The 115343-nt window shown below is 72.9% G+C and carries 97 protein-coding genes and 3 pseudogenes (1 of these 100 running past the window's edge); 40 read left to right on the top strand and 60 right to left on the bottom strand.

What is annotated here, in order from left to right:
* The 9 genes from AB0K34_RS11800 to AB0K34_RS11760 form a co-directional block, all read right to left on the bottom strand.
* Window positions 1-136 carry the 5' portion of a glycoside hydrolase family 13 protein gene (locus AB0K34_RS11800; RefSeq protein ID WP_364547697.1) on the bottom strand. The gene continues 1409 nt to the left of window position 1, outside the view, so 136 of the gene's 1545 nt are visible here — the first part of the coding sequence; its start codon is at window positions 134-136; its stop codon lies beyond the left edge, outside the window.
* Between the two features lie 44 nt (window positions 137-180).
* Window positions 181-1059: a carbohydrate ABC transporter permease gene (locus tag AB0K34_RS11795; RefSeq protein WP_364547695.1), complete on the bottom strand. Its 879-nt coding sequence runs from the start codon at window positions 1057-1059 to the stop codon at window positions 181-183.
* Between the two features lie 4 nt (window positions 1060-1063).
* Window positions 1064-1570 carry a sugar ABC transporter permease gene (locus AB0K34_RS11790; protein ID WP_364547692.1) on the bottom strand — a complete coding sequence of 169 codons (507 nt, stop codon included), beginning with the start codon at window positions 1568-1570 and terminating at the stop codon, window positions 1064-1066.
* A 57-nt stretch (window positions 1571-1627) separates the two neighbouring features.
* Window positions 1628-2782: a transposase gene (locus tag AB0K34_RS11785; RefSeq protein WP_364547688.1), complete on the bottom strand. Its 1155-nt coding sequence runs from the start codon at window positions 2780-2782 to the stop codon at window positions 1628-1630.
* 36 nt (window positions 2783-2818) lie between these two features.
* Entirely contained in the window at window positions 2819-3484 is a 666-nt protein-coding gene (locus AB0K34_RS11780) for an extracellular solute-binding protein (RefSeq protein ID WP_364547685.1), read from the bottom strand.
* A 181-nt stretch (window positions 3485-3665) separates the two neighbouring features.
* On the bottom strand, window positions 3666-4676 hold the full coding sequence (locus AB0K34_RS11775; protein ID WP_138636930.1) for a LacI family DNA-binding transcriptional regulator: 1011 nt from the start codon (window positions 4674-4676) through the stop codon (window positions 3666-3668).
* Window positions 4677-4709: 33 nt separating this feature from the next.
* Complete coding sequence (gene leuA / locus AB0K34_RS11770; protein ID WP_301174331.1) at window positions 4710-6422, bottom strand: 2-isopropylmalate synthase; 1713 nt, start codon at window positions 6420-6422, stop codon at window positions 4710-4712.
* Window positions 6423-6667: 245 nt separating this feature from the next.
* On the bottom strand, window positions 6668-7426 hold the full coding sequence (gene ddaH, locus AB0K34_RS11765) for a dimethylargininase (RefSeq protein ID WP_138636932.1): 759 nt from the start codon (window positions 7424-7426) through the stop codon (window positions 6668-6670).
* 1 nt (window position 7427) lies between these two features.
* Window positions 7428-8039 (bottom strand): hypothetical protein, encoded by a 612-nt coding sequence (locus AB0K34_RS11760; RefSeq protein ID WP_364547681.1) that lies wholly within the window; start codon window positions 8037-8039, stop codon window positions 7428-7430.
* 100 nt (window positions 8040-8139) lie between these two features.
* On the opposite strand from AB0K34_RS11760, the gene AB0K34_RS11755 reads away from it, so the two are divergent.
* Window positions 8140-8979 carry a hypothetical protein gene (locus AB0K34_RS11755; RefSeq protein ID WP_364547678.1) on the top strand — a complete coding sequence of 280 codons (840 nt, stop codon included), beginning with the start codon at window positions 8140-8142 and terminating at the stop codon, window positions 8977-8979.
* A 42-nt stretch (window positions 8980-9021) separates the two neighbouring features.
* Here the strand turns inward: AB0K34_RS11755 and era are convergent, their stop codons facing one another.
* From era to AB0K34_RS11740, 3 genes are read right to left on the bottom strand one after another with little or no spacing between them, the layout of a single operon-like run.
* Window positions 9022-9942: a GTPase Era gene (gene era, locus AB0K34_RS11750; RefSeq protein ID WP_301174335.1), complete on the bottom strand. Its 921-nt coding sequence runs from the start codon at window positions 9940-9942 to the stop codon at window positions 9022-9024.
* A gap of 43 nt (window positions 9943-9985) precedes the next feature.
* A complete protein-coding gene (locus AB0K34_RS11745; RefSeq protein ID WP_364547675.1) occupies window positions 9986-13318 on the bottom strand; it encodes a BTAD domain-containing putative transcriptional regulator in 3333 nt (1110 codons plus the stop codon).
* 52 nt (window positions 13319-13370) lie between these two features.
* Window positions 13371-15503 (bottom strand): MMPL family transporter, encoded by a 2133-nt coding sequence (locus tag AB0K34_RS11740; protein ID WP_364547672.1) that lies wholly within the window; start codon window positions 15501-15503, stop codon window positions 13371-13373.
* 104 nt (window positions 15504-15607) lie between these two features.
* On the opposite strand from AB0K34_RS11740, the gene AB0K34_RS11735 reads away from it, so the two are divergent.
* Window positions 15608-15943 carry a cytidine deaminase gene (locus tag AB0K34_RS11735; RefSeq protein WP_138640277.1) on the top strand — a complete coding sequence of 112 codons (336 nt, stop codon included), beginning with the start codon at window positions 15608-15610 and terminating at the stop codon, window positions 15941-15943.
* A 24-nt stretch (window positions 15944-15967) separates the two neighbouring features.
* Here the strand turns inward: AB0K34_RS11735 and AB0K34_RS11730 are convergent, their stop codons facing one another.
* The 6 genes and pseudogenes from AB0K34_RS11730 to AB0K34_RS11705 form a co-directional block, all read right to left on the bottom strand.
* On the bottom strand, window positions 15968-17299 hold the full coding sequence (locus AB0K34_RS11730) for a hemolysin family protein (RefSeq protein WP_171069339.1): 1332 nt from the start codon (window positions 17297-17299) through the stop codon (window positions 15968-15970).
* The gene (gene ybeY / locus AB0K34_RS11725) at window positions 17299-17775 is read right to left on the bottom strand and encodes an rRNA maturation RNase YbeY (RefSeq protein ID WP_138640276.1); all 477 of its coding nucleotides are present in this window, start codon (window positions 17773-17775) and stop codon (window positions 17299-17301) included. Before ybeY ends, AB0K34_RS11730 begins: the two co-directional genes overlap by 1 nt.
* Window positions 17772-18113 (bottom strand): annotated as a pseudogene (locus AB0K34_RS11720) (PhoH family protein); the annotation flags it as partial. The gene ybeY and the pseudogene AB0K34_RS11720, both read right to left, overlap by 4 nt.
* A 279-nt stretch (window positions 18114-18392) precedes the next feature.
* Window positions 18393-18614: pseudogene (locus AB0K34_RS11715) on the bottom strand (LAGLIDADG family homing endonuclease); the annotation flags it as partial.
* 576 nt (window positions 18615-19190) lie between these two features.
* Window positions 19191-19922, bottom strand: a pseudogene (locus tag AB0K34_RS11710) (PhoH family protein); the annotation flags it as partial.
* A gap of 152 nt (window positions 19923-20074) precedes the next feature.
* Window positions 20075-20419: a histidine triad nucleotide-binding protein gene (locus tag AB0K34_RS11705; RefSeq protein ID WP_138640275.1), complete on the bottom strand. Its 345-nt coding sequence runs from the start codon at window positions 20417-20419 to the stop codon at window positions 20075-20077.
* A 348-nt stretch (window positions 20420-20767) separates the two neighbouring features.
* Here AB0K34_RS11705 and AB0K34_RS11700 point away from each other — a divergent pair, with 348 nt between their 5' ends.
* Complete coding sequence (locus tag AB0K34_RS11700) at window positions 20768-21310, top strand: SigE family RNA polymerase sigma factor (protein ID WP_240808381.1); 543 nt, start codon at window positions 20768-20770, stop codon at window positions 21308-21310.
* Window positions 21307-21993, top strand: a complete 687-nt coding sequence (locus AB0K34_RS11695) for a hypothetical protein (protein WP_138640274.1) — start codon at window positions 21307-21309, stop codon at window positions 21991-21993. Before AB0K34_RS11700 ends, AB0K34_RS11695 begins: the two co-directional genes overlap by 4 nt.
* An 18-nt stretch (window positions 21994-22011) precedes the next feature.
* Here the strand turns inward: AB0K34_RS11695 and AB0K34_RS11690 are convergent, their stop codons facing one another.
* The 3 genes from AB0K34_RS11690 to hrcA all read right to left on the bottom strand — a co-directional run bounded on the left by AB0K34_RS11690 (window position 22012) and on the right by hrcA (window position 24958).
* Window positions 22012-22743, bottom strand: a complete 732-nt coding sequence (locus AB0K34_RS11690) for a 16S rRNA (uracil(1498)-N(3))-methyltransferase (RefSeq protein ID WP_138640273.1) — start codon at window positions 22741-22743, stop codon at window positions 22012-22014.
* 63 nt (window positions 22744-22806) lie between these two features.
* Window positions 22807-23943, bottom strand: a complete 1137-nt coding sequence (dnaJ, locus tag AB0K34_RS11685; protein ID WP_301174337.1) for a molecular chaperone DnaJ — start codon at window positions 23941-23943, stop codon at window positions 22807-22809.
* Between the two features lies 1 nt (window position 23944).
* A complete protein-coding gene (hrcA, locus tag AB0K34_RS11680; RefSeq protein ID WP_138640283.1) occupies window positions 23945-24958 on the bottom strand; it encodes a heat-inducible transcriptional repressor HrcA in 1014 nt (337 codons plus the stop codon).
* 203 nt (window positions 24959-25161) lie between these two features.
* Here hrcA and AB0K34_RS11675 point away from each other — a divergent pair, with 203 nt between their 5' ends.
* Window positions 25162-25974: a DUF3097 domain-containing protein gene (locus tag AB0K34_RS11675; protein WP_240808382.1), complete on the top strand. Its 813-nt coding sequence runs from the start codon at window positions 25162-25164 to the stop codon at window positions 25972-25974.
* A 186-nt stretch (window positions 25975-26160) separates the two neighbouring features.
* On the opposite strand, the gene hemW is transcribed toward AB0K34_RS11675, so the two are convergent.
* Both hemW and AB0K34_RS11665 read right to left on the bottom strand, forming a co-directional pair.
* Entirely contained in the window at window positions 26161-27369 is a 1209-nt protein-coding gene (hemW, locus tag AB0K34_RS11670; RefSeq protein WP_138640285.1) for a radical SAM family heme chaperone HemW, read from the bottom strand.
* 30 nt (window positions 27370-27399) lie between these two features.
* On the bottom strand, window positions 27400-27792 hold the full coding sequence (locus tag AB0K34_RS11665) for an antitoxin YezG family protein (RefSeq protein ID WP_240808383.1): 393 nt from the start codon (window positions 27790-27792) through the stop codon (window positions 27400-27402).
* A gap of 207 nt (window positions 27793-27999) precedes the next feature.
* On the opposite strand from AB0K34_RS11665, the gene AB0K34_RS11660 reads away from it, so the two are divergent.
* From AB0K34_RS11660 to AB0K34_RS11650, 3 genes are all read left to right on the top strand, one after another.
* On the top strand, window positions 28000-28908 hold the full coding sequence (locus tag AB0K34_RS11660) for a hypothetical protein (RefSeq protein WP_138640287.1): 909 nt from the start codon (window positions 28000-28002) through the stop codon (window positions 28906-28908).
* 76 nt (window positions 28909-28984) lie between these two features.
* The gene (locus AB0K34_RS11655; protein WP_171069341.1) at window positions 28985-30391 is read left to right on the top strand and encodes a hypothetical protein; all 1407 of its coding nucleotides are present in this window, start codon (window positions 28985-28987) and stop codon (window positions 30389-30391) included.
* Window positions 30392-30561: 170 nt separating this feature from the next.
* Entirely contained in the window at window positions 30562-31122 is a 561-nt protein-coding gene (locus tag AB0K34_RS11650) for a DUF4870 domain-containing protein (protein WP_171069342.1), read from the top strand.
* A 23-nt stretch (window positions 31123-31145) separates the two neighbouring features.
* Here the strand turns inward: AB0K34_RS11650 and lepA are convergent, their stop codons facing one another.
* On the bottom strand, window positions 31146-33026 hold the full coding sequence (gene lepA, locus AB0K34_RS11645; RefSeq protein WP_138640288.1) for a translation elongation factor 4: 1881 nt from the start codon (window positions 33024-33026) through the stop codon (window positions 31146-31148).
* A 204-nt stretch (window positions 33027-33230) separates the two neighbouring features.
* Between lepA and rpsT the strand changes: the two genes are divergently transcribed.
* Both rpsT and AB0K34_RS11635 read left to right on the top strand, forming a co-directional pair.
* Window positions 33231-33500 carry a 30S ribosomal protein S20 gene (gene rpsT / locus AB0K34_RS11640; protein ID WP_138640289.1) on the top strand — a complete coding sequence of 90 codons (270 nt, stop codon included), beginning with the start codon at window positions 33231-33233 and terminating at the stop codon, window positions 33498-33500.
* Between the two features lie 57 nt (window positions 33501-33557).
* On the top strand, window positions 33558-34094 hold the full coding sequence (locus AB0K34_RS11635) for an RNA 2'-phosphotransferase (protein WP_301174338.1): 537 nt from the start codon (window positions 33558-33560) through the stop codon (window positions 34092-34094).
* Here the strand turns inward: AB0K34_RS11635 and AB0K34_RS11630 are convergent.
* Window positions 34036-34563 carry a hypothetical protein gene (locus AB0K34_RS11630; RefSeq protein WP_301174339.1) on the bottom strand — a complete coding sequence of 176 codons (528 nt, stop codon included), beginning with the start codon at window positions 34561-34563 and terminating at the stop codon, window positions 34036-34038. The two genes, AB0K34_RS11635 and AB0K34_RS11630, sit on opposite strands and share 59 nt — an antisense overlap.
* 70 nt (window positions 34564-34633) lie before the next feature.
* On the opposite strand from AB0K34_RS11630, the gene AB0K34_RS11625 reads away from it, so the two are divergent.
* Complete coding sequence (locus AB0K34_RS11625) at window positions 34634-35554, top strand: LysR family transcriptional regulator (protein ID WP_301174340.1); 921 nt, start codon at window positions 34634-34636, stop codon at window positions 35552-35554.
* Entirely contained in the window at window positions 35494-35910 is a 417-nt protein-coding gene (locus AB0K34_RS11620; protein ID WP_301174341.1) for an SRPBCC family protein, read from the top strand. The genes AB0K34_RS11625 and AB0K34_RS11620 overlap by 61 nt, the downstream gene beginning before the upstream one ends.
* Window positions 35911-36306: 396 nt before the next feature.
* Here AB0K34_RS11620 and holA read toward each other — a convergent pair whose 3' ends face one another.
* From holA to hflX, 6 genes are all read right to left on the bottom strand, one after another.
* On the bottom strand, window positions 36307-37260 hold the full coding sequence (gene holA / locus AB0K34_RS11615) for a DNA polymerase III subunit delta (protein ID WP_301174342.1): 954 nt from the start codon (window positions 37258-37260) through the stop codon (window positions 36307-36309).
* 328 nt (window positions 37261-37588) lie between these two features.
* Window positions 37589-39610, bottom strand: a complete 2022-nt coding sequence (locus AB0K34_RS11610; RefSeq protein ID WP_301174343.1) for a DNA internalization-related competence protein ComEC/Rec2 — start codon at window positions 39608-39610, stop codon at window positions 37589-37591.
* A 356-nt stretch (window positions 39611-39966) separates the two neighbouring features.
* Complete coding sequence (locus AB0K34_RS11605) at window positions 39967-40626, bottom strand: ComEA family DNA-binding protein (protein WP_301174344.1); 660 nt, start codon at window positions 40624-40626, stop codon at window positions 39967-39969.
* A 76-nt stretch (window positions 40627-40702) separates the two neighbouring features.
* A complete protein-coding gene (locus AB0K34_RS11600; RefSeq protein ID WP_301174345.1) occupies window positions 40703-41554 on the bottom strand; it encodes a DegV family protein in 852 nt (283 codons plus the stop codon).
* A 15-nt stretch (window positions 41555-41569) separates the two neighbouring features.
* Entirely contained in the window at window positions 41570-42784 is a 1215-nt protein-coding gene (gene hutI, locus AB0K34_RS11595) for an imidazolonepropionase (RefSeq protein ID WP_138639187.1), read from the bottom strand.
* A gap of 441 nt (window positions 42785-43225) precedes the next feature.
* Window positions 43226-44668 (bottom strand): GTPase HflX, encoded by a 1443-nt coding sequence (hflX, locus tag AB0K34_RS11590; RefSeq protein WP_301174346.1) that lies wholly within the window; start codon window positions 44666-44668, stop codon window positions 43226-43228.
* 221 nt (window positions 44669-44889) lie between these two features.
* Between hflX and aceB the strand changes: the two genes are divergently transcribed.
* From aceB to AB0K34_RS11565, 5 genes are all read left to right on the top strand, one after another.
* On the top strand, window positions 44890-46497 hold the full coding sequence (aceB, locus tag AB0K34_RS11585) for a malate synthase A (protein ID WP_301174347.1): 1608 nt from the start codon (window positions 44890-44892) through the stop codon (window positions 46495-46497).
* A gap of 100 nt (window positions 46498-46597) precedes the next feature.
* Complete coding sequence (locus tag AB0K34_RS11580; RefSeq protein WP_301174375.1) at window positions 46598-48037, top strand: FAD-linked oxidase C-terminal domain-containing protein; 1440 nt, start codon at window positions 46598-46600, stop codon at window positions 48035-48037.
* Window positions 48037-49233, top strand: coding sequence for an FAD-binding oxidoreductase (locus AB0K34_RS11575; RefSeq protein ID WP_301174348.1), 1197 nt, complete (start codon window positions 48037-48039; stop codon window positions 49231-49233). The genes AB0K34_RS11580 and AB0K34_RS11575 overlap by 1 nt, the downstream gene beginning before the upstream one ends.
* Complete coding sequence (locus tag AB0K34_RS11570) at window positions 49233-50519, top strand: heterodisulfide reductase-related iron-sulfur binding cluster (protein ID WP_301174349.1); 1287 nt, start codon at window positions 49233-49235, stop codon at window positions 50517-50519. The genes AB0K34_RS11575 and AB0K34_RS11570 overlap by 1 nt, the downstream gene beginning before the upstream one ends.
* A 132-nt stretch (window positions 50520-50651) precedes the next feature.
* Entirely contained in the window at window positions 50652-51371 is a 720-nt protein-coding gene (locus tag AB0K34_RS11565) for a hypothetical protein (RefSeq protein ID WP_301174350.1), read from the top strand.
* 17 nt (window positions 51372-51388) lie between these two features.
* Here the strand turns inward: AB0K34_RS11565 and AB0K34_RS11560 are convergent, their stop codons facing one another.
* The 4 genes from AB0K34_RS11560 to AB0K34_RS11545 are packed head-to-tail and all read right to left on the bottom strand — an operon-like array spanning window position 51389 to window position 56566.
* Window positions 51389-53053 (bottom strand): ABC transporter family substrate-binding protein, encoded by a 1665-nt coding sequence (locus AB0K34_RS11560; protein ID WP_301174351.1) that lies wholly within the window; start codon window positions 53051-53053, stop codon window positions 51389-51391.
* Window positions 53050-54807, bottom strand: a complete 1758-nt coding sequence (locus AB0K34_RS11555; protein ID WP_301174352.1) for an ABC transporter ATP-binding protein — start codon at window positions 54805-54807, stop codon at window positions 53050-53052. The genes AB0K34_RS11560 and AB0K34_RS11555 overlap by 4 nt, the downstream gene beginning before the upstream one ends.
* Complete coding sequence (locus AB0K34_RS11550) at window positions 54804-55562, bottom strand: ABC transporter permease (RefSeq protein WP_364547651.1); 759 nt, start codon at window positions 55560-55562, stop codon at window positions 54804-54806. Before AB0K34_RS11550 ends, AB0K34_RS11555 begins: the two co-directional genes overlap by 4 nt.
* Before the next feature lie 32 nt (window positions 55563-55594).
* Entirely contained in the window at window positions 55595-56566 is a 972-nt protein-coding gene (locus AB0K34_RS11545; RefSeq protein ID WP_301174354.1) for an ABC transporter permease, read from the bottom strand.
* A 362-nt stretch (window positions 56567-56928) separates the two neighbouring features.
* Here AB0K34_RS11545 and AB0K34_RS11540 point away from each other — a divergent pair, with 362 nt between their 5' ends.
* Complete coding sequence (locus AB0K34_RS11540; protein WP_301174355.1) at window positions 56929-58890, top strand: sensor histidine kinase; 1962 nt, start codon at window positions 56929-56931, stop codon at window positions 58888-58890.
* 279 nt (window positions 58891-59169) lie between these two features.
* Here the strand turns inward: AB0K34_RS11540 and dapF are convergent, their stop codons facing one another.
* Entirely contained in the window at window positions 59170-59982 is an 813-nt protein-coding gene (gene dapF / locus AB0K34_RS11535; protein ID WP_301174356.1) for a diaminopimelate epimerase, read from the bottom strand.
* Window positions 59983-60003: 21 nt separating this feature from the next.
* A complete protein-coding gene (gene miaA / locus AB0K34_RS11530; RefSeq protein WP_364547727.1) occupies window positions 60004-60924 on the bottom strand; it encodes a tRNA (adenosine(37)-N6)-dimethylallyltransferase MiaA in 921 nt (306 codons plus the stop codon).
* A 124-nt stretch (window positions 60925-61048) separates the two neighbouring features.
* On the opposite strand from miaA, the gene AB0K34_RS11525 reads away from it, so the two are divergent.
* Entirely contained in the window at window positions 61049-61339 is a 291-nt protein-coding gene (locus tag AB0K34_RS11525; protein WP_301174357.1) for an antitoxin, read from the top strand.
* On the opposite strand, the gene AB0K34_RS11520 is transcribed toward AB0K34_RS11525, so the two are convergent.
* A complete protein-coding gene (locus AB0K34_RS11520) occupies window positions 61336-62049 on the bottom strand; it encodes a hypothetical protein (protein ID WP_301174358.1) in 714 nt (237 codons plus the stop codon). The genes AB0K34_RS11525 and AB0K34_RS11520 overlap by 4 nt on opposite strands.
* A 70-nt stretch (window positions 62050-62119) precedes the next feature.
* Complete coding sequence (gene miaB / locus AB0K34_RS11515) at window positions 62120-63658, bottom strand: tRNA (N6-isopentenyl adenosine(37)-C2)-methylthiotransferase MiaB (protein WP_301174359.1); 1539 nt, start codon at window positions 63656-63658, stop codon at window positions 62120-62122.
* A gap of 328 nt (window positions 63659-63986) precedes the next feature.
* Between miaB and AB0K34_RS11510 the strand changes: the two genes are divergently transcribed.
* From AB0K34_RS11510 to AB0K34_RS11490, 5 genes are all read left to right on the top strand, one after another.
* Window positions 63987-64709: an amino acid ABC transporter ATP-binding protein gene (locus tag AB0K34_RS11510; RefSeq protein WP_240808508.1), complete on the top strand. Its 723-nt coding sequence runs from the start codon at window positions 63987-63989 to the stop codon at window positions 64707-64709.
* A gap of 39 nt (window positions 64710-64748) precedes the next feature.
* The gene (locus AB0K34_RS11505; RefSeq protein ID WP_301174360.1) at window positions 64749-65618 is read left to right on the top strand and encodes a glutamate ABC transporter substrate-binding protein; all 870 of its coding nucleotides are present in this window, start codon (window positions 64749-64751) and stop codon (window positions 65616-65618) included.
* 142 nt (window positions 65619-65760) lie between these two features.
* The gene (locus tag AB0K34_RS11500) at window positions 65761-66444 is read left to right on the top strand and encodes an amino acid ABC transporter permease (protein WP_301174361.1); all 684 of its coding nucleotides are present in this window, start codon (window positions 65761-65763) and stop codon (window positions 66442-66444) included.
* On the top strand, window positions 66441-67433 hold the full coding sequence (locus AB0K34_RS11495; protein ID WP_301174362.1) for an amino acid ABC transporter permease: 993 nt from the start codon (window positions 66441-66443) through the stop codon (window positions 67431-67433). The genes AB0K34_RS11500 and AB0K34_RS11495 overlap by 4 nt, the downstream gene beginning before the upstream one ends.
* Window positions 67434-67600: 167 nt before the next feature.
* The gene (locus AB0K34_RS11490) at window positions 67601-69643 is read left to right on the top strand and encodes a prolyl oligopeptidase family serine peptidase (RefSeq protein WP_301174363.1); all 2043 of its coding nucleotides are present in this window, start codon (window positions 67601-67603) and stop codon (window positions 69641-69643) included.
* Between the two features lie 37 nt (window positions 69644-69680).
* On the opposite strand, the gene rny is transcribed toward AB0K34_RS11490, so the two are convergent.
* Window positions 69681-71252, bottom strand: coding sequence for a ribonuclease Y (rny, locus tag AB0K34_RS11485; protein WP_301174364.1), 1572 nt, complete (start codon window positions 71250-71252; stop codon window positions 69681-69683).
* A gap of 303 nt (window positions 71253-71555) precedes the next feature.
* A complete protein-coding gene (locus tag AB0K34_RS11480) occupies window positions 71556-74084 on the bottom strand; it encodes an AMP-binding protein (RefSeq protein WP_364547642.1) in 2529 nt (842 codons plus the stop codon).
* Window positions 74085-74190: 106 nt separating this feature from the next.
* Between AB0K34_RS11480 and AB0K34_RS11475 the strand changes: the two genes are divergently transcribed.
* From AB0K34_RS11475 to AB0K34_RS11465, 3 genes are read left to right on the top strand one after another with little or no spacing between them, the layout of a single operon-like run.
* Window positions 74191-75165 carry an iron ABC transporter substrate-binding protein gene (locus tag AB0K34_RS11475; RefSeq protein WP_364547639.1) on the top strand — a complete coding sequence of 325 codons (975 nt, stop codon included), beginning with the start codon at window positions 74191-74193 and terminating at the stop codon, window positions 75163-75165.
* Between the two features lie 5 nt (window positions 75166-75170).
* Window positions 75171-76682 (top strand): iron ABC transporter permease, encoded by a 1512-nt coding sequence (locus tag AB0K34_RS11470; RefSeq protein WP_364547636.1) that lies wholly within the window; start codon window positions 75171-75173, stop codon window positions 76680-76682.
* A complete protein-coding gene (locus tag AB0K34_RS11465; protein WP_364547634.1) occupies window positions 76679-77719 on the top strand; it encodes an ABC transporter ATP-binding protein in 1041 nt (346 codons plus the stop codon). Before AB0K34_RS11470 ends, AB0K34_RS11465 begins: the two co-directional genes overlap by 4 nt.
* Before the next feature lie 9 nt (window positions 77720-77728).
* Here AB0K34_RS11465 and recX read toward each other — a convergent pair whose 3' ends face one another.
* Both recX and recA read right to left on the bottom strand, forming a co-directional pair.
* Window positions 77729-78268, bottom strand: a complete 540-nt coding sequence (gene recX, locus AB0K34_RS11460; RefSeq protein WP_301174369.1) for a recombination regulator RecX — start codon at window positions 78266-78268, stop codon at window positions 77729-77731.
* Between the two features lie 154 nt (window positions 78269-78422).
* Complete coding sequence (gene recA / locus AB0K34_RS11455) at window positions 78423-79535, bottom strand: recombinase RecA (protein ID WP_364547632.1); 1113 nt, start codon at window positions 79533-79535, stop codon at window positions 78423-78425.
* A 243-nt stretch (window positions 79536-79778) separates the two neighbouring features.
* Here recA and AB0K34_RS11450 point away from each other — a divergent pair, with 243 nt between their 5' ends.
* Window positions 79779-80648, top strand: a complete 870-nt coding sequence (locus AB0K34_RS11450; protein ID WP_301174371.1) for an ATP-grasp domain-containing protein — start codon at window positions 79779-79781, stop codon at window positions 80646-80648.
* A 6-nt stretch (window positions 80649-80654) separates the two neighbouring features.
* On the opposite strand, the gene AB0K34_RS11445 is transcribed toward AB0K34_RS11450, so the two are convergent.
* Together AB0K34_RS11445 and AB0K34_RS11440 are read right to left on the bottom strand one after the other, a co-directional pair.
* Window positions 80655-80849: a DUF3046 domain-containing protein gene (locus AB0K34_RS11445; protein WP_138638433.1), complete on the bottom strand. Its 195-nt coding sequence runs from the start codon at window positions 80847-80849 to the stop codon at window positions 80655-80657.
* Window positions 80850-80859: 10 nt separating this feature from the next.
* Complete coding sequence (locus AB0K34_RS11440) at window positions 80860-82137, bottom strand: alpha/beta hydrolase (RefSeq protein WP_364547629.1); 1278 nt, start codon at window positions 82135-82137, stop codon at window positions 80860-80862.
* A gap of 119 nt (window positions 82138-82256) precedes the next feature.
* On the opposite strand from AB0K34_RS11440, the gene AB0K34_RS11435 reads away from it, so the two are divergent.
* Window positions 82257-86924, top strand: a complete 4668-nt coding sequence (locus AB0K34_RS11435) for a DEAD/DEAH box helicase (protein WP_364547627.1) — start codon at window positions 82257-82259, stop codon at window positions 86922-86924.
* A gap of 49 nt (window positions 86925-86973) precedes the next feature.
* Here the strand turns inward: AB0K34_RS11435 and secA2 are convergent, their stop codons facing one another.
* Window positions 86974-89295 (bottom strand): accessory Sec system translocase SecA2, encoded by a 2322-nt coding sequence (gene secA2, locus AB0K34_RS11430; protein WP_364547725.1) that lies wholly within the window; start codon window positions 89293-89295, stop codon window positions 86974-86976.
* 240 nt (window positions 89296-89535) lie between these two features.
* On the opposite strand from secA2, the gene AB0K34_RS11425 reads away from it, so the two are divergent.
* Entirely contained in the window at window positions 89536-89670 is a 135-nt protein-coding gene (locus AB0K34_RS11425) for a hypothetical protein (protein WP_268843210.1), read from the top strand.
* Between the two features lie 80 nt (window positions 89671-89750).
* On the opposite strand, the gene AB0K34_RS11420 is transcribed toward AB0K34_RS11425, so the two are convergent.
* On the bottom strand, window positions 89751-90977 hold the full coding sequence (locus tag AB0K34_RS11420; protein ID WP_138633365.1) for an ROK family transcriptional regulator: 1227 nt from the start codon (window positions 90975-90977) through the stop codon (window positions 89751-89753).
* Window positions 90978-91230: 253 nt separating this feature from the next.
* On the opposite strand from AB0K34_RS11420, the gene AB0K34_RS11415 reads away from it, so the two are divergent.
* From AB0K34_RS11415 to AB0K34_RS11385, 7 genes are all read left to right on the top strand, one after another.
* A complete protein-coding gene (locus AB0K34_RS11415) occupies window positions 91231-92502 on the top strand; it encodes an extracellular solute-binding protein (RefSeq protein ID WP_364547624.1) in 1272 nt (423 codons plus the stop codon).
* Between the two features lie 21 nt (window positions 92503-92523).
* On the top strand, window positions 92524-93495 hold the full coding sequence (locus tag AB0K34_RS11410) for a sugar ABC transporter permease (protein ID WP_138633370.1): 972 nt from the start codon (window positions 92524-92526) through the stop codon (window positions 93493-93495).
* A complete protein-coding gene (locus tag AB0K34_RS11405; RefSeq protein WP_171068821.1) occupies window positions 93492-94334 on the top strand; it encodes a carbohydrate ABC transporter permease in 843 nt (280 codons plus the stop codon). The genes AB0K34_RS11410 and AB0K34_RS11405 overlap by 4 nt, the downstream gene beginning before the upstream one ends.
* A complete protein-coding gene (locus AB0K34_RS11400) occupies window positions 94331-95797 on the top strand; it encodes a glycoside hydrolase family 3 N-terminal domain-containing protein (RefSeq protein ID WP_240807137.1) in 1467 nt (488 codons plus the stop codon). Before AB0K34_RS11405 ends, AB0K34_RS11400 begins: the two co-directional genes overlap by 4 nt.
* 120 nt (window positions 95798-95917) lie before the next feature.
* Window positions 95918-96382, top strand: coding sequence for an Rrf2 family transcriptional regulator (locus tag AB0K34_RS11395; protein ID WP_138633373.1), 465 nt, complete (start codon window positions 95918-95920; stop codon window positions 96380-96382).
* A 3-nt stretch (window positions 96383-96385) separates the two neighbouring features.
* A complete protein-coding gene (locus tag AB0K34_RS11390; RefSeq protein ID WP_138633376.1) occupies window positions 96386-97168 on the top strand; it encodes a DNA-formamidopyrimidine glycosylase family protein in 783 nt (260 codons plus the stop codon).
* A gap of 170 nt (window positions 97169-97338) precedes the next feature.
* Window positions 97339-98229, top strand: coding sequence for a LysR family transcriptional regulator (locus AB0K34_RS11385; protein WP_138633379.1), 891 nt, complete (start codon window positions 97339-97341; stop codon window positions 98227-98229).
* 120 nt (window positions 98230-98349) lie between these two features.
* Here the strand turns inward: AB0K34_RS11385 and AB0K34_RS11380 are convergent, their stop codons facing one another.
* From AB0K34_RS11380 to AB0K34_RS11365, 4 genes are all read right to left on the bottom strand, one after another.
* Window positions 98350-98817, bottom strand: a complete 468-nt coding sequence (locus tag AB0K34_RS11380) for a DNA starvation/stationary phase protection protein (RefSeq protein WP_138633382.1) — start codon at window positions 98815-98817, stop codon at window positions 98350-98352.
* 130 nt (window positions 98818-98947) lie between these two features.
* Complete coding sequence (locus AB0K34_RS11375) at window positions 98948-99301, bottom strand: helix-turn-helix transcriptional regulator (RefSeq protein ID WP_138633385.1); 354 nt, start codon at window positions 99299-99301, stop codon at window positions 98948-98950.
* A 111-nt stretch (window positions 99302-99412) separates the two neighbouring features.
* On the bottom strand, window positions 99413-100708 hold the full coding sequence (locus AB0K34_RS11370) for a CinA family nicotinamide mononucleotide deamidase-related protein (protein ID WP_138633388.1): 1296 nt from the start codon (window positions 100706-100708) through the stop codon (window positions 99413-99415).
* 487 nt (window positions 100709-101195) lie between these two features.
* A complete protein-coding gene (locus tag AB0K34_RS11365; protein ID WP_138633391.1) occupies window positions 101196-101708 on the bottom strand; it encodes a DUF1990 domain-containing protein in 513 nt (170 codons plus the stop codon).
* 88 nt (window positions 101709-101796) lie between these two features.
* Between AB0K34_RS11365 and AB0K34_RS11360 the strand changes: the two genes are divergently transcribed.
* On the top strand, window positions 101797-102582 hold the full coding sequence (locus tag AB0K34_RS11360) for an MOSC N-terminal beta barrel domain-containing protein (RefSeq protein ID WP_138633394.1): 786 nt from the start codon (window positions 101797-101799) through the stop codon (window positions 102580-102582).
* Window positions 102583-102585: 3 nt separating this feature from the next.
* Here AB0K34_RS11360 and AB0K34_RS11355 read toward each other — a convergent pair whose 3' ends face one another.
* From AB0K34_RS11355 to AB0K34_RS11320, 8 genes are all read right to left on the bottom strand, one after another.
* Entirely contained in the window at window positions 102586-103176 is a 591-nt protein-coding gene (locus AB0K34_RS11355) for a CDP-alcohol phosphatidyltransferase family protein (protein WP_138633397.1), read from the bottom strand.
* Complete coding sequence (rimO, locus tag AB0K34_RS11350) at window positions 103173-104585, bottom strand: 30S ribosomal protein S12 methylthiotransferase RimO (RefSeq protein ID WP_138633399.1); 1413 nt, start codon at window positions 104583-104585, stop codon at window positions 103173-103175. Before rimO ends, AB0K34_RS11355 begins: the two co-directional genes overlap by 4 nt.
* Window positions 104586-104663: 78 nt before the next feature.
* Window positions 104664-105416, bottom strand: coding sequence for a helix-turn-helix domain-containing protein (locus tag AB0K34_RS11345; RefSeq protein ID WP_138633402.1), 753 nt, complete (start codon window positions 105414-105416; stop codon window positions 104664-104666).
* Between the two features lie 139 nt (window positions 105417-105555).
* Window positions 105556-108222: a DNA translocase FtsK gene (locus AB0K34_RS11340; RefSeq protein WP_364547613.1), complete on the bottom strand. Its 2667-nt coding sequence runs from the start codon at window positions 108220-108222 to the stop codon at window positions 105556-105558.
* Window positions 108223-108344: 122 nt separating this feature from the next.
* Window positions 108345-110030, bottom strand: coding sequence for a ribonuclease J (locus tag AB0K34_RS11335; RefSeq protein WP_138633408.1), 1686 nt, complete (start codon window positions 110028-110030; stop codon window positions 108345-108347).
* Window positions 110027-110965 carry a 4-hydroxy-tetrahydrodipicolinate synthase gene (gene dapA / locus AB0K34_RS11330; RefSeq protein ID WP_138633410.1) on the bottom strand — a complete coding sequence of 313 codons (939 nt, stop codon included), beginning with the start codon at window positions 110963-110965 and terminating at the stop codon, window positions 110027-110029. Before dapA ends, AB0K34_RS11335 begins: the two co-directional genes overlap by 4 nt.
* A gap of 155 nt (window positions 110966-111120) precedes the next feature.
* Window positions 111121-111342 (bottom strand): hypothetical protein, encoded by a 222-nt coding sequence (locus tag AB0K34_RS11325; RefSeq protein WP_138633413.1) that lies wholly within the window; start codon window positions 111340-111342, stop codon window positions 111121-111123.
* Window positions 111343-111480: 138 nt separating this feature from the next.
* Complete coding sequence (locus AB0K34_RS11320) at window positions 111481-112536, bottom strand: hypothetical protein (protein ID WP_364547609.1); 1056 nt, start codon at window positions 112534-112536, stop codon at window positions 111481-111483.
* Between the two features lie 217 nt (window positions 112537-112753).
* Here AB0K34_RS11320 and AB0K34_RS11315 point away from each other — a divergent pair, with 217 nt between their 5' ends.
* The gene (locus AB0K34_RS11315) at window positions 112754-112960 is read left to right on the top strand and encodes a hypothetical protein (protein ID WP_138633416.1); all 207 of its coding nucleotides are present in this window, start codon (window positions 112754-112756) and stop codon (window positions 112958-112960) included.
* Here AB0K34_RS11315 and AB0K34_RS11310 read toward each other — a convergent pair.
* Window positions 112950-113870 carry a DMT family transporter gene (locus AB0K34_RS11310; protein WP_138633418.1) on the bottom strand — a complete coding sequence of 307 codons (921 nt, stop codon included), beginning with the start codon at window positions 113868-113870 and terminating at the stop codon, window positions 112950-112952. The two genes, AB0K34_RS11315 and AB0K34_RS11310, sit on opposite strands and share 11 nt — an antisense overlap.
* Between AB0K34_RS11310 and AB0K34_RS11305 the strand changes: the two genes are divergently transcribed.
* Window positions 113869-115260 (top strand): PLP-dependent aminotransferase family protein, encoded by a 1392-nt coding sequence (locus tag AB0K34_RS11305; RefSeq protein ID WP_364547605.1) that lies wholly within the window; start codon window positions 113869-113871, stop codon window positions 115258-115260. The two genes, AB0K34_RS11310 and AB0K34_RS11305, sit on opposite strands and share 2 nt — an antisense overlap.
* The last annotated feature ends 83 nt before the right edge of the window (window positions 115261-115343 follow it).

Below are 115343 nucleotides of genomic sequence, written 5' to 3'. Positions count from 1 at the left end.
CCACGCCGAGGCCCGCGAGGTAGGGCAGCCGGTCGCGCAGGCCGGCGAGGTCGCCGACGCCGTCGCCGTTCCCGTCGGCGAAACTGCGCGGGTAGACCTGGTAGATCACCGCGCCGCGCCACCACGTTTCGGGCATGCTGACAACTCCTTAGAGAGAAAGGTGCGGGACGGGGAAGGGGGTCAGCCCTTCAGCCCGCCCGCCGTGAGACCGGCCATGATGTGCCGCTGGAACACGAAGAAGACGACGATGGTGGGCACGCTCGCGATCACGAGCGAGCCGATCAGCACGTTCTGCGGGACCTGCACGGCGAGGGACGCGATCGCGACGCTGATCGTCTTGCGCCCGGTGTCGGGCAGCACGAGCAGCGGCCAGACGAAGTCGCGCCACACGTTCACCACCGTGAAGATCGACACGACGCCGAGGATCGGCCGCGACACCGGCAGCACGATCGACCACAGGATCCGGGCGGGCGCGGCCCCGTCCACCTCGGCGGCGTCCAGCAGCTCGGTGGGGATCGAGTCGAAGAACCGCTTGAGCAGGAAGATGTTGAACGCGTTCGCGGCGGCCGGCAGCCAGATCGCCCACGGGGTGTTCAGCAGGTTGACGTGGAAGATCGGCAGGTCCTTCACGGTCAGGTAGGCGGGCAGCAGGATCACCATCGGCGGGATCATCAGCGTGGCGAGCATCCCGCCGAGGACCGCCCTGCCGAGGATCGGCCGCAGCTTCGACAGCGCGTACGCGGCGGCGACGTCCACCCCGAGGGTGAACAGCCACGCCCCGAACGCGTAGAGCGTCGTGTTCCACAGGTACTTGCCGAGGTCGAGCTGCCGCCACGCCTCCCGGTAGCCGCTCAGGTCGAGGCTGTGCGGGAACACGCTCGGCGGGACGTCGGCCAGCTCGTCCGGCGACTTCATCGCGCCGGTGACCATCCAGTACAGCGGGAAGACGAACACGAACGTGAACGTCACGAAGACGGTGGTGAAGACCGTCCAGTAGACGGCCTTGCCGCGCCGGGTGCCGAGGGTGTGCGGCGAGACGAGGGTCCGCGTCTCCGGCATCGCGCTACCTCGCTTCCTCGCGCGAGACGCGCAGGTAGACGACGGAGAACACGATCAGGACGAGCATGAGCATCAGCCCGAGCGCGCCACCTCCGCCGAAGTTCGTGAAGTTGAACGCGTACTGGTACATCAGGTACGCGACGGTGACGGTGGCGTCCTCGGGGCCGCCGCCGGTGAGCAGGAACGGCTCGATGAACACCTGCATGGTCGCGATGATCTGCAGCAGGAGCATCACGAGCAGGATCAGCTTCGTCTGCGGGATGGTGATGTGCCGGATCCGGCGGAACAGCCCGGCGCCGTCCAGCTCCGCCGCCTCGTACAGCTCGCCGGGGATCGTCTGCAGCGCGGCGAGGTAGATCAGCGTGCCGCTGCCGAGGTTCATCCAGGTCGACACGATCACCAGCGACACGAGCGCGGTGTCGGTGGAGTCGAGCCAGCTCAGCCCCGGCAGCTGGAAGAAGCCGAGGATCTGGTTGAACAGGCCCGGCCCCGGGTCGTAGAACCACGTCACCTGCTCACCCGAGGGGAGTGGGCTTGCGACTCACGACTGCCCCTGACTGGAGGACGGTCACGCGGCCGCATCAGGCGTGTTGACGAACGCCCACGCCGTGCGTGCGCGTCTCGCGACGTTCACGGCGGCGATGTGGTCGGCCGGGCCAGCGAGCCCGCAGACCACGCAAATGAAGTCGTCCCGGGTGGGACGGTTCTTGCGACAGATGTGCCCGCAGCGCGGACACCTTTGGGAGGTAAAGGCCGGATCCACGTCCAACACCGGCACGCCGACGCGGCGGGCTTTGTAGGCGATGAACTCGCCGAGTTGGTGAAACGGCCAGGACGACAGGGTGGCCCGCTGGTGCCGCTTGAGCCGTACCCGGTCGCGGATGCCTTGGAGATCCTCCAGGGCGATACCGCGTCCGGTGCGTTGGGCATCGGCCACCAATGTCTTGGCGATCTTATGGTTCGTGTGCGCGGCGTGCCGGGACTCCCGGCACGCCCGCCGCTTCAGCTTCCGCTTGGCAGACTTGGTGCCCTTGGCCTGCAACTCGGCACGGGCCCGGGCCATGCGCCGCCGATACCGCTGCAAGCCTCGCCCCTGGTGATTGCCGCCATCGGACGTTGTTGCCAGGTTGGCGATGCCGCGATCCACCCCCAGCCAGTCGACCGGGTTGGTGTTCAGCGGAGCCTCTGGCACCTCACAGGTAGCGACAATGAACCACTTACCGTCACGGCGCACCAGATCGCTCTCACCCTTCCGATACTCGGCCAGAGTCTTGAGCTGTGACGGCTCACCAGTGAAGGCGACATCCTTCATCCGGCCCCGGATGGTCCAGATCGACACCGTCCGGGCATCCATCTGCCATGACAAACACCGATCGTCAAACGCCTGCGCGGCATTGACGCGGAAGGTGATCGGTCTATTTTCAGCCTTGGCCCGGCGCGCTGCCCCTATCCCGCCGAACAGCCCCACCTCGATCTGGGCGCGTAGTGCCGTGTAGGCGTCGGCAACCTTCCGTATGACATGTATGGCGGGCTGCGCGGACAGTCCTCGTTCTTTTACTTCCCTGTACAGGAGCTTCTGGAGCTCGATCCGAGAGAACACCCTCCGCTGGAACGCTTCCCGTGAGACGAAGTCGGCGGCAAGGTTGCACGCGCTCAGGGTCGCCGCCAGCGCCGTCGCTTGCTCGGGCGACGGTAGTAGCTTGACCTGTACCACCAACTTCACGGAGCAGAACCTATCAGTCACATGAAGTAACCATACTCAGAGTTCGAAAATTTGTTCGGTGAAGTACCAGCCGCCCTGGTTCTTCGCGCTCAGCTCGGCGTAGCCGACGATCCCGTCGCCGAGGGCGCTGATCTTCTTGGCGGCGTCGCGGGCCTCGGTCCAGGTCTTGGGCGGCGCGTCCGGGTTCAGGCCGGCCTTCTTGAACAGCGCCCGGTTGCAGAACAGGCCCATCGTGTAGTTCTGCCTCGGCAGCCCGTACACCTTGCCGCCGTCCTTGAGGACCTGCGTGACGGCCGGGTCGAGGTTCGGGTTCTGCTTGACCTGGCCGAGGTACGGGGTGATGTCGGCGGCTTGGCCGTGCGCGACGATGCTCTGGACGTCGGTGAAGTAGACGTAGAAGACGTCCTCCATCTGCCCGCCCGCCAGTTTCGCCTGGAAGGTCTGCGGGTCGATGCAGGGGAACGCGTCCTTGCCCTCGACCGTGATGTTGGGGTGCAGCTTTTGGAACGCGGCGACGTCCTCGTTCCACTCCTTGCGCTGGGCCTCCTGGCTCTTGGCCGGCATGCAGCCGACCGTGATCGACACCTTGGTGCCGGCGTCCAGGGGCGCGGTGTCCTTGCCACCGGAGCCGTCCCCGCCGCAGCCGGCGGCGGTCGCGCCGAGAACGGCCGTGAGCAGGGTGGCGAGAATCCGGGATCTCATGGGGGTTCCTCCTGGGCCGTCGGGTCGGCCAATTGCGAGGAACATACATAGACCAACAACTCAATGCAATAGCTGAATGAACATACGCAAAAAGCCGACAGTGAGAACGGTCCAGCGGCGTAAACGGGTGCAGAACGACGAAAGCCGCCCTGCGGGAGGGCGGCTTTCGGACGTCCGGAGATCAGGCGGCGCGCACGGGCGCGGTGGAGGCGCGGACGACCAGCTCCGGCTCGTAGAGCAGCTCCTCGGCGGACACCGAGGCGCCCTCCACCTGGTTCACCAGCAGCGTGACCGCCGCGCGGCCGATGGCCTCGATCGGCTGCCGGACGGTGGTGAGCGGCGGGTTCACGCAATTCATGAACGCCGAGTCGTCGTAACCGACGACCGAAACGTCGCCCGGCACCGACATGCCGAGGCGCCGGACGGCGCGGATCACGCCGAGCGCGAGCGGGTCGCTGGCGCAGATGATGCCGGTGACGCCGTCGCGGATCAGCCGCCCGGTGACGGCCTGGCCGCCCTCCAGGGAGAACATGCTGCGCCGGATCCAGGCGTCCGGCAGCTCGACGCCCGCGCGCTCGGCGGCGGCGCGGACCGCGGCGAGCTTGCGGCTGGACGGCACGTGGTCGGCCGGGCCGAGGACGGCGCCGATCCGCTCGTGCCCGAGCGACAGCAGGTGCGCGAACGCCTGCTCGGCGGCCACCGCGTCGTCGGTCGAGACCTGCGGGAAGCTGAGCTCGTCGGCGGCCGCGTTGACCAGCACGACGGGCAGCCGCACGTCGAGCAGCCGGTGGTAGTGGTCGTGCGGCGCGTCGGCCTCGGCGTACAGGCCGCCGGCGAACACCACCCCGGACGCCTGCTGCTGCAGGAGCATCTCGACGTAGTCGGCCTCCGACAGGCCGCCCGGGGTGAGCGTGCACAGCACCGGCGTGAACCCGCGCTGGGCGAGGGCGCCGCCGACGACCTCCGCCAGCGCGGGGAAGATCGGGTTGCCGAGCTCGGGCAGCACGAGGCCGACCAGCCGGGCCCGCTCGCCCCGCAGCTGGGTGGGGCGCTCGTAGCCGAGCACGTCGAGGGCGGTGAGGACGGCCGCGCGGGTCGCGTCCGACACGCCGGGCTTGCCGTTCAGGACCCGGCTGACGGTGGCCTCGCTGACCCCGACCTTCTTGGCGACCTCGGCCAGTCGACGTGTCATGCCGAAACTATACGACGCGATCGCGCAAGCCGCTTACGCTTCTTGCGCGCGGGCCACCCGGTTCACGGCGGACAGGATCGCCTTGAGGGACGCGGTCACGATGTTGCCGTCGATGCCGACGCCCCACACCGTCGTGCCGTTCACGTCGCACTCGACGTAGGCGGCGGCGCGCGCGTCGCCGCCCGCGCTCATCGCGTGCTCGGCGTAGTCCAGCACCCGCACGTTGACCCCGATCGTGGCGAGCGCGTCCTCGAACGCCGAGACCGGGCCGTTGCCGACGCCCTCGATCTCGCGGATCTCGCCGTCGACGCGGACGTCGCAGCTGAGCGCGTCCTTCTCGTCCACCCGGGACGTGGCGCGGTGCGCCAGCAGCCCGGCGCGCGGCCCGTTGCCGAGGAACTCGGCCTCGAAGATCTCCCACATCCGCTCCGGCGTGACCTCGCCGCCGGCGCTGTCGGTGTGCTCCTGCACCACCCGGGAGAACTCGATCTGCAGCCGGCGCGGCAGCTCCAGGGAGTGCTCGGTCTTCATGATGTAGGCGACGCCGCCCTTGCCGGACTGGCTGTTCACCCGGATCACGGCCTCGTACGTCCGGCCGACGTCGTGCGGGTCGATCGGCAGGTACGGGACCTCCCAGCGGTACGCCTCCACCGGGGTCCCGGCGGCCTCGGCGTCGCGCCGCAGGTGGTCGAAGCCCTTGTTGATGGCGTCCTGGTGGGAGCCGGAGAAGGCGGTGTAGACCAGGTCGCCGCCGTAGGGGTGCCGCTCGTGGACGGGCAGCTGGTTGCAGTACTCGACGGTCCGCCGGATCTCGTCGATGTCGGAGAAGTCGATCTGCGGGTCGACGCCCTGGGTGAACAGGTTCAGGCCGAGGGTGACCAGGCAGACGTTGCCGGTGCGCTCGCCGTTGCCGAACAGGCAGCCCTCGATGCGGTCGGCGCCCGCCATGTAGCCGAGCTCGGCGGCGGCGACGGCCGTCCCGCGGTCGTTGTGCGGGTGCAGCGACAGGACGACCGAGTCCCGGTAGGCCAGGTTCCGGTTCATCCACTCGATCTGGTCGGCGTACACGTTCGGCGTCGCCATCTCGACGGTCGCCGGCAGGTTGACGATGACCTTGCGGTCCGGGGTCGGCCTCCACACGTCGTTGACGGCGTTGCAGACCTCGACGGCGTACTCCAGCTCGGTGCCGGTGAACGACTCCGGCGAGTACTGGAAGTAGATCTCGGTGTCGCCCATGTCCTCGGCGAGCTTGGCGCACAGCTTGGCGCCCTCGACGGCGATCGCGGTGATGCCGTCCCTGTCCTGCCCGAACACGACGCGGCGCTGCAGCGTGCTGGTCGAGTTGTACAGGTGCACGATGGCCTGCTTGGCGCCGCGCACCGACTCGAAGGTCCGCTCGATCAGTTCCGGCCGGGCCTGGGTCAGCACCTGGATGACGACGTCGTCGGGGATCCGGCCCTCGTCGATGATCTGCCGGACGAAGTCGAAGTCGGTCTGGCTCGCCGCCGGGAAGCCGACCTCGATCTCCTTGTAGCCCATCCGTACCAGCAGCTCGAACATCTTGAGCTTGCGGTGGGCGTCCATCGGGTCGATCAGCGCCTGGTTGCCGTCCCGCAGGTCGACCGCGCACCAGCGCGGCGCCTCGGTGATGACGGCGTCCGGCCAGGTGCGGTCGGACAGCTTGACCGGGGCGAAGGGGCGGTAGCGCTGGAAGGGCATACCGGAGGACTGCTGTTGCGGATACATCCGTTGAGATCTCTCTGCTCGAACCTCGCGGCCGACGTCCACGTCAAAGTCCCGCAGCGAGGGAGCCGACCTGTCTTACAGGCCCCCGCTGCGGCCGCTAAGGAGGAGCAGCTCACGCAACACGTCCGCCAACGTAACAGATGCCATCCGGGTTGCGGAAACCCAGGTCCGCATGTTGAGACAACAGCGGCCTCCTCCGTCTCATCGCAACGCCTCCCGGCGCGCGGGTCATTCCCCCGGGACGGTCAGGGGACGAGGACGGAGAGGCAGGTCACGCAGCCGTCGAGGGCCTCGAACTCGCTGATGTCCACGCTGGTGACGCGCAGCCCGTCCGCCGCCAGCCGCGCCGCCGTGCGAGGCGCCGAGGCCGCCATCAGGACGTGGTCGGGCCCGAGCGGCACCACGTGGGCGCCCGCCGGCTCGGGCGCGACGCGCAGGCTCGGCAGCGCGGAGGTGTCCACCAGTTCGGGCCGGCCGATCAGGCCGCCGTCCGGCAGCGCGGTCACCGCCGACTTCAGGTGCAGGCAGCCGCGCGTGTCCACCGGCACGACCCGCCGCCCGCCCAGCAGCCGTGCCAGCGCGCAGATGCCCTCCTCGTTGGTGCGGGCGCCGCGGCCCGCGTAGACGGTGCCGCCGACGCTCAGCACGTCGCCGCCGTCCAGGGTGCCGGGCGGCTCGATCCGCTCGATCCGCAGGCCCAGCTCGCGCGCCGCCCGCTCGGCACCGGGCAGCTCGCCCCGGCGGCGCTCCTCCCCCGACCGGCACACGATCGCCAGGTCGCCGGCGACGACCAGGGCGTCCTCGACGAACACGGCGTCGGGCAGGTCGTCGGCGGGCGGCACGGCGCGCACCGACCAGCCCGCCGAGCGCAGCGCCGCGACGTAGGCGGCGTGCTGGCGCGCCGCGAGCGCGGCGTCCACCGGGCGGCGGGTCGCGTGGGTGACGATGCCCTCGGCGATCCGCGGGCCGGGAGCCCGGACGAGCGCCGTTCCGGCGGCGGGCATGTCAGCGCGCCGCGCCCTCGGTGGTCACGATCACGCCCAGCGCGTACGCCGGGGACATGCCGAGCAGGTCGGCGATGCCGTGCAGGGCCTGCCGCTCGCCGTCACCGAGCGGCCCGTCCGCCAGCCCGATCCGGACGGCCTGCGCGAGGAACCACTCCTTGGCCTCCACCGCGAGCTGCGCGCCGGCGTGCACGACCTCCCGCTGCAGGAACGTGCGGCGCAGCGCGAGGTCGGCGTCGATCGCGGCGGCGTCGTAGTCCGGCTCGCCGTACCCGCTGACGGTGGCGATCGCGCGGGCGCGGGCCGCGGGGGCGGCCGGGTCGCCGGCCCGCAGCACCAGGGCGGCGGCCGCCCGCATGCCCGCGGCCAGGGTCTCCCCCAGCTGCCGCGCGGTCGGCGTGCGCAGCGCCGCGACCGGGAACCGGCCCTTGCAGGTGCGGCATTCCACCGCGTGGGAGAGCCGCCACAGCGGCACCACCGGGACGAAGAACACCGAGAGCCAGCGGCGCCCGGCGCGCCTGCGGTAGGCGCGGTCGCCGCCGCACTGCGGGCAGTGGAACGTCCCCTCGCTGACGGTACGGAACACCGCCGTCAGCCCGAAAACGAGCAACACCGGGGATCTCCTCCCATAACGGACTCTGTCCAAAGTACCGACCCGGCGCCGCCGCCGTGGCCGTCCCGGTCCAGGCGCGTCCTGCCTTTACGCTGGGTTCATGACCGGTGACCTGGGTTCCGACGCGGGCCGCGCGCAGCCGCGCCCGTCCTTCCTGCCGCCCGTCGACGGCTACCCGCCGCCCGCCGGCGAGCCCGCCCCGGACGCGTACGCCGCACCGGAGCCGGCCCCGGCGCGCGGCGGCGCCCTGTGGATCCTCGCGCTGATCGCCGCCGCGTCGGCGCTGCTGGTGTCGGCGTTCCTGCCGTGGGCGCACGCGGCGGTCGCCGTCGAGCTTTTCGGCCGCACGCTCAGCCGCGACCTCGGCAGCGTCGCCGGCATCGACGCCGACGACATGGTCCTCGCCGTCCCGGTGCTGGCGGTCATCGCGATCGCGCTCGCCTGCTGGGACCTGATCGGCCGGGACGCGCGGATCGGCGGGCTCGCCGCCGTCCCCGGCACGCTGGCCCTGCTGGTGTGCGGCATCTTCGTGCTGCGGCTCGGGGACGTCCGCGACGACCTCCCCGAGACCGGCCTTGACCTCGGCTACCAGATCACCGTCCGCTACGGCTGGTACCTCGCGGTCGTGGCGTCCCTGTTCGTGGTCGGCTTCAGCCTCGCCCGCCCCATCGGCGCGCGCGCGGCGCGCTCCCAGAGCCCCGACCAGTACGCCTACCAGTACCAGCCGCAGGAGCAGTACCAGCCGCAGTTCGCCTACCCCGACCAGCCGGCCGATGGCGCCGCCTGGCCCGACGAGGACCAGGCATGGGGCCGCCGCCAGGACGCGCCGGAAGAAACCCCGGAACCGGAGCCCGCGCCGGAACCGAAACCGGAGGCGAAACCAGATCAGTACCACTCTGGGGGGACGACCCCCCAGACCCCCCGGCAGGAGCAGGACTGACCGCCGCCCTCCGCTCCGCCGGAGCTCCGCCACGGGCGGAGGTCAGTCGTAGAAGCCGAGCCTGCGGAGCTGCTTGGGGTCGCGCTGCCAGTCCTTCAGGACGCTGACGCGCAGGTCGAGGAAGACCTTGGTGCCGAGCAGCGCCTCGATCTGCCGGCGCGCCGCCGCGCCGACCTCGCGGAGCCGGGCGCCCTTGTGGCCGATGATGATGCCCTTCTGGCTGGACCGCTCGACGTACAGGTGCGCGTAGACGTCCACGAGGTCGCGGCCCTCGCGCGGCGCCATCTCGTCCACCACCACGGCGATCGAGTGGGGCAGCTCGTCGCGGACGCCCTCCAGCGCCGCCTCCCGGATCAGCTCGCTGATCAGGACCTGCTCGGGCTCGTCGGTGAGGTCGCCCTCCGGGTAGAGCGGCATGCCCTCCGGCAGGTGGGAGATCAGCAGGTCGCCCACGAGGCCGACTTGGAAGCCGTCCGCGGCCGAGCACGGCACGATGTCGGCGAACTCGCCGAGGCGGCCGACGGCGAGGAGCTGCTCGGCGACCTGCTCGGGCGTCGCGAGGTCGGTCTTCGTGACGATCGCCACCACGGGCGTCTTCTTCACGCCCGCCAGCTCGCGCGCGATGTACTTGTCGCCGGGCCCCACGGGCTGGTCGGCGGGGACGCAGAACCCGATCGCGTCCACCTCGGTCAGCGTGGACCGGACGAGGCTGTCCAGCCGCTCCCCGAGCAGCGTCCGCGGCTTGTGCAGGCCGGGCGTGTCGACGATGACCAGCTGCGCGCCGGGCCGGTGCACGATCCCGCGGATGGCCCGCCGCGTCGTCTGCGGGCGGCTGCTGGTGATCGCGACCTTGGTCCCGACGAGGGCGTTCATCAGGGTCGACTTGCCCACGTTCGGCCGCCCGATGAAGCACGCGAACCCCGCCCGGTGCCCCTCGGGCGCCCCGTTTCCCACACTGGTCATCCCCCAATTGTCGCCCACCCGGCGGGGCGGACGGCACGTCCGGTCAGGCGGCGGGGGTACCGAGGCGGCCGAGGGACGCACGGGCCTTGTCGGTCCACTGGACGGCGCCGAGGCGGTCGGCGACCTCGGCGGCCTTGCGGTAGTGGGCGGCGGCCGTCTCGGCGGGGCGCTCCAGGAACAGCGCGAGGTCGCCGAGGATCTGCGCGACGGGGCCGATCGTGGCGGCGGCGGTGGCGCCGCCGCTGACGTGCTCCTCATACGGCTGGAGCGCCGCGTAGGCCCGTTCCGCCAGGTCGCGGTCGCCGAGGGCCATCGCGCGCAGTGCCCGGATCGACATGGTGAGGTCGAAGAAGTAGTCGAGCCGGACGGGCCCCGCGCCGGCGGCGGCCCGCCGCGCCTCGGCGGTGCGGCCGGCGGCGGCCAGGGCGAGGGCGTACACGTCGGCGGTGGCCTCGACGTGGCCCCACTGCCGGTGCAGCCAGGCGGCGCCGTCCACCAGCTCGCCCTCGCGGCCCTGGCCGAGCCGCAGGCAGAACAGCCCGACGAAGACCATGCCGCGCTCGCTGAACCAGATGCCGGTCCGGCCGATGGCGCCGCCGACCTCCTCGTAGGTGCGCTCGGCCGCGTCGAACCGGGCGGCGAAGGCGTGCACGAGCCCGGCGTACCAGCCGGCGATCTTCGCGAGCAGCGGCAGCCCGTACCGGTCGGCGAGCCGCCGCCCCTCCGCCAGGTGCCGGTGCGCGGTGGGCAGGTCGAGGGCGGCGACGGCGCACTGCTGGAGCTGCAGGTGCGCGAGGACGCGGTAGGTGCCGAGGTCGTGCGCGGCGGCGAGGTCGAGCAGCTCGGCGGCGATCCGGGTGCGGCGGGCGAGGCCGTCGGCGGTGCGGTAGCCGTTGACGTAGCCGCCGTTGAGCGCGGCGGCGAGCAGCTCCGGGACGCCGAGCCCGCGGGCCGTGGCGATGGCCTCCTCGGACGCGGTGAGCCCGCGGTCGTCCTGCTCGCCCTCCAGCTCCATCGCGAGCGTGGTCAGCAACCGGACCCGCAGCTCCGGCTCGTCGGCGGGGAGCCGGTCGAGGGCCTCGCCCGTCGCCTCGACCACGGCGCGGTCGACGGTCCCGTACTCGCGGCTCGTCCACAGGGTCGGAACGTCGAAGCTCGTGATGATCCGGGCGAGCAGCCGGACGTCGCCGAACGCGCGGGCGTCGGCGATGGCGGCCAGCCGCCGCTCCCGCGCGGCGACGACCTGCCCGGACAGCGCGCCCGCGCGGATCGCGGCGGCCTCCGCCGCCAGCCGCTCGCCGGTCGCGGCGGGCCCCTGCGCGCGCAGCGCGCCGACGGCGCGGGCCCACAGGTCGGCGGCGGCGCCGTGGGCGAAGCGGGCCTCGGCCGCCGCCGCGGCGCGGCGCGCGTACCGGACGGCCTTCGCCGGGTCGGCGCCCGACTCCAGGTAGTGGTGCGCGATCGCGGCGGCCTCGTCGGGCGTGTGCCGTTCGAGGGCGGCGGCGACGCGGCCGTGCAGCCGGACGCGGCGGGCCTGCGACAGCCCGGCGTAGAGGGTGTCACGGACGAGCGCGTGCGCGAACCGCATCCGGCCGGGCGCCGGCTCGACGACCAGGCCGCTGTCCAGGCCCGCCTCGACGGCGTCGACCACCGTGTCGTCGTCGCCGGCGAGGTCGGACAGGACGCGCAGGTCGGCGTCCCGGCCGATGACGGCGGCGTCCCGCAGCACGGCCTGCGCCGGTTCCGGCAGCCGCGCGATCCGGCGGCGCAGCACGTCGCCGACCCCGGCGGGCACCCGGCGGGTGGCGGCGGGCAGGCCCTCGGCGTCCAGGAGCCGGGCGGTCTCGCGGGTGAAGAACGGGTTGCCGCCGGTCCGCTCGGCGATCGCGGCGACCTCCGCGTCGTCCAGGCGGGCGGCGCAGGCGCCGCGGACGAGGGCGGCGGTCTCGTCCGGCGACAGGCCGGCGAGGTCGATCCGTGCGGGCTCGTGCCGGGCGAGGGCGGCCAGCGCGCCGGCGAGCCCGTCGCCGGCCTCCGTCCGCCGGAAGGTGGCCACCAGCAGGACGGGCCGGTCCCGCAGCCGCTCGGCCAGCCGGACGAGCAGCGCGAGGGTCTCCTCGTCCGCCCAGTGGAGGTCGTCCAGGACGAGCAGCAGCGGCGCCGCGACGGCGAGCCCGGCGAGGTAGTCGCCGACGGCGAGGTGGAGCCGGAACCGGCCCATGCTGACGTCGGCGTCGCCGCGCCCGGTGGCGGCGTCGTCCAGCAGCGGGCCGAGCCGGGCGGCCAGGCCGGCCTCGGGCGGCGCGGCGGCGGCGAGGCCGCGCAGCAGCTCGGCCCAGGGCCAGGCCGCCGGGGCGCCGCCGGTCTCGGGCGCCCGGCCCCACGCGCACGTCCAGCCCCGCTCAGCGAGGCCGCCCGCGAACCGCTCGGCGAGCGCGGTCTTGCCCATGCCCGCGTCGCCGCCGACGAGGACGACGCCGCCCCGGCCGGCCGCGGCGGCGTCGGCCGCGCCTTCCAGCCTCGCGAGTTCCCGCACGCGCCCGACGAAGGCCGGGTGCTCCGCCGGGGGCGCGGGCGCGATCCGCAGCACCGGGCGCGCGGGCGCCGGCTCCCCCAGCGCGGGGGCCTGCGCCAGGATGTCGGCTTCGAGGCGGCGCAGCGCGGGGCCGGGGTCGACGCCGAGCTCCTCGGTCAGGGCGGCGCGGGCGCGGCGGAGGGCGGCGAGGGCGTCGCCCTGGCGCCCGGCGCGGTAGAGGGCGAGGGCGAGCAGCCGCCACGCCTCCTCGCGCAGCGGGTCGGCGGCGGCGTGCGCCTCCAGGTCCGGGACGGCCTCGGCGGCGGCCCCGAGCCGGAGCGCGGCCTCGGCGCGGCGCTCCACGGCGATGCGGCGGCGCTCCTCCAGCCGCGCGGCCTCGGCGGCGGCCCACGGCAGCCCGGCGAACTCGGCGTAGGCGGGGCCGCGCCACTCGGCGAGGGCGGCCTCGGCGCTGCGCCGGGCCTCCGCCGGGTCAGTGTCCAGCAGCGCCGCGGACGCGTCGATCAGCGCGTCGAACCGCCACGCGTCGACGGCGCCGTCCGGCAGCCGCAGCGCGTACCCGGGCGGCTCGGTGGTGAGGATCCGCGCGGGGGTGCGGGGCGGCCGGTCCGGTTCCAGGGCGCGGCGCAGGTGCGACACGAACGACTGGAGGCCGGCGGCGGCGCGGGGCGGGGGCGCGGCGGCCCACAGGTCCTCGACGAGCCGGTCCGCGGGCACCATCCGGCCGCGCGCGGCGACGAGCCGGGCGAGCACGGAGCGCTGCCGGGGCCCGCCGAGGTCGGCGGGCGCTCCCGCCACCTCCGCGCCGAAGGCCCCGAGCACGCGTACGACAGGCGACATGTCCCGATCAGCCTAACCGGGACATGTCCGCCCATCGTGATCACTCCCCCGGTTACGCGCGGCTGGGTTCGGGCTCCCGTTCGGCCGCCCCGGCGGGCGCGGCGCCGCCGTGCACGTCGATGCGCGGCAGGACCCGGCCGAGCGGCCCCGGCAGCCACCAGTTCGCCCGGCCGAGCAGCGACATCGCGGCGGGCACCAGCACCAGCCGGACGACGGTCGCGTCCAGCGCCACCGCGACCGCGAGCCCCACCCCCATCTGCTTGACGATCAGTCCGGGGTCGGCGGCGAAGCCGAGGAACACCGCCACCATGATCAGCGCCGCGCTGGTGATGACCCGGCCGGTCGCGGCGAGCCCGGTGGTCACCGAGCCGCGGGCGTCGCCGTGCGCCAGCCACTCCTCGCGGATCCGGGACAGCAGGAAGACCTCGTAGTCCATCGACACGCCGAACAGGACCGCGAACATCAGCAGCACGATGAACGACGACACCGGGACGCTGTGCGGCAGCCCGAGCAGGCTCGTGCCCCAGCCCCACTGGAACACCGCCGTCAGCACCCCGTACGCGGCGCCGATCGACAGCAGGTTCATCACGGCGGCCTTCAGCGGCACCAGCACCGACCGGAAGACGATCATCAGCATGACGAAGGACGTGGCGACGACCACGCCGATCACCGGCCACAGCCGGTCCGACAGCGTCCGGGACAGGTCCACGTACACGGCGGTCAGCCCGGTGATCTCCGCGCCGGGCGGCAGCGCGTCCGCGCGGACCCGGTCGACGAGGCCGGTCACCCGCTCGTCCTGCGGGCCGTACTCCGGCGTCACCATGATCACCGCGGCGTCGCGGCGCGGGGACAGCTGCGGCGGCGCGACGGACGCGACGCCCTCGACGCGGGCCAGCCGCTCGCCGAGCCCCGGCAGCGCATCCGCGCCGGTCTTCTCCAGGTCGACGGCGACGAGCAGCGGCCCGTTGGCGCCGGGCCCGTAGGCGTCCGCGACCAGGTCGTACGCCTGCCGGACGGTGTTGGACGACGGCTCGCTGCTGGCGTCGCTCGGCCAGGTCCGCATGCCGAGCGCGGGCGCGGCCAGGCTGAGCATCAGCACCGCCGCGGCGAGCAGCCACGGCCACGGGTGCCGCCCGACGTGCCCGGCCCACCGCCGCACCCGCGGCGACTCGACCGTGATCTTCGCGCCGGCGGCGCGGTCGCGGCGGCGCAGCACCCGGCGGCCGGCGAGCCCCAGTACCGCGGGCAGCAGGGTGACGGCGCTCAGCACGGTCGCCGCGACGACGAGGCCGGTGGTGAAGCCCATGGTCATGAAGACCGGGATGCGGGACAGCACGAGCCCGGACAGCGCCAGCAGCACGGTGAACCCGGCGAACAGCACCGACAGGCCCGCGGTCGCGATGGCCCGGCCCGCCGCCTCCGGCACGTCCATCCCGGCCGCGAGGCCCTCGCGGTGGCGGGTGAGGATGAACAGGGCGTAGTCGATGCCGACGCCGAGCCCGACCATGCTCGCCACCGTCGGCGCGGTGGTCGCGACGTTCGTGAAGGCCGCCACCAGCGTGATCCCGGACACGCCGACGCCGAGCCCGGCCAGCGCCACCGCCAGCGGCATCCCGGCCGCCACCACCGACCCGAACGCCAGCAGCAGGATCACCAGCGCCGCCACGACCCCGATCGCCTCGGCGACGCCGCTGGGCGCCGTCACGTTCTCGGGCACCTGGCCGCCGAACTCGACCTGGTATCCGGCCGCGTCCAGGCCGTCCGTCGCCGACCGCAGCAGGTCGAGCGTCTCGCCCGGCGCCAGGTCGGTGACGGGCACCTTGTAGCGGACGGTCAGCAGCGCCGTCGCGCCGTCCGCGCTCGGCTGCGCCGGTGCCACCGCGCTGACGTGCGGCAGCCGGCCCAGCTCGGCGGCCGCCTCGTCGAGCTTCGCCTGGTCGACCTTGCCCGACTTCGCGTGCACGACGACCCGCGCGTCCGCGCCCGCGACGGCGGGGAACCTCTCCCGCAGCAGGTCGGTGGCCTGCTGCGAGCCCGTCCCGGACAGCGTGTAGTCGTCCTGCAGCGCACCCCCGGCGACGCCCGCGAGACCGCCGATCGCCGCGACGAGCGCCAGCCACACGACGATGAACCGCCAGGGCCGCAGCGCCGCGGCCCTCCCCAGGCGGTAGAGCAGACGGGACATCACTTTCCCCCAGAAAACGGCGTACTCCGACCGTCCGAGGATCGCGGGGCCCTCTTGCCGCCCACTTGCCGGTGACTTGCGGGCCACCCCGTACGCTGGGCGGCGTGAGCGAGCTGAACCCCGAGGACGCCAAGATCATCACCCTGGCCCGGTCGGCGCGGGCCCGCACCGGCGCCGCCGAGGGCGCCGCCGTGCGCGACGAGACCGGCCGCACCTACGCCGCCACGAGCGTGGACCTGCCGTCCCTCAAGCTCTCGGCCCTCAAGGTCGCCGTCGCGATGGCCGTCTCCAGCGGCGCCGAGGACCTGGAGGCCGCCGCGGTCGTCACCGCCGCCGACGCCCCGGACGCGGCCGACGTCGCCGCCGTCCGCGACCTCGGCGCCAAGGCGCCCGTCCTCGTCGCGGGCCCCGACGGAACGCTGCGCACCACCCTCGGCTGACCCGCCGGGGCGAGCGGTCCGGCGCTAGCGGGCCCGGCCCGAGTCGTCGGCCTCGGCCGCGTCGGCGGCGGTCGCGCCCAGCCGGTGCACCAGCACCGTGCCGATCCGGTTGCGGCGGCCCGCGATCGTCTCCGCCTTGAGCGACAGGACGGGCCCGCCGTCGACCGGGCCCACCTCCGCCGTCGAGCCCTCGATCGGGACGCGGCCGAGCGCGTGGGCGAGCAGCCCGCCGACCGTCTCGACGTCCTCGCCGTCCAGCTCCACGCCGAACAGCTCGGCGAGGTCCTCGACGGGGAGGCGGGCGGTGACGCGGGCGGCGCCGTCCGGCAGCCAGGTCACCGGCGGGATCTCCCGGTCGTACTCGTCGGTGATCTCACCGACGATCTCCTCCAGGATGTCCTCGATGGTGACCAGGCCCGCGGTGCCGCCGTACTCGTCGATGACGATCGCGACGTGGATCCGGCGGGCCTGCATCTCGCGCAGCAGCTCGTCGATCGGCTTGCTGTCGGGCACGTAGGTGGCCGGGCGCATGACGGAGTCGACCGTCTCGGTCGACTCGCCCGCGCGGTGCTCCTGGCTGCGCCGGGCGACGTCCTTCAGGTAGGCGATGCCGACGACGTCGTCCTCGTTCTCGCCGACGACGGGGATGCGGGAGAAGCCGCTGCGCAGCGCCAGCGACATCGCCTGCCGCAGCGTCTTCGTCCGCTCGATGAACACGATGTCGGTGCGCGGCACCATCACCTCGCGGACGAGCGTGTCGCCCAGCTCGAACACCGAGTGGATCATCTCCCGCTCGACCGGCTCGATCAGCTCCCGCTGCTCGGCCAGGTCGACGAGGTCGCGCAGCTCCGCCTCGGAGGCGAACGGGCCCTCCCGGAACCCCTTGCCGGGCGTGAGCGCGTTGCCGAGCTGGATCAGCAGCCGGGGCAGCGGCCCGAACACCCGGGTGACCGGGTGGATCACGGCGGCGCCCGCCAGCGCGATCCGGTCGGCGTGCTGGATGCCGAGCGTGCGCGGCCCCACCCCGATCACCACGTAGCTGATCAGGATCATGACCGCGGCGGCCGTGACGTAGGCGCGCCACGTCTCGTCCAGCCAGGAGATGAACAGGTCCGCCACGATCACGGTGGCGACCAGCTCGCAGCCGATCCGCAGCAGCAGCACCATGTTCACGTAGCGGGCCGGGTCGGCGACGACCTCGGCGAGCCGCTTCGCGCCGCGCCGCCCCTCGCGCAGCGCCTCCTCCACGGTGACGCGGGACACGCGCGCGAGCGCCGTCTCGGTGCCGGCCAGCAGGCCCGCCAAGAAGACCAGGCCCACCGCCAGGGCGGACAGCCACGCCTGCGCGGTGCTCATCAGCCGCCGCGTTTCTCCCGCCAGGAGGCCAGGAGCTCGGCCTGCAGGCCGAACATCTCCTTGTGCTCCTCCGGCTCGGCGTGGTCGTAGCCGAGGAGGTGCAGGATGCCGTGCGCGCACAGCAGCTCCAGCTCCGCCTCGGTGCTGTGCCCGGCCTCCCGCGCCTGCCGCTCCGCCACCGCCGGGCACAGGACGACGTCGCCGAGCAGCCCGGGATCGGTCTCGCCGTCCTCGTCGGCGCCGCCGGACAGGTGGCCGGGGCGCAGCTCGTCCATCGGGAAGGACAGCACGTCGGTCGGGCCGGGCTCGTCCATCCACTTCACGTGCAGCTCGGTCATCGCGGCCTCGTCGACCAGCAGCACCGACAGCTCGGCCAGCGGATGGACGCGCATGCCGTCCAGGACGTGCCGGGACAGCGCGGCGAGCGCCTGCTCGTCGACGGGCACCCCTGACTCGTTCAGCACCTCGATGCTCACTGCCGCCCCCGCTTGCGGGGGCCGCCGCGCCCGCCCTGCCTGACCTCCGGGACGCGCTCCTCGTCCCACCGGTTGTAGGCGTCGACGATGTCGGTGACGAGCTTGTGCCGGACGACGTCGCGGCTGTCCAGCCGGCAGAAGTCGATGTCCTCGACGCCCTCCAGGATGTCCTGCACGACGCGCAGGCCGCTGGTCTGGCCGCTCGGCAGGTCGACCTGCGTGACGTCGCCGGTCACCACGACCTTCGAGCCGAACCCGAGCCGGGTGAGGAACATCTTCATCTGCTCGGGCGAGGTGTTCTGCGCCTCGTCCAGGATGATGAACGAGTCGTTCAGCGTGTTGTGAGTGAGGAGGAAGTCCTCCGTGACGTAGAGGGAGTCGGCGGCCGCCACCTGGATGCACACGGCCTCCGCGGACCCCGCGGGCTCGATGCTGTCGATGAACCGCATCGGCCGCCCGCCGCCGGTCGCCCGGTACTTGTCCAGCTTCCGGCCGAGCCTGAAGGGAACGACGCCGGGCGGCAATCGCAGGTCGAGGGCGAAGGCGTCATGCCGGTGGGAGACCGGGCGCCCGTTGGCCCGCCCTGGAGCACGGCCCCGTACCGGGCGCACACGGTGATAGCCGACACCACCGAGCGACCTGACCAGGAAGAGCACGTCATCGCGCAGCCGACGCGAGGTGGTCGTGTACTGGACGCGGCAGGTGCGCGCGTCTTGTGCCACGGGTCCGCCGTCGGCGTCCAGCAGCCCTTGCAGGACTGCGAGCCGCACCTGCGCGGAGTTGTAGAGGTACTCTTCCGGCACGAACTTCGTCTCCGACCTGGTACCGCACAAGCCCATCCGGCGCATGACTCCTGTGACCGGGTTCTCGATCGTCATGACCTGGCCGGGATCGGCGATCCGGTTCAACACGTAGTCCGGTCCGGTCTTGTGCCGGACTGACACACCGGGGAGGAGCCCGCCGAGCGCCTCCGCCAGTTCCGGGTCGCCGGTGGTGAAACTCGGTGTCGTGGAACCCGTGAGGCACCCGTCGCCCAGCAGCAGTCCCAGTGCGTAGGGGTCCATCGGGACGTCCCGGGCCGGGAACTCAACGGGCCCGCTGAGGAGAGGCAGCTCATACCTGCGGGCGTGCGCGGCCCGCAGGTTCCCGATCATTTCACGGGTCTCCAGGACTCGCGGAGGATTCCCTCTGCGGCGGTCGGCTCTCGTCGTGACCGACCAGAGATGGTCGGCTGTGCACAGGGTGGAGGCTCCGTCCTGCGCGGTCAGCCGGAAGATCTCCTTCTCGCCCTGCGGATAGACGCCCAGGACCGGTGTCGGCTCCCCGTTCGAACCGATGACGAGGTCGCCGACCCGCAGTTCTCCGATCGGACGGAATCCGTCCGGGGTCAGCACCCGGGTGGAGACTGGTTGGGCCCTCCCGCGCATGTACGCCAGCGGCGCGACCTCGATGGTGCCCGCGGCCATCAGGCGCGGGATCGAGTCGGGGTCGACCATGTCGTGCAGCGCGTCGTACAGCGGCCGCAGGTACGGGTCGATCTTCTCGTAGAGCGTGCCCGGCAGGAAGCCGAGCCGCTCCCCCGCCTCGACCGCGGGCCGCGTCAGGATGATCCGGTTGACCTGCTTGTCCTGCAGCGCGCGGACGGCCTTGGCCATCGCCAGGTACGTCTTGCCGGTGCCGGCGGGGCCGATCCCGAACACGATCGTGTGCTTGTCGATCGCGTCGACGTAGCGCCGCTGGTTCAGCGTCTTCGGGCGGATCGTGCGGCCCCGGCTGGACAGCACGTCCAGGGTCAGCACCTCCGCCGGCCGGGCGCCGCTCTCGCCCCGCAGCATCGCCAGGCTGCGCTCGACGGCGTCGGGGGTGAGCTGCGTGCCGCCCTTCAGCAGTTCGAGCATCTCGGTGAACAGCCGGGACACCAGGTCGGTGTCGTCGCCGGCGCCGGTCACGGTGATCTCGTTGCCGCGGACGTGGATGTCGATGTCGCTGCCGAACGCCTGCTCGATCGCGTGGAGCAGCTCATCCCGGGAGCCGAGCAGGCTCACCATCGAATGGTCGTCCGGCACCACGATCTTGATCTGCGAGCGCGAGCCGTTCCGGTCGTCGCGCCCCGTGCGAGTTGCCCTCGTGTGAGTTGATTCGACCATCAGCCGGGCCTTGCGGCCTTCGGACCTGCCTTCTGTCTGCTCCGGGTGTCCAGCCATGCCGGTTCCATCGTACTGGGCACCCCCGGCACGGCACCGAAGGGTTTTTCGCGTGGCGTAACACCCGCCCCCGCACGTGCGCGGGCGGGGCCCGCTCAGCCGGGCGGCCAGTTGAGGCCACGGCCGCCCAGCACGTGGGCGTGCACGTGGAAGACGGTCTGGCCTGCCTGGGCGCCGGTGTTGAACACGATCCGGTAGCCGGTCTCGGCGATGCCCTCGTCCGCGGCGACCTGGTGCGCCTCGCGGACGACCTCGGCCAGCAGGTCGGCGTCGGACGCGGCCAGCTCCCCGGCGGTCGGGTGGTGCTCGCGCGGGATGACCAGCACGTGCGTCGGCGCCTGGGGGTTGATGTCGCGGAACGCGACCGTCCCGGCCGACTCGCGGACGATCTTGGCCGGCACGTCCCCGGAAACGATCTTGCAGAACAGGCAGTCGGTCATCTGTCTCCCCTCGCCGCGGCCCGTGACCGCCCCGGAATCCTATCGGGACCCGCGCGATCGCGGTCCGCGCCGCCCCGCGCCCGGATAGGCTTTCCGGCGACCGACCTCCCGGTTGCGGTCACCATTCCGACCGGCCACTGGTTAAGGTTGTCAGCTCAAGGCGCACCCCCCGGCCCGCAGGCATTTGCGGCGCGCTTCCGGACGGGCGGGCGCGCCCCATTCGTGCCACCCCGAGGGCGCCCGTCCGAATGGACGGCCGGGGCCGGCAAAGGCGGCGGACAGGTGACCGAGGCGGATCAGGACATGCCCTTTCGTAAACCGGGCGACGAGGGCGCGCGTCGTACTGACGTGACCGAGACCCTCGTGGCCAGGGGCACGGCGGGGGCGGTGGCCGTCGCCTGGGACGCCGATCAGGCGGTGACCGCGCTCTACAGCGCCAACTATCGCTCGCTGGTACGCCTGGCGGCCATGCTCGTACGGGACGCCGGGACGGCCGAAGAGGTCGTCCAGGACGCCTTCGTCGCGATGCACGGCGGCTGGCGGCGGCTGCGCGACCCCGACAAGGCCCTGTCCTACCTGCGCCAGTCCGTGGTGAACCGGTCGCGATCGGTGCTCCGGCACCGCGCCGTCGTCGAGAAGTACGCCCCGAAGGGGCTGCCCGACGCGCCGAGCGCGGAGGCCGGTGCCATCGGGGAGCTGGAGCGCTCGGCGGTGATCGACGCGCTCGGCCGGCTCCCCGCCCGCCAGCGGGAGGCGCTCGTCCTCCGCTACTACGCGGACCTGTCCGAAGCGGAGATCGCCAACGCGATGGGCATCTCCCGCGGCGCCGTCAAGAGCCATACGGCGCGCGGGATGACCGCGCTACGCAACGTCCTGGAGCAGTTCACATGACCACCGACCCCCACGACGAGCACGGCGAGATCCTCCGCCGCGCCCTGCACGCGGAGGCGGATACGGTCAACCCCGCGGGCGACGGCCTGGAACGCATCCGGGCCCGCGTCGCCGACGGCCAGAGCCGCCGGTTCGGTCTCGGGCGGTTCGGACCCGCCCGGTTCGGGTTGGACCGGTTCACCGTCGGCTGGGCGCGGCCCGTGCTCGCCGTCGCCGCCGCCGTCGTCATCGCCGGGCTCGGCGTGACGGCGCCGCAGACCATCGACCTCATCCAGCAGTCCGTCGGCAACAGCCGGCCGTCCGGCGGCGGGCAGAACAACACCGACGGCGACCGCGCGAGCACCCCGGGCAACCCCGAGTTCCCCGAGCCGCCCGCGGCGGGCAGCAGCTCGTCCGGTGCGCCGTCCGCCTCGTCGACGACCATCCCCAGCTCGTCGCCGGGGCTGTCGTCGTGCCGCATCCCGCCGCCCGCGGGCACCGCGCCCGCCTCGCCGGGTGCGACCGACACGCCGACGCAGCCGACCACGCCGTGCCCGAGCGAGACGCCCACGACGGCGCCGACCTCGCCGCCGCCGTCGACGCCCACCACGTCGCCGACCTCGCAGCCCACCGACGCGCCCACGCAGGCGCCGACGAGCCCGGCCGCGGGAACCGGCGAGGAGGGCCCGGCGACCACGCCCTGACGGGCCCGGCGGGTCGCGCTACCAGCGCCCGGTGGCGGACAGCAGCACGCTGCCCGCCGCCACCCCGGCCGTCGACGTGCGCAGCACGGTCGGGCCGAGCCGCGCCGGGCGGCCGCCGGCCGCGGCGAACCGCTCCAGCTCCGCCTCGGTGATGCCGCCCTCGGGGCCCACCACGAGCACGATGTCGCCGTCCGCCGGCGGTTCCACCCCGCTCAGCGGCGCCTCGGCCTCCTCATGCAGGACGAGGGCCAGTGACGCGGCGGCGACCCGCGCGGCGACGTCCTCGGTGGACGCCAGCTCCGGCACCTCGGGCAGCCGGCTGCGCCGCGCCTGCTTGGCGGCCTCGCGGGCGGTCGCGCGCCAGCGGCCGAGGGCCTTGTCGCGGCGCTCCGGGCGCCACCGGGTGACGCAGCGCTCCGCCGCCCACGGGACGATCACGTCCACGCCGACCTCGGTCATCGTCTCGACGGCCAGCTCGCCCCGCTCGCCCTTCGGGAGCGCCTGGACGACCACGATGCGCGGCGCGGGCGGCGGTTCCCGGTGCCGGGCCAGCACGTCCAGGGTGAGGGACGCGCGGTCGGCGGCGGTGACGACGCACTCGGCCAGCAGGCCGGCACCGTCGGTCAGGTCGACCCGCTCACCGGGCCGCAGCCGCCGCACGGCCGCCGCGTGCCGCCCTTCGGGGCCGTCCAGGACGACCGTGCCGCGCTCCAGCGCGTCCGCCCCGGCGAGGAACACCGGCGGGCTCATGTGGGCCTCTCAATGCTCGGAACCGCCGCGGCGGCCCTCCCGGTAGGCCGCCGCCACCTCGCTTCAGTGCTGGTTGAAGACGTCCTTGATGCGGGAGAACACGCCGCTGCGCTGGCCGGGGGCGAACTTGCCGGGCGGGCGCTCCTCGCCGCGCAGGGCGGCGAGGCGGCGGAGCAGCTCCTCCTGCTCCTCGTCGAGCCGGCCCGGCGTCTCCACGTTCACGTGGATCATCAGGTCGCCGCGGCCGCTCTCGTTGAGGTGCCGGACGCCCCGGTTGTAGAGCGTGATCACCTGCCCCGACTGCGTGCCGGGCTTGATGTCGACGCTCTCGGCGTCGTCCAGCGTCTCGATCGTGACGCTGGTGCCGAGCGCCGCCGCCGTCATCGGGATCTCGACCGTGCAGTGCAGGTCGTCGCCCTCCCGCTCGAAGATCGGGTGCGGCTTCTCCACGATCTCCAGGAACAGGTCGCCGGGCGGGCCGCCGCCCGGGCCGACCTCGCCCTCGCCGGCGAGCTGGATGTGGATGCCGTTCTCCACCCCGGCCGGGATCTTCACCTTGACGGTGCGCCGGGTGCGGACCCGGCCGTCCCCCGAGCACTCGGTGCACGGGTTGCGGATCACCGACCCGAACCCGCCGCACGCCGGGCACGGCCGCGCCGTCATGACCTGGCCGAGGAACGAGCGCTGGACCTGCTGCACCTCGCCGCGGCCATGGCAGGTCTCGCACGTCTCCGGGTGGGTGCCCGGCGCGCAGCCGGACCCGTCGCAGGTGGCGCAGGCCACCGCGGTGTCGATGGACAGCTCGCGGGTCGTGCCGAACGCGGTCTCGGCGAGGTCGAGCTCGACCCGCAGCGTCGCGTTGCGGCCGCGCCGCGCCCGCGACCGCGGGCCGCGCTGGGTGGCCGTCCCGAAGAAGGCGTCCATGATGTCGCTGAACGGGAACCCGGCCCCGCCGAACCCGCCGGCCCCCGCGCCCGCCCCGGACGCGAACGGGTCCGCGCCGAGGTCGTACATCTCCCGCTTCTTGGGGTCGGAGAGCACCTCGTACGCCTGGGTGATCTCCTTGAACTTCTCCTGGGTCTCCGGATCCGGGTTGACGTCCGGGTGAAGCTCCCGCGCCAGCCGGCGGTAGGCCTTCTTCACCTCGTCGGCGCTGGCGTCGCGCCGGACCCCCAGGGTCGCGTAGTAGTCGTTCGCCACCTTACGACCCCGCCAGGATCTGTCCCACGTAGCGTGCCACTGCCCGTACCGCTCCCATCGTGCTGGGGTAATCCATGCGTGTAGGCCCGAGTACTCCGAGCCTGGCCAAGGTGAGGTCGCCGACCCCGTAGTCCGCGGCGACCACCGAGGTCGATCGGAGCCCCAGGTCGGGGTTCTCGGTGCCGATCCGCACCGTAACTGTAGAGGAGTCGCCGGTCTCGCCGAGCAGCCTCATCAGCACCACCTGCTCCTCCAGCGCCACCAGGACCTCCCGCAGGCTCTGCGAGAAGTCGACGGCGGCGAGGTTGGCCGCCCCGGCGAAAACGATCTTCTCCTCGTGCTTCTCGACGAGCGTCTCCAGCAGCACCGACAGCACCGCCGCCGCGACCGGCCGCTCGTCCGGCCCCACCTTCTCCGGAAGGTCGGCGACGGCCGTCGGCACGTCGCCGAGGCCGAGCCCGTCCAGGCACGTGTTGAGCAACGCCCGCAGGTGCCCGATCGATTCCTCGGAGATCGCGCCCGGCGTCTCGATGACCCGCTGCTCCACCCGCCCGGTGTTGGTGATCAGGACGAGCAGCAGCCGCCCCTCGGCGACCGGGACCAGCTCGACGTGCCGCACCGACGAGCGGGTCAGCGACGGGTACTGCACGACGGCGACCTGCCGGGTGAGCTGCGCGAGCAGCCGCACCGTGCGGCTGACCACGTCGTCCAGGTCGTAGGCGCCGGACAGGAACGTCTCGATCGCGCGCCGCTCGGCGACCGACAGCGGCTTGATCGTCGACAGCCGGTCGACGAACAGCCGGTAGCCCTTGTCGGTCGGGACGCGCCCGGCGCTCGTGTGCGGCTGGGTGATGTAGCCCTGCTCCTCCAGCACCGCCATGTCGTTGCGGATGGTCGCGGGCGACACACCGAGGTTGTGCCGGTCCGCCAGGGCCTTCGACCCCACCGGCTCGTTGGTGGAGACGAAGTCCTCGACGATGGCGCGCAGGACGGCGAGCTTGCGGTCGTCCAGCACGGCGTCACCTCCCTCGTCCGGTCGGCCGTTCCGCTGGCACTCCATACTCTAGAGTGCCAATTGTACGGCCCCGCACCCCCGATCGGAGTGCCCGCGCACTCCCCGCACGGCGGCGCGATCCTATCCGTATCGGACGCGGGCGCCACGCCGAGGGACGAGGGGCGACGCCGCCCGGCCCTCCCGCCGGGTTAATGTGCGGACCCGTGCGCAGTAAGGACTACGGAAACGACGTGCTCGCCGGCGACTGGCGCAGGCCGCGCAAGGGACAGATCCCGGAGGTCCCGGCCGAGCCGGGGCTCGTCGCCGAGGACCCCGGCAGCGGCTTCTGCGGCGCGGTCGTCGGCTGCGACAAGTTCGGCGTCACGCTGGAGGACCGGTTCGGCAAGCGGCGCGTGTTCCCGCTGGCGAAGGCGGGCTTCCTGATCGACGGCAAGCCGGTCACCCTGGTCAGGCCCGCCGCGGCGCCCAAGGGGCCGGCGCGGTCGGCGTCCGGCTCGATCGCCGTCCAGGGGCTGCGCGCCCAGGTCGCCAAGGAGAGCCGCATCTACGTGGAGGGCGTCCACGACGCCGAGCTGGTCGAGAAGATCTGGGGCCACGACCTGCGCGTCGAAGGCGTCGTCGTGGAGTACCTCGAAGGCGTCGACGACCTGCCCGCGATCGTCGAGGAGTTCGGCCCGGACGCCGACCGCCGCCTCGGCGTCCTGGTCGACCACCTGGTGGAGGGCTCCAAGGAGTCCCGGATCGCCGCGCGGGTGTCGTCCCCGCACGTCCTGATCACCGGCCACCCGTTCATCGACATCTGGGAGGCGGTGAAGCCCGCCGCCGTCGGCATCCGCGCCTGGCCCCGCATCCCCCGCGGCATCCCGTGGAAGGAGGGCGTCATCGCCGAACTCGGCTGGGGCGACGACACCGGCGCCGCCTGGAAGCGGATCCTGAACTCGGTCAACAGCTACACCGACCTGGAACCCGCCCTTCTGGGCCGGGTGGAGGAACTGATCGACTTCGTGACTGTGTGACCCAGGGGGGCGACCCCCTGGAACCCCCGTTGCGAGCCGGTCGATCCTCACGCCACGGTTCTGGTTCTTGTGACCGTGCGGGGTCTCCTCGTGGCGCTGCGGTCGACCGGCTCGGCGGGCAGGCCCGCTGCGCTCGCCGGCGCTCGCTCCGCGTGCCTGCCCGTGGTCGGTGGCCGGGGTTCGCTGCTAGGTGAGGTCGCGGACTACGGCGTCGGCCAGGAGGCGGCCCTTGAGGGTCAGGACGGCTCGGCCCTCTGTGTAGGGGGCCGCTTCTAGCAGGCCCTCGTCGATCGCTCTGCGGATGGCCTTGTCGTCCAGGAGGGTCGTGGGGCAGCCCTGGGCGAGGCGTAGTTCGAGCATGACGCGCTCGATGTGGCGGTCGTCGTCGGTGAGGATCTCCCTGGCATGGGCCGGGGTCGTGCCCTCGGCCAGGCGGGACGCGTAGGCGGCAGGGTGCTTGACGTTCCACCAGCGGGTTCCACCGACGTGGCTGTGCGCCCCCGGGCCAACGCCCCACCAGTCGGCGCCCGTCCAATAGAGCATGTTGTGGCGGCAGGCGGCGGCCGGGTCGGACGCCCAGTTGGAGATCTCGTACCAGTGCAGGCCGTGGCCGCCGAGCATCTCGTCGGCGATGAGGTAGCGGTCGGCCATGGCGTCGTCGTCCGGCGCGGTCAACTCGCCCCGCCGCACCTGGGCGGCCAGGCGGGTGCCCTCCTCGACGATCAGCGCGTACGCCGACACATGGTCGGGCTCGGACGCGAGGGCCGCCTCCAGGGAGGCCCTCCAGTCGTCGTCGGTCTCCCCCGGCGTCCCGTAGATGAGGTCGAGGTTGACGTGCTCGAAGCCCGCCTTGCGCGTCCACTCGACGACCTGCGGGACGCGCCCGGGTGTGTGGGTGCGCTCCAGCACCGCCAGGACGTGCTCGCGCGCGCTCTGCATCCCGTAGGAGATGCGGGTGAACCCGGCCTCCCGGAGCTTGGCCACGTACGCCTCGTCCACCGACTCGGGGTTGGCCTCCGTCGTCACCTCCGCGCCCGGAGCGAGCCCGAACTCGGCGTCGATGGCGTCCAGGACGCGCCCCAGGTCGCCCGGCGGGAGCAGCGTCGGCGTACCGCCGCCCACGAAGACCGTCTCCACGGGGAGATCCGCGTCACCGAGGACGCGCCGGGCCATCCGCACCTCGCCGATGGCGGTGTCGGCGTAGGAGTCGCGGCTCGCCCCCGGACCCAGCTCCGTCGCCGTGTAGGTGTTGAAGTCGCAGTACCCGCACCGCGTCACGCAGAAGGGCACATGGACGTAGAAGGCGAACGGGCGGTCCCCCAGGCCGTCCAGCGCACTGCCGGGCAGCGCGCCGTCGGCCGGTACGGGATCTCCGTCGGGAAGCGTCGAGGGCACCCTTCAAGTCTGCCCCGCCCGACCGCCTGCTCAGGACTCGTCGAGCTTCGCGCGGAGCCAGTCAGGGATGTGGGCGGCCGTGCGGGGGAAGCGGTCGAGGTCCTGGGCGTAGGCGGAGGCGGTGAGGGGCGGGGTGAAGTCCGGTTCGCCGTCGTAGTCGAATTCGGCGCTGAACCGGCCGGAGCGCTCGATCTGGAGGCGGGCGGTGAACCAGGCGCCCTTGCCGGCGCGGTACATGACGCGGCGCAACTCGTCCATCCTGCCGATGGCCTGCCCGGGCGGGACGGCGGTGCGGCGGCCGCCATCGGCGTCCTCGACCTCCAGCGAGGCGCTGTCGATGCCGACGGTCGCGCGGAACGCGAAGTCGAGCCGCTCCCAGCCGTCGGGGGCGGCGGAGCGCAGCGCGCGGACGGCGCCGTTCACCGTTTCCCGTTCCTTCGCAGAACGCAGTACCTGCTCGGGGTGGGTCACGCTACCTCCGGGAGGTCGGGTCAGACCGTCTGGCCGCTGTTCCGACCGTACCTACATACGGGCCCAGGTCGAGCAACCGCCGCCGTGTCGTCCGGAAACCACGCGCCGGACGGCCGGAATGCAGCGTGCCGCCCCTCTTGGGTGGATAGTGTCAACGGGATGGTGGACGAGGGTGCGACCGAGCGTGGACGGGCGCCGGCGCGGGTGCTGCTGCAGGGCGGGCCGGACGGCTGGCACTGCACGGTGGTCGACGGCGCCGGCGGCGAGCGGCGTTCCGGCCTGCCCGGCCCGGGGACGCGCTGGTCGACGGGCGCCCCCGCCGAGCCGGAGCCCCCGTGGTGGCGCCGCCGCCTCGCCGAGACCGCGGAGGGGCTGCGCGAGGCGGTCGCCGAACGGCTGACCGACGCGACGTTCCGCGACCTCGGCGTGGAGGCCGTGATCACCTGGTTCGCGGTGGACGAGCCGGTCGCGTGGGAGGGGCTCGTCACGCTCCGGGAGGCCGACCCGGCGCGGTTCCCGGGCCGGGTCGCGCCCTTCGTGGTCACGCTGGAGCCGGGCCGCGGGGCGCTGCTGCCGGACGCGAGCCTGCTGTTCTCCACCCTGGCGCCCGACGCGTGGACGGCGCTCGACGGGGTCGCCGAGCACTGCGGCACCCGCCCGCCGAAGGCGTCGCTGCTGTGCGGGTGGGCCGACCACCGCAGTGTGCGGGTGGGACGCGGGACGCTGGCGCTGTCCACCGACCGGGGCGAGGACGGCGTGGAGCGGCTCGCCGAGATCTGCGGGACGCGGTCGCCCGGCTGGAGCGGCAACCCCGAGATGCGGTTCCGGCTGGACGGCGTCGACTTGCTCGACGAGCCCGCGGGCGACGTGGTCGCGCTGCTGCGGGAGCTGGGCCACGACGTCGTCCGGCGGGGCCGCGCGGTCCGGCTGGCCGCGTCGGGGCTCACCCTCTACGGGCCCGACCGGCACTGCGAGGGGGCCGGAGAGGCGGAGCGGTTCACGGCCGTGTCGCTGCAGCAGCCGGCGGCGCTGGCCGCGCTCGCGCCGCTGCACCGCAGCCGGGCCTGAGGGCTCACGGAGCCGACACCCGCGGGCGACCGGGCCGTCACCGGAACGCGACCCCGGCGCCGTACCTTTCCCGATCATGAGAAGCCGTGCGCGTCATGCCGTGCTCGCCGTCACCGGCGCCGCCCTCGCCGGTGCTCCCCTCACCCTCGCTCCGCTGCCCGCTCACGCCGCCCTCGCCAGCGGTACGATCACCGTCCACCGCGGCGGCCCCGCCCGGACGCTGCCGTTCACCGCCCGCCGGGACGGGGAGGCCGTGATCTCCTTCGCCGCGTCCGCTCCGGGCGTCTCGTGGGTCCGCAAGGGCGCCGAGTCCGCCGTGGTGTCGGTCGCGGTGGACGGGCGCCATGTGACCGACCTCGTCGTCCCCTCGTCCGACCCGATCCCCCGGAGCCTCGGGCTCGGGCGTGTCGGGAAGGGGCGCCACACGGTCACGCTTCGCTTCGCGAAGGGGAGCGCGCCCGCCGCTCGCCGCGTCACTCTCAGCCAAGCCCGCGTCCGGATGCCGGAGGCCGGCGCGCTCGCCCTGCGCCACGCGCCCATCGTCGTCGGCCGGACCGGCTGGCCGTTCGGCGACCCGTACCAGAACGCGGCCACCGACACCCCGCTGATCGCCTGGCACGAGACACGGCCCGCCGCGACGCCGGGGCACCGCGTCATCGAGTACTCGGTGGTGTGGAGCAACGAGGACGGCGGCACCGACACGCCCGCGCTGATGGCCCGCTGGGGACGGACCACCGACATCGAATGGGTGTACCGCGTCGAGGTCGACGCGGCCGGGAACCGGGTGGCCGGCACCGCCGTCTACCAGGCGCCCCTGCACCTGACGCTGAAGTTCACCGGCCGCTACGAGGGCGACCACCCGGTGCTGCAGACCTGCACGTCGAACAACAACATGTGCGACGTGATCTCGCCGGACCCGCCGCTGCGCTTCCTCCTCGACGCGTCCCGGACGCGGCCGGAGGACCGCGCCCGCGAGGCCGTCATGGACCGCGAGCCGTGGACGTACCGGGTCGCGGCGCAGGAGATGGTGCGCGAGGGCAAGATCGAGAACCCGTCCGACCCGGCGACGCGGGAGGTCGGCGACCAGCGCTCGTACCTGTTCGTGGAGTTCGCCAAGACGACGGGGGCCGCGACCGGGATCGGGTCGGTGCCAGGAGTGGCGCTCGGAGTCCGGCTGAAGGACGACCCGTACGTGCTGTACACGTCCGACCACGGCGATCCGACCTGGTCGATCGACCGGGACGGCGCCGTCGCCACCACCGTCGAACTGCCCACTGGGACGCGGGTCGCCGACATCGCGAGCATCGAGGCGCTGCGGCGGCCGACCGGGTTCGGCGACAACGGCGCCGCCGCGACGGTCACGTCCGTCAACCGGGGGTTCTTCCTGGACGAGGCGTACCTGCCGCAGCCGTCGTCCATCGCCTGGACGGGCTCGGTCACGCTCACCCGGACGGCCCCGTCCGCCGTCGTGTGGCGCCCCTGACTCCGGCTCGCGGTCCGGCCTGTGGCGTGAAACGGCCACGGGCCGGGCGATCCGGGGGAACCGGTTCGAACTTACCGAGCGTCCTAAGAGTCATACACTTCGCGCAATGGCTCGCACTTTCGCACCCTCGCACAGCGAACGCGCAGCGAACTAAGGAGAGGACGTCCGCCATGGCCTACGGGCCTCCCCCGTCGCCCGGTCAAGGTCAGCAGCCCGGCCAGGGCTGGCAGCAGCCCCAGCAGCAGGCTCAGCCCCAGGCGCCCTGGCAGCAGCCAGGGAACATGTGGCAGCAACCCCAGCAGGGGCAGCAGCCCCAGCAGCAGCCCAGCGCGGCCTGGCAGCAGCCCCAGCAGGGCGGAGGCACCGTCCAGATGCCGGGGCAGATGCACAGCGGCCAGGGGCCGGGCGGCGACGACGACCGGACGTGGGCGCTCATGGCGTACGTGGGCCAGTTCCTCGTCGGCGCCATCGCACCGGCCATCGTCTACTTCGGCAAGGCCGGGTCACCGTTCGTGCGGCGCCACGCAGCGCAGGGCCTCAACATGGGCATCGCCGCGATCGCCGTATGGTTCGTCTTCGGCCTGCTGTCCCTGGCCGTCGACGTCCTCATCTGGGTGCCGCTGCTGTTCACGGCCGCCGTGATGTTCTTCCTCGTCTACGCGGGGCGCGCCGCGAACCGCGGCGAGTTCCGCCGCGTCCCCGCCGTGGTGGCGTGGCCCATCCTGAAGTAGGCCGGGCCTGAGGAGGGCGCGGCCTACTTCTTGCCCTTGTCGGCGTCGCCGCCGCCACCACCGGTGGACAGCGCGGCGACGAAGGCCTCCTGCGGGACGTCCACCCGCCCGATGGTCTTCATCCGCTTCTTGCCCTCCTTCTGCTTCTCCAGCAGCTTGCGCTTGCGGGAGATGTCGCCGCCGTAGCACTTGGCGAGGACGTCCTTGCGGATGGCGCGGATGTTCTCACGGGCGATGATCCGGGCGCCGATCGCGGCCTGGATGGGCACCTCGTACTGCTGCCGGGGGATGAGCTCCTTCAGCTTGGAGGTCATCATCAGCCCGTACTCGCGGGACTTCTCCCGGTGGACGATCTGGCTGAACGCGTCCACCGACTCGCCCTGCAGCAGGATGTCGACCTTCACGAGGTCGGACTCCTGCTCGCCGCTGGGCTCGTAGTCGAGCGAGGCGTACCCGCGCGTCCGCGACTTCAACTGGTCGAAGAAGTCGAAGATGATCTCGGCGAGCGGCAGCGTGTAGCGGATCTCGACGCGGTCCTCCGACAGGTAGTCCATGCCGAGCAGCACGCCGCGGCGGCCCTGGCACAGCTCCATGATCGCGCCGATGTGCTCGGACGGGGACAGCAGCGTCGCCTTCACCACCGGCTCGTAGACGGCGCCGATCTTGCCCTCGGGGAACTCGCTGGGGTTGGTGACGGTGTGCTCCGTCCCGTCCTCCATGACGACCCGGTACACGACGTTCGGCGCGGTCGAGATCAGCGAGAGGTTGAACTCCCGCTCCAGCCGCTCCCGGACGATCTCCATGTGCAGGAGGCCGAGGAAGCCGCAGCGGAACCCGAACCCGAGCGCCGCCGACGTCTCCGGCTCGTAGACCAGCGCGGCGTCGTTCAGCCGCAGCTTGTCGAGCGCGTCGCGCAACTCCGGGTACTGGTCGCCGTCCACCGGGTACAGGCCGGAGAACACCATCGGCTTCGGGTCGCGGTACCCGCCGAGCGCCTCGGACGCCTGCCGGGACGCGCCGGTCACGGTGTCGCCGACCCGCGCCTGCCGGACGTCCTTCACCCCGGTGATCAGGTACCCGACCTCGCCGACGCCGAGGCCCTGCACGGCCTTCGGCTCCGGGGAGATCACGCCGACCTCCAGCGTCTCGTGCGCCGCCCCGGTCGACATCATCAGGCTCTTCTCGCGGCGGGACAGCCGCCCGTCCACGATCCGGACATAGGTGACGACGCCCCGGTAGGTGTCGTACACCGAGTCGAAGATGAGCGCGCGGGCGGGCCCGTCCGGGTCGCCGACCGGCGCCGGCACCTCCGCCACGATCTTGTCGAGCAGCTCGCGGACGCCCTCGCCGGTCTTGCCCGACACGCGCAGCACGTCCGACGGCTCGCAGCCGATGATCCCGGCCAGCTCCTCGGCGTACTTGTCCGGCTGCGCCGCCGGCAGGTCGATCTTGTTCAGCACCGGGATCAGGTGCAGGTCCGCCTCGAGCGCCAGGTACAGGTTCGCGAGCGTCTGCGCCTCGATGCCCTGCGCCGCGTCCACCAGCAGGACCGCGCCCTCGCACGCCGCCAGCGACCGCGACACCTCGTAGGAGAAGTCGACGTGGCCGGGCGTGTCGATCAGGTTGAGGACGTGGTCGACGCCGCCGGCCGTCCAGGGCAGCCGGACGGCCTGGCTTTTGATTGTGATGCCGCGCTCGCGCTCGATGTCCATGCGGTCGAGGTACTGGGCGCGCATCTGTCGGTCCTCGACGACACCCGTCAGCTGCAGCATCCGGTCCGCGAGGGTCGACTTGCCGTGGTCGATGTGCGCGATGATGCAGAAGTTGCGGATGATCGCGGGATCGGTCTTGTCAGGCTGGGGCGCTGGCACCGGGGTCCGTTCGCAAAACTCACTGGTGGACATGGATATGTGTGCTTCCATAGTCCCATGCCGGGCGCGGTGCTCCGTGCACGGCCCGGTTTGGGGCGGGCCCCGGTGATTGGTAAGCTGTGCGACTGCGTGTGGCGTAGCGTCGTGCCCCGGGGGCACCGTCCCGCCCCCGTCCAGACATTCGTCAGAACCTGCCGGTGGCAGGCCAGGATCGCAACCAAGCTGAGGCACTACGACGTGGCTAACATCAAGTCCCAGATCAAGCGCAACAAGCAGAACGAGAAGGCCCGCCTGCGCAACAAGGCCGTCAAGTCCGAGCTGAAGACGGCGATCCGCAAGTTCCGCGAGGCCGCCGAGGCCGGCAACGCCGACGCGGCCGCCGAGGCGCAGCGCAGCGCGGCGCGCAAGCTGGACAAGGCCGTCAGCAAGGGCGTCATCCACAAGAACCAGGCCGCCAACCGCAAGTCGGCGATCGCCAAGCAGGCCGCCGCCCTGCAGGCCAAGTAGGACCGCACGCGAGGGGCCGGCCGTTCCGCGCGCCGGCCCCGACGCATGTCCGGGCCCATGGACGACCGCCGCGTGGTGAAGATCTCGAAGTATCTCGCCAAGCACCTGCGGCACCGCCCCGAGCGGATCGGGCTCACGCTCGACCCCGAAGGCTGGGCGGACGTCCCCGAGCTCCTCGCCGCCGCGGCGCGGCACGGCTTCGCGTTGACGCGTTCCGAACTGGAACACGTGGTGAACGTCAACGACAAGAAGCGCTACGAAATGGTCGGAGACCGGATCAGGGCCGTCCAGGGCCATTCCGTCCCGGTCGACCTGAAACTGCCGGCGGTGTCCCCGCCGGAATTCCTTTACCACGGCACCGTGGGCGCGTCCGTCGCCGCGATCCTGCGCGACGGCCTCCTGCCGATGGGGCGGCACGCCGTGCACCTGTCCCCCGACCGCGAAACGGCCCGGCGCGTCGGCGCCCGCCGCGGCCGGCCCGTCGTCCTCGTCGTCGAGTCAGGGCGGATGGCCGCGGACGGGCACGAGTTCCGGGTCAGCGCGAACGGGGTGTGGCTGACCGAGGCCGTCCCGCCGGAATATCTGCGCGAATGATCTCGGCGGCCGCCCAGTCGGGCAGAAGCCGCACCCATTCCGGGCCTTTCTCTGCCCCGAACAGGTACCGGTAGGGGACGAGGTCGCGAATGGCCCGATGCACGTCCAGCCGGTCGTCGATCATGTGGGTGATGCCGAGCTCCGCGCAGTGGCCGGCCTTGTCCGCCCGCTTCCGGCAGAAGCGGACGTTCTCCCTCGATAGGCCCGTCTTGGCATAGAAGTCATGGCGGTTCAGCCATTCCAGCGTCCGTTTCTGGATGCGCTCACCGCACTTGGAGATGATCCAAGCGCGCCCTTCGAATGCGGCGATGAGTCCCGGCAGCACCTCGTAGACGCCTTCGGTCGCCGGTGACGCCATGGCGTCCTCGAAACTGCCGTCCAAGAACACGGTGTCGTCGTCGCCGGGCGCCCGAAGGCCCCCGTGTACGACCCGGCCGAAATCAATGCCGAGCCGAGGTTCGATGTCCATGCCCTCAACTCTCGGACTTTCACCCCTAAAGCAGAACTATTAACGAACCATCCGGCTATAGTTCACAGCTATGGATCTGAGCCGCCTCTCCACGGACGCGCTCGCCTCCTTCGCGGTCTTCGCCGACCACCTCAACTTCACCCGCGCCGCCGACGAACTCCACATCTCCCAGCCCGCACTCCACGTCAAGGTGCGGAAACTGTCCGAGAGCCTCGACCGCCCCCTCTACACCCGGCGCGGCCGCCGCCTCGCCCTGACCCCCGCCGGCGAGCAGGTCGCCCGCTTCGCCCGCGACCTCGACGCCCGCGTGTCGGCGTTCCTGGACACCGTCCACGGCACCGCCGCGACCCGCCTCCCGACCCTGGCCGCCGGCGAGGGCGCCTACCTGTACCTGCTCGGCGACGCCGTCCGCCCCGGCGTCCAGCTGATCAACGGCGACCGCGCCCGCACCCTCACCGCCGTCCGCACCGGCCGCGCCGACGTGGGCGTCGCCGTCCTGGACGTCCTCCCGTCCGACGTGCGGACCGAACTGCTGGCCTCCTACCCCCAGACCCTGGTCATGCCGGACGACCACCCGCTCGCCGCACGGGAACGCCTCGCCCTCGCCGACCTCGCGGGCACCGACCTCATCGTCCCGCCCCCGGCCGGCCCGCACCGGATCACCCTCGAACGCGCGCTGCGCGCCGCCGAGGTCCCCTGGACGCTCGCCGTCGAGGCCGAGGGCTGGCCGCTCATGCTGCACTTCGTGTCGCTGCGCATCGGCCTGGCCGTGGTGAACGGCTGCGTCCCCCCGCCGCCCGGCCTCGCCTCCCGCGAGATCATCGACCTGCCCGCGGTCCCCTACTACGCTCTGCACCTGCCGGACCGCGCCGACGACCCCTTGGTCACCGACCTGCTGGCCACCGTCCGCACCGCCGTGAGGAGCACGCCGTGCATTTCGAGATCTCCGTCGACATCGCCGCCACCCCCGAGACCGTCTGGAACCTCCTGAAGGACGTCGAGCGCTGGCCCGAGATGACCGCGTCGATCGACCGCGTCGAGCTCCTCGACAAGCCCTTCGCCCTGTCCAGCCGGGCCCGCGTCCACCAGCCGAAGATCCCCGCCGCCGTCTGGACCGTCACCGCCCTCACCGAGAACGAGACCTTCACCTGGGAGTCCCGCTCCCCCGGCGTCACCACCACCGCCGTCCACGACATCACCCCGACCCCGGACGGCGTCACCGTCCGCCTCACCCTCGACCAAAAGGGCCCCCTGGCCCCCCTCTTCGCCCTCCTAACAGGCCGCCTGACCCGCCGCTACGTAACAATGGAAGCCAACGGCCTAAAGGCAAAGGCCGAAACCCCATAAGACCGCCCACCACGGGGAAGATGCCCGATCAATCCCCCAACGAGAGCCACGCCCTACAAGAGGCGCAGGGATTCCCGGACACCACCACCAAACCCGTGCAGCACCTGCGAACGAGTCCAACAACGAGAAAACGCAGGCACCCTCCTCACGGACGGCGACGGCACCGCCGCACGCCTCGCCAACCGACCACCGCACGCAGAAGCACAGCCGTATGCCGACCACGGGGCGGGACGTGCACGCCCCGTCAGCCGGGCGCCGCACCTCGCGAACAGCCACAGACCCACCACACGTGGGAGACGCGCCTCTCATCAGCCGGGCACCGCACCTCAGGAGCAGCGACAGACCGACCACGAGCAAGGCCGCGCACGCCTCGTGAGGCGGGCTGCGTGCTTGGGGTCAGCCGCGGGCGGCGACGATCTGGGCGACGGTCTTCTCAAGGGCGTACGCGGGATCGGCCGCACCGCCCTTGACCTGTTCGTCCGCGGCGGCCACCGCCGCGAGTGCCCGCGCGACGCCGTCCCCGGACCAGCCGCGCAGCTGCCGCTGCACCCGGTCGATCTTCCACGGCGGCATGCCCAGCTCCTTGGCGAGAGCCGCGCCCCGCGCTCCGCGCGGCGCCCCGCCGACCTTCGCGAGGCCCCGCACCCCCTGTGCGAGCGCGCTGACGATCAGCACCGGCGCCACCCCGGTGGCGAGCGCCCACCGGAGCTGCTCCAGCGCCTCGGCGAGCTGCCCCTCGATGGCCTTGTCCGCCACCGTGAACCCACTGACCTCGGCGCGCCCCCGGTAGTAGCGGGCGACGGCCGCGTCGTCGATCTTCCCCCCGGTGTCGGCCACCAGCTGGCTGCACGCCGCTGCCAGCTCGCGCAGATCGTTCCCCACCGCGTCGATCAGCCCTCGCGCGCCGTCCGCCGAGATCTTCCCGCCCGCCCGGCGGATCTCCGCCCTGACGAAGTCGACCCGCTCCCCGACCTTGGCGACCTTCGGACACGACACCTTGCGCGCCTTGAGCTTGGTGAGCCCGTCCACCAGCGCCTTGCCCTTGGCCCCGCCGGGGTGGACGGCCACGAGCACGACCTCGTCCGCCGGGTTCTTGGCGTACTTCAGCACCTCGGCCGTGAGGTCCTTGCCCAGGTCCTGCGCGGACCGGATCACCAGGACCTTCCCACCCCCGAACAGCGACGGCGACGTCAGCTCCGAGATCCGCCCGGGCTCCAGCCCGCCCGGCGCGAGATCGATGACCTCCATATCCGGATCGTCCGCGCGCACGGACGCGACGACATCCCCGATCGCCCGCTCCACGAGCAGCTCTTCGTCTCCGACGATCAGAACAATGGGCTCAACCGACACCCCGCCAGCATGCCACGCCCCCACCCCCTCCCGCGCCGCCCAACCCACCCCCCCAACCTCCCGCCCCTGGTGTGCACCCCAACGCCACCGCAACACCCCCGTATGGCATACGGCGCCCGACCGCTCGCCCTGATATCAAGACCGCCAGCGTGGGCCCCCCTCCCGGCAGAGCTGGCCCTTCAGCGCGGCGGCTTGGCCATGAGCTTTGGGCGGGCCCGGTCAGTTGCGAGGGACGGCTGTGACGGTGGCGTCGGTTGGGCCACCCCTCACCGGCAGGGCTGGCCCTTCAGCGCGGCGGCTTGGCCATGAGCTTTGGGCCGGGCTCCGGTCAGTTGCGGGGGACGGCGGTGACGGTCGTGTTGGTGCGGACTATGGCTATGTCTCCTTCCTGGTCGGTGCGGTGAATCTGGGTGTGGAGGCGGTGGAGGAGGCCGAGGGTCGCTGCGGACGGGTGGCCGTAGTCGTTGTGCTCGCCGACCGAGATCAGGGCGATGGACGCGTGGGCGGCGGCCAGGAAGCCGGGGTCCTGGCTTCGGGAGCCGTGGTGCGGCACCTTCAGGACCTGGACGCGGGGGACGCTGGTCGCCAGGACGCGTTGCGCGTCCGCTTCGATGTCGCCGGACAAGAGGGCGCTGAAGCCAGGTCTTCGGGCGACGAGGACGACGCTGGCGTTGTTGATCACGGTGCCGTCGTCCTTCGGGGAGAGTGTGTGGGCGGCGCTGAACGGGGCCAGGACCGAGAGTGTCAGGTCGCCCACGCGCCATTGCTGTCCTGGTTCGGCATGACGGGTGGTGAGGCCGGTCGTGTAGCGCGCTTCGCGGCCTGGGCTGAGGGGTGTCGTCAGCACCTCGTGGACCCTGCGCCCGTGCCGGACGCCTGGCATGCCGTCGATGTGGTCGGCGTGCGGGTGGGTCAGGATCACGAGCGGGACGTCCTTGATGCCGAGACGCCGCAGGCAGCGGTCGACGGGGGCGGGCTCGGGGCCGGTGTCCACGATGACGGCCTGGCTCGGACCGGCGGAGAGAACCAAGGCGTCCCCTTGGCCTACATCGCAGGCGACCATCTGCCAGCCGGGCGGCGGCCAGCCGGGGGCCAGGACGCGCATGGCGACGACCGCGATCAGGACGCCGATCAGCATCGCCGCGGCGAGCAGGCGCAGTCGGCGGCTGCGCAAGACCAGGATCGCCACCGCGGCCGCCGCCAGCAAGGCCAGGGCGCCGAGCCCACCCCCGGTCCAGGGGATGGTCGCGTACGGGAGCGCTGCGGCGGTGCGGGCGACCCAGATGATCCAGCCGACGGCCAGGCCCGCGGGCCACACGATCAACTGGGCGAGGGGCACCGAGGCGGGCGCGGTCACGGCCGCGAGCGCGCCGAGGAGGGTGGCGGGGGCGACGGCGGGGGCCGCGAGCAGGTTCGCGGCGACGGAGACGACGCCCACCTCGCCGGAGAGCATGACCAGGACCGGCGCCACCGCGACCTCGGCGGCGGCCGTGACCGCGAGGGCGTCGGCGACGGGGCCGGGCAGTCGGCGGGCGAGCCGCTCCCGCCAGGACGGCGCCAGGACCAGCAGCCCGGCCGTCGCGAGGACCGACAGCGCGAAGCCGTACGAGCGCGCGAGTTCGGGGTCGATCAGGACGAGGAGGAGGACGGCCGCCGCCAGCGCGGGGAGCCCGTGGCGCTCCCGGCCGGTGAGCAGCGCCAGCAGGCCGATCACCCCCATGAGCGCCGCCCGCAGGACGCTCGGCTCCGGCCGCGCGACGACCACGAACGCCAGCACCGCGAGGACGGCCACGGGCGGGGCCCGGCGGCGGCCGAGGCCGGCGAGGCGGCACAGCCCGAGGACCGCCCCGGTGACGATCGCCAGGTTCGCGCCGGAGACCACCAGGAGGTGGGTGAGCCCGGCGGTGCGGAACTCCTCGGCCAGTGCGGGGTCGAGGCGGGAGGTGTCGCCGACGACCATGCCGGGCAGCACGCCGCGCTGGTCGGGCGGCAGCCGGTCGACCGCGGCCCGCAGGCGGGCCCGCACGTGCTCGGCGGCGCGCTGCGGGGCGGACGGCGGCCCGAGGACGGACGGCGGCCCCCGGACGATCACGACCGCCGCCAGAAGCCCCGTCCGGTCGGGCGGCGCGAATCGGCCGCGCAGCCGCACCCGTTGGCTGGGGACGAGGCGCAGCCAGCCGGAGTCACCCGCGATGAGCAGCACCGGGACACGGACCTTTGTGCGCGCCACGGCCTCGGCCCGCGCCCGGATGATGATCATCTGCCGGCCGTGGCCCGGCTTGGCCTGCGGGTCGGCGGTGACCACCGCCTCGGCCACCGCGAACCGTCCCGCACGGGCAAGGTCGTGCACAGGGCCGGTGGTGACGGCGGTCGTCCGAAGCGCCACCCCGCACGCCGACGCCGCCGCACACGCCAACACGACTCCGACAATGACCCGCCACCCACCCACCGACCTCAAGGGACCGTTCGCCGCAGCCTCAGGGCGCCCTCCGACCGCCCCGCCCCCTTGTGCCGCGGCGTTGGGTGTTCTGCGGGTGCTTGTTTCGGGGTGGTTCGGAGCGGCTTGGGGGCCGCGGGTCAATAGGTAGAGGGATGTCAGGGCCGCTGTGGCGGCCAGGGTGTAGGTCACGGGTGGGGGGAGGGAGAGGGTCGTGGCGGCTGTCAGCCAGGTGGCCAGGGCGGGGGCCAGGAGTCTGATGTCGCGGATCATGCGCGGACCATGGGTTTCAGGTCGGCGAAGCGGCGGGCGCCTATGCCGCTGACCTCCTGGAGTTGCTCGACGGAGCGGAAGCCGCCGTGTTCGGTGCGGTAGGCGACGATGCGCTGGGCGAGGACGGGGCCGACGCCGGGGAGGTCGTCGAGCTGGTCGGCGGTGGCGGTGTTCAGGTCGAGCGGCGCGCCGGACGCTGCCGGGGACGCGGCCGGCTGCGGTGGGCGGGGGACGCCTACCGGGATCTGTTCGCCGTCCACGAGTTTGCGGGCGAGGTTAAGCGTGCCGGTATTGGCGCCGGGGCGGACGCCGCCGGCGGCCTTGATGGCCTCGGCGACGCGGGAACCGGACGGCAGCGTGATCACGCCGGGGCGTTTGACCTTGCCGAGGACGTGGACGACCACCGAAGAGGCCGCCGCCGGGCTGGCCGAGACGGTGGGGCGCGTGAGTGTGGCGGCCGCTACCGGGGCGGCGGGTTCTTCGGGGCGCGGGCGTGCCAGCCACAGGTAGCCGGCCGCGACCAGGGCCGCGATCACGCCGATGATGACGAGCGTCCGGACGTGGGAGCGTTCGGGGGTCGCGCGGGGCGGCGGTGTGTCGGGCGGTTTCACCTTGCCCATGAGGGCGTGCAGGCGGGCGTGCGCGTCGGGGCTCATGGCAGCCGACGCTAAGGACGGCCGGGCGACGGCCGCGGCCGGTTCGGTGATTGTGGATAACTCTCGGCGACCGGCGTCAGAGTTGGGGCGCCACGACCACGCCCAGCATGCCGGGGCCGACGTGGGCGCCGATGACCGGGCCCACTTCGCCGACGTAGACGTCCTCGACGTGCGGGATGCGTTCGCGGAGGCGGGCCGCCAGGGCTTCCGCACGGGTTGAGGCGGCGAGGTGCTGGATGCCCAGGTCGACCCTGCGGTCACCGGCCTCGGCGACGGCGAGTTCTTCGAGCCGGGCAAGCGCGCGCGAGGAGGTGCGGACTTTCTCAAGCGGCGCTATGCGTCCATCGGCGATGTCCAGGAGGGGCTTCACCATGAGCGCGGAGCCGAGGAGGTTGGCGGCGGCGCCGATGCGGCCGCCGCGCCGCAGGTGTTCGAGGGTGTCGACGTAGATGAGGGAGCGGGTGAGTCCGGCCCGCCGGACGGCGGCGGACGCGGCGGATTCGGCGGTGCCGCCCGACAGGGCCTCGGACGCCGCGGAGAGGGCGGCGAAGCCGAGGCCGAGGCCGATGGTGCCGCTGTCGATGACGGTCACGGGCACGGGGGCGTCGCGGGCCGCGAGGCGGGCGGCCTCCACCGTTCCGGAGAGGGCGGACGACAGGTGCACGGAGACGATGTGGCGGGCTCCGGAGGAGGCGGCGGTCTCGTAGGCGCGGGCGAAGCGTTCCGGGGCCGGGCGCGACGTGGTGACGGGATGCCATTCCTTCAGCGCCCGCGCGGCTTCGGCGGTGCTCATGTCGCCCTCGTCGCGGGTGGTGCCGCCGACGGCGATCTGGAGCGGGACGACGATCAGCCCGTGCCGTTCGGCGAGGCCGGGCGGGAGGTAGGCGGTGGAGTCGGTGACGACCGCGACCGCGCTGGGTGGTGGCACTGAACGGGCGGCGCGTCAGGGCTGGACGGGGACGCCGCCGCGCCAGATGCGCAGGGCGCGCAGGCCGAACGCCCACGCGAACGCGCCCTCGTGGTCGGCGTCCCACAGGACGATGTCGGCGAGCATGCCGGGCGCGAGGGAGCCGCGGTCGCCGACGCGCAGGGCGGCGGCTCCGCCGAGGGTGGCGGCGCGCAGGGCCTCGGTCACGCTCAGCCCGAACATGGCGACCGACAGGCCGATGACGAGCGGCATCGAGGTGATGCCGCACTGGCCGGGGTTGTGGTCGGTGCCGAGGGCGACGGTGACGCCGCGGTCGAGCATCTGCCGGACGGGCGCGGGCGCGCGGCTGCTGTTGAGGGAGCTGCCGGGGCAGACGGTGGCGGTGACGCCGGCGTGGGCGAGGGCCTTGATGTCGTCGTCGTTGGCCTGGGTGAGCAGGTCGGCGGACGCGCAGCCGACCTCGGCGGCGACCTGCGCGGCGCCGACGCGCTCGTTGGCGCAGGCGTGCATGCGGGCCTTCAGCCCGGCGCGCTTGCCGGTGAGCAGCAGGGCGCGGGCCTCCTCGGCGGTGAAGTGGCCCTCGTCGCAGTAGACGTCGATCGAGTCGGCGCCGGCCACGGCGGCGTCGCCGGCCCACAGCCGGACGGCCTCGATGTAGTCGCGGCGGCGGCCGAAGAACTCGGGCGGCAGGATGTGCGCGGCGAGGAACGTCGCGTGGATGCGCGGCATGGACGGCTCGCCCTCCAGCGACCGCAGCATCCGGATGTCGGCGAGTTCGCCGTCGCGGGTGAGGTGGTAGCCGGTCTTGGCCTCGACGGTGGTGGTGCCGGCGAGGATCCACTGGCGGAGCCGTTCGCGGACGCCGTTGCAGAGCGTCCAGGGGTCGGTGCCCCGGGTGACGGTGACGGTGGAGTTGACGCCGCCGCCCGCCGCGGTGATGGCGGAGTGCGACGACCCGCTGGTGCGCATGGCGAGCTCGGCCCACCGGTTGCCCGCGTAGACGGGGTGGGAGTGCGCGTCGATGAGGCCGGGGGTGACGAGGCCGCCGCCGAGGTTCTCGACGTGGTCGACGTCGACGATGTCGTCGATGATGCCGGGGACGCTCTGCGGGAGGTCGGAGGCGGGCCCGGCCCAGACGATGCGGTCGTCGTGGATGAGGACCGCGGCGTTGCTGCAGACGTCGGTGCCCGTCCAGAGCCTGCCGATGTTCGTCAACAGCCGTACGGTCATGGCGTCACCGACCTGGATCGAGCCGTGCGCGCAGCCGCGCGGGTTGGCGCTGGAGCGGGCCGCTCGCCCTCGTTCCAGTGTTCGGACCTGCCATGGCCACCTGCTCTCGATCCGAAACACCGGCAGGGTGCCGGCGACTCACCAATGGAGGGTCGGGTGGCCGGGCGACCACCGCTGGCAACGAGACCGGAGATATCGGTTTCGTCACGGTAGTGCACCGAAGGCCCGTCCGACAACCTTTCGTCGTAGCGCATCGACAGCCATCACCCCGCCCCTAGTGCTAAAGACCGTACGGATTTCAACCGAACCGTCAAGCGGATTGGACAAGCTGTCACCGTACGGCGACGCGAACGGTGCTTCCGCTGGTTCCGGACGAGCCCTAAGCCGGTCTCTGAGCAGCCGAAACCCACCGGGCCCGTGCTGGGCCCGGTGGGTCGGGGGTCAGGCCGTCGGGGCCACGGTCTCGTACCGGGAGAGCTCCCCGGCGAGACCGGCGGGCACCCTGGCGTGCAGGACGGTGCCTTCGGCGATGTGCTCCAGCTTGAGCACCTCACCGCGCTCGTGCACCTGCGCGACGAGGTCGCCGCGCTCGTACGGCACGAGGACGTGGAGCTCGCTCTCCAGGCCCGGGAGGTCGGCCTCGATGGCCGCGCGCAGCTCCTCGATGCCGAACCCGGTGCGGGCGGACACGACGACGCTGTGCGGCTCGCGGCGCCGCAGCCGGGCGACGGCGAGGTCGTCGGCCGCGTCCGCCTTGTTGATCACGATGATCTCGGGGATCGCGTCGGCGCCGATCTCCCGCAGCACCTCGCGGACGGCGTCGATCTGCGCCTCGGGGTCGGCGTCGGAGCCGTCCACGACGTGCAGGATCAGCCCGGCGTCGGTGACCTCCTCCAGCGTCGACCGGAACGCCTCCACCAACTGGTGCGGCAGGTGCCGGACGAACCCGACGGTGTCGGCGAGGGTGTAGGCGCGGCCGCCGGGCGTCTCGGCCCGCCGGACGGTCGGGTCGAGGGTGGCGAACAGCGCGTCCTCCACCAGCACCCCGGCGCCGGTGAGCCGGTTGAGCAGCGACGACTTGCCGGCGTTGGTGTAGCCGGCGATGGCGACGGCGGGCACCTGGTGGCGGCGCCGCTCGCCGCGCTTGGTGTCGCGCGCCTTGCCCATCTCGGCGATCTGCCGGCGCAGCTTGGCCATCCGGGTGCGGATCCGCCGCCGGTCCAGCTCGATCTTGGTCTCACCGGGGCCGCGGCCGCCGATGCCGATGCCGCCCGCGGCGCGCCCGCCGACCTGCCGGGACAGGTTGCCGCCCCAGCCGCGCAGCCGCGGCAGCAGGTAGTTGAGCTGCGCGAGCTCGACCTGCGCCTTGCCCTCGCGGCTCTTGGCGTGCTGGGCGAAGATGTCCAGGATCAGCGCGGTCCGGTCGATGACCTTGACCTGGACGGTCTCCTCCAGGTGCCGCAGCTGGCTCGGGGCCAGCTCGCCGTCGCAGATGACGGTGTCGGCGCCGGTGGAGATCACGATGTCGCGCAGCTCCGCGGCCTTGCCGGAGCCGATGTAGGTGGCCGCGTCGGGGCGGGACCGGCGCTGCACGAGCCCTTCGAGCACCTCGGAGCCCGCCGTCTCGGCGAGCAGCGCCAGTTCGCGCAGCGAGTTCTCGGCCTCGGCGGCCGTGCCGTCCGTCCAGACGCCCACGAGGACGACCCGCTCCAGCCGCAGGGCGCGGTACTCGACCTCGGTGACGTCGGTCAGCTCGGTGGACAGCCCCGCGACGCGGCGCAGTGCGCGGCGGTCCTCCAGGTCGAGTTCGCCCGTCAGGGGCTCGTACTCGACGTCGTCCTGGATCTGGGTCTGGGTCTGGTCTGCAGAGAAAGGTTCAGTCATATGTCCTCGGTAGAACGCCGCCTCGCGGCCGTATCTTCCCGGCGATCGTCTCACGCGCCGTCCCGGAGGTCACCTGCTTATCCCCAGTTTCCCCGTGGGTTGACGCAAGCGCGCGCGGGGAGGTCTCGCAAGGGATACCCGCTTTGACCGCACCTCGCACCGCCGAGTACGGTTCTCCACATAACAGAAGTCAAATTTCGCTATACGAAAGGGCGAGGCAGATGGCCGCACTGGAAGGCGTCGAGGTCACCGGACCTCTCGGCGACCGCTACGAGGAGATCCTGACCCCCGAGGCGCTCGGCCTTCTCGCCGCCCTGCAGCGCGCCCTCGGCGCCCGCCGCAAGGAGCTGCTCGAGGCCCGCGCGGAGCGGCAGCGCAAGCTGTCGGCGGGCGGGACGCTCGACTTCCTCCCCGAGACCGCGAACGTCCGCGACGACGACTCCTGGCGCGTCGCCGAGCCCGCGCCCGGCCTGGTGGACCGCCGTGTCGAGATCACCGGCCCCACCGACCGGAAGATGACGATCAACGCGCTCAACTCCGGCGCGAAGGTGTGGCTGGCCGACTTCGAGGACGCCAACACGCCGCTGTGGGACAACATGATCGAGGGCCAGCTCAACCTGCGGGACGCCCTCGACCGCACCATCGACTTCACCGACGCCAAGTCCGGCAAGAGCTACGCGCTCAAGGCCGACGAGGAGCTCGCGACCATCGTCGTCCGGCCGCGCGGGTGGCACATGGAGGAGAAGCACCTCCTCGTCGACGGCGAGCCCATGTCCGGGTCGCTGTTCGACTTCGGCCTCTACTTCTTCCACTCGGCGCGGCGCCAGCTGGCCAAGGGCAAGGGGCCGTACTACTACCTGCCCAAGATGGAGAGCCACCTCGAGGCGCGGCTCTGGAACGACGCCTTCAACCTCGCGCAGGACCACCTGGACGTCCCGCGCGGCACCATCCGCGCGACCGTCCTGATCGAGACGATCCCGGCCGCGTTCGAGATGGAGGAGATCCTCTACGAGCTGCGCGACCACTCCGCGGGCCTGAACGCCGGCCGCTGGGACTACCTGTTCTCGGTGATCAAGAAGTTCCGGGACCGGGGCACGGAGTTCATCCTCCCCGAGCGCAACGCGATCACGATGACGGCGCCGTTCATGCGCGCCTACACCGAGCTGCTCGTCCGGACGTGCCACAAGCGCGGCGCGCACGCGATCGGCGGCATGGCGGCGTTCATCCCGTCCCGCCGGGACGAGGCGGTCAACAAGGTCGCGCTGGAGAAGGTCCGCGCCGACAAGGCCCGCGAGTCCGGCGACGGCTTCGACGGCTCCTGGGTCGCGCACCCCGACCTCGTCCCCGTCTGCCGCGAGGTGTTCGACGGCGTCCTCGGCGACAAGCCGAACCAGCGGGACCGGCTCCGCGAGGACGTCGGCGTCACCGCCGCCGACCTGCTCAACGTCAAGGACACTCCCGGCGAGATCACCGAGGCCGGCCTGCGCAACAACATCGACGTGGCGCTGCGCTACCTCGCCACCTGGCTGGACGGCGCCGGCGCCGTCGCCATCCACAACCTGATGGAGGACGCGGCCACCGCCGAGATCTCCCGCTCCCAGGTGTGGCAGTGGATCTACAACGGCGTCTCCACCGCCGAGGGCCGGAAGATCACCAAGGAGTGGGTCGAGCAGCTCCTGGACGAGGAGCTCGACAAGATCCGCACGGAGCTGGGGCAGGCGTACAACGAGCCCCGCTACAACCAGGCGGTGGCCCTGTTCAAGGAGGTCACCCTGGCGGACGAGTACTCCGAGTTCCTGACCACGCCGGCCTACCAGCGCTTCCCGTAACCGCGGGCGGCGCGTGCGGAGAGCCGGGCGGCCGCGGGCCGTCCGGCTCCGGATCTTGCGGGGGTGTCGGGGGCGGAGGATGGTGGTAAGAGTGGAGTCCATGCTCACGGCGCTCGGGTCCCGGCTGGAGGCGCTGCTCGGAGCGGATCGGGTGATCACCGACCCGGTGCGGCTGCGCACGTACGAGTGCGACGGCCTCACCAACCACCGGGCGACGCCCGGGGTCGTCGTGCTGCCCGACACGGCCGAGCAGATCGCGGCGATCGTGCGGGAGTGCGCGGCGGCGGGCGTGCCCTACGTGGCGCGCGGGTCCGGGACGGGCCTGTCCGGCGGGGCCCTCCCCCGCACCGACGGCGTGCTGATCGTGACGTCCCGGATGCGCCGCGTCCTGGAGATCGACATCCCGGGGCAGCGCGCCGTGGTGGAGCCCGGCGTGATCAACCTGGACGTCACGCGGGCCGTCCGCCCGTACGGGTACTACTTCGCGCCCGACCCGTCCAGCCAGCAGATCTGCTCGGTCGGCGGGAACGTGGCGGAGAACTCCGGCGGCGCGCACTGCCTGAAGTACGGGTTCACCGCGCACCACGTGCTGGCGTGCGAGATCGTCACGCCGGACGGCGAGCTGGTGGAGCTCGCGGCGGACGCCCCCGGCTACGACCTGCTCGGGGTGTTCGTCGGGGCGGAGGGCACGCTCGGCATCACCACCAAGATCACGGTGCGGCTGACGCGGGTGCCGGAGACCGTGCAGACGCTGCTGGCGGCGTTCGACTCGATCGAGGCGGGCGGCACCGCGGTGTCGTCGATCATCGGCGCGGGCGTGGTGCCGGCGGCGATCGAGATGATGGACGCGCTCGCCATCGAGGCGGCGGAGGCGGCGGTGCGCTGCGAGTACCCGGCGGGCGCCGGGTCCGTGCTGATCGTGGAGCTGGACGGCCCGGACTCCGAGGTCGCGGCCCAGTTCGCCGAGGTGGAGCGGCTGTGCCGGGACGCGGGCGCGTTCGAGATCCGGATCGCCGCCGACGACGCGGAGCGGGCGCTGATCTGGAAGGGCCGCAAGTCCGCGTTCGCGGCGGTCGGCCGGATCAGCCCGGCCTACCTCGTCCAGGACGGGGTGATCCCGCGGACGGTGCTGCCGGACGTCCTGGCGAGCATCGACGAGCTGTCGGCGCGGTCGGGCGTGCGGGTCGCGAACGTGTTCCACGCGGGCGACGGCAACCTGCATCCGCTGGTGCTGTTCGACGACTCCGAGCCGGGCGCCGAGGCGCGCGCCGAGGAGGTGTCGGGGGCGATCCTCGACCTGTGCATCCAGCACGGCGGCTCCATCACCGGCGAGCACGGCGTGGGCGTCGACAAGGCCCGGTACATGCCGCGCATGTTCACCGACGCCGACCTGGACACGATGCAGATGGTCCGCTGCGGGTTCGACCCGGCGGGGCTGTGCAACCCGGGCAAGGTCTTCCCGACGCCCCGGCTCTGCGGTGAGGTGCCCGGCAAGCGCAAGGGCCCCCACCCGTACGAGGGAAAGGCGGACATCTTCTGATGCGGCCCCTGGACGCCCTGGCGAAGGTCTGCGCCGACGTGCGCCCCGGCGAGCCCGCCGAGGGCGTGCTTGGCGTCGAGCCCGCGCTCGTCGCCGCCCCGAAGGACCTGGCCGAGGCCGCCGACGTCATGCGCGTCGCCGCCGAGAAGGGGCTCGCGGTCGTCCCGCGCGGTGCCGAGACCCGGCTGGACTGGGGGACGCCGCCGCGGCGCTGCGATCTGCTGGTCGACACCCACCGGCTGGGCAGGCTCGTCGAGCACACGGCCGGCGACCTCGTCGCCAAGGCCGAGGCGGGGCTCCCCATGGAGCGGCTCAACGAGAGCCTCGCCGAGCACGGCCAGCGGCTCGCCCTGGACGTCCCCCTGCCCGGCTCCACGGTCGGCGGGACGGTCGCCAGCGGCGCCGCGGGGCCGCTCCGCACCCTCTACGGGACGCCCCGGAGCCTGGTCATCGGGCTGACGGTCGTCCGGGCGGACGGCCAGGTCGCGCGGTCGGGCGGCAAGGTCGTCAAGAACGTCGCGGGGTACGACCTGGGCCGGCTCTTCTCCGGCTCTTACGGCACCCTCGGGCTGATCGTGGAGGCCACGTTCCGGCTCCATCCGATCCCCGCCGCGTCCGCGTACGTCACGTGCGCCGTGAACGGGCCGGAGGACGCACATGACGCCGTCCAGAGCGTCCTCCACTCCCCTGTTGCGCCGAGTGCGGTCGAGTACATCGGTCCCGGTACGGTCTCGGTGCTCCTGGAAGGCGTGCCTGAGGGCGTCGCCGCGCGCGCTGGGCAGACGCAGCAGCTTCTGGGGGAGAGCTCCGAGATCTCCGAGTCCGCACCGGACGGCTGGGGACGCTACCCGGACGGCACCACCCTCATCGACATCAGCGCACCGCCGCCCGCGCTCCGCGAAGTCCTCACCCTGCTCGGGCCGGACACCGCGGTCACATGGAGCGGCAGCGGGAACGGCCACGTCGGTCTGGCCCCGGAGATGTCACCAGATGATGTGGCCGACGTACTAGGGCGGCTGAGGGACGTCCTGTCCCGGCACCGGGGCCACGCCGTCGTCCGTTACGCGCCGCAAGAGGTGCGCGGCGAGATCGACCTGTGGGGGCCGGTTCCGGCGCTCGCCCTGATGCGGCGCGTGAAAGACCAGTTCGACCCGGACCACAGGCTGTGCCCGGGCCGTTTCGTGGGAGGAATCTGATGAGCGCCCAGGACGATCTCCCTGATCTCCTGAACGACTGCGTCCACTGCGGTTTCTGCCTCCCCACATGCCCGACCTACGTGCTGTGGGGCGAGGAGATGGACTCCCCCAGGGGCCGTATCCATCTCATGCAGCAGCACCTTGAGGGCGCGCCGCTCAACGAGCCGATGGCCGAGAATTTCGACCGCTGCCTCGGGTGCATGGCCTGCGTGACGTCATGCCCGTCCGGCGTCCAGTACGACCGTCTCATCGAGATCACCCGCACCCAGGTGGAGGACGAGCACCCGCGTTCGCTGAAGGAGCGGGCCATCAGGGAGATGGTCTTCCAGCTGTTCCCGTACAAGCGGAGGCTCCGTGCTCTGCGCGGGCCTCTGCGCGCGTACCAGAAGTCGGGTCTGGAGCGCCTGGTCCGGCGCAGCGGCGTCCTGGAGCGCCTGTCGCCGTCCATCGCGGCGATGGAGCGGCTCGCGCCGCCGCTCGGGAAGGCGCCGCGGCTGCCCGAACGGGTCGCGGCGCGCGGCGAGCGCCGCGCCACGGTCGGGATGCTGACCGGCTGCGTGCAGAGCGAGTTCTTCCCCGGCGTCAACGCGGCCACGGCCCGCGTGCTGGCCCTCGAAGGCTGCGACGTCGTCATCCCCCGCGGCCAGGGCTGCTGCGGGGCGCTGTCGCTGCACTCCGGCCGGGCCGGGGAGGCCCGCGCCTTCGCCCGCCGGACGATCGAGACGTTCGAGTCCGTCGACGTCATCGTGGTGAACTCGGCGGGCTGCGGGTCGGCGATGAAGGAGTACCGGACGCTGCTCGCCGACGAGCCGGCCTGGGCCGCGCGCGCCGCGGCGCTGTCGGACAAGACCAGGGACCTCGCCGAGTACCTCGCGGAACTCGGGCCCCGCGCGGAGCGGCGGCCACTTCCGGTCACCGTCGCCTACCACGACGCCTGCCACCTCGCCCATGCCCAGGGCGTGCGGAGCCAGCCCCGCGCGCTGCTGGCCGCGATCCCCGAGCTGACCGTCCGGGAGATCGCCGAACCGGACATCTGCTGCGGTTCCGCCGGAACCTATAACCTGTTCCAGCCGGAGGCCGCCGGCGAACTCGGCGACCGCAAGGCGGTGAACGTGGACGCCACCGGAGCCGAACTACTGGTCGCCGCCAACCCCGGCTGCTCGATGCAGATCGCCACCGCGCTGCGTCGGCGCGGCGCCGGCATCGCGGTCGCGCACACCGCGCAGGTGCTGGACGCCTCCCTGCGAGGGCTCGGCCGCGACGCCCTCGTCGCGCGCACTTCGTAACCCGCCGGCCTGGGACACCGCCGTTCCGGGCGTCCGGTATCGTGGCCTGCCGCCGTTGCCGCCGTTGCCGACGACAGCTCGGAAGGACGCGCTTACTGAGCCTGGAGAAGGCCCGAGGGAGCACGCACCACCATGTCCAACAGCTACCAGCCCTACCGCTCGCACCGCCGCCGGAAGAAGACCGCCGCGGGCCGGCTCGGCCTCGCCGGGGCCGTCACCGGCGCCGTCGGCATCGCCGCGATCGCCGCCGGGATCGTGTTCCTGCGGCCCGGCGGCGACACCGCCCAGGAGACCGCCCAGCCGACCCTGGCGAGCCAGGGCGACGGCACGCAGCAGGGCTCGGCCGTGCCCGCGCCGAAGGCGGGCCCGCCGGTGAACTTCACGACCCCCGAGGGCTACGGCTACAGCCTCGCCGCGGTCCGGGCCGGGACCGACCGGCAGCCCCTCGGCGCCACCGCGGCGCCGCCGTCGGGGACGACGTACGCCTACGCCGACTACATCCTGACCAACACGCAGCGGCGGCCCGTCCTGCTCGACTACCCCGCCGACCTGTTCATGCCGAAGGCGCAGGTCCCGAAGGCGGCGCAGGAGCGGTGCATGCCACAGGCCGGCATCCCCGACGACATGTGCACGCTGCCGAACCACAGCAAGATCACCGCCCGGATCGACGGGTCGAAGCCGCCGGTCGACGACAGCGGCAGCATGATGATGCCGGGCGGCGCCTCCTACGTCGTGCGGATCGCCTCCGAACTCCCGGTCGCCGACGGCATCTCCGCCGACGACCTGCGGCTCTACGTGTGGAACGCGCGCTACACCAGCGACCGCAAGGGCATCCAGCTCGCCTTCCCGTAACCGTCCGGCCTTGTGGCTCAGCGACCGGTGAACCCGATGTCCTGGTAGTCGGGCTCTAGGAAGCCGCACGCCCCCATGTTGGCCAGGTCCGCGCGCGCTGCGACGAGTTGTGGACGCTGATACAGCGGCAACACCGACGCCTGGCGCCAGATGAGCCGGTCGGTTCCGTTCACGAGGTCGTGGACTTTCGCCGGGTCGGTCTCCGCGATCGCCCGGTCCATCGCCGCGTCTATGGCGGCGGTCCCGGTGCGGGAGTAGTTCTGCTGGACGCGGCCGGCGTGCGGCCGGGCGAACACCGCCCGCATCGGTGACACCGGGAACGAGGTGCCCAGCCACGAGAACGGGACGATGTCGAAGTCGCCCTTGGTCACGTGGGCGTCGAGGGCATCGTCAGCGGGAACGGGCCGGATGTCCACCCGGACACCGATACGTTCGAGCAGCGCGCGCGCCAGTTCCGCTTCGCGTGCGCTGATGGGGACGCCCGAAGGCACCACGAAGCGCAGCGCAAGCGTGCGTCCGGCCTTGGCACGGTACTTGCCGTGCTGTCGCCAGCCCGCCTCGTCCAGGAGCCGTCCGGCTTGCGCGGGATCGTATCCGCCGAGGACGGCCGAGTTGTCCTGGTAACCGTTCTGGGTGTTGACGTAGAAGTGATTGCCGAGGGTCTGGACCGGCACCCCCAAGCCGGACAGGTCGGACCGTGCGATGACCTCCCGGTCGATGCCCAGCATGACCGCACGCCGTACGCGCACATCGGACAGGACGGGCGAAGCGGCGTTGAACGTGAAGTGCCGCCAGTCGGGTCCGCCCGCGCGGCGTATGTCGGTACCTGGGACGCCTTGGACGCGCCGCATCGCGCTCGCGTCCAGCCCGATGTCCATCAGGTCGATCTCATGGTTGGCGAACGCCCCGGGCATCGCACTGGTGTCCATGGCGCGGTAGACGATGCGGTCGAGTTTCGCGGGCGCCCCCCACCAGGACGGGTCGCGGGCCAAAGTGACGGTCTTGTCGGTGCGGTCGATTCGCTGGACTTTGAACGGGCCTGCGGTCACGGGCAGTGCGTTCATCCAGCCGGTGTTGAACACGCGTGGGCTGGAGTAGGCGGCGGCCGGGTAGAGCGGGCTGAACAGGCTGCGCCAGTCGGCGTACGTCTGGGTGAACGTCACCTTCACGTCGTTTTCGCGGGGGCCTTGTTCGATGTGTTTGATCAGGCGGTATCCGCTGTCGGTGGAGACCTCGTAACGCCGGTCGCGTCCGGAAAGCGCACGGGCCTGCGCGACGAAATCGGCGAATCCGATGGGGCGGCCGTCAGACCATCTGGCCCGAGGGTTGAGCCGGTAGGTGACGGTCTGGCCCCGCTTGGTGCGCTTCAGCGTGGCCGACTCCAGATACTCCGGGACGGGATGGGGGACGGATTTCTCGTCAGAGCGCATCAGATACGGCAGGACGCCCTGAATGACATGGTCCACCGCGCCCTTGGTGCCGTTGAGATGATGGAAATTCCACTGTGACGGAAACTCCGGCAGCGGCCAGCGGAGCGTGCCGCCGTTCACGATTCGGTCGCGCGGGACGGGGTTGACGTCAGCGCCCGGCAGCCGCCCGGATGAATCGTTCTGCTCGCCGATGTCGCCGCATCCGGTCGTGAGCACGATGCCCAGAAGAATCGCGCCGAGTATCCGTTTCACTGCTCGACCTCAGCTCCGATGAGGGGGTGGTGGCAGGCGACCAGCCGGTCTGGGTCTTTCAAGGGCTCCGGATCCTGTTCATCGCACAAGCGAGCGTCCTGTTCGGCGACCGTGACGTAGCGGGGGCATCGGGATCGGAAACGGCATCCAGTTGGTGGTGACATCGGGTCTGGTGAGTCTCCTTGCAGAGGGACGCGTCGCAGCAGTGCGCGCGTGTAGGGGTGAGCCGGTGCCTCGTACACGTCCTGGGTCGGCCCCAGTTCGACAATGCGGCCCATGTACATGACCGCGACCCGGTCGGCGATGCGGTGGACGACGGCCAGGTCATGGGCGACGAGCAGATATGCCAGGCCAAGACGGTCGCGGAGGCTTTCCAGCAGAGCCATGACGCTTGCCTGCACAGGCGCGTCCAAGGCCGACACAGGTTCGTCCAAGAGCAGCAGACGCGGTTCCAGAGCCAGAGCCCGCGCGATGCTCACACGCTGCTTCTGCCCGCCAGAGAGTGTGTGGGGATAGCGCCGTACGGTGTCGGCCTCCAAGCCCACCAGCTCCAGCAGCTCCCCCACTCGGCTTCCGATCCGCGATGACGGGAATCCATGCGTGATCAGCGGCTCGGCGATGATGTCGGCCACGCGCATCCGAGGGTTGAGCGACGCTGCCGGGTCCTGGAACACGACCTGGACATCCCGCCGCAGGGCTTTCCGCCTAGCCGCGCTCAGCGACGCCGTGTCCTGGCCGAAGACGACCACACGGCCGTCCTGCGGCCCTGCCAGCCGCAGGATCTCCAGCAAGGTCGTGGTCTTACCGCACCCGGACTCCCCCACGAGCGCGAGGGTCTCGCCCTCCCGGACGTCGAAGCCGACGCCGTCGACCGCGCGCACACTGCCGACCCGTCGCCGCACCAGCGTCCCCTTGAAGACGGGGTAGTGCCGGACAAGGCCGTCCACTTGCAGTACGACAGGACGCTCAGGCCGAGGCTGCGACACACCCTTGTCTTCCACACGCGGGATGGACCGCAGTAACTCGGCCGTGTACGCCGCACGCGGTTCCCGGTAGATCCGCTCTACCGGCCCGGTCTCAACGATCCGCCCCTCGCGCATCACCATGACGCGATCGGCGAAGTCCTCGACGAGCCGCAGGTCATGCGTGATCAGCACGAGTGCGGCGCCGGTCGCGTCCTTCGCGGTGCGGAGGACGTCCAAGACCTGCGCCTGGACGGTCACGTCCAGGCCAGCCGTGGGCTCGTCCGCCAGGATCACGCCGGGACGGTTCGCGACGGCCATGGCGATCATCACCCGCTGCCGCATCCCGCCGGAGAACTCGTGCGGGTACGCGCGCGCCCGACCTGCCGCGATTCCCACCAGTTCGAGCAGTTCCAGGGCCCGAGCCCACGCCGCCGCCCGTGTGACCTTGGAATGGGCCCGTACCGCCTCGGCGATCTGATCGCCCACGGTGCGGACGGGAGTGAGCGCCGCATCCTGGAACACCATCGCCAGGTCGTCGCCGCGCACCCGGCACAGTTCGGCATCAGATCGCCCGATCAGCTCCTCACCACGCAACCGCACGGACCCCGTGACCTCGGCACCGTCCGGGAGGAGCCCCATCAGGGCTAGCGCGAGCATGGTCTTGCCCGCCCCCGACTCGCCCACGACCCCGAGGACCTCCCCGGCTTCGACCGTGAATCCGACCCCGCGCACGGCGCGCCCACTGACCGGAAGATCAACCGTCAGACCGCTGACGCGCAGCACCGTCATCGCACGTCCCGCAGCGGATCGAGGACGTCCCGCACCCCGTCGCCGACCAGGTTCACGGCGAGGACGATCAGCACGAGCAGCCCCGCGGCGGACATGAACGGCCAGGTGGCCGCCGCGCCCCGCCCCTCCGCGATCATCGTGCCCAGCGAGACGTCCGGCGGACGGACCCCGAAGCCGAGGAAGGACAGCCCGCCCTCGGCGACGATCGCGACGCCGGCGGTGAGGCTCGCGTCCACGACCAGGAACGACGCGACCTGCGGCAGGACATGCCGGACGAGCACGCGCGGCGCGCCCACCCCGGCGAACCGGGCGGCGAGCACGTACTCGCGCTCGCGCACCGACAGCGTCATCGCCCGCACCACCCTGGCGGTGAGCATCCACAGGAACGCAGCGAGCAAGGGCGCGAGCAAAGGCCATCCTCCGCCCGGCGCCAGAACGGCGACGACGAGGAAGGACGGCAGGACCAGCAGGAGATCGACACCCCACATCAGGGCCCGGTCGAGCAGACCGCCCGCGAACCCGGCGACGGTGCCGACGGCAGCGGCGAACGCCGTCGAGAGCAGCGCGGCCAGAAGCCCGATGACCAGCGACTTCCGCGCCCCGCGCAGCGTGAGCGCCAAGGCGTCCCGCCCGCTCTGCGTCGTCCCCAGCCAGTGCCGCGCCGAGGGCCCCTGACCGAACGCCCCGAAGTCGGTCTCGTCCCAGCGCCACGGCGCCACGATCGGCCCCGCGAACGCCAGGACGAACACCGACACCAGGAGCGCAATCCCGACAACACCCCGCCGGGTCATGCCGCGACCCCGGACCGAACCCTCGGGTCGAGGGCGGCGTTCAAGACGTCCGACACGAGGCCGGCCAAGACGACGGCGCAGGCGGCGACGCAGTCGATCGCCGCGACCACGTTGACGTCGCCGCGCGCGATCGAGTCGACGAGCCACTCGCCCATGCCGTGCCGCCCGAAGACCTTCTCGGTGAACACGCCCCCGAGAATGAGCAGCCCGGACGCATAGGCGAAGTACGTCGTCATCGGTACGAACGCAGTGCGCAGCCCATGCCGCAGCAGGGCACTCCGCTGCGAGAGCCCCTTGGCCCGCGCGGTCCGCACGAAATCGGCACGCAGGACGTCCAGCATCAGCCCCCGCTGGTACCGGCTGTACAGAGCGAGTTGGGCCAGCGCGATCGTGGTCATCGGAAGCAACAGATGCCGCACCTGATCAGCGAGGCTGCGAGGCGACCCCTCCCCCACCCACACGAACACCCGCACGCCCAGTAAGTCGTTCACCCTCACGGCAGCCGCCTGTAACAGCACCGCCAGAACGAACACGGGGACGGCTAAGAGCAGACAGGCCCCGCCCGTAACAACCCTGTCGATGACCCGTCCATGCGTGGCCGCCGCGTACGCGCCAACGAGAATCCCCAGCACGCCACCCACGACCCCGCCGGGAACCAGCAGGCGGAGGCTGACACCAAGCCGCCGCCATAACTCCGCGTTGACGGGCTCACCCTCCTGCGTCCGGCCGAAGTCCCCTTGCAGGACGCCCCGCGCCCAGGTCCGGTAGCGGTCGGCCAGCGGAGTCCGGTCGTTCAGGTTCAAGGCGCTGAGCCGGGCATCGATGACGGCCTCGGGCGGGCGCGGCGTCCGCCCCTGGAACGAGGCCCGCGGATCGAGGACGGCGGCGGCGAGCAGATAGGCGAGGCTCCCGGCGAACACGACCAGCACCGCACGGCTCACCACGCGCCGCAGCACGAACACCGCCACCGACTCCCCTCCCGCACCGCCCGCCAACGAACACGGAATGCTACACATCGAACACAGAACGCGCAGATGGACGACAAAACACCGTCCTGACCTGCACTTTCCGACTTCTCACATCCGGGCGTCGCGGCATCGGCGCGTCTCGCGCGCACGGCGGAACGGGCAGCGGAGAGGCAGCTCCCGCCCCAACTCGGCGGACCACCTCAAGCCGGGACAGATCTTCCCTGCTCAGGGCGCGCCATCGTAGGTTAGGGCTCCCCTGTTGGTTCCCCTAGGTAGATCATTCGGCCGGATGCGGCTCTCGGCCTGGGTCTCCACGACCTGGACGCTTTAACATTCCATTACTTTCGGGCGGGGAGTGCATGATGGAGACGGCAGCACACGGCCGCGCGGCGGGGCGCCTCGGCGTCCTCCTCGCGCTGGCCGCGGTCGCGTTCGTCGTCACCTCCCTGACCCTCGGCGCCTGGCTCCCGTCCGCCGAGCGGATGGTCTGGTGGCACCCCGAGATCCTCGTCGCGCTCGCCTGGACGCCCGTCGGCGCCGTGCTGCTGCGGCACCGGCCGGGGCTGAAGGTCGCCTGGCTCATGGTCGGCGCCGGCTTCAGCGCGGCCCTGTACGTCCTGACGCTGAACCTCGCCCCGTGGGCGGACCGGCACGACTGGGCCGCGGCCGGGTTCCTCGACTGGCTCGGGACGTGGCTGTGGGCGGTCGACACCTACGCGCTGACGCTGGTCCTGCCGCTGATCTTCCCGGACGGGCGGCTCGTGTCGCGCCGGTACCGGCCGGTGCTCGCGCTCGCCTGCCTCATGCCCGCCGTCGTCTGCGTCCACCTGACCATCGACCCCGGGGTGCGCCGCTGGCACAACGGCGTGTCGGTCTACCCCTTCGACGGCATCCCGCTGCCGATCAGCGCCGTCATCCTCGGCACCCTGGCCGCGGGCCTGTTCTCGGTGCTCGTCCGGTTCGTCCGGTCGCCGCCGGACGTCCGGCGGCAGATCGCCTGGGTCGTCTACCCCGGCATCCTCGCCGAAGGGGTCATCTACATCGGCGAGAACAGTCCCATCGGGGATCCCTTGCGCAACATCACCATCGTCGCCGTGCCGATCTGCATCGCGATCGCCATCACCCGCTACCGGCTGTACGACATCGACCTCGTGGTCAGCAGGACGCTGGTGTACGCCGGGCTGGTGGTCGTCATCACCGGCGTGTACTTCGCGCTGGTCGGCGGGGCGAGCCTGCTCGCGCACGGCCGGGGCACCCTCGCTGGGCTGGCCGGCGCGATCGTCGCGGGCGCTGTCTTCGAGCCCGTCCGGCGCCGCCTGCAGCGGATGGTGGACGGCGTCATCCACGGCGAGCGCGACCCGTACCGGATCGCCGACACCCTCAACCGGCGGCTGCAGACCGCCGCCGACCCCGGGGCCGCGCTCGCCGCGGCCGCCGAGGTGGCCCGCTCCGCGCTGCACGCGACCGGCGTGGTGATCGAGGTGCTGGACCGCGACGGCCGGACGATCTCCGCCGAGGACGGTGTGCTCGGCCCGCGCCCGCAGCTCGTCCCGCTGGTGTGGCACGGGGAGCCGGTGGGCCGGCTGCTATTCGGCGTCACCCGCACCCCCGACGCGCGGCTGTCGGGCATCCTCGCCCGCAACCTCGCCGAGCTGGCGAACGCGGCGCGGCTCGCCGCGGACGTCCAGCGCTCCCGCGAGCACATCCTGCGCACCCGGGAGGAGGAGCGGCGGCGGCTCCGCCGCGACCTGCACGACGGCCTCGGGCCGACGCTCGCCAGCCTCGCGATGACGGTGGACGCGGCCCGCATCACGCTGAAGACCGACCCGGAGGCGGTGGACACGCTCCTGGAGGAGCTGCGCGCCACCATGGGGCGCACCATCGGCGACATCCGCGACCTGGTGTACGGCCTGCGCCCGCCCGCGCTGGACGACCTCGGGCTGGAGGGCGCGATCCAGGCGCTCGGCGGCGTCGTCGCCACCGGCGACGGCCCGACGGTCGACGTGCGTGTGGAAGGCGACCTCAAAGGACTGTCCGCCGCCGCCGAGGTCGCCGCCTACCGGATCGTGCAGGAGGCGCTGACCAACGTGCACCGGCACGCCAACGCGTGCTACGCCGAGGTCACGCTGTGCCTGAACGGCGATCTGCACGTCACCATCGGCGATGACGGTGTGGGGTTGCCCGACCGGCTTCGTTCCGGGGTCGGCATGTCGTCGATGCGAGAACGCGCTACGGAACTGGGCGGATCCTGCACGGTCGGCCCCGGCCCCAACGGCGGAACCCTCGTCCGGGCCCGGCTGCCGGTCAACGGCGCCCATTCCTGACGCCGGCCGCTGACGCTCTCCCGGGGCGCGCTCACCCGGGGTTCTCCGGCCTCACCCTGGTGGGAGGGCCGGTGACCGCCCCCCGCCAAGAAGGTCGCCACCGGCCCTCAGGCTCCGTACGGCCCCGGGGCTCCCATCCCGGTCCGTACGGGCCATTCACCAGAGGGTGTGCAAGAAAGAAGTTATGCGGCTCAGGGTCCCGTTGGAGAGGGACACCTGTCCCGTTCATGCCGGGACGACTCCGGACCCGCCGCAACCCCTGGTGAGGCAAGGGTTCCGCTAGATCCACCCAGGACGCGTCTCACCCTCGGCGACGAGCACCGCCGGGCCGCGCAGATGGCTGGTCCGCCCGTCGAGGGTGACGGTCACCCGGCCGCCGGGAACGTCCACGGTCCATTCGGACGCGCCAGGGGTCCCCTGGGCCGCCGCGGCGGCCACCGCGACCGTCCCGGTGCCGCAGGAGCGCGTCTCGCCGGAGCCGCGCTCGTACACCCGCATCTCCACGTGCCGCTCCCCGACGGACTGGAAGAACTCGACGTTCACCCCGTCGGGGAACACGGCCGGGTCGAAGTCGGGGGCACGCGACAGGTCGAGCGCGGCGACCGGACCGTCCACGCGGCACGCCAGGTGCGGGTTTCCCACCGAGACCCGCCGGCCCTGGAACGCCGCGCCCGCCAGGGACGCCTCGCCGTAGCCGAGGAGCTCCGGCGCGCCCATGTCCACGCTCACGTCGCCGGACGCGCCGAGCGTCACCCGGCGCAGGCCCGCGCGGGTCGCCACGTCCCACTCGCCGGGCGCGGCCAGGCCGGCGTCGACGAGGTAGCGGGCGAAGACCCGGATCCCGTTGCCGCACATCTCGGCGATGCTGCCGTCGGCGTTGCGGTAGTCCATGAACCACTCCGCGTCGGCGCCCGCGTCGGCGTCGAGTTCCGCCGCCTTCGTCCGGACGACGCGCAGCACGCCGTCGGCGCCGATCCCGGCGCGCCGGTCGCACAGCCGCGCGACGGCCTCCGGGGCGAGGTCGAGGACGCCGTCCGGGTCGGGCAGGATCACGAAGTCGTTCTCGGTGCCGTGGCCTTTGACAAACCGCATCCTTCGATCGTATTGCCTCGCTCAGGTGCCCCGCCCGGCCTCCCCCGCGGCCTCCTCGACCAGGGCGAGAGCGCGTTCGACCAGGTCGGGGGCGTCGTGCGGGAGCCAGTGGACGCGCGGGTCGCGGCGGAACCAGGACTCCTGCCGGCGGGCGAAGCGCCGCGTGGTCCGGACGGTGTCCTCCTTCGCCTCCTCCTCGGTGCACTCCCCCGCGAGGAACCGGAGCACCTGCGCGTAGCCGAGCGCCCGCCCGGCGGTCAGGCCGTCCCGCAGGCCCCGCTTCTCCAGCGCCCGCACCTCGTCGACGAGGCCCGCGTCCCACATCCGCTCCACCCGCAGGGCGATGCGCTCGTCCAGGGCGTCGCGCGGGACGCTCACGCCGATCTGCAGGGCGGAGCCGTAGCGGTACCGGTGCTCGGGCAGCGTCGCGGTGAACGGGCGGCCGGTGATCTCGATGACCTCCAGGGCGCGGACGATCCGGCGCCCGTTGCTCGGCAGGATGGCGTCCGCGGCGGCCGGGTCGAGGCCGCGCAGCCGCTCGTGCAGCGTGCCGGGGCCGACCTGCGCCAGCTCCACCTCCAGGCGCGCCCGGACGGCGGGATCCGTCCCGGGGAACTCCATCTCGTCGAGCGCCGCGCGCACGTACAGGCCCGACCCGCCGACCAGCACCGGCAGCCGCCCCCGGCCCCGGACGTCCGCGATCGCGTCCGCGCTGAGCGCCTGGTACTCGGCGACGCTGGCCGTCTTCACCACGTCCCAGACGTCCAGCAGATGGTGCGGGACGCCGCGCATCTCGGCCGCGGACAGCTTCGCGGTGCCGATGTCCATGCCGCGGTAGAGCTGCATCGAGTCGGCGTTGACCGCCTCGCCGTCCAGCCGCAGCGCCAGTTCCACGGCGAGGTCGGACTTCCCCGCGGCCGTCGCCCCGACGACCGCGATCACATAGGGAGCATTGGGTGAGGTCACGGGATTGATTGTGGCAACAGAACGGGTATGGGCGGGGGGTACGGGTGTGCGTGCCAACCGCGCCGCACCGATCGAGACGAGGGATCCGGGGGGATCGGGAATGTCCATCGTCGACAAGGTCAAGCAGATGCTCGGGCAGCACTCCGACAAGGCCAGGCACGGCGTCGAGCGCGCCGGGGACATGATCGACGAGCGCACCGGCGGCAAGTACGCCGACAAGGTCGACAAGGTCCAGGAGAAGGCCGGCGAGATGCTCGACCGGGAAGGCGGCCAGGGCGGCGGCACCGGCCAGCAGGGCCAGGGCGGTCAGGGCGGTCAGATGGGCCAGAGCGACCAGGGCGGCCAGATGGGGCAGGGCGGTCAGCCCGGCCAGGGCCAGGGCCCCTCCTAACCTGCCCGGCGGTCGGGCCGCGACCAGGCCGCCACGAAGTAGCCGACCCCGTAGGGCGCGTCGTCGGCGAGCAGTTCCCCGCCGAGACCGGGCGAGTCCGAGGCCGCGCCCGCCAGCACCTGCCACGCCGCACGCCCTGCCGCCTGGACGTCCCGGGAGAGCCCGGGGTCCAGCGCGGCCAGGGCGGCGGCGTCAGCTGTGCCGAGCGCACGTGCCACGCCCTCATCGTGCGGGCGCGCGCGCACATCGAGATACCCGGGTGCCTTCTCTGAACGGCACGCCGACCCGTCCCCCATCACCAGGAGCGCCACACGGTCGGCCGCCCCTGCCAGTTCCCTGCCGAGCGATAGGCAAGTCTCGGGTTCGGCGTCGAAGGCCACGGCCTGGTAGCGCGCGCGGGCAGCGAAGCCATGCCGCTCCAGCAGCCACCGGCCGATCGTCAGGGAGAGCGGGAGCGCCTCTGCCCCGTCCACGGGTTCACGTGGGCTCGTCCAGTGGAGCCCGTACGGCCTGAGGGACGCGTAGGCGTCCGGGCCGTAGGGCCGCGTCTCCGCCCCGCCCCCGACGACGGCCAGCACGTCCGCGTCGCCGAGGAGCCCGACGGCCCGGTCGCAGGCGGTGCGCAGCGCGTCGAGCTCCGACGCCGCCTCCCCCGCCATCTCCGGGACGAGAACCGGCGGGTGCGGGCACACCGCCGCCGCTACGAGCACACTGCCTCCTTGGACGGGGTAACACCGCGCCTTGGGACCGGTAGACCGCGAACGGCCGCGAGAGCCGCGCTCAGGAGCAGCCGTGGCCGGACGCGGCGGCGGGTGCCGGGGCGGGCCGTCCGATCGACGGCATGCCCAGCGCGACGCCCTTCGGACCGCCGCCGTTCCCCTGGCGAGCCTCCCACGCGTCGCCCGCCCGCGTGCGGCGGACGTCCAGCACCGGCTTGTCGGCGACCAGGTGATGCGGTGCCGCGTAGGTGACCTCGACGGTGACCATGTCGCCGGGCCGGACCGGCTGCTCCGGGGCGCCGAAGTGCACGAGGCGGTTGTCGCGCGCGCGGCCGGACAGCCGGCGGGTCGCCTCGTCCTTGCGGCCCTCGCCCTCCGCGACCAGGACCTCCAGCGTGCGGCCGAGCTGCTTCTTGTTCTCCGCCCAGGAGATCTCCTCCTGGAGGGCGACGAGCCGCTCGTACCGCTCCTGGACGACCTCCTTCGGCAGCTGGCCGTCCATGGTCGCGGCCGGGGTGCCCGGCCGCTTGGAGTACTGGAACGTGAACGCCGAGGAGAACCGGGCCTCCCGCACCACGTGCAGGGTCTCCTCGAAGTCGGCCTCGGTCTCGCCGGGGAACCCCACGATGATGTCGGTGGTGATCGCCGCGTCCGGGATCGCCGCCCGGACCTTGTCGATGATGCCGAGGTAGCGCTCCTGCCGGTACGAGCGCCGCATCGCGCGCAGCACCGCGTCCGAGCCGGACTGCAGCGGCATGTGCAGCGACGGCATCACGTTCGGCGTCTCGGCCATCGCCGCGATGACGTCGTCGGTGAAGTCCTTGGGGTGCGGCGAGGTGAACCGGACCCGCTCCAGGCCCTCGATGCCCCCGCAGGCGCGCAGCAGGCCCGCGAAGGCGGACTGGCCGCCCTCGGTCATGGCGCGCACCTCGTCCGGCGCCGCCGCCAGGGCCCCGAAGCCCGAGCCGTAGGCGTTGACGTTCTGCCCGAGGAGGGTGACCTCCAGGACGCCCTCGCCGACGAGCGCCTCGACCTCGGCGAGGATCTCGCCGGGGCGGCGGTCCTTCTCCTTGCCGCGCAGGGACGGGACGATGCAGAACGTGCACGTGTTGTTGCAGCCGACGGAGATCGACACCCACGCCGCGTACGGCGACTCCCGGCGCGTCGGCAGCGTCGAGGGGAAGGTCACCAGCGACTCTTCGATCTCGACCTGGGCCTCGCTCTGCACGCGGGCCCGCTCCAGCAGCGCGGGCAGCGACCCGATGTTGTGGGTGCCGAACACCACGTCCACCCAGGGGGCGCGCTTGACGATGGTGTCGCGGTCCTTCTGCGCGAGGCAGCCGCCGACGGCGATCTGCATGCCCGGATGGCCGTCCTTGACCGGCCGCAGATGGCCGAGGTTGCCGTAGAGCCGGTTGTCGGCGTTCTCCCGCACCGCGCAGGTGTTGAACACCACCACATCGGGCTCGGCGTCCCCGGCGCGGACGTACCCGGCCGCCTCCAGCAGCCCGGACAGCCGCTCGGAGTCGTGGACGTTCATCTGGCACCCGTAGGTACGGATCTCGTACGTGCGGGCGGCCGTCTCCATTGGCGCACTCATGACGGTAACCAAGGGTACGGGCCCGTCCCGCCGCGATGGAACGTCCGGCCGCGGCGGCCCCGGCGAACGGCCTGCTTCCGGGGGCCGGGGCGCACCCGCGGACACCCCGCTCCGACCAGCCCAGATGATCACTCTCCGCCACGATGGACCCCGTCCGACATGGGGATTCGTGATCGGATCGGTACCGCTCGGCAACTTTCAGGCGCCCGGCCATGACGTAAAGTCCGTCCGCATGACGGACAGCGAAGGCGAGCTCGACCTCACCAAGGACGAGCCCGAGGACTCCGTTCCGGAGCCGGCCCCCGCGGCGGGCGACCGGGCTCTCGTCGTGGTCGAGAACGTCAACAAGCACTTCGGCGAGCTGCACGTCCTCAAGGACATCAACCTCACGGTGAACTCCGGCGAGGTCGTCGTCGTCATCGGCCCCTCCGGGGGCGGCAAGTCGACTCTCTGCCGGTCGATCAACCGGCTGGAGCCCATCGACGGCGGGAAGATCCTCGTGGACGGCAAGGAGCTCCCCCAGGAGGGCAAGGAGCTCGCGAAGCTCCGCGCCGACGTCGGGATGGTGTTCCAGTCGTTCAACCTGTTCGCCCACAAGACGATCCTCGAGAACGTCACGCTCGGGCCGGTGAAGGTCCGCAGGCAGGGCAAGCAGGAGGCGCAGAAGCACGCGATGGAGCTGCTCGACCGGGTCGGCATCGCCAACCAGGCCGGCAAGTACCCGGCGCAGCTGTCCGGCGGGCAGCAGCAGCGGGCCGCGATCGCGCGCTCCCTGGCGATGAAGCCCAAGGTGATGCTCTTCGACGAGCCGACCTCGGCGCTTGACCCGGAGATGGTCAACGAGGTCCTGGACGTCATGACGGGGCTCGCCCGCGAGGGCATGACGATGATCGTCGTCACGCACGAGATGGGGTTCGCGCGCCGCGCCGCCCAGAAGGTCGTGTTCATGGCGGACGGTCAGATCGTCGAGGAGAACACCCCCGACGAGTTCTTCACCAACGCGCGCACCGACCGCGCGAAGGACTTCCTTTCCAAGATCCTCACGCACTGAGCCGCGGGGCTCCGGCAGAGAGCAGAGGTAGGACGAGAAATGCGAGTACGTCGTTTCGGCGCCCTCATCGGGGCGGGGATGGCGCTGTCCCTGGCGCTCAGCGCGTGTGGCAGCGACACCGAGAAGACCGAGGCCAAGACGGTCGTCCAGAAGGCCAAGGACGACAAGAAGCTGACCATCGGCATCAAGTTCGACCAGCCGGCGCTCGGGCTGAAGAAGCCCGACGGCACCTACGACGGCTTCGACGTGGACGTCGCCAAGTACGTCGCGCAGAAGCTGGGCGTGCCGGAGAGCGGCATCACCTTCAAGGAGACGACCTCCGCGAACCGCGAGTCGTTCATCGGCGGCGGGCAGGTCGACCTGATCTTCGCCACCTACTCCATCACCGAGGCGCGCAAGCAGCAGGTGACCTTCGGCGGTCCCTACTACGTCGCGCACCAGGACACGATGGTGAAGGCCGACAACACCGACATCAAGAAGGCCGCCGACCTCAAGGGCAAGAAGCTCTGCAAGGCGGCCGGGTCGAACTCGTTCCGCCGCATCACCGAGGGCCCGCCGGACGGCAAGCTCAACATCAAGGGCGTCACGCTGGTGGACGCCGGCAGCTACTCCGAGTGCGTGAGCAAGCTGAAGTCCGGCGCGCTGGACGCGGTGAGCACCGACGACCTGATCCTGGCCGGCTTCGCCAACCAGCAGAAGGGCTCCTTCAAGGTCATCAACGACCCCTTCACCGACGAGAAGTACGGCGTCGGCATCAAGAAGGGCGACAAGGAGACCTGCGAGGCCGTCAACAAGGCCATCACCGAGATGTACTCCGACGGCACCGCCAAGACCCTGCTGGAGAAGCACTTCGCCGGCACCGGGCTGAAGCTCGTCACGACCGCCCCGCAGATGGAGGGCTGCTCCTGACCGGGGGCCGCGCCTGACGCCCGCCGCGCCGGCGCGTCCCCGCGGAGCGGCTCCCGGGGACGCGCCGGTCCGGCCTGACACCGCCGGCCGGGCTCGACACCGCTGGCCCGACACCGCTGGAACGCCATGAAACAGCTGAGCAATGTTTGACTTCAGCCCGTTCTTCGACAGCTTCGACGAGATCCTCCAGGGATTCTGGGCGACGATCCGCCTGGCGGCCGCCGCGGCGGTGCTCTCCCTCATCATCGGCACGGTCCTGGCGAGCTTCCGCGTCGCCCCCGTCCCGGTGCTGCGCGCCTTCGGCACGGGCTACGTCAGCATCGTCCGCAACACGCCGCTGACGCTGGTGCTGCTGATGTGCAGCCTCGGCCTCAACGACATCCTCGCGCTGAAGTTCTCCTCGACCTCGTCGGTGACGTACTACTGGTGGGCCGTCCTCGGCCTGTCCGCCTACACCGGCGCCTTCGTCTGCGAGACGCTCCGGTCGGGGATCAACACGGTCCCGCTGGGCCAGGCGGAGGCGGCGCGGTCGATCGGCCTGACCTTCACCCAGTCGCTGCGCATGATCATCATGCCGCAGGCGTTCCGCGCGATCATCGCGCCGATGGGCAGCGTCCTCATTGCGATGATCAAGAACACCACGGTCGCCGCGGCGGCGAGCTACGCCGAGGTCGCGCTGGTCACCAAGACGATCGTCGACAAGCCCACGTTCTCCAACGGCGTCATCCCGCTGTTCCTCGGCGTGGCCGTCGGCTTCCTGATCCTCACCCTGCCCACCGGGTACTTCTTCGGCTGGCTGGCCAAGCGGATGGCGGTGGCGCGATGAGCAAGGAAGCTACTGTTCTCTTCGACATCCCGGGGCCGCGGGCGCGCGCGCGGAACAGGGCGCTCGGCGTCGCCGTCACGGTGGGGCTCGCCGCGATCCTCGCCGCGCTGATCTGGCGGCTGGCCGCCAAGGACCAGTTCGCAGGGAAGTTCTGGACGCCGTTCACCGAGTGGACGGTCTGGCGGCACCTGATCATCCCCGGCCTGCTGAACACGCTGAAGGCCGCCGCCGTCGCGACCGTCCTGGCGCTGCTGTTCGGCGTCGTGTTCGGCCTGGCGCGGCTCTCCGACCACTGGTGGATCCGGGTGCCCGCGGGCGCGGTGGTGGAGTTCTTCCGCGGCATCCCGCTGCTGATCCTGATCTTCCTGGCCTTCTTCGTGCCGAACAAGATCAGCCCGCAGATCGCCGAGTCCCAGTTCGGGCAGCTGCAGCGCGTCTCGGTGGACTACTTCTTCTCGATCTTCGGGGTGGAGAGCAACGCCGGCGTCGTCACCGTCCCGGCGTTCGCCGCGGTCGTGTTCGGCCTCACCATGTACAACGGCTCGGTGCTCGCCGAGGTCGTCCGGGCGGGCGTCCTGTCGATCCCGAAGGGCCAGGCGGAGGCCGCCTACTCGATCGGGCTGCGCAAGAACGGCGTCATGCGGCTGATCCTGCTGCCGCAGGCCATCACCGTGATGATGCCCGCGATCGTCAGCCAGATCGTCGTCCTGCTCAAGGACACCGCCCTCGGGTTCATCATCGCCTACCCCGAGCTGCTGTCCGCGGGCTTCCGCCAGGTCCCCGCCAACTACAGCAACAACGTCCTGCAGGCCGGCATCATCGTCGCGATCATCTACATCGCGATCAACATGTCGGTGAGCCGGCTGGCGACGTGGCTGGAGGCGCGCAGCCGCCGCAGCCGCAAGACCGAGGCCAAGACCATGGGCACGGGCGGGGCGCCGCCCGTCGCCGGGGTCGGGGTCGGCGAGCAGGCCGTCCCGTCGACCTGATCTCCACGGTCGCCCGCCGCGGGGGGGCCGCCGGTCACCGGCGGCGCCCCCGCGGTCGTTCCGGCGCACGTTACCGGTGAGTCCGCTGGTGGCGCGCTTGTATCTTTCCGAAGTCAAACAGGGCGTCATGGCCCCAACCGATCCCCGTATGCGGGACGATTCCTGTTATGACCGCTCGTGCGACCCTCCCCTACGGCTCCTGGCCCTCCCCCATCTCCGCGGCCGATGTCGCCCGCGCCCGGCTGCGCCTCAGTTTCCCCACCGTCGCGGGCGATGACGTCTGGTGGCAGGAGACCCGCCCCGAGGAGGACGGACGGACCACGGTCATCCATCTCAAGGGCGGCCACCGCACGGAGCTGCTGCAGGCCCCGTGGAACGCCCGTACCCGCGTCCACGAGTACGGGGGCCGGTCGTACCTGCCCATCCGCACCGGGGAGGGCTGGTCGATCGTCTTCGCCAACTACGACGACCAGCGGCTCCACCGGCTCGACGAGGGCGACCCCAAGCCCTACCCGCTGACGCCCGAGCCGGCCGTCCCGGCGGGGCTGCGCTACGCCGACTTCGTCCTGTCGCCGGACCGGACGGAGATCTGGTGCGTGTGCGAGGGCCACATCGCCGCGCCGGCGGAGGCGGCGCCCGAGCCCGCCGCCGAGGGCGCGGAGGCCGCGGCGCCGCCGGCGGAGGAGCCCGGCACCACGGGGATCAGGCGGGCCATCGTCGCCGTGCCGCTGGACGGCCGCGCCGCCGGCGACGCCGGCGCCATCCGCGAGCTGGTCACCGGGGCGCAGTTCTATGCCAACCCCGTCCCGTCCCCGGGCGGCGGGCACCTCGCCTGGGTGCAGTGGAACCACCCCCGCATGCCCTGGGACGGCACTGAGGTGCGCGTGGCGGCGCTGGAGGACGGCCGTACGGTCGCGCCCCGCACCGTCAAGGGCGGGCTCAAGGAGTCGGCCCTCGCGCCGCTGTGGCGCGACGACGAGTCCCTGTACGTCATCTCCGACTGGCCCGGCTGGTGGAACATCTACCAGGTCGGCCTGCACGGCGAGTCCCCGCAGGCCCTCTACCCGGCCGAGGAGGAGTTCGCCGCCCCGCTGTGGCAGCTCGGCGGCATGCCGTACGCGCTGCTCGGCGACGGGCGCCTCGCCGTCCTGCACGGGGAGGGCGACATGCGCCTCGGCGTCTACGACCCGGAGACGCTCGACCTAGTCGACCTGGAGGTCCCCTACGAGCACTGGGCGACGGAGCTGTCCGCGGACGGGACGACGATCGTCGGCATCGCCGGCGGCCCCGACCTGCCCCCCTCCGTCGTCCGCGTCGACACCACGACCGGGCGCGTCGAGGGGCTGCGCCGCGAGCTGGCCGAGCTGCCGGACGTCGCGTACCTGTCCCGGCCGCGCGCCGAGCGCCTCGAAGGGCCGTTCGGGCGTCCCGTCCACGCCTACGTGTTCCCGCCGACCAACCCGGAGGCCGCCGCGCCCGAGGGCGAGCTGCCGCCGTACGTCGTGTTCGTGCACGGCGGCCCCACCGGCCGGGTCTCCAAGGTGCTCGACCTGGAGCGGGCCTACTTCACCAGCCGCGGCATCGGCGTCGTCGACGTCAACTACGGCGGCTCCAGCGGCTACGGCCGCGCCTACCGCGAGCGGCTGCGCCGCCAGTGGGGCGTGGTCGACGTAGAGGACGCCATAGCCGCCGCCCAGGCGCTCGTAGACGGCGGAATAGCCGACCCGGCACGTCTCGCCATCCGGGGCGGCTCCGCGGGCGGCTGGACGACGCTGGCCGCGATCACGCAGACCGACGTGTTCAAGGCCGCGACGTCCTACTACGGCATCAGCGACCTGCAGAGCTTCGCCGAGGCCACCCATGACTTCGAGTCGCACTACCTGTTCGGCCTCATCGGCCCCCTGCCCGGCTTCGAGCGCGCCTACGAGGAGCGCTCACCGCTCGGGCACGCCGACAAGACCGCCTGCCCCGTCCTGCTCCTGCAGGGCCTCAGCGACCCGGTGGTGCCGCCGGACCAGTCCGAGCGGTTCGCGCTGGCGCTGCGCGACAAGAAGACGCCGCACGCCTACCTCACGTTCGAGGGCGAGTCCCACGGCTTCCGGAAGGCCGCCACGGTCATCCGCAGCCTGGAGGCCGAGCTGGCCTTCTACGGGCAGACCCTCGGCTTCGAGCCCCGCGGCGTGGAGCCCATCAACCTCACCGTGGGCTGACCGTCAGGGCACGGTGCACGGCTGGACGTCGAGCAGGTCAGCGGGCGAATTCGATGGCGCGGGACTCGCGGACCACGGTGACGCGGATCTGGCCCGGGTAGGTCAGCTCGTCCTCGACCTGCTTGGCGATGTCGCGGGCGATGACCTGCGCCTGGATGTCGTCGACGGTGTCCGGCTTGACCATCACGCGGATCTCGCGGCCGGCCTGCATCGCGAAGACCTTCTCCACGCCCTCGTGCTTCTCGCGGGCGATCTGCTCCAGCCGCTCCAGGCGCTTGACGTAGGCCTCCAGCGACTCGCGGCGCGCGCCCGGGCGGCTGCCGCTCACCGCGTCCGCGGCCTGGGTCAGCACGGCCTCCACCGTCCGGACCTCGACCTCGTTGTGGTGGGCCTCGATCGCGTGGACGACGTCCTCGTGCTCGCCGTACCGGCGCGCGATCTCGGCGCCGATCAGCGCGTGGCTGCCCTCCACCTCGTGGGTGAGCGCCTTGCCGATGTCGTGCAGCAGCGTGCACCGCTTCGCGATCTCCACCGGGAGGCGCAGCTCGCTCGCCATGACCCCGGCGATGTGCGCGGACTCGATCAGGTGCTTCAGCACGTTCTGCCCGTAGGACGTGCGGTACCGCAGCTGGCCGAGCAGCGCGATCAGCTCCGGGTGCATGTCGGCGATGCCGACCTCCACCAGGGCGTCCTCGCCGGCCCGGACGCACAGCTGCTCCACGTCGCTCCGGCTGCGCTCGTAGATCTCCTCGATGCGCTGCGGGTGGATGCGCCCGTCCAGCACGAGCTTCTCCAGCGTCAGCCGCCCCACCTCGCGGCGCACGGGGTCGAAGCAGCTCAGCAGCACCGCCTCCGGCGTGTCGTCGATGATGAGGTTCACCCCGGTCGTCGTCTCGAACGCCCGGATGTTGCGGCCCTCCCGGCCGATGATGCGGCCCTTCATCTCGTCGCTCGGCAGGTGCAGCACCGACACGACCGACTCCGCCGTCTGCTCGCTCGCGACCCGCTGGATCGCCAGCGTCACGATCTTGCGGGCGCGCTTCTCGCCCTCGGTCCGCGCCGTGTTCTCGATCTCGCGGACGATCGGGATGGACTCCCGCTTGGCCTGGTTCTCGATCGCCGCGACGAGCTCGGCCTTGGCCTGCGCGGCGGTGAGACCGGCGGCCTGCTCCAGCACCTTGCGGCGCTCCTCGGCGACGCCGGCCAGCTCCTCCTTGCGGGCGTCGAGCGCCCGCCGGGCCTCGGCGAGCCGCGCCTGCCGCTCCTCCAGGCGGCGCATCTCGGCGTCCAGCCGCTGCTCGCGCTCGGCGAGCCGGGCCTCCCGGCGCTCCAGATCCTCCCGGACGGCCCGCAGGTCGTCCTTGATCGCGCGGCCCTCCTGCTCGGCCTCCGCGCGGGCGTCGGCGGTGAGCCGCTGCGTGTCGCGCTCGGCCTGCTCCAGGGCGTCGCGCGCGTCCCGCTCGGCCTTCGACCGGATCTCGTCGGCCTCGCTCTGCGCGCGGGCGATCTCCGCCGCGGCTCTGCCGGGCATGCCGGGCCGCCACAGGATCGCGATCACGAGAGCGACCAGGGTCACCAGCAGCGCTGCACCCAGCAGGACGCTCTCCATGAGGCAGATCCTTCCTCGCCGCGGGCCCGTCCGGACTTCGGGACCCTGCCTAGCGAGGATTTACTCGCGCGCGCGGACGCACGACGTCACCGGGCCGCACGCGGCGCGCCCTCGATGACTCGGCCGCATCCGGTCGACGAACGTGTCCTGTATGCCTCTCAGCTGCTGGAACGTGCTCGGTCGTATGGCAATCCGCGAGACGCGGAGTAACTCCTCACTGCCGTAACGGTAAGCGGCATGGAGGTAATGAGCAAGCAAACGAGGGGCATTCCGGACTAACCGAACGTCAGCGTGACTCCTCCCTTACCACCCCTCCTGACTCCCCGCGCCCGTCCGGACCCGGCCAATCCCCGCCGCCGGGACCGGCCGGGCCGCGGCGGCCCACCCGCCCGCGCGGCGGACCACCCTGGTGGCGACGGCGGCGTAGGCGACGCCGCCCGCGAGGGAGGCGAGCAGGGCCAGCACCTCCGAGCGGTCCTCCAGCAGCGGGTAGACCTGCCAGTGGACCAGGTAGATGTAGAGCGATCCGGCGGCCAGCAGGCCGGTGAGCCGGTTGAGCCAGGCCGCGCTCGGCAGCTTCGGGATCCAGATCAGCAGGAGGACGCCGGCGATGACGACGGCCGTCCGCGGGGACGCGCCCGAGCCGAAGTAGCCGGGGACGGTGGCCAGCACCACCGCGGACACCAGCAGCCGCTGCGCCGGGCCGGACGCCCTCGCCGCGGCCCAGCCGAGCGGGAACAGCCAGCAGGCGGTGATCGCGTCCGGCAGGTCCGTGCGGCCGCCGAGGTCGTACCGCAGGAGCAGCGCGGCCGCCAGGAGGCCGAGCGGGAACCCGAAGGGGGCGCGCCGCTCCGCCCGGTCCAGGGCCGGGACGCTCAGCAACGCCGCCATGGCGGCCAGGATGTAGACGATCACCTCGATGAACCAGTAGTTGCTGGCGTGCCCGATCGCGCTCTTCAGCAGCAGCGCGTCGGCCAGGTGGTAGTCGGCGGTGAGGAGCGCCGCCAGGCCGATCCAGACGACGCTCGGCACGGCGATCCGGGCCAGCGCCGCCAGCAGGTCCGCGCGGCGCCTCCCCGCCCCGGCGGCGGTGAGGTGGAACCGGGCGAAGTTGAAGCCCGCCACCGCGAGCAGCACGTGCGCCCCGCCCCGGACCGTGAACACGCCGATGTGCGACCCGACGATGAGCACGATCGCGGCGGCGCGCAGCACGATGCCCGTCTCCAGCGTCCGCAGCCGGGCGCGCCGGGCCGGGCGCCGCAGGTCGCGGATGCGCCGGGTGTGCCAGTCGGCGGGCAGTGCGCCGAGGGCCTCCTCCAGCTTCAGCGACATCTCCACGTAGGACAGCGAATCGCCGCCGAGACCGACGAAGCTGTCGTCCTCGGTGACGTCGGGGCGGTCCAGGATCCGGGCGTACAGGCGGCACAGGTCCGCGCCGGCCACCGGCTCGGCCCGGCCCAGCCCCAGCACCGCCTGAAGGTCGGGCTTGCCGGTGGCCAGCCGGGGGATCTCGGGCAGGACGTGCGCGCTGACCGCCCTGGCCGGCAGGCCGCACTCCGCCGCGACCAGCCGCCGGACGCTCCGGGCGCCGGCATCGCCGCCCGCCACGGCCACGACCAGGCCCGTGTCGTCGCCGGCGCAGCACGCGGTCAGGCCGTGCCCGGCGAGCATCTCCTCGACGCGCTGCAGGTCGACGCGCAGGCCGTACGGCTTCACGAACCGGCCGCGGCGCCCCACGATCTCGTACAGCCCGCCCGGCAGCCGCCGCGCCACATCGCCGGTGCGCAGCTCATCGACGGTACGGCCGAGGGCCAGGTCGGCGGGGCCGCCGGCGTAGCCGAGCATGACGTTCGGGCCCGAGTACACCAGTTCGCCGGTGCCGGGTGCGGAACCGTCCGGCAGCGGCTCCAGCCGGAAGGACCCGCCGGGGATCGGAACACCGATCGCCTCCGGGTGGGCGGAGGCGAGTTCGGGAGGCAGGTAGGCCATGCGGGCCGTCGCCTCGGTCTGGCCGTACATGACGACCAGGTCCCAGCCGCGCCGCCTCCCGAGCGCCGCGTAGCGCGCCACCCGGTCGGCGGGCATCCGCCCGCCCGCCTGGGTGACGTACCGCAGCGACGGCAGCCGCATGTCGGCGAACCCCACCCGGTCCAGCAGCTCGAAGGTGTAGGGGACGCCCGCCAGCGCGGTGCCCCGCGCGGCGCGGAACAGTTCCCAGAAGCGGTCGTCGGCCACCGACAGGTCCGTGAGGACGAGCCCCGCGCCGCGCAGCAGATGACTGTTGATGACCGACAGGCCGTAGCAGTAGTGCATCGGCAGGGTCGTGGCGGCGCGGTCGCCGGGGTGGATGTCCAGGTAGGCGGCGATGGACTCCGCGTTCGCCCGCAGGTTCTCGTGCGACAGCCGGACGAGTTTCGGCGACCCCGTCGAGCCGGACGTGCTGAGCAGCAGCGCGAGGTCGGGATGCAGGGTGTGCGCGGAGCCCTCGCGCCGCTCGTCGAGCGTCCCGTCCGGGAGGGCCACGACGTCCGGGTCGTAGGCGGCGGTCAGGGACCGCAGGGACTCGGGCCGGTCGTGCGGCGCCAGCAGGACGGGATGCCCCGACGCGAGCGCCGCCAGGTAGACAGCGAGGGCGTCGACTGTGTTGGCGCCCGCGAGCAGGACGAGCCGCCGTCCGGGGCCGAGCCGGCGGGCGGCGGCCGCGACCCGGTCCGCGAGTTCGCGGTAGGTCACGGCGGCGCCGGAGGTGATGAGCGCCGTCCGCTCCGCGTGAACCGCGAGTCCGCCGGCGAACGGGACGTCCGGGGGCGGCACCGCGTGGGGGGTGATCACGCGGCGTATGTTAGGTAAGGCTAAGCTCTCTGCCAAATCGCTTACCGACCCGCATCCCGAGGAAGCCATGCGAAACCCCCTGCGCCGTCTCACGTCCGCTCTGGCCATGACGGCTCTCGTATTGCCACTCGCCGCATGCGGCCTCGGGGGCGAGGCCGGCCTGGTCGTCTACTCCGGCCGCAACGAGGGCCTCGTGAAGCCCCTGCTGGAGAAGCTGGAGAAGGCCGTCGGCACCGACGTCGAGGTGCGCTACGGCTCCAGCGCCGAGCTGTCCGCCCAGCTCCTGGAGGAGGGCGACAAGACCAAGGCCGACCTGTTCCTCTCCCAGGACGCCGGCGCGCTCGGCGCCCTCGCCAAGGCCGGCCGCATGGAGAAACTGCCCCAGGCGTCCCTCGACAAGGTCGCCGCGCAGTTCCGCGGCGGCGCCGGCGACTGGGTCGGCGTCTCCGGCCGCGTCCGCGTGCTGGCCTACCACCCCGGGCAGGTCGCCAAGGCGCCCGACACCGTGCGCGACCTCGTCAAGCCGGAATGGAAGGGCAAGATCGCCTACGCGCCGACCAACGCGTCCTTCCAGGCGTTCGTCACCGGCATGCGCGTCCTGGACGGCGACGAGGCCACGCTCGCCTGGCTGAAGGGCCTGAAGGCCAACGGCGTCAAGGCCTACGACAACAACATCGCCGTGCTGGACGCGGTGAACTCCGGACAGGCCGCCCTCGGCCTCATCAACCACTACTACTGGTACGAGAAGGTCGCCGAGAAGGGCGCGGACGGCGTCACCGCCAAGCTGCACTACCTGCCCGGCGGCGACCCCGGCGCCCTGATCAACGTCGCGGGCGTCGGCGTCCTCAAGGGCGCCGAGCACCGGGCGGCGGCGCTCAAGGCCGTCGACTACCTGCTGTCGCCCGAGGCGCAGACCTACTTCAGCGACGAGACCAAGGAGTACCCGCTGGCCGCCGGCGTCACCAGCACCGTCCCCGGCCTGCCTCCGCTGGACTCGCTGAAGGCCCCCCGGATCGACCTCGGCGAACTCGATTCGCTGCAGCGGACCCTGGCGATGCTGCGCGAAGCGGGGATGGTCTGACCCGCATGACCGCGGCTCGCGCCCCCCGGATCCTGCTCGCTCCGGCGTGCCTGGCCGGGGCCCTCGCCCTGCTGCCCCTCGGCTACCTGGCCGTGCGGGCGCTGGAGCGGGGCCCCGGCTTCGCCTGGTCGGTGATCACCACCGAGGGCACCGGGCTGCTCCTCGTCCGCAGCCTGGCGCTGGCCGCCGTCGTGGTGACCGCCTGCCTCGTCCTCGGCATCTCGCTGGCGTGGCTCACCGTGCGCACCGCGCTGCCCGGCGCCCGTGCCTGGGCGGTGCTCGCCACCCTCCCGCTGGCCGTGCCCAGCTACGTGGCCGCCTTCGCCTGGCTGTCCGCAGTGCCGGGCATGTCGGGATTCACTGGTTCTGCGGTGTCGCTGACCCTGGTCAGCTACCCCTACGTCCTCCTCCCGGTCGCCGCCGCGCTGCGCGGCATCGACCCCGCGCAGGAGGAGACGTCCCGGTCCCTCGGCGCGGGCCCGGTGCGGACGTTCCGCCGCGTCACCCTCCCCCAGCTCCGTCCGGCCGCGGCCGGCGGCGGGCTGCTCGTCGCGCTGTACGTCCTGTCCGACTTCGGCGCGGTGTCGCTGATGCGGTACGACACGTTCACCCGCGGCATCTACACCTCCTACCAGGCCAGCTTCGACCGCACCCCGGCCGCCGCGCTGAGCGCGGTCCTCGTCGTGCTGACCATCGGCGTCGTCGCCCTGGAGACCCGGACCCGCGGACGGCGCGGGCACGCCCGGACCGGCGGCGGAACCGCCCGGCCGTCCGCTCCGGTCCCGCTCGGCCGGGCGGCGGCGCCCGCCCTCGCCTGGTGCGGCGCCGTCGCCGCGGCCGCCGTCGCCTTCCCGCTGGGCACGCTCGCCTACTGGCTGGTGACCGGGAACCGCGCCGGCTGGGACCCCGCCGGGCTGCTGAGCACCGCGGGCGTCACCCTCGCCGTGGCGGGCGCGGGCGCCGCGCTCACCACCGCGCTCGCCCTGCCCGTCGGGGTCCTCGCCGCCCGCCACCGGGGGCGGGCCGCCGAGCTGATCGAGCAGGCCGCCTACGCCGGGCACGCGCTGCCCGGCATCACCGTCGCCCTGGCCCTGGTCTTCTTCGCCGTCCGCTACGCCACCCCGATCTACCAGGAGCTGCCGCTGCTGGTCTGCGCCTACGCGGTGCTGTTCCTGCCGGTCGCGGTCGCCGCCACCCGCGCCGCCGTGCTGCAGTCGCCGCCCGTCCTGGAGGACGTCGCCCGCTCGCTCGGCCGCGGCCCGCTGCGCGTGCTCCGGGCGGTGACCGTACCGCTGGCGGCCCCCGGCGTCGCGGCGGGCGCGGCGCTGACCTTCGTGATCTGCATGAAGGAGCTGCCCGCGACCCTGCTGCTGCGCCCCACCGGCATGGACACCCTCGCCACCCGGCTCTGGACGGAGACGGGTACCGCCTCCTACTCCGCCGCCGCCCCGTACGCGGCCGCGCTGATCCTGCTCGCGGCCGTCCCCTCCTACCTCCTCGGAAGACAGCGCCCGTGAGCGAGTTGCGAATCGAAGGCCTGACCAAGGCGTACGGCCCCGAGGGGGCCGTCCTGGACGGGCTCGACCTCACCGTCCCCGGCGGCTCCCTGGCCGCCGTCCTCGGCCCGTCCGGCTGCGGGAAGACCACCCTGCTCCGGATCGTGGCGGGCTTCCTGCGCGCCGACGCGGGCACCGTCACCGTGGGCGGACGCGCCCTCACCGCCCCCGGGACGCACGTCCCGCCGGAGCGCCGCCGCATCGGCATCGTGCCCCAGGAGGGCGCGCTGTTCCCGCACCTGAGCGTGGCCCGCAACGTCGCCTTCGGCGTGACCGACCGCGCCGCGCGGCACCGCCGCACCGAGGAGATGCTCGAACTGGTCGGCCTCGCCGGGTACGGCCGCCGGATGCCGCACGAGCTGTCCGGCGGCCAGCAGCAGCGGGTCGCGCTGGCCCGGGCCCTGGCCCCGGAGCCCGCGCTGGTCCTGCTCGACGAGCCGTTCAACGCGCTGGACAGCGCGCTGCGCGCCGGGATACGCGCCGACGTCCGCGCCGCCCTGCGCACCATCGGCGCCACCGCCCTCCTCGTCACCCATGACCAGCAGGAGGCCCTGTCCACCGCCGACCTCGTCGCGGTCGTCCACGCCGGGCGCGTCGCCCAGTGCGGTACCCCGCAGGAGGTGTACGGCCGGCCCGCGAGCCCGTGGGTCGCGGGCTTCGTCGGCGACGCCGTGCTCCTGCCGGGCACCGCCTCGGACGGCACCGCCACAACCGCCCTCGGCACGGTCGTGCTGAGCAGGCCCGCCGGGGCCGCCGGCGACGGCACGGTGATCCTGCGCCCCGAGCAGCTACGGCTCACCGAGGCCGGCGGGACCGCCCCGGGCGGGACGGTGACCGACGTCCGCTACTACGGGCACGACGCCATGGTCACCGTTTCGGTCGAGGGGCTCGCGGCCCCCGTCGACATCCGGGTCGACGGCCACGTACAGCTGCGCCCCGGCGACCCCACCGGCCTCCGCCTCACCGGCGAGGCCACCTTCCACTCCACCCCCTCCTGACCCCGGCCGTCAGTCGATGGGGTCGGGCGGGGCGGGGACGGTGTCGGGGTCGGTGCCCTCGTCGGCGAGGGCCTCTCTCACCACGCGGTAGGAGAGGCCGGGCGGGTAGCCCTTGCGGGCGAGCATGCCGACGAGGCGGCGCATGCGCTTGGCGGGGTCGGCGCCGCGGGTGGCGGGCAGCCTGCGGACGACCAGGGCGCGGGCGGTCTCCTCCTCCTGGGCCGGGTCGAGGGTCTCGACGGCCTCGTTGACGGTGTCGTCGGCGACGCCGCGCCGGCGGAGTTCGGCGGCCAGGGCGCGCTTGGCCAGGCCGCGGCCGCTGTGGCGGGACTGGACCCAGGCCTGCGCGAACGCCTCGTCGTCGATCAGGCCGACGTCGGTGAAGCGCGCGAGGACCCGGTCGGCGACGTCGTCGGGGACGTCCTTGCGGCGGAGGGCGTCGGCGAGCTGGGCGCGGGTGCGCGGCGACGCCGAGAGGAGGCGCAGGCACACCTCGCGCGCCCTGGCCTCCGGGTCGCCGCCCTCGGTGGCGCGCGGGGCCGGGCTCATCGGCCGCCGCGCCCGGTGACCGCCGTGGGAGCGGCGGCGCCATCGGGGAAGGTCCGGGCACCGGTCCTGCGGTGCCCGGTAAGGCGCCGCCGCCCTGCATAGGAGATCATCGCTTACTCTTCGTCAAGAGTCACCCATATCAGGGGATTCCTTGTCAGGAATCACCCGTCTTGGTGGCCTTCGCGGTCTTCTTCGCGGCGGTGGTCTTGACCGCGGGCGCGGGGGCCGGGGCGGCGTCCGGGGCCGCCGCGGGCGCGGCCTCCTTGTCGACCTTGGGGCCGATGCCCAGCTTCTCCTTGATCTTCTTCTCGATGCCGTCCGCCAGGTCGGGGTTGGCCTTGAGGAAGTTGCGGGCGTTCTCCTTGCCCTGGCCGAGCTGGTCGCCGTCGTAGGTGTACCAGGCGCCGGACTTGCGGACGAAGCCGTGCTCCACGCCGAGGTCGATCAGGCCGCCCTCGCGGCTGATGCCCTGGCCGTAGAGCAGGTCGAAGTCGGCGACGCGGAACGGCGGGGCCATCTTGTTCTTGACGACCTTGACGCGGACCCGGTTGCCGACGGCCTCGGTGCCGTCCTTCAGGGTCTCGATGCGGCGGACGTCCAGCCGGACCGAGGCGTAGAACTTCAGCGCCCGGCCGCCGGTGGTCGTCTCGGGCGAGCCGAACATGACGCCGACCTTCTCGCGGAGCTGGTTGATGAAGATGGCGGTGGTCTTGGTCTGGTTGATCGCGCCGGTGAGCTTGCGCAGCGCCTGCGACATCAGGCGGGCCTGGAGGCCGACGTGGCTGTCGCCCATCTCGCCCTCGATCTCGGCGCGGGGGACGAGCGCGGCGACGGAGTCGATGACGACGATGTCGATCGCGCCGGAGCGGATCAGCATGTCGGTGATCTCCAGGGCCTGCTCGCCGGTGTCGGGCTGGGAGACCAGCAGGGCGTCGATGTCGACGCCGAGCTTGGCGGCGTACTCGGGGTCGAGCGCGTGCTCGGCGTCGACGAACGCGGCGATGCCGCCCTTCTTCTGCACGCTCGCCACGGCGTGCAGCGCGATGGAGGTCTTGCCGGAGCCCTCGGGGCCGTACACCTCGACGACGCGGCCGCGCGGCAGGCCGCCGATGCCGAGCGCGATGTCGAGGGAGATCGCGCCGGTCGGGATCACCTCGACGGGCGCCCGGGCCTCCTCGCCCATCCGCATGACCGACCCCTTGCCGAACTGCCGCTCGATCTGGGCGAGTGCGGTCTCGAGAGCCTTCTCCCGGTCGTTCGCTGCCATTGAGATGTCCTTCTCGTCGTGACTGTCGGCTCTCGGCCGCTGCTTGCGATGTCGAGGGCGACGTTACGGCGGGCCACCGACACTTTCGAGCGCCCGGCGCGATTGTGGACGACGCCGCGTGCCGGGACCAGCCTACCGAACATCCGTTCGATCATCGTCCGGTATGGCGATTTGGACGGGAATCGCCGTGCGTTCCATGGTCCCGACCCCGTACGCTGGCGCCGTCCACGGAGGGTTCCAATCATGACGCTGACCGTCCTCTTCTGCGTCGATCCGCTCCATCCCCGGCGCGTTGACCCCCACTTCTCCCGCGAGGCCGAGGCCGTCCGGGACCACTACGGCGAGACGGCCCTGATCGACCACGACGCGCTGCGGCGCGGGGACGTGGAGGACGCGATCGGCGCCGTGCCCGCCGGCCTGGGCCCGGTCTGGTACCGAGGCTGGATGCTGTCGGCGGGCGAATACGCCGCGATGGCCGCCGCCCTGAAGCAGCGCGGCACGGTGTTGCTCACGCACCCGGACGACTATAGGCGCGCCCATGAGCTGCCGGGCTGGCACGAGACGTTCGCCGGGCTGACCCCGAACAGCGTGTGGCGCCCCCTGGGCACCGGCCAGGATCCGGGCGATCCCAGTGAGCTGGCCGAGCTGGTCCGGCCGCTGCGGAGCGGGCCGGGCATCGTCAAGGACTACGTGAAGTCGTGCAAGCACGAGTGGGAGGAGGCGTGCTTCGTCCCGGACGTGAAGAACCTGCCCCGGCTGCACGACATCGCCTCCAAGATGGTCGCGCTGCGGGACGACCATCTGGCGGGCGGTCTCGTCGTCCGCGAGTTCGAGGAGTACGACGGCGCCGGCGAGGCGCGCGTGTGGTGGGTGGACGGCGAGCCCGCGCTGGTGGGGCCGCACCCTGACAGCCCCGGTGTGGAACTCGATCCCGATCTGACCGCCGTGGCTCCGGCCGTCCGCGCCCTGGGCTGCCGGTTCATCACCACGGATGTGGCCCGCCGGACGGACGGCGCCTGGCGCGTCGTGGAGGTCGGCGACGGCCAGGTCAGCGATCTGCCGTCGTCCGTGGACGCGATGGACCTCTACGCCCACCTGCCCGTCCCGGACTGACCGTCCCTAACGGAGGGTCGAGGGGACGTCGAAGGTGGCGACGACGGCCTGCCACACCCGCTTGGCAGATTCGCCGTCGGCGAGGGCCTGCTCGATGGTGCGGCCGCCCAGTTCCGCCATGACGTAGTCCTTGGCCACGCTCTGGGCATAGCTTTCGCCGAACTGCTGGTTCATCCGATCCCAGAACACTGTGAGCCGCACGCCCTCCACGCTATCCGACGGAGGGCTCCCCCAAGGACCGCGCGACCTCGTCGGGGACGTCCGGTCCGGTGCCCTGCCGGTACTGGCGGTGCAGGCCGGTCAGGTAGCGCTCGACGCCCTCGATGACGCGGGCCGTCCGGTAGGAGGGAAAGACGTCGAAGGCGTGCTGGGCGCCCTGCATCTCGGCGTAGACGACGGGTGACGCGGAGACTTCTCTGAGCCGTTCGACGAATCGCCGGGCCTCCGCCACGGGGATGAGCGAGTCACGGCTCCCGTGGATGACGAAGAAGGGCGGCGCGTCCTCGCTGATGTGCGTGACGGGGGACGCGTTGGCGTACACCTCGCGGTTCTCGGCGAAGGGCCTCTTGATGACCATCTTCTCCATGATGCGATTGGACCCCATGGGGGCGGGCCAGGGCCCCGCCTCGACGAGGTTGTAGACGCCGTAGAACGGGACGGCGCCCCGCACGCTCGTGTCGACGTCCTCGAAGCCCGGCTGGAATTCGGGCTCGTTCGCGGTCAGCGCCACCAGCGCGGTGAGGTGCCCGCCGGCCGATCCTCCGGTCACGCAGAGGAAGTCGGGGTCGGCCCCGTACTCCTCTGCGTGCTCCTTGTACCAGGCGAGGAAGTGCTTCAGGTCGATCAGATGCTCCGGCCAGGTGGCGCGCGGGCTGAGCCGGTAGTTGACGTTGAAGCCGACCCACCCCTGCAAGGCCATGTGGTTGAGCAGCGGCAGGCCCTGCTCGCGCTTGTCTCCGATGACCCACGCACCGCCGTGGATCTGCATGAGGCCCGGACGCAGCACACCATCGGCGGCGTCGGCCACGGGGCGGTACACGTCCAGCTTGAGGCGGAGCCGCCCTTCCTCGCGGTACAGGACGTTGCGGTCGACGCGCACGCCCTTGCGCGGGATCAGGCACAGCGGCGGGACGAAGAGCGGCGCCAGCGGGAAGCGGGGCGCGCCTTCAGGGTCCAGGTCGAGCGGTGTACCGCACTCCCGCAAGGTGACGACTGTACGGCGGGAGGCCGCGATGGTGGCCGCGACACCCGCCATCCCGGCGAGCGCCAGGACGAGGCCCGTCCAGCCGGCCCAGCCGTCCAGCCCTCCGAACCCGGCCACGAGAGAGGTGGCGATGGCCCACGTGACGAGCACATGGGGCGCCATCTCGATCGTCAGCCAGCCGAAGAAGAAGCCCGGCACGAGAAGCAGGCCGCCGCGCCGGGGAGCGTGCGCGTTGACCGCGGTCAACGCGAAGAGGATCCCGAGGGCGAGCAGGACGTAGGGCATCGCGGACTCCCTTGGGGTGTGCGTCCTACCGGTAGACCATGCCCGTACAAGCGCTTGCTTACAATGTGACGCCCACCACTCCCGCGCGTTCTGTCGGACCCGCGAGGCAGGATGGCGCCATGGGCGGTGACGTGCTCGAACGCTTCTCCCCGGCGACCCGCGCCTGGTTCTCCGGGGCGTTCGCCGCGCCCACGCCCGCGCAGGCCGGGGCGTGGGCGTCGATCGCGGGCGGCGACAACACGCTGGTCGTGGCGCCGACGGGGTCCGGCAAGACCCTGGCGGCGTTCCTGTGGTCCCTCGACCGGCTCGCCACCGAGCCCGTCCCCGACGACCCGCTGCGGCGCTGCCGCGTCCTGTACGTGTCGCCGCTGAAGGCGCTCGCGGTCGACGTCGAGCGCAACCTGCGCGCCCCGCTGACGGGCATCCGGCACGCGGCGCGGCGGCTCGACCTGCCGGAACCGGGCGTCCGGGTGGGGATGCGGTCCGGCGACACCCCGGCCGACGAGCGCCGCCGGCTCGCCGTGAAACCGCCGGACATCCTGATCACCACGCCGGAGTCGCTGTTCCTGATCCTCACCTCGCGGGCGCGCGAGTCGCTGCGCGGCGTCGAGACCGTCATCGTCGACGAGGTGCACGCCGTGGCGGGCACCAAGCGCGGCGCGCACCTGGCGCTGTCCCTCGAACGCCTCGACGCGCTGCTCGAACGGCCCGCGCAGCGGATCGGCCTGTCGGCGACCGTCCGCCCCGCCGGCGAGGTGGCGGCGTTCCTCGGCGGGCCCCGGCCGGCGGCGGTCGTGCAGCCGCCGTCGGAGAAGGTGTTCGACCTCGACATCGTCGTCCCCGTGGAGGACATGGGCGAGGTCGGCCAGTTCGTGGACGACGCCGGTGCGGCCGACCCCCGCCAGCGCAGCATCTGGCCCCATGTCGAGGACCGCCTCCTCGACCTCATCCAGGCCCACCGCTCGACGCTGGTGTTCGCGAACTCGCGGCGGCTGGCCGAACGGCTCTGCGGACGGCTGAACGAACTCGCCTACGAGCGCGCGACGGGCGAGCCCCTGCCCGAAGACCACTCCCCCGCCGCGACGATGGCGCAGGCGGGCGCCGCCAGGGGCGCGCCCATGGAGATCGCCAGGGCGCACCACGGCTCGGTGTCCAAGGAGGAGCGGGCCGGCATCGAGAACGCGCTGAAGGAGGGGCGCCTCCCGGCGGTCGTGGCGACGTCCAGCCTGGAGCTGGGCATCGACATGGGCGCCGTCGACCTGGTCGTCCAGGTGGAGTCGCCGCCGTCGGTGGCCAACGGCCTCCAGCGGGTCGGGCGCGCGGGCCACCAGGTCGGCGCCGTGTCCAAGGGCGTCATCTTCCCCAAGTACCGGGGCGACCTCGTCCAGACGACGGTGGTGGCCGAGCGCATGCGCGGCGGCGAGATCGAGGAGCTGCGCTACCCGCGCAACCCCCTCGACGTCCTCGCGCAGCAGATCGTCGCGATGGTCTCCATGGACGAGTGGGCCGTCGATGACCTCGAATCGCTGGTGAAGCGCGCCGCGCCCTACGCGACGCTCCCGCGCTCGGCGCTGGAGGCGTGCCTGGACATGCTCGCCGGCCGCTACCCCAGCGACGAGTTCGGCGAGCTGCGCCCCCGCCTCGTCTGGGACCGCGTCACCGGCCTCCTGCGCGACCGCCCCGGCGCGCAGCGCCTCGCCGTGACCAGCGGCGGGACGATCCCCGACCGCGGCCTGTTCGGGGTGTTCCTCGTCGGCGAGAAGTCCTCCCGGGTGGGCGAGCTGGACGAGGAGATGGTCTACGAGTCCCGCGTCGGCGACGTGTTCGTCCTCGGCGCCAGCTCGTGGCGCATCGAGGACATCACGCCCGACCGGGTGCTCGTCTCGCCCGCGCCCGGCCAGCCCGGCAAGCTGCCGTTCTGGCACGGCGACACCCTCGGCCGCCCCGCCGAGCTGGGCCGCGCGCTCGGCGCGTTCACCCGCGAGCTGGCCGGCCTGCCCGCCGAGCGGGCGCGAGAGCGCGCGTCCGCCGCCGGGCTGGACGCGTGGGCGTCCGCCAACCTCGTCTCCTACCTGGGCGAGCAGCGCGAGGCCACCGGGCACGTCCCCGACGACCGGACCATGGTCGTCGAGCGGTTCCGCGACGAGCTCGGCGACTGGCGGATGGTCGTCCACTCCCCGCTGGGCGCGCGTGTGCACGCGCCCTGGGCGCTCGCCATGGCGGGCCGCCTGCGCGAGCGGTACGGCGTCGACGCCCAGGCCATGCACGCCGACGACGGCATCGTCATCCGCATCCCCGACATGGACGAGCCGCCCAGCCTCGACCTCGCCGTCTTCGACGCCGACGACGTCGAGCGCGTCGTCGTCGACGAGCTGGGCGGCTCGGCGCTGTTCGCGGCGCGGTTCCGCGAGTGCGCCGCCCGCTCGCTGCTGCTGCCCCGGCGCCGTCCCGACAAGCGCATGCCGCTCTGGCAGCAGCGCCAGCGCGCCGCGCAACTGCTCGCCGTCGCGAGCAAGTACCCGTCGTTCCCGATCGTGCTGGAGACGATGCGCGAGTGCCTGCAGGACGTGTTCGACGTCCCGGGCCTGGTGCAGCTCATGCGCGACCTGTCGGGACGCAAGGTCCGCATGGTCGAGGTGGAGACGCCCGAGCCGTCGCCCTACGCCCGCTCCCTGCTGTTCCACTACGTCGGCGCGTTCATGTACGAGGGCGACTCCCCGCTCGCCGAGCGCCGCGCCCAGGCCCTCGCGCTCGACTCGGCGCTGCTCGCCGAGCTCCTCGGCCAGGCCGACCTGCGCGAGCTGCTCGACCCGGACGCGGTCGCCGACACCGAGCGCGAACTCCAGCGCCTCGCGCCCGACCGCCGCGCCCGCGACCTGGAGGGCGTCGCCGACCTGCTCCGCGCCCTCGGCCCGCTCACCACGGCGGAGGTCGCCGACCGCACGCTCTCCACCGCGCGCGGCCGCCCGGACACCGGCGACGGCGCGCTCGCGGTGGACGATTCTGGCGCGCTCGTCCCCGCCGACCCGCCGGACGGTCCGGAGTCGCCGCCGCCCGCCGCTTCGGAGGCGGCGGGATGGCTGGTGGAGCTGGAGGGCACGCGGCGGGCGATCCGGGTGCGGATCGCGGGCGAGGAGCACTGGGCCGCGATCGAGGACGCCGGGCGGCTGCGCGACGCGCTCGGCGCGCCGCTGCCGGTGGGCGTCCCGGAGGCGTTCCTCGAACCGGTGGACGACCCGCTCGGCGACCTGGTGTCGCGGTACGCGCGCACGCACGGGCCGTTCCGCGCGGCCGGGGCCGCCGCCCGCTTCGGTCTGGGCGTCGCCGTGGTCACCGAGACGCTGCGCCGGCTGGCGGGCGCGGGGCGGGTCGTGGAGGGCGAGTTCCTGCCGGTCGAGGCGGTGGCGGGCCCGCTGACGACCGAGTGGTGCGACGCCGGCGTCCTGCGCATGCTGCGGCGCCGCAGCCTGGCCCGGCTCCGCGCCGAGGTGGAGCCGTCCCCGCCGGAGTCGCTCGGCCGCTTCCTGCCGGTCTGGCACGGCATCGCGGGCGGGTCGCGGCTGCGCGGCATCGACGCGCTCGTCCAGGCGGTCGAGCAGCTGCAGGGCGCGGCCGTCCCGGCGTCGGCGCTGGAGTCGCTGGTCCTGCCGTCCCGCGTCGCCGGCTACACCCCCGCCATGCTGGACGAGCTGACGTCCGCGGGCGAGGTCGTGTGGGCGGGGCAGGGCGGGCTGCCGGGCGGCGACGGCTGGGTGGCGCTCTACCTGGCCGACACCGCGCCGCTGCTCATGCCGGAGCCCGCGGAGATCACCCTCACGCCCGTGCACCAGGCGGTCCTGGACGCCCTCGGCGACGGCGGCGCCCACTTCTTCCGCACGCTGTCCGACCGGGTGAACGCGGACGTCACCGCGGGCGACGCCGACCTCGTCACCGCCGTGTGGGACCTCGTGTGGTCCGGGCACCTCACCAACGACACGATGGCGCCGCTGCGGGCCGCGCTGGGGTCCGGCCGCCCGACGCACCGGTCCCGGACGACGCGGCGCGGCCGGCCCGTGCTGCCGTCCCGGACGGGCCCGCCGACGGTCGCCGGGCGCTGGTGGCCGCTCCCCGCGCGGGAGGCCACCGCGACGCTGCGCTCGCACGCCCTCGCCGAGGCGCTCCTGGAGCGGTACGGCATCGTCATCCGCGGCGCCGTCGCCGCCGAGCGCACCCCCGGCGGCTTCTCCGCCGTCTACCCGGTGCTGCGCGCGTTCGAGGAGACGGGCCGCTGCCGCCGCGGCTACTTCGTGGAGGGCCTGGGCGCCGCCCAGTTCGCCCTGCCGGGCGCCGTCGACCGCCTCCGCGCGCTCCGCCCGACGTCCGCTCCCCCGGACGACATCTCCGCGCTCTGGGAGACGCCCCGCAGACCCGACGTCCGCGCCCTCGTGCTGGCCGCCGCCGACCCCGCCAACCCGTACGGGGCGGCGCTGCCGTGGCCGGGGCGCGACGACGAGGTCGCGAGCGGCCACAAGCCGGGCCGCAAGGCGGGCGCGCTGGTGGTGCTCGTCGAGGGCCGCCTCGTCCTCTACGTCGAGCGCGGCGGCCGCACCCTGCTCACCTGGGACGACGACCCGGACGTCCTGCAGCCGGCGGTGGACGCGCTGGCGCTGGCCGTCCGCGAGGGGGCCCTCGGCAAGCTGACCGTCGAGCGCGCCGACGGCGAGTCGATCAACGACTCCCCGCTGGCCGCCGCCCTGGAGTCGGCGGGCTTCCACCCGACCCCCAGGGGCCTGCGCCTGCGCACCTGACCCCGGATCGGCATCGCGCCCGCCCCGGCGGTCCGGGTCGCCGGCTCGGTCAGCGGCGGCGCTTGAACATGGCGATCAGGCCGCGGAGGGCGCGCTCGTCCATGGAGCCGAACGGGTTGTCGTGGACGAGGTAGGTCCAGGTCGCGGAGGGGCGTTTCAGGCCGGCGGCGTCGAGGTCGATGCCGTCCTCGGTGGCGGTGAGGCCCTCGAAGGCGGCGACGGCCCGCGCGCGGGCGTCGCCGAGGAGGCGCTTGCCCGCCGGGACGGCCTCCCGGTTGAACTCCACCAGCGGGTCGAGGCCGCGGCCGAGGGAGCGCAGGTGGATGCCCTCGCGCAGGTCGGCGAGGAAGGCCAGGTGCTCGGCCCAGCAGCGGTCCAGCTGGTAGAGGACGATCTGGCGGGCGGCGGCGGCCACCGCGTCGGCGCCGGCGGTCTTGGTGAGCTCGGCGTGCTTCGCGGGCGCGGCGTCGGCCATCGCGCGGTCGGCGGCGTCGCCGTTCAGGACGGCGTCGCGTTCGGTGAGCAGCTCGCGGCGCTGCAGCCCGATGAGGTGGTTGTAGCGCCAGGTGTTGCGGTGCAGTTCGAGGTCGACGCCTTCGGCGACGCGCTGGGCGTGGCCGACGATCCAGTGGGCGCCCTTGTCGGTGATCAGCCCGTCGTCGCCAGCCGCGGCCCTGCTCGTCTCGTCGGGGGCGTAGCGGGTGACGAGGTCGTCCTGGAGGCTGGTGAAGAAGACCGAGGCGCCGGGGTCGCCCTGCCGGCCGGCGCGGCCGCGGAGCTGGCCGTCCAGGCGGCTGCTGTGGTAGCGGCCGGTGCCGATGACGAGCAGGCCGCCCGCCTCGGCGACCCGGTCGTGGTCGGCGCCGGCCGCGTCGGCGGGCGCGGTGCCGGGCGCGGCGGACGGGCTGCCGCCGAGGCGGATGTCGGTGCCGCGGCCCGCCATCTGGGTGGAGACGGTGATCGCGCCGTACGCGCCCGCCTCGGCGATGATCGCGGCCTCCTCGGCGTCGTTCTTGGCGTTGAGCACGACCCGGTCGAGCCCGGCGCGGGCGAGGCTGCGGGCGAGCCGCTCGGACTCGGCGACGTCGCCGGTGCCGACCAGGACCGGGCGCCCGGCGGCGTGCGCGGCGGCGATCTCCTCGACGATCGCGACCTCCTTGTCGGCGGCGGTCGCGTAGAGCCGGTCAGGGCGGTCGTCGCGGACGCAGGGCCGGTTCGGCGGGACCACCGCGATCTGCAGCCCGTAGAACTCGGTGAGCTGGCCGGACACGGCCATCGCGGTGCCGGTCATGCCGCACCGGACGGGGTAGCGGCCGATCAGCTCCTGCACGGTGATCGAGTCGAGGATCTCGCCGCTCGGGGACGCTTCGAGGGCCTCCTTCGCCTCGACCGCGGCCTGCAGGCCGTCCGGCCAGCGCTGCAGCAGCGCGACCCGGCCGCGCGACTCGCTGATCAGCTTCACGGCGCCGTCCCGGACGATGTAGTCCACGTCGCGGTGCAGCAGGACCTCGGCGTGCAGGGCGACGTTGACGGCGGTGAGGGTGCGCAGGTTCTCGGGGGCGTACAGGTCGAGGCCGAGGACGCGCTCCACCTCGCGGGTCCCGGCGGCGGTGAGCTGGACGTTGCGCGCCTCGTCGTCGGTGGCGTAGTGCAGGCCGGGGCGCAGCCGCCGGGCGAGGTCGGCGTACCGGGGGTCGGCGGCGTCGAGGTCGGCGGCGCCGGCGAGGACGAGCGGCACCATGGCCTCGTCCACGAGCACCGAGTCGGCCTCGTCGATCAGCGCGACGGACGGCTCGGGCAGCACGGCGTCGGCGGCGTCGGTGACGAGCCGGTCCCGGAGGAGGTCGAACCCGACCTCGCTGACCGGCGCGTACGTCACGTCGGCCCGGTAGGCGGCGCGGCGCTCGTCCGGCGTGGACGACTGGCCGACCCAGGCGACCGTCACGCCCAGCATCGCGTAGAGCGGGCCCATCCACTCGGCGTCGCGGCGGGCCAGGTAGTCGTTGACCGACATCGCGTGGACCCGGCGGCCGCGCAGCGCGTACCCGGCGGCGGCGAGGGCCCCGGAGAGGGTCTTGCCCTCGCCGGTGGCCATCTCGGCGACGTGCCCGGACAGCAGCGCGAGCGTCCCGGTCAGCTGGACGTCGTAGGGCCGCTCCCCGAGCGTCCGGCGGGCGGCCTCCCGGCCGAGGGCGCACAGCTCCGCGAGGTCCTCCTTCTCGCGGAGGGCGGCCGCGGCCGCGGTCAGTTCGGCGTCGGACAGCTCCCGGACCCGCGCCTCGCGGGCGCCCGCCTCCGCCACCAGGGCGCGGAAGGGCGCCAGGTCGACGCTGCCGGGCTTCTGGACGAGCCGCCGCAGCCGGTCACGCAGCGCCACGGCGGGCCCCTGGTTCTTCGCTCACGGTTCCCCCAACGGCGGGTACGGGACGGTCGTTCCCCTCCATGATCCCAGGGGAACCCCGCCCGCGGACCAGGGTGATCTCCACAGTTGGTCTGACCTCGAATTCATTCCTCGGACGGATCCCGCGGCCCCCTCTCCTTTGAGAGCATGAGGGCATCACGGGGTTTGCGGTGGCCGAGGGGAAGCGCCACCGCGGAACGGGGTTTCGCCATGACACCTACGGCTCGGAAGGCCGCCGCGCTCCGGCGCAAGAGACAGATCATCAGCCAGACCGTCATCGACCGCGCGCTGAACGACCCGCGGCGCCACAAGGAGGCCGCCGTCGCGGCGGCGGCCGCCAAGTAGGCCCCGAACAGGCTGTAACGCGAAGTGCCCCCGCCGGGCGGCGGGGGCACTTCGCGTTTCGCGTTTCACCGGCGTGCCCGCTAGGACGCGCCGTCCGCCGAGAACACGTCGTCGCGGGCCTGCTGCAGCGCCGCGTACAGGGCGCCGCGCAGCACGGGGTTGCCCTCGACCTCGGTGACGGCGACCTCGGGGCGGGTCGGGCTGATCCGGCCGACGATCCGCTCGATGCGGGTGGCGAGGGGCCGCCCGCCGGCCCGGCCGAGGCTGCCCGACAGCACGACGAGCCCCGGGTCCAGCACGATGTTGACCGAGGTGACGCCGTAGGAGATGCGGTTGGCGAGCGCGTCCAGGAACGCGCCGCCGAGCGCCTCGTCGGCGGCGGCCGCGCTGACGCAGTCGAACGCGGTGGCCTCGGTGATCCCGTGCTCGTGGGCGAGGGCGCGGACCGCGTCCGCGCCGACCAGCGCGCCGTAGCCGCCGGCGAGCGTGGGGATGCCCCAGGTCGTCGACTCGGTGACGCCCTGCTCGTCGCGCGGGCCGCGGCGGGCGGCGCCGAGCGGCAGCGGCGCGCCGGGAACCGGCAGGTAGCCGATCTCCCCGGCGCCGCCCCACCGGCCGCGGTGCAGCCGGCCGCCGAGCATGACCGACAGGCCCATGCCGCGGTCGAACCACATCAGCGCGAAGTCGTCGGCATCCCGCGCCGAGCCGTAGGCCCGCTCGGCGATCGCGGCGAGGTTGACGTCGTTCTCTATGGTCACCGGCCGGCGCAGGTCGGTCTTCAGCGCGGCGAGGACGCCCTCGTGCCAGGACGGCAGGTCGAAGGAGAACTGGACGTCGCCGGAGCGGGGGTCGACGACGCCGGGCGTCCCGATGACGAAGGCGCTCAGCTTCGACACCGCGACCTTGGCGGAGCGGCACGCCTTGACGACGGCGTTGTGCACGACCTTCACCGGCTCGTCGGCGCCGTTCGGGTCGACGGTCACCTGGGCGGTGAGCTGCCCGGTGATGTCGGCGACGCCGGCGGTGACGCCGTCCGGCCCCACTTCCAGCCCGGCGACGTAGGCGCTGGACGGGACGACGGCGTACAGGGCGGCGTTGGGCCCGCGCCCTCCGGCCTGCTCACCGACGACCGAGACCAGCCCGCGCTCCTCCAGTCTCGACAACAGCTGGGATGCGGTTACCTTCGATAGCCCGGTGTGCTCGCCGATCTGCGCACGGGTCAGCGGGCCCTGCTCGACGAGCAGGTCCAGCGCCGCGCGGTCGTTGAGCTCACGCAGCAGCCTCGGCGTTCCCGGGCGTCTGGCCATGCCGGCCCCCTCGATGTCTCAATCCGCTAACGAGCAGTTTTGTTTAGGAAAGTTTCTTGTTAGTTTACGCCCAAGCGCCGACCGGTCCGGTACCCCGGACCGGGGGCGCGCGCAGTGCGCGGACTGGCGAGCAGGGCGCCCGCGAGCGATGCGAACGCGAGGTGGGCATGGCCAGGACCCTAAAGGGTCCGGGCCGTCTCCCTCGCACGCAGGCCATAAGGCCGCGCGAGGCGATGCCGGAAAGGAACCCCCAGTGAAGTACATCAAGGTTGCGGCCGCGGCGGCCGCGATCGCCCTGGCCGCCACGGCCTGCGGCGGCGACGGCGACAAGAAGGACGAGGCCGGCGCGGGCAAGGACCCGGCGCAGCTCAAGGTCTGGATGATGGGCGAGGGCACGCCCGAGCAGACCAAGTTCCTCGACACGGTCGAGACCGAGTTCAAGCAGAAGCACCCGAACACCGACGTCCAGATCAAGTACGTCCCCTGGCCGCAGGTCGCCACCACCTTCCAGAAGGCGGCGGCGGGCGGTGAGGGCCCGGACGTCACCGAGCTCGGCAACACCGACGTCCAGTCCCACATCGAGCAGGGCAGCCTGGCCGAGGTCACCGACGAGTTCAACGGCTGGGCCGACGGCAAGACCCTGAACAAGACGGCGCTCGAGAACGACACCTCGAACGGCAAGATCTACGCGGTGCCGTGGTACGGCGGCGTCCGCGGCGTCTGGTACCGCACCGACTGGTTCCAGGAGCTCGGCATCCAGCCGCCGAAGAGCTGGGCCGACCTGACCGCGGCGGCCAAGAAGGTGCAGGACTCCAAGAAGGTGCCCGGCATCGGCATCCCGAGCGACCAGACCAACGCGCTGCTGAGCTTCATCTGGGGCAACAACGGCGAGGTCGCGGTCAAGGAGGGGAGCGCCTGGAAGGGCCAGCTCGACCAGCCCGCGGCGGTCGAGGCGGCCACGTTCTACGCCGGCCTCGTCGCCACCGAGAAGGTCGCGCCCGAGAAGTACATCGGCAAGAACGAGCTGGAGGGCCCGCAGCGCGACTTCGCGCTCGGCAAGCTCGGCATGTACATCGACGGCAGCTGGGCGCTCAAGGAGATGAAGAAGATCTCCGAGAAGGACGCCGACAAGTGGGGCGTCTTCCCCATCCCGAGCAAGGCCGGCGGCAACGCCCCGGTCATGGCGGGCGGCTCCGACGTCGCCGTCTGGAAGGACAGCAAGGCCAAGAAGGCGGCGTTCGACTACATCACCGTCCTGAACAACGCCAAGAACGCCAAGGCGTGGGCCGACTACAGCGGCTTCTCGTCCATGCGGTCGGACGTGAAGTTCTCCGACCCCAAGCTGGAGATCTTCACCGACATCGCCGGCAACACCAAGTTCCCGCCGATCGGCGCCGGCTGGGCCGAGTTCGAGCAGGCCAAGAAGGTGCTGCCGAACACGGTCAAGGCGATCATGCAGGGCAAGAACGCCGACGAGGAGATGAAGAAGGCGAACGAGCAGGCCAACACGCTGCTGAACCCGTAGTCCAGGCTGATCGGAACGTCCATGCTCGACACCGCCCCCGCGGTGGGCAGAGCGCCCGGCCGGAGGTCCTCCGGCCGGGCGCGGCCCCGCCGCCGGCCCCGCCTCGGGCCCTACCTGCTGATCGCGCCGACCGTGCTCGTGATCGCCGTCCTGATGTTCTGGCCGATGATCCAGATCGGGGTCATGTCGTTCCAGAAGGTCGGCAACCGCCAGCTGCGCGGCGAACCGGCCGAGCAGGTGGGGACCGAGAACTTCGACAAGATCCTCAATGACCCGTTCTTCTGGCAGACCCTCCGGCACACGGTGCTGTTCGCCGTCGTCGCGGTGAGCCTGACGCTCCTCGTCGGGACGCTCGTGGGCCTGCTGCTCAACAAGCTCGGCAAGAAGATGTCGGGCTTCGTCGCCGGCGGCGTCATGGTCGCCTGGGCGACCCCGCCGGTCACCGCCGCGATCATCTTCAGCTGGCTGTTCGGCACCACCGGCGGCCTGGTCAACTGGTGCCTGGACCTGCTGCCGGACTTCCTGGTCGGCGGCGGCTGGGCCGACCACAACTGGTTCGCCACCCCGCTGTCCACCTACACCGTGCTGACCGTCTGCGTCGTGTGGCAGGCGTGCCCGTTCGTCGCCGTGTCCGTCCTAGCCGGGCTGAAGAGCGTGCCCGGCGAGCTGTACGAGGCGGCGCGGGTGGACGGCTCCGGCCCGTGGCGGACGTTCTGGAGCATCACCTACCCGATGCTCAAGCCCATCTTCATGGTGCTGCTCGTCATGTCGATCATCTGGGACTTCAAGGTCTTCACCCAGCTGTTCATCATGTCCGGGCTGGCGAACCGGGACGCGTTCAACCTGTCGCTCTACGCCTACTCCGAGGCGTTCGGGTCGCTGAATCCGAAGCTCGGCATGGGCTCGGCGATCGCGCTCGTGCTCACGTTCATCCTGCTCATCGTCACCGCCCTGTACGTGCGGGTCATGGTCCGACAGGGAGAGACGCGATGAAGCCCTCGCTGCCGCGCAGGATCCTGCTGAACGGGACGGGGATCCTCGTCTTCCTCATCGCGGTGTTCCCGGTCTTCTGGATGGCGTCCACCGCGTTCAAGCCGAACACCGAGATCTTCAGCACGACGCCGAAGCCGCTCCCCGCCCATCCGACGCTGGACCACTTCGACCTGGTGCTGAACGGCGGCATCGCCGAGGTCTCCTTCTGGGAGTACTTCCGCAACAGCGCGGTGCTCGCCCTCATCACCGTCCTCGCGTCCGGGCTGCTCGCGCTGATGGCGGCCACCGCCGTCGCCCGGTTCCGCTTCCGGTTCCGGACGACCTTCCTGGTCATGCTGCTGGTGGTGCAGATGGTGCCGCTGGAGGCGCTGGTCATCCCGCTGTTCCTCGACCTGAAGCAGCTCGACCTGCTCAACAGCCTCGGCGGGCTCGCGCTCGTCTACATCGGCTTCGCCGTGCCGTTCGCCATCTGGATGCTGCGCGGCTTCGTCGCCGCGGTGCCGCGCGAGCTGGAGGAGGCCGCCGAGATCGACGGCGCCGGCCCGGTCCGGACCTTCTTCACGGTCCTGCTCCCGCTGGTCGCGCCCGGACTCGTCGCGACCAGCATCTTCTCGTTCATCACCGCCTGGAACGAGTTCATCTTCGCCTACACGTTCCTGGAAGACCAGGACAAGTACACCCTGCCGATCATGCTGCAGTTCTTCTTCGGCCGCAGCGGCAACGCCTGGGGGCCCATCATGGCAGCGTCCACGCTGCTCACCATTCCCGTCATCGCCTTCTTCCTGCTCGTCCAGCGCCGCATGGTGTCCGGCCTCACCGCCGGGGCGGTGAAGGGGTGACGACCGACGACATCGCGACCACGGCGGAGATCGCCCGGCTGGCGCGGGGCACGCTGCTCCCGTCGTTCCCCGGGCCGACCGCGCCGCGCTGGCTGCTGGACGAGCTGGAGGGCGGCCTCGCCGGCGTCACGCTGTTCGCCCTCACCGGCAACGTGCCGAGCCCGGAGTCGCTGGCCGCGCTCACCGCGCAGATGCGCAAGGCCGGGAACCCGTTCGTCACGATCGACGAGGAGGGCGGCGACGTCACCCGGCTGGGCGGCCACGCGACCGGCAGCCCCTACCCCGGCAACGCCGCGCTCGGCGCCGTGGACGACCCCGAGCTGACCCGCCGCGTCTACCGCTCCCTCGGCGCCGAGCTGGCCGAGGTCGGCGTGAACTTCAACTTCGCGCCGTCGGTGGACGTCAACACCGCCGACGACAACCCCGTGATCGGGACCCGCTCGTTCGGCTCCGACCCCGAGCTGGTCGCCCGGCACGCCGCCGCGGCCGTCACCGGGACGCAGGAGGCGGGCGTCGCGGCCTGCGCCAAGCACTTCCCCGGGCACGGCGCGACGGTGGACGACTCGCACCTGTCGGTGCCGCTCGTCGACGCCGACCTGGAGCTGCTGGACCGCCGCGAGCTGGTCCCGTTCCGGGCCGCGATCGCCGCCGGCACCCGGGCGGTGATGACCGGCCACCTCAACCTGCCCGCGATCACCGCGGGCACGCCCGCCACGCTGTCGCACGCCGCGATCACCGGGCTGCTCCGCGACCACCTCGGCTACCAGGGCGTGATCGTCACCGACGCGCTCGACATGGAGGGCGCGAGCGGCGCGATCGGCATCCCGGAGGCGTCCGTGCGGGCGCTCATCGCGGGCGCCGACCTGCTCTGCCTCGGCCCCAAGGAGGGCGCCGAGACCGTCGAGGCGACCCTCGCCGCGATCGACGAGGCGGTGCGGACGGGGCGGCTGCCGGTCGCGCGGCTGGCGGCGGCGGCCGAGCGCACCGCGCTGCTGCGGGACTGGCTGGCCGAGCCCGTCCCCGCCGCGGTGGACCGCGCGGCCGGCCTCGCGGCGGCGCGCCGCGCCGTGCGGGTAACGGGAGCGCTCCCAGGCTGGGACGGCCCGCCGCTGGTCGTGGAGACGGAGTCGTCCGGCAACATCGCCGTCGGCCCGACCCCGTGGGGCCTGCACCCGTGGGCGCCGGACGCCGTCCGGACCGACGGCGCGGACGGGGCCGCGGACCGCGTCCTGGACCGTGCCAAGGGGCGCGGCCTGGTCGTCGTCCTGCGCGACGCGCACCGGCACGCCCGGCAGCGCGCGCTCGCCACGGCGCTGCTGACCGCCCGTCCCGACACGGTCGTGGTCGAGATGGGGCTGCCCGTCTGGCGCCCCGGATCGGCCGTCTACCTCGCCACCTACGGCGCCGCCGCGGCCAACGCCCAGGCCGCCGCGGAACTCCTCGGCCTCGCCCCGGCCGGCTGAGCCCGCGGCGCGCCCGCCGGACAAGGAGCCCGGTTCCGGCGGGCGCGCCGCGTTCCACCCGCGGGCCCGCACCACCCCCGCGGGGCCCGAGTGGTTCGTCCGACAAGGGATAATGCGTACATGCGATTGTCCGCCCGGGTCGACTACGCGCTGCGTGCCGCCGCCGAGCTGGCGGTCGCCGGGAGCCACCCGGTGACCGCGGTACAGCTCGCCGAGGCCCAGCAGATCCCGCCCAAATTCCTCGAGAACATCCTCGGCCAGCTGCGCCGGTCCGGCCTCGTCCGGAGCCAGCGCGGCCCCGAGGGCGGCTACTGGCTGGCGCGGCCCGCCGAGCGGATCTCCCTCGCCGACATCATCCGCGCCATCGACGGGCCGCTGCTCGGCGTCCGGGGCGAGCGCCCCGAGCACGTCGGGTACGAGGGGCCGGCGCGCTCCCTGCAGGAGGTGTGGATCGCGCTGCGCGCCAGCGAGCGCGCCATCCTGGAGCAGGTCACGCTCGCGCACATCGCGGCCGGGGAGCTGCCCGCCGCCGTCCAGAAGCTCACCGAGGACCCGTCCGCCTGGGAGAGCCCCTCGCTGATCTGAGCCATGCCGGAGGGCGACGTCGTCTGGTGGACGGCCCGGCGGTTGCGCGAGGCGCTCGCCGGGCGGGTGCTGACGCGCTCGGACTTCCGCGTCCCCCGGCTCGCCACGGCCGACCTGCGCGGCCGGACGGTGCTGGAGTCGGTCTCGCGGGGCAAGCACCTGCTCACCCGCGTCGAGGGCGGGCTCACCGTGCACACGCACCTGCTGATGGAGGGGCGCTGGCAGATCCGCCGCGCCGGGCCGCCGCCCCGCGACCACCGGGTCCGGCTGGTGCTGGCGAACGCGCAGTGGCAGGCGGTCGGCTACTCGCTCGGCCTCGTCGAGCTGCTGCGCACCGCCGAGGAGGACACGGCGGTCGGCCACCTCGGACCCGACCTGCTCGACCCGTCGTGGGGCCCGGAGCCGGCCGCGGAGGCCGCGGCTCGGCTCGGCGAGCAGCCCGGCCGGGCCGTCGGCGAGGCGCTGCTCGACCAGACGCGGCTCGCCGGGATCGGCAACGTCTACAAGGCCGAGGTCCTGTTCCTGCGGGGCGTCAACCCGTGGACGCCTATACGGGACGTTCCCGACCTCCCGGCGCTCGTGGAGCTGTCTCACCGGCTCCTGGACGCCAACAAGGAGCGGCACGGCCACATCACCACCGGCGACCGGGGCCGCGGGCGGGAGCACTGGGTGTACGGGCGCGCCGGGCGCCCCTGCCGGCGCTGCGGGACGCGCATCGAGCGCGCGGAGCAGGCCGGGGAGCGGGTCACGTTCTGGTGCCCGCGCTGCCAGCCCGCCGCGGGCTAGCGGGCCGGGGAGGTCCGGGCGGTCGACGCCCGCCCGGAGCCCGGGCCCCGGGCGGGTCGCCGCTTGACCGGGTCGCCGGATCCTGCGCCCGTAGGAAGATCTTCGATCGGTGACCGTTCTAAGTCAATTCTCGGGTTTCCTTATCGATCTCCCAGCTCTAGCTTTGGCACATGACCCTGGACGACCTCCGCGTGTTCACCGCCGTCTGCGCGGCCGGCAACCTCAGCGCGGTGGCGCGCGACCTGTCGTGCAGCCAGTCGGCCGTCAGCCAGCACGTGAAGCGGCTGGAACGGGAGACAGGGCTCGTCCTGCTGGAGCGGCGTCCGCGCGGCGTGGTGCCCACCCGGGCCGGGCGCATCCTGCACCGGGCGGCGACGGACGGCCTGGCGGGCCTGGACGCCGCACTGCGCCACCTGGACGACCTGCGCCGCGGCGTCGGCGGCACCGTCCGGGTCGCGACCGGCGCCACGACCGTCCGGCACTTCATGGCGGCGGGGGTGGCGGCGTTCCGCGCGCGGCACCCCGAGGCGGCCCTGCAGTTCGAGACGGCGGGATCCAGCCGGCGCTGCCTGGGTGCCGTCCGCTCCCACACGGCCGACCTGGCCTGGGTGACGATCGGCCCGGCGCTGGAGGGCGTGGAGCAGCGCGCCGCCTACGAGCTGCCGTGGATGCTCGCCGTCCACACGGGCGACCCGCTGGCGGAGCGGACGTCGATCGCGCTGGACGACCTGGCCGGGATCCGGCACATCGAGCTGCCCGCGCACTCCACGTCGCGCGTCCACCTGGAGATGCACCTCGAACGGCACGGCGTCCGGCTGGCGTCCACCACGAGCGTCGCCGACTGGGACACCGCGCTGCTGCTCGCCGAACTCGGGCTGGGGCACGCGATCCTGCCCGCGCTGCCGGGCTGGGGGCGGGGCACCGGGGACGTCCGGCTGGTCCCGGTCCCGGACCTGCCGCCGCTCGCCGCCGGCTGGGCCGCGCGCAGCTGGGACGCCCTCAGCCCGCTCGCCGTCGAGTTCGCCGACACCGTCCTGGCCCATCTGCGCGGCGGCACGTGACGTCCGGGCGCGGAAAGGCCCCGGCACCCGCCGGGAGGGCGGGTGCCGGGGCCACAGCGCGGCCGGGACCGCTTCGCGCCGGGATCGCGGCGGCGCGACGCCGAACCGGTCGCCGCTCGGTCAGGTCTGGGCCTGGAACATCCAGTGCTGCTTCTCGAGCTCGGCGGTGATGCCGATGAGCAGGTCCTGGGTCACCTGGTCGGGCTCGTCGGTCGCGGCGATGCGCTCCCGGAACCGCCCGATGATCTGCGCAAGCGTGTCGGTCACCGCGGCGACGACCTTGTCGTCGTCCAGGTACCCGGCCTCCAGCTGCGGGAGCTGCGTGCGGTCGGCGACCGTGCGGGCGCGGCCGTCGGGGTTCACGCCGATCGCCACGGCGCGCTCGGCCACGTCGTCCTGGCCGGTGCGCGCGAGGGCGACCACCTCGTCCAGGTGCTCGTGGACGACCTTGAAGTTGCGCCCGGTCAGGTTCCAGTGCGCCTGCTTGGCCACCAGGGACAGGTCGATGAGGTCGATGAGCGAGCCCTGCAGGGCCTCCCCCACGACCTTGGCGGCCTCGTCCGAAAGCGGGCTCTTGACCCTCGCCATTATCGGGCTCCTTCCGCGTCGTTACGGTTATCCGCTACAACACGGGAAGATCCCCGGGAATGCCGCGTTCATGCGTGAGACCGCGCACACCCGCGGCCCCGGGTCGGGCATGAACGCCGCGCGGGCCGGGTCAGGCCGCGACCATGTCGGCGCGGAACTCCCCGGTGATCTCCTCCGGCGTCTCCGGAATGCTCTCGGCCGGAATGCGCTCGTGCTCGGGCGCGCCCGCCATGACGGGCTCGTGCTGCAGCTCGGCGAGGGCGAGCTGATCCGCGACCTCCCTCAGCACGTGCGACAGCGGGACGCCCAGTGCTTTGCAGATCGAGGAGAGCAGCTCCGAGGAGGCTTCCTTCTGACCCCGCTCGACCTCGGAGAGATAGCCGAGTGACACCCGCGCCGCCGCGGACACCTCACGGAGGGTGCGTCCCTGGCGCAGCCGCAGCTGCCGCAGTACGTCACCGAGCAGCTGGCGAAGCAGGACCATCGTCTCGCTCCCTCCCTCAGTTCGGACCATCTGCCGGTTCCACCGTACCCGCCTTGACGGCGGCCATGGCAGACCGTTGATTTCGTGTTCGCTCGGAACGTAACGCTGTAATCAGTCCCGGTCTTCCCGATCTGCCTGAGCCTCCTCGCTCTCCTCCGCGGCGTCAAGCCCCAGCAGCACGCGTCTCAGCAGCTCAAGGGCGTGCACGACGGTCATCCGCCGGAGCACCGCGCGGGTCTCCGGGCCGGGGCCGGGCACGGGGAGTTTCGGACTGACCACAGTTCGCGAATCGCCGGGTCCGGCCACGCCGATATAGACCGTTCCCACCGGATGGCCGTCCTGCGGCTCGGGGCCCGCGACACCGGTCACCGCGACCCCGTAGGTCGCGCCGAGCGCGTCGCGGACGCCCGCGGCCATCGCGGCGGCGACGTCCGGGTGGACGGCCCCGTGCTCGGCGAGCAGTTCCGCCGGGACGCCGAGCAGCCGGTGCTTGGTCTCCGTCGCGTACGTCACCATGCCGCCCGCGAAGGTGGCGGACGAGCCCGGCATCGCGGTCAGCTCCGCGCCGATGAGCCCGCCGGTCAGCGACTCGGCGGCGGCGACGGTGGCGCCGCGCTCGGCGAGCAGCCGGTGGACGACCCGGTCCAGCGTCTCGTCCTCGGCGCCGTAGACCGCCGTGCCGAGGAGCGCGCGGACGCGGGCCTCCACGTCCGCGAGCCGGCGGGCGGCGTCCGGGCCGGCCACGGTGATCCGGATCTTCACCTCGGCCGGGTCGGGCAGGTACGCCAGGCGCACCCCGTCCATCGCCTCGACCTCGGCGAGCCGCGTCGCGACGACCGACTCCCACAGCCGGGCGGTGCGCAGCGTGCGGCGCGCGACGGCGGGCAGGCCCGCGATCCGGGCGAGCTCCGGCAGCACGGTCTCGTCCATGATCGTGTGCATCTCGAACGGGACGCCGGGCAGCGCGTAGACGACCCCGCCGGGCAGCTCGACGCGCAGGCCGGGCGCCGAGCCCGCCGAGTTGGCGAGCACCCCCGCCCCCTTCGGGACGTCGGCCATCCGCAGCGCCATCGGGCGCAGCTCGCGGCCGGCGCGGGCGCTCCGCTCGCGCAGCCGCGCCTCCAGGTCGGGGTCGCGGACGAGCGGCACCCCGGCCGCCGCGGCGAGCGCGTCCCGGGTGAGGTCGTCGTAGGTGGGGCCGAGGCCGCCGGTGGTGATCACCGCGTCGGCCCGGCCGAGCGCCGCCTCGACCGCCGCGACGATCACCTCGAGCTCGTCGCCGACGACGACGCTGCGGGTCACCTCGACGCCGTGGTCGGCCAGCCGCCGGCCCAGCCACGCCGCGTTGCCGTTGACCGTGTCGCCGAGGAGCAGCTCGTCCCCGACGGTGAGCAGTTCGACTCGCATGGGCGCTCCCGTCCTCGCCGCCGGCCGCCCGATCGCGGCCGCGGGCGAGTCGAATCTACCGGCGCGGGCCCGGCGGGGGCGCGGGCCGGTGCGGGTCCGCGACGACCCCGGTGCGCCACCGGTTCACCGTGAAAAACGGCCGAATGAGGACGCAAGCGACATAGCCCCGTTCAACCGCCGCAACCCGCTTATCCCTTTTCCGTCGCGCCGCGAAAGGAACGGCCGCGCTTCGGCCGCCCGGACGCGACCCCCGCGTCACTGCGCGCGGCCGGGACGGGCACCCGGGCGCGCATCGTCGCCGCACGTCAATGCCCCGGCCGGCCCGACAAACCCGGGACGCGCAGGTCACATTGTGAGTCAAAACTCATTTGATCGATTCGTCCCGCCGGGCGCGGGCAGGGATAATCGCATTGCGTGGCGCCCGCGCGACCGGGGCCGCGGGACCACGACCGGGGTGGGCGTGGCCTCGCGGCCCCACGCGCGGGCGTCACGGCCGCGACAGGCGGCGCAGCACGGCACCGCAGCGGCGGACGTACATCCGCTGGAACACCCGCACGAGCGGGCCCGCCAGCCGCGCCGGGGCCGTCGCGGCGCGGCTGAACAGGGTGACCGTCAGCCACACGTCGTCCTCCTCGTCCCGGTGCACGACGAACGACTCCTCCCCCGACAGCGGATGGCCCGGCAGCGTCCCGTACGCCCAGCCCGCGTAGCGCTCCTCCTCCCGCGTCCACACGATCCGGCACGGCGCGGCCACCCGCAGCGGTCCGACGCCGAGCCGGACGACGACGCTCACCCCGGGCGCCGCGCGCCCGGCGGAGGCGTCCACCCGGGCGGGGAGCGCCCGGTGCATCCAGAACTCCATGACCGCGTCCGCCGCGTTCTGGAACGCCGCCGCGCCGTGCCCGACCGGCACGCGCTCGCGCAGGTGCCGGTACCCCGCCGGCCGTTCCGCGTCCCGCGTCGCGCCCACCTCGGCGTACGTGAAGTCCCCTGCGGTCACGGCCCCTCGCTCCCAAGCTGACGAATCGCCGTCAAGTATCGCCGTTCCCCCTGTCCGCCGCGGGCGCGGGGCACGTACCGTCCCGAACATGATCGCCATCGTGGCCGCACTGAACGTCTTCCCCGTCAAGAGCGCCGGCGGCGTCGCGCTCGCCGAGGCCGAGCTGACGCCGAACGGGCTGCGGCACGACCGCGAGTTCATGCTCGTCCGCCCGGACGGGCGGCACCTCTCGCAGCGGGAGATCCCCGAACTCGCCCTGCTCCGGCCCGACTTCGACGGCGTCAAGCTCACCGTCTCCAGCCCGCTCGCGGACATGCCGCTGGTGTGCGAGGCGGTGGACGGCCCGGCGCTCGACGTCACCGTCCACAAGCGCCCCTGCCAGGGCGTCGACCAGGGCGACGAGGCGGCCCGCTGGTTCTCGGCCGCGCTCGGCACCCCGTGCCGCCTCGTCCGGTTCACCGGCACGCGGCCCACCCTGACCGGCGGCGGCACGCTCACCTTCGCCGACGGCTACCCGGTCTCCGTCCTGTCCGCCGAGTCGCTGGACGACCTCAACCGGCGGGTCGAGGACCCCCTGCAGATGGCCCGGTTCCGGCCCAACATCGTCCTGCGCGGCCTCGGCCCGTACGGGGAGGACGCCGCCACCCGGCTGCGCAGCGGCACGGCCGAGATCGAGCTGGTCCGGCCGACGGGCCGCTGCGTGATCATCAACACCGACCAGGAGACGGCCCGCCGCGCGCCAGGACCGCTCCGCGCGCTCGCCCGCTACCGCACCGCCCGCTTCGACGGCGCCCGCGAGATCATGTTCGGCCGCCTCGGCGTCCCCCGCGCGACGGGTGTCCTGCGCGTCGGCGACGAACTGGCGGTCTCCTAGCGGTCAGGACGCCGCGGGCGCGCGGCGCAGCCGCCACGCCCGGACGAGGTAGTCGACCCCGGTCACCACCGTGACCGCGAGGGCGGCGCCCATCGTCAGCCACCGCACATAGTCGAGCGGGCCGGGCAGGATGTAGAAGCCGATGGCGATGACCTGCAGCATCGTCTTCAGCTTCCCGCCCTTGCTGGCCGGGATCACGCCGTGCCGGATCACGACGAAGCGCAGCACCGTGATGCCGATCTCGCGGACCATGATGACGGCCGTCACCCACCACCACAGCTCCCCCATCGCCGACAGGCTGACCAGCGCGGCGCCGGTGAGCGCCTTGTCGGCGATCGGGTCGGCGATCTTGCCGAAGTCGGTGACCAGGCCGCGGGCCCGCGCGATGTCGCCGTCGATCTTGTCGGTGATCGAGGCGGCGGCGAACACCGCGAACGCGGCGAGCCGCCAGCCGGTGCCGTCCAGGAACAGCAGCCACACGAACAGCGGGACGAGCGCGATCCGGACCATCGTCAGCGCGTTGGCGATGTTCCAGACGCCCGCCTGCGGCGGGTCGGGCGCGCCCGCGACCGGTTCCGTGGCGCCGGCGGTCATGCGATGTCCGCGATCAGGTCCACGCCGTCGCTGCCGATGACGCGCGCCTCCACGATCTCGCCCAGCGCGAGGCCGTCGCCGCGCACGAGGACCGTCCCGTCCACCTCCGGCGCCTGGTGCTCGGCGCGGCCCTCGAACCCGCCGCCGTCGGCCTTCTCCTCCAGCAGGACGCGGACCGTGGAGCCGATCCGGTCCTCGGCGCGCTGGGACGTCAGCTCCTCGGCCAGCTCCGACAGCTCCTCGACGCGGCGGGCGACCTCGTCCGGGTCGAGCTTGCCGTCGAGGTCCGCGGCCTCCGTGCCGTCCTCGTCGGAGTAGCCGAACACGCCGACCGCGTCCAGCCGCGCGGCGGACAGGAACTCCGCCAGCTCCTCGAAGTCGTCCTCGGTCTCACCGGGGAAGCCGACGATGAAGTTGGACCGCACGCCCGCCTCCGGGGCCAGCTCGCGGATCTGGCCGAGCAGCCCGAGGAACCGCTCCCGGTCGCCGAACCGCCGCATCGACCGCAGCACCGGGCCGCTCGCGTGCTGGAACGACATGTCGAAGTAGGGCGCGACGCCCGGCGTACCGCAGATCGCCTCGATGAGCCCCGGGCGGGTCTCGGCGGGCTGCAGGTAGCTGACCCGGACCCGCTCGATCCCGTCCACGGCGGCGAGGCCCGGCAGCAGCTTCTCCAGCGCGCGCAGGTCGCCGAGGTCCTTGCCGTAGGACGTCGAGTTCTCGCTGACGAGGACCAGCTCGCGGACGCCGTGCCCGGCGAGCCAGCGCGCCTCCTCCAGCACCTCCGCCGGCGGCCGCGACACGTACGCGCCGCGGAACGCGGGGATCGCGCAGAACGTGCAGCGCCGGTCGCAGCCGGACGCCAGCTTCAGCGGCGCCACCGGACCGCCGCCGAGCCGCCGCCGCAGCACCCGCGGGCCGGACGCGGGCGCCACCCCGGCCGGCAGGTCCGCCGGCGCGCCGTGCCCCGGGACCGCCACCGCGGACGCCGACCGCTCCACCGGGCTGATCGGCAGCAGCGTGCGGCGGTCGCGCGGGGTGTGCGCGTCGCGCCGGCGGCCCGCCATGACGTCGTCGAGCCGCTCCCCGATGCCGGCGTAGTCGTCGAACCCGAGGACGGCGTCGGCCTCCGGCAGGGCCTCCGCCAGCTCCCTGCCGTACCGCTCGGCCATGCACCCGGCCGCGACGACCTTGGCGCCGGAGTCGTGCGCGGCCAGCAGCGTGTCGATGGAGTCCTTCTTGGCGGCCTCGATGAACCCGCAGGTGTTGACGACGACCACGTCCGCGCCGTCGGCGCCCTCGGTCAGGTCCCAGCCCGCGTCCTCGATGCGCGCGGCGAGCTCCTCGGAATCGACCTCGTTGCGGGCGCAGCCGAGCGTGATGAGCGAGACCTTGCGGCGAGTGGACATGCCCCTAAAGGTAATGGGCCCGGGCGACTTCGCGCGCCAGCGGGGTCGGGGCGCGCCGCCGCGTCCGCGCACCCGCGCTCAGGCGTGCTCGGGGTCGTTGCGGTCGAAGCTGAGCCGCTGCACGCCCTTGCCCTTGCCCGGCGAGCCGATGTCCTTGCCGTTGACGGTCAGGTTGACGCTGCCGCCGACGCCGACCACCAGCTTGACCTTCTTCTTGGCGGTGAAGTCCTTCTCGTCGCCCTTGTGCAGGGTGCCGATGAACAGCGTCTCGCCCTTGTCGCCGATGACGTTCAGCCAGGTCGTGCGCTTGGCCTGGACGCGCACGTCGACCTTGGTGCGCGGCGCCTCCGCGACCGGCGCGCCGCTCTTCGGCGGCGCGGACGACGGGGCGTGCGCGGACGGCGCCGGCGTCCCGGCGACCTGCCGGGCGGTGCGCTCCTCGCCGCCGCCGCGGTGCCCGACCACCTGCACGACGCCGTAGATGACGACGAGGGCGAGCGCGAGCGCCATCGCGGCGCTCCAGTTCGGCGCCTTGCGCTCGCGGAACGCGACGGGCTGCTCCGGCTCGAACGCCGAGACCGCCGACACCGGCTGCGGGGCGCCGCCGTGCGCGGCGTCGAACTCGGCGACCAGCGGCTCCGGGTCGATGCCGATGACCCGCGAGATGCTGCGGATGTGGCCGCGGGCGTAGAAGTTGCCGCCGCACAGCGAGAAGTCGTCGGCCTCCATGCCGCGGATCACGGTCTCCCGGATCCGGGTCTGGAGACTGACCTGTGTCACCGAGAGACCGGCCCGCTGACGCTCCTCCGCCAAGGTCTCACCGATGCTCACCTCGGGCCTCCTTCGGGGGCGCTCGCGGCCGATCTTCCGGGACACCAGTCTAGGAACGGCCATGCCCGATCGGCGACAGCCGACACGTTCGAAACAGGGCAAGATTTCGCATCATTCCGCAATGCCCCGTCCTCTCCGGTCAGCCGCCGCCGCGCAGTTCCGCGAGCACGCCGGGGAGGTCGTCCGGCTTGGCCAGCACGTCCCGCGCCTTGGATCCCTCGCTCGGCCCGACGATGTCGCGGCTCTCCATCAGGTCCATCAGCCGGCCGGCCTTGGCGAAGCCGACGCGGAGCTTGCGCTGGAGCATCGACGTCGACCCGAACTGGGTCGACACGACCAGCTCGATCGCCTGGACGAGCAGGTCCATGTCGTCGCCGATCTCCTCGTCGATCTCCTTCTTCGGCTTGTTCGCCTCGGCGACGTCCTCCCGGTAGTTCGCCTCCATCTGCCCCTTGCAGTGGTCGACGATCCCGTGGATCTCCTTCTCCGCGACGTAGGCGTTCTGCAGGCGCATGGGCTTGCTCGCGCCCATCGGCAGGAACAGCGCGTCGCCCTGCCCGACGAGCTTCTCCGCGCCCGGCTGGTCGAGGATGACGCGGCTGTCGGACAGCGAGGACGTCGCGAACGCCAGCCGGGACGGCACGTTCGCCTTGATGAGCCCGGTGACGACGTCCACCGACGGCCGCTGCGTGGCGAGCACCAGGTGGATGCCGGCGGCGCGCGCGAGCTGGGTGATGCGGACGACCGAGTCCTCGACGTCGCGGGGCGCGACCATCATCAGGTCGGCCAGCTCGTCCACGATCACGAGCATGTACGGGTACGGGGTGTAGACGCGCTCGCTGCCGGGCGGCGGCTTGAGCTTGCCCGCCTTGACCGCCTTGTTGAAGTCGTCGATGTGCCGGTACCCGGACGCGGCCAGGTCGTCGTAGCGGCGGTCCATCTCGCCGACGACCCATTCGAGGGCCTCGGCGGCCTTCTTCGGGTTGGTGATGATCGGCGTGATCAGGTGCGGGATGCCCTGGTACATCGTCAGCTCGACCCGCTTGGGGTCGACGAGGATCATCCGCACCTCGTCGGGCGTGGCGCGCATCAGGATCGAGGTGATGAGCCCGTTGATGCACGTCGACTTGCCCGCGCCGGTGGCGCCCGCGATGAGGATGTGCGGCATCTTCGCCAGGTTCGCCACGACCGTGCGGCCCTCGACGTCCTTGCCGAGCCCGACGATCATCGGGTGGTGCTCGTTGGTCGCGGCGGGCGAGCGCAGCACGTCGCCGAGGCTGACGATGTCCTTGTCGGTGTTGGGGATCTCCACCCCGATCGCCGACTTGCCGGGGATCGGGGAGATGATCCGCACGTCGGCGCTCTTCACCGCGTAGGCGATGTTCTTGGTCAGCGCGGTGACCTTCTCGACCTTCACCGCCGGGCCCAGCTCGATCTCGTACCGGGTGATCGTCGGGCCCCGGGTGAACCCGGTGACCTGCGCGTCGATGTCGAACTGCTCCAGCACCCCGGTCAGCGCGTTCACGACCGTGTCGTTGGCCTTCGTCCGCGGCTTGGACACGCTGCCGGGCCGCAGCGCCGACGGGTCGGGCAGCACGTAGATCTCGCCGGACGACGACAGCGGCAGCTGCTCGGACCGGCGCGGCGCGGGCGTCGGGTCGGGCACCTCGTGGGGGGCGTCCGCGGCCGCGGCGGGGCCGACGGCATGCTCGTCGGCGGTCTCGTCCGCCACCCCGTCCATCGCCCCGTCCATCGCCTCGTCGTCGAGGGGCGGCGCGGGCGGCGGCACGTCGGCGCCGAACGGGTCGGGCTCGAACAGCTCGTCGGCGAGGTCGCGGCGCGGCCGGGCGGCCTTCTTCGGCTCGTCCTCCAGCAGCGGCGTGTCGTAGGGCCGGGAGTGCTCACCGACCTCCAGCTCGCCGTCGCCGTCCTCGGTCTCGGGCTTCTTCTTGCGGCGCCGCTTCTTCGGCGCCTCCGCGTCCTCGCCCGCGGTCTCGGACGGGTGCTCCGGGCGGCCCTGCAGCGTCGCCATCGCCCACAGGTCGGCGACCCGCTCGGGGACCTTCGCGATCGGCGTCGCGGTGACGACCAGCAGCCCGAACCCGGACAGGAGCAGCAGCAGCGGCACGGCCACCCAGCCGCTGAGCGCCGCGTCCAGCGGCGCCGACACCAGCCAGCCGACGACGCCGCCGGACTCGCGGACGCCGTCCATGTCGTCCGCCGGGGACGGGACCCCGGCGGCGATGTGCAGGATGCCGAGCACGCCGACGCCGAGCGCGGTGATGCCGATGACGACGCGGCCGGTGTCCTCGTGCTGCTCGGGGTGGCGCAGCGTCCGCCACGCCAGCAGCGCCAGCAGGACGGGCAGCGCCATCGCCAGGATGCCGATCCCGCCGCGCACCACCTTCTCCAGCGCGATCGTGACGACGCCGTCCGGCCGGAACCAGGTCACCGAGGCCAGCACGATCGAGGAGCCGAGCAGCGCCAGCCCGAGGCCGTCGCGCCGGTGCTCGGGGTCGAGGTTGCGGGCCCCGTGCCCGTAGGCGCGGAAGACCGACCCGACCGCGACGGCGGCGAGCAGGTACAGCTTGAACAGCAGCTTGAAGAACCCGAGGACGGCCTGGGAGATCGGATCGGGCTTCTGCGGGGGGCGCCCCCGCCCCGAGCCGCGGCCGCTCTTGGCGGTGCCGCCCTTGGCGGCGCCGCTCGTTCGCTTCCGGGGGGTCGAACCTGCGGGCTTGCGAGCCGCACTGCCCCCCGTGCGCGAGGAGGAGGTCTTCGCGCCCCCGGACGCACGTGTGGCCATGGTTATGAGAGTAACCAAGGACCCTCGGGGTTCCCGGGATGGCGCGGGGGCGTGTTGGGAATCGGACGGCCGCGGGGCTCCCCGCCCGGAGGCGGTGCCCCGCGGCCGTCCGCCGCGGTCCGCTAGACCTCCACGACCACCGGGACGATCATCGGGCGGCGGCGGTAGTTGTCGCTCACCCACTTGCCGACGGTGCGCCGGATGAGCTGGCTCATCTGGTGCAGGTCGTTGACCCCGTCGCCGGCGGCGTCCCGGAGCACGCCCTCGATCCGCTCGATGATCTCGTCGAAGTCCTCGTTGACGATGCCGGCGCCGCGGGCGTGCACCTCCGGCCCGGCGACGATCTTGCCGGACGTCGAGTCGATGCCGACGACGATGGAGACGAACCCCTCCTCGCCGAGGATGCGCCGGTCCTTCAGCGAGGTCTCGGTGATCTCGCCGACCGACAGGCCGTCCACGTACACGTACCCGGCGGGGACGGCGCCGACGATCTTGGCGCGCCCGTCCACCAGGTCGACGACGACGCCGTCCTCGGCGATGACGACGCCCTCCTCCGGGACGCCGGTGAGCGCGGCCAGCTTGGCGTGCGCGCGCAGGTGCCGCCACTCGCCGTGGATCGGGACGAAGTTGGCGGGCTTCGTCACGTTCAGCACGTACAGCAGCTCCCCGGCGGAGGCGTGCCCGGACACGTGCACGAGCGCGTTGCCCTTGTGCACGACGCGGGCGCCCCAGCGGGTCAGGCCGTTGATGACGCGGTTGACCGCGTTCTCGTTGCCGGGGATCAGCGAGGACGCCAGCATGACGGTGTCGCCCTCGGTGATGCGGATCGAGTGGTCGCGGTTCGCCATCCGCGACAGCGCCGACATCGGCTCGCCCTGCGACCCGGTGCACACCAGCACCAGCCGGTCGGCGGGGATGTCGTCCAGGTCCCGCTGCTCGACCATGATGCCGTCGGGCACGTTGAGGTAGCCGAGTTCGCGCGCGACGCCCATGTTGCGGACCATGGACCGGCCGATGAAGCAGACCTTGCGGCCGTTGGCGACGGCGGCGTCCAGGACCTGCTGCACGCGGTGGATGTGGGAGGCGAAGCAGGCGACGATGAGCCGCTCCTTCGCGGTGCGGAACACCTCGTCCACGACCGGGCCGATGTTGCGCTCGCTGGTGACGAACCCGGGCACCTCGGCGTTGGTCGAGTCGGCCATCAGCAGGTCGACGCCCTCGGCGCCGAGCCGGGCGAAGCCGGGCAGGTCGGTGAGCCGGCCGTCCAGCGGGAGCTGGTCCATCTTGAAGTCGCCGGTGTGCAGGACGAGCCCGGCGGGGGTGCGGACGGCCACGGCGAGCGCGTCCGGGATGGAGTGGTTGACGGCGAGGAACTCGCAGTCGAACGGCCCGAAGACGCGGCGCTCGCCCTCCACGACCACGTCGGTGACCGGTTTGATGCGGTGCTCGGTGAGCTTGGCCTCCAGCAGCGCGAGCGTGAGCTTGGAGCCGACGAGGGGGATGTCGCGGCGTTCGCGCAGCAGGTAGGGGACGGCGCCGATGTGGTCTTCGTGGCCGTGCGTGAGGACGACCGCCTCGACGTCGTCGAGGCGGTCCCTGATGTATTCGAAGTCGGGCAGGATCAGGTCGACGCCGGGCTGCTCGGTCTCGGGGAACAGCACGCCGCAGTCGACGATGAGCAGGCGTCCGCCGTACTCGAACACCGTCATGTTGCGGCCGATCTCCCCCAGCCCGCCGAGCGCGACGATGCGCAGCCCGCCCTCGGGCGGCGCGGGCGGGTCCGACAGCTCCGGGTGAGGATGACTCACCGGGCGACCTCCGGCATGGCGACCTCAGGCACTTTGACTCCCCCTATCGTGAGGTCTTCTCGCAGGCGCGCCGCGAACTCCGGCGTAGCCTCCACCAGCGGCGCGCGGAGCGCGCCGCCTCCGGGAAGGCCGAGCAGGTTCAGCGCTGCCTTGACGGCGATGGCGCCCTGCGTTCGGGTCATGATGGCGGTGACCACGGGCAGCAGCCGCCGGTGGATCTCCAGCGCCCGCCCGTGCTCACCGGCGCGGTATGCGTCGATCATCTCATGGAGTTCGACGCCGACGACATGTCCGACCACGCTGACGAACCCCGCCGCGCCGACCGACAGCCAGGGCAGGTTGAGGTTGTCGTCGCCGGAGTACCAGACCAGGTCGGTCGCGGCCATCACCCGCGACGCGCCGAACAGGTCGCCCTTGGCGTCCTTGACGGCGATGATCCGCGGGTGGTCGGCGAGCTGGACGAGCGTGTCGTTCTCGATCGGCACCCCGGCGCGCCCCGGGATGTCGTACAGCATGCAGGGCAGGCCCGTCGCGTCGGCCACGGCGGTGAAGTGGCGGACGAGGCCCTCCTGCGGGGGCTTGTTGTAGTAGGGCGTGACCACGAGCAGCCCGTGCGCGCCGGCGGCCTCGGCCTGCCGGGCGAGTTTCAGGGTGTGCTCGGTGTGGTTCGTCCCGGCACCGGCGACGATCACGGCGCGGTCGCCGACCGCCTCGATGACCGCGCGCAGAAGCTTGCTCTTCTCGTCGTCGCTCGTCGTGGGCGACTCGCCCGTCGTCCCGTTGACGACGAGGCCGTCGTGGCGCCGCTCGTCGACCAGGTGGGTCGCGAGGCGCGCGGCGCCGTCGTAGTCGACGCCGCCGTCGGGCAGGAACGGGGTGACCATGGCGGTCAGCATCCGTCCAAACGGAGCGTCAGTCGTTGTGCTGGGTGCCATGCAACGAACGGTACCGTTCCGGCCGTTCCTCTTGGACCCGCAGGTCGTACATAACGTCGCCCGAAAAAGGGAGAAGCCGCCGCCACACGCTCGGGGGTACGCGTGGCGGCGGCTCCCACCTCCACATCGTGGCACGCAAAAGCGGCGTTACGGGGTCAGTCCGGCCACTTCCCGGACTCGATCGCATAACGTGACCCCGTGGTCATCTCGTGCAACCGGACACGCAGCTCCTCGACGTCGGGAGTGCGCACGAGATCGTTGCCGCGGACGGCCCACCAGAGGCCGGACCCGCCCCGCCCGATCCGCCAGCCGGCGAACTCGGCCGACAGCTCGCCGATCCGGTCGGCGTCGCGCCGCGCGGTCCACTGAGCTCCCATGGCCTCGCCCTCACTTCCTTTGCCGTCCGCTGGTCTCTGCTTGACTTCCGCACCGGGCAATACCCCGGGAGATGAAGGGCTACCCAACCCTTTCTACCTGCACGTTCAAGCGAACGGAAACGTCGCGGGCCGGGTTTCTCAACCGCTAACACTTCCTGTCCCCCGGGGCAGCCAGGTGGAACGGAAGTGGGCCCACTCGCCGGGCTCGGTCGTCCAGCCCGCGTACACGCCGACGCCGTACGGGCGCTTGGGCGCGCGCTCCAGCTGGTCGAGGCCGCGCCGGACGCCGCGCAGCGCGACCGGCAGGTCCTCCGCCCAGTCCATCAGGGGGCGGTAGGTGGGGACGCCGATGAACACGGACGTGCGGTCGCCGATGAGCTCCAGCGTCGCCCGGGTGTGCCGGGCGTAGTGCCATCCGGCGAGGGCCTCGGTCGGCAGCGACACGTCGTAGGTCATGATCGCGACCTGGTCGGCGCGGCCGGCGACCGCGCGCAGGAACTCCTTGGTCGGGCGCGGTGGGTAGTGCACCGCGCCCGTGCGCGGGATCAGCGCCTTGTAGACGGGCTGCAGGCCGTCGAAGAGCGTCGGCTGCTCCAGCGCCACCGACAGCAGCCTGCCGCGCGAGCGGGTCAGCTCGCGGGTGCGGTCCATGAGCGCCATGAACGCGTCGTCGTCGGGGTAGATCGGCTCGAAGTCGTAGTGGATGCCGTCGAAGCCGAGGTCCAGGAAGGCCGCGTCGGTCTCCAGGACCCTCTCCCGGACGGCCGCGTCGTCGAGGTCGATGACGCCCTTGCCCTCCACCACGCGGATCTGCCCCAGGTACGCCTGCGCGCGGACGCCGGGCGCGTACTTCCGCATCGCCTGGATGAGCTGCCGCGCGTAGCGGTACTTCGCGGCGGGCACCGTCCCGTCCGCCTCGAACGGGCCCGTGTGGAAGAACACGTCGCTGATGTGGTTGCGCTTCAGCAGGTCGCCGAGCGCGCGGTACTCGGCGTCGGTGTGCGGCTCCCCCACCCACTGGTGCCGGGCCCACAGCCCGTTCAGCTCGGTGCCCCGCGCCTCCGGCTCGGGCTGCCACCAGACCCAGGCGCCGGCGAAGACGAGCGCCGCGATGCCGAGCACGTAGGCCGCCGCCCACCCGGTCCAGCGCACCAGACCGCCCAGAGCACCCGTAACCCGCCCTTTACGCTTCATCACGTAATGATCTCGGATCCGCGGGGTGCTTCGGACGCCCCGTACCAGCGATCCCCCATGAAACGATCACGGTTGGGACGTGATCGCGCGCCGCGCGCTCCAGCCGTTGACATCCGGGGAATCCTGTGGTGACGAGGCGACTCAGCGGTGTCGCCCGTCGTCCCGACGGGGAGCCGCCCCGATCCTCACCGTCCGTCCGGATGGAGGTCGAACCGGCATGCGAGTACCACCGGAGCATGTGCCGCCGGAGCAGGTGTCCCCCGAGCACGGGCAGCCGCGGCCCCTGATCAGCACGCGGGCCCTAGTGATCATCATCGTGGCGATCGGCGCGGCGGTCCTCACCGCCGCCGCCCCGCGGTTCGCGATCCCGATCGGCGTCGGCGTCGGCGTCGTGACGCTGCTGGCCCAGATCGTCAAGGACTGATCCGCACGCGGGCGCGCTGGGTGAGCGCCACGCAGACCAGCACGGCGACGGCGGCCAGCGCGGTCGCGGCGTCGACCGCCTCGCCGAGCAGGAGCCCGGACCAGAGCAGGGTCAGCATCGGCTGCGCGAGCTGCACCTGGCCGCCGCGCGCGATCCCGGCCCGCGCGAGGCCCTCGTACCAGGCGAAGAAGCCCAGGTAGGCGGAGACGGCGGCGACGTAGCCGAAACCGAGCACGGCGCGTCCCGTCCACACGGGGTCGGTCGCGGCGAGCAGCCATCCGGTGACCGGGACGGTGATCGGCGCGGCCAGCAGCAGCGCCCAGGAGATCACGCGCCAGCCGGGCATGTCCCGGGCCAGCCGCCCGCCCTCGGTGTACCCGGCGGCGGCGGCCACGAGGGCGCCGAACAGCAGCAGGTCGGCGGGGGTGAAGTGGCCGCCGCCGCGGACCGCGGTGAAGCCGGTGACGCAGGCGGTGCCCGCCGCGCCCGCGAGCCAGAACGCCCCGGAGGGCCGCTCCCCCGCGCGCAGCACGCCGCACACGGCGGTGGCGGCGGGCAGCAGCCCGACCACGACGGCCGCGTGCGCGGAGGAGGCGCCCTGGTCGAGCGCGAGCGTGGACAGCACCGGGAACCCGAACACCACGCCGGCGGCGGCGACCGCGAGCCCGGCCCACTGGTCGCGGCGCGGCGGGCGGGCGCGCACCGCCAGCAGCGCGACGGCGGCGAGGGCGGCCGCGGCGGCGGAGCGGCCGACGCCGACCAGGTACGGGTCGAGCCCGTCCAGCGCGAAGACCGTGCCCGGGAGGGTGAACGAGAAGGCCAGGACGCCGAGCGCGGCGAGCCGGAGACCCGCTCCGCGGGGGGCGTCCGCTATCGGCGCGGTGACAGTAGCGCTATCCTTAGTCTTCATGAAAGACGATAGCAGTGTGGCGGCGCTCGCCGACGCGCTGCGCGCCGACGTCCGCCGCATGAACCCCGGCGAGCGGCTGCCGTCGAGCCGTGCGCTGGTGGAGCGGCACCGGGTCAGTCCGGTCACGGTGTCGCGGGCCCTCGGGCAGCTGTCCGCCGAGGGGCTGGTGGTGACGCGTCCGGGTAGCGGTGCGTTCGCCGCCGAGCGCCGCCGGCCCGCCGCCGAGCCCGCCGACTTCGGCTGGCAGGCGGTGACGCTCGGCGACCGCGCCGTGGACCCGTCCGGTGTGTCGTGGCTGCTCACCCCGCCGCCCGACGGCGTGGTGCCGCTCAGCGGCGGCTACCCGCACCCCGCGCTGCAGCCGGTCCGGGCGCTCGCCACGGCGGCGGCGCGGGCCGCCCGGCGCCCGGACGCCTGGGCGATGCCGCCGCTCGGCGGGCTGCCGGAGCTGCGCGCCTGGTTCGCCCGGACGATCGGCGGCGCCGTCACCCCCGCCGACGTGCTGATCACCAGCGGCGGCCAGCAGTCGCTGACGACGGTGCTGCGGGCGCTGCTGCCGCCCGGCGCGCCCCTGCTGGTGGAGTCGCCGACCTACCTCGGCGTGCTGTCGGTCGCGCGGGCGAGCGGGCTGCACCCGGTGCCGGTCCCGATGGACGCGGACGGGATCCGTCCCGACCTGCTCGCCGAGGCGTTCGCGCTGAGCGGCGCGCGCGTCCTGTACTGCCAGCCGGCCTTCCACAACCCGACCGGGGCGGTGCTGAGCGCCGAGCGGCGCGCGCGGGTGCTGGACGTGGCGCGGGCGGCGGGCGCCTTCGTGGTGGAGGACGACTTCGCCCGGCACCTCGGCATCGTCCCGCCCCCGCCGCCGCTGATCGCCGACGACGCCGACGGCCGCGTCGTGCACATCGCGTCGCTGACGAAGGCGACCGCGCCCAGCCTGCGGATCGCGGCGGTGGCCGCCCGGGGGCCGGTGGCCGCGCGGATCCGCGCGACGCAGCTCGTCGAGGAGTTCTTCCCGGCCCGGCCGCTCCAGGAGACGCTGCTCGAACTCGTCAGCTCGCCGGGCTGGCCGCGCCATCTGCGGGCCGTCCGTGCGGCGCTGCCGGCGCGCCGGGACGCGCTGCTCGGCGCGCTCGCCCGCGATCTGCCGGAGCTGCGGGTGAACCGCCCGGCGGGCGGCCTGCACGTATGGGCCCGGCTGCCGGACGGCGCCGACGACGCGGCCGTGGCCGAGGCCGCGCTGCGCGCCGGGGTCCTGGTCAGCGCGGGCCGGCCGTTCTTCCCCGCCGAGGCCCCCGCCCCGTACCTGCGGCTCAGCTACGGGACGGCGGCCGGGGAGCCGGAGCTGGCCGAGGGCGTGCGCCGCCTCGCGACCGTCCTCGGGTCGTGAGCCGGCGCCGGCCGGCCGGGCGCGGGCGGCCCGGGCGGCGGCGCGCCGGCAGGCCCGGCAGAGGCCGAACACGTTTGCCACGG

Origin of the sequence: Actinomadura sp. NPDC049382 (assembly GCF_040677125.1) — a bacterium.
Classification (GTDB): Bacteria; Actinomycetota; Actinomycetes; order Streptosporangiales; family Streptosporangiaceae; genus Spirillospora; species Spirillospora geliboluensis.
This window is presented reverse-complemented; position numbering and strand designations above follow the sequence as displayed.

Bases quoted from the DNA above. Each gene is read 5' to 3' on its own strand.
- AB0K34_RS11660 (WP_138640287.1), top strand. From the start codon at position 28,000: ATGGTGGACGAGGGTGCGACCGAGCGTGGACGGGCGCCGGCGCGGGTG.
- rimO (WP_138633399.1), bottom strand. From the start codon at position 104,585: ATGTCCACTCGCCGCAAGGTCTCGCTCATCACGCTCGGCTGCGCCCGC.
- AB0K34_RS11380 (WP_138633382.1), bottom strand. From the start codon at position 98,817: ATGGCGAGGGTCAAGAGCCCGCTTTCGGACGAGGCCGCCAAGGTCGTG.
- hutI (WP_138639187.1), bottom strand. From the start codon at position 42,784: ATGACCGTACGGCTGTTGACGAACATCGGCAGGCTCTGGACGGGCACC.
- AB0K34_RS11500 (WP_301174361.1), top strand. From the start codon at position 65,761: ATGTTTGACTTCAGCCCGTTCTTCGACAGCTTCGACGAGATCCTCCAG.
- AB0K34_RS11795 (WP_364547695.1), bottom strand. From the start codon at position 1,059: ATGCCGGAGACGCGGACCCTCGTCTCGCCGCACACCCTCGGCACCCGG.
- AB0K34_RS11630 (WP_301174339.1), bottom strand. From the start codon at position 34,563: ATGGACATCGAACCTCGGCTCGGCATTGATTTCGGCCGGGTCGTACAC.
- AB0K34_RS11635 (WP_301174338.1), top strand. From the start codon at position 33,558: ATGGACGACCGCCGCGTGGTGAAGATCTCGAAGTATCTCGCCAAGCAC.
- AB0K34_RS11690 (WP_138640273.1), bottom strand. From the start codon at position 22,743: ATGAGCCCGCCGGTGTTCCTCGCCGGGGCGGACGCGCTGGAGCGCGGC.
- AB0K34_RS11410 (WP_138633370.1), top strand. From the start codon at position 92,524: ATGCTCGACACCGCCCCCGCGGTGGGCAGAGCGCCCGGCCGGAGGTCC.
- AB0K34_RS11695 (WP_138640274.1), top strand. From the start codon at position 21,307: ATGACCACCGACCCCCACGACGAGCACGGCGAGATCCTCCGCCGCGCC.
- AB0K34_RS11450 (WP_301174371.1), top strand. From the start codon at position 79,779: ATGACGCTGACCGTCCTCTTCTGCGTCGATCCGCTCCATCCCCGGCGC.
- AB0K34_RS11575 (WP_301174348.1), top strand. From the start codon at position 48,037: ATGCGGCCCCTGGACGCCCTGGCGAAGGTCTGCGCCGACGTGCGCCCC.
- AB0K34_RS11310 (WP_138633418.1), bottom strand. From the start codon at position 113,870: ATGAAGACTAAGGATAGCGCTACTGTCACCGCGCCGATAGCGGACGCC.
- AB0K34_RS11525 (WP_301174357.1), top strand. From the start codon at position 61,049: ATGTCCATCGTCGACAAGGTCAAGCAGATGCTCGGGCAGCACTCCGAC.
- AB0K34_RS11370 (WP_138633388.1), bottom strand. From the start codon at position 100,708: ATGCGAGTCGAACTGCTCACCGTCGGGGACGAGCTGCTCCTCGGCGAC.
- lepA (WP_138640288.1), bottom strand. From the start codon at position 33,026: ATGTCCACCAGTGAGTTTTGCGAACGGACCCCGGTGCCAGCGCCCCAG.
- dapA (WP_138633410.1), bottom strand. From the start codon at position 110,965: ATGGCACCCAGCACAACGACTGACGCTCCGTTTGGACGGATGCTGACC.
- AB0K34_RS11420 (WP_138633365.1), bottom strand. From the start codon at position 90,977: ATGGCCAGACGCCCGGGAACGCCGAGGCTGCTGCGTGAGCTCAACGAC.
- AB0K34_RS11730 (WP_171069339.1), bottom strand. From the start codon at position 17,299: ATGAGCACCGCGCAGGCGTGGCTGTCCGCCCTGGCGGTGGGCCTGGTC.
- AB0K34_RS11385 (WP_138633379.1), top strand. From the start codon at position 97,339: ATGACCCTGGACGACCTCCGCGTGTTCACCGCCGTCTGCGCGGCCGGC.
- recA (WP_364547632.1), bottom strand. From the start codon at position 79,535: ATGGCAGCGAACGACCGGGAGAAGGCTCTCGAGACCGCACTCGCCCAG.
- aceB (WP_301174347.1), top strand. From the start codon at position 44,890: ATGGCCGCACTGGAAGGCGTCGAGGTCACCGGACCTCTCGGCGACCGC.
- AB0K34_RS11555 (WP_301174352.1), bottom strand. From the start codon at position 54,807: ATGACGGTGCTGCGCGTCAGCGGTCTGACGGTTGATCTTCCGGTCAGT.
- AB0K34_RS11705 (WP_138640275.1), bottom strand. From the start codon at position 20,419: ATGACCGACTGCCTGTTCTGCAAGATCGTTTCCGGGGACGTGCCGGCC.
- AB0K34_RS11780 (WP_364547685.1), bottom strand. From the start codon at position 3,484: ATGAGATCCCGGATTCTCGCCACCCTGCTCACGGCCGTTCTCGGCGCG.
- AB0K34_RS11605 (WP_301174344.1), bottom strand. From the start codon at position 40,626: ATGAGCCCCGACGCGCACGCCCGCCTGCACGCCCTCATGGGCAAGGTG.
- AB0K34_RS11470 (WP_364547636.1), top strand. From the start codon at position 75,171: ATGACCGCGGCTCGCGCCCCCCGGATCCTGCTCGCTCCGGCGTGCCTG.
- hflX (WP_301174346.1), bottom strand. From the start codon at position 44,668: ATGACTGAACCTTTCTCTGCAGACCAGACCCAGACCCAGATCCAGGAC.
- AB0K34_RS11475 (WP_364547639.1), top strand. From the start codon at position 74,191: ATGACGGCTCTCGTATTGCCACTCGCCGCATGCGGCCTCGGGGGCGAG.
- dapF (WP_301174356.1), bottom strand. From the start codon at position 59,982: ATGCGGTTTGTCAAAGGCCACGGCACCGAGAACGACTTCGTGATCCTG.
- AB0K34_RS11650 (WP_171069342.1), top strand. From the start codon at position 30,562: ATGGCCTACGGGCCTCCCCCGTCGCCCGGTCAAGGTCAGCAGCCCGGC.
- AB0K34_RS11655 (WP_171069341.1), top strand. From the start codon at position 28,985: ATGAGAAGCCGTGCGCGTCATGCCGTGCTCGCCGTCACCGGCGCCGCC.
- AB0K34_RS11375 (WP_138633385.1), bottom strand. From the start codon at position 99,301: ATGGTCCTGCTTCGCCAGCTGCTCGGTGACGTACTGCGGCAGCTGCGG.
- AB0K34_RS11740 (WP_364547672.1), bottom strand. From the start codon at position 15,503: ATGTCCCGTCTGCTCTACCGCCTGGGGAGGGCCGCGGCGCTGCGGCCC.
- era (WP_301174335.1), bottom strand. From the start codon at position 9,942: ATGACCAGTGTGGGAAACGGGGCGCCCGAGGGGCACCGGGCGGGGTTC.
- rny (WP_301174364.1), bottom strand. From the start codon at position 71,252: ATGGAGAGCGTCCTGCTGGGTGCAGCGCTGCTGGTGACCCTGGTCGCT.
- AB0K34_RS11755 (WP_364547678.1), top strand. From the start codon at position 8,140: ATGACCGGTGACCTGGGTTCCGACGCGGGCCGCGCGCAGCCGCGCCCG.
- leuA (WP_301174331.1), bottom strand. From the start codon at position 6,422: ATGTATCCGCAACAGCAGTCCTCCGGTATGCCCTTCCAGCGCTACCGC.
- AB0K34_RS11435 (WP_364547627.1), top strand. From the start codon at position 82,257: ATGGGCGGTGACGTGCTCGAACGCTTCTCCCCGGCGACCCGCGCCTGG.
- AB0K34_RS11495 (WP_301174362.1), top strand. From the start codon at position 66,441: ATGAGCAAGGAAGCTACTGTTCTCTTCGACATCCCGGGGCCGCGGGCG.
- AB0K34_RS11355 (WP_138633397.1), bottom strand. From the start codon at position 103,176: ATGACCGCCGGCGCCACGGAACCGGTCGCGGGCGCGCCCGACCCGCCG.
- AB0K34_RS11305 (WP_364547605.1), top strand. From the start codon at position 113,869: ATGAAAGACGATAGCAGTGTGGCGGCGCTCGCCGACGCGCTGCGCGCC.
- AB0K34_RS11405 (WP_171068821.1), top strand. From the start codon at position 93,492: ATGAAGCCCTCGCTGCCGCGCAGGATCCTGCTGAACGGGACGGGGATC.
- AB0K34_RS11570 (WP_301174349.1), top strand. From the start codon at position 49,233: ATGAGCGCCCAGGACGATCTCCCTGATCTCCTGAACGACTGCGTCCAC.
- AB0K34_RS11505 (WP_301174360.1), top strand. From the start codon at position 64,749: ATGCGAGTACGTCGTTTCGGCGCCCTCATCGGGGCGGGGATGGCGCTG.
- AB0K34_RS11395 (WP_138633373.1), top strand. From the start codon at position 95,918: ATGCGATTGTCCGCCCGGGTCGACTACGCGCTGCGTGCCGCCGCCGAG.
- recX (WP_301174369.1), bottom strand. From the start codon at position 78,268: ATGAGCCCGGCCCCGCGCGCCACCGAGGGCGGCGACCCGGAGGCCAGG.
- AB0K34_RS11315 (WP_138633416.1), top strand. From the start codon at position 112,754: ATGCGAGTACCACCGGAGCATGTGCCGCCGGAGCAGGTGTCCCCCGAG.
- AB0K34_RS11325 (WP_138633413.1), bottom strand. From the start codon at position 111,342: ATGGGAGCTCAGTGGACCGCGCGGCGCGACGCCGACCGGATCGGCGAG.
- AB0K34_RS11775 (WP_138636930.1), bottom strand. From the start codon at position 4,676: ATGACACGTCGACTGGCCGAGGTCGCCAAGAAGGTCGGGGTCAGCGAG.
- ddaH (WP_138636932.1), bottom strand. From the start codon at position 7,426: ATGCCCGCCGCCGGAACGGCGCTCGTCCGGGCTCCCGGCCCGCGGATC.
- AB0K34_RS11340 (WP_364547613.1), bottom strand. From the start codon at position 108,222: ATGGCCACACGTGCGTCCGGGGGCGCGAAGACCTCCTCCTCGCGCACG.
- AB0K34_RS11360 (WP_138633394.1), top strand. From the start codon at position 101,797: ATGATCGCCATCGTGGCCGCACTGAACGTCTTCCCCGTCAAGAGCGCC.
- AB0K34_RS11425 (WP_268843210.1), top strand. From the start codon at position 89,536: ATGACACCTACGGCTCGGAAGGCCGCCGCGCTCCGGCGCAAGAGACAG.
- AB0K34_RS11565 (WP_301174350.1), top strand. From the start codon at position 50,652: ATGTCCAACAGCTACCAGCCCTACCGCTCGCACCGCCGCCGGAAGAAG.
- miaB (WP_301174359.1), bottom strand. From the start codon at position 63,658: ATGAGTGCGCCAATGGAGACGGCCGCCCGCACGTACGAGATCCGTACC.
- AB0K34_RS11580 (WP_301174375.1), top strand. From the start codon at position 46,598: ATGCTCACGGCGCTCGGGTCCCGGCTGGAGGCGCTGCTCGGAGCGGAT.
- AB0K34_RS11745 (WP_364547675.1), bottom strand. From the start codon at position 13,318: ATGTCGCCTGTCGTACGCGTGCTCGGGGCCTTCGGCGCGGAGGTGGCG.
- AB0K34_RS11320 (WP_364547609.1), bottom strand. From the start codon at position 112,536: ATGAAGCGTAAAGGGCGGGTTACGGGTGCTCTGGGCGGTCTGGTGCGC.
- AB0K34_RS11440 (WP_364547629.1), bottom strand. From the start codon at position 82,137: ATGCCCTACGTCCTGCTCGCCCTCGGGATCCTCTTCGCGTTGACCGCG.
- AB0K34_RS11540 (WP_301174355.1), top strand. From the start codon at position 56,929: ATGGAGACGGCAGCACACGGCCGCGCGGCGGGGCGCCTCGGCGTCCTC.
- AB0K34_RS11625 (WP_301174340.1), top strand. From the start codon at position 34,634: ATGGATCTGAGCCGCCTCTCCACGGACGCGCTCGCCTCCTTCGCGGTC.
- AB0K34_RS11390 (WP_138633376.1), top strand. From the start codon at position 96,386: ATGCCGGAGGGCGACGTCGTCTGGTGGACGGCCCGGCGGTTGCGCGAG.
- AB0K34_RS11490 (WP_301174363.1), top strand. From the start codon at position 67,601: ATGACCGCTCGTGCGACCCTCCCCTACGGCTCCTGGCCCTCCCCCATC.